Source organism: Clostridium zhoujianii (assembly GCF_051590805.1).
Taxonomy (GTDB): domain Bacteria; phylum Bacillota; class Clostridia; order Clostridiales; family Clostridiaceae; genus Clostridium.
The window spans coordinates 1,364,895-1,480,237 of record NZ_JBPUTF010000001.1; the positions used below are offsets into that span (position 1 = coordinate 1,364,895).

At 28.8% G+C, this 115,343-nt stretch carries 106 protein-coding genes and 1 other annotated feature (1 of these 107 only partly in view); of the genes, 57 read left to right on the plus strand and 49 right to left on the minus strand.

Going from position 1 to position 115,343, the window contains the following annotated elements; translation table 11 throughout:
• The first annotated feature begins 139 nt into the window (after positions 1–139).
• From ACSYT2_RS06460 to ACSYT2_RS06500, 9 genes are all read left to right on the plus strand, one after another.
• Positions 140–439, plus strand: a complete 300-nt coding sequence (locus tag ACSYT2_RS06460; protein WP_430856364.1) for a hypothetical protein — start codon at positions 140–142, stop codon at positions 437–439.
• A 15-nt stretch (positions 440–454) separates the two neighbouring features.
• A complete protein-coding gene (locus tag ACSYT2_RS06465) occupies positions 455–1,102 on the plus strand; it encodes a hypothetical protein (RefSeq protein WP_438384245.1) in 648 nt (215 codons plus the stop codon).
• 227 nt (positions 1,103–1,329) lie between these two features.
• The gene (locus tag ACSYT2_RS06470; protein WP_438384246.1) at positions 1,330–2,541 is read left to right on the plus strand and encodes a dicarboxylate/amino acid:cation symporter; all 1,212 of its coding nucleotides are present in this window, start codon (positions 1,330–1,332) and stop codon (positions 2,539–2,541) included.
• An 88-nt stretch (positions 2,542–2,629) separates the two neighbouring features.
• On the plus strand, positions 2,630–3,238 hold the full coding sequence (locus ACSYT2_RS06475) for an acetate uptake transporter (RefSeq protein ID WP_430856367.1): 609 nt from the start codon (positions 2,630–2,632) through the stop codon (positions 3,236–3,238).
• 359 nt (positions 3,239–3,597) lie between these two features.
• Positions 3,598–3,846, plus strand: a complete 249-nt coding sequence (locus ACSYT2_RS06480) for a TM1266 family iron-only hydrogenase system putative regulator (RefSeq protein WP_430856368.1) — start codon at positions 3,598–3,600, stop codon at positions 3,844–3,846.
• Between the two features lie 2 nt (positions 3,847–3,848).
• Positions 3,849–4,907 carry a [FeFe] hydrogenase H-cluster radical SAM maturase HydE gene (hydE, locus tag ACSYT2_RS06485; RefSeq protein ID WP_438384248.1) on the plus strand — a complete coding sequence of 353 codons (1,059 nt, stop codon included), beginning with the start codon at positions 3,849–3,851 and terminating at the stop codon, positions 4,905–4,907.
• Positions 4,907–6,283 (plus strand): [FeFe] hydrogenase H-cluster radical SAM maturase HydG, encoded by a 1,377-nt coding sequence (gene hydG, locus ACSYT2_RS06490; RefSeq protein WP_438385005.1) that lies wholly within the window; start codon positions 4,907–4,909, stop codon positions 6,281–6,283. Before hydE ends, hydG begins: the two co-directional genes overlap by 1 nt.
• A gap of 8 nt (positions 6,284–6,291) precedes the next feature.
• Complete coding sequence (hydF, locus tag ACSYT2_RS06495; RefSeq protein WP_438384250.1) at positions 6,292–7,479, plus strand: [FeFe] hydrogenase H-cluster maturation GTPase HydF; 1,188 nt, start codon at positions 6,292–6,294, stop codon at positions 7,477–7,479.
• 140 nt (positions 7,480–7,619) lie between these two features.
• Positions 7,620–8,813 (plus strand): pentapeptide repeat-containing protein, encoded by a 1,194-nt coding sequence (locus ACSYT2_RS06500; protein ID WP_430856371.1) that lies wholly within the window; start codon positions 7,620–7,622, stop codon positions 8,811–8,813.
• 56 nt (positions 8,814–8,869) lie between these two features.
• Here ACSYT2_RS06500 and ACSYT2_RS06505 read toward each other — a convergent pair whose 3' ends face one another.
• Positions 8,870–9,661, minus strand: a complete 792-nt coding sequence (locus ACSYT2_RS06505) for an SDR family NAD(P)-dependent oxidoreductase (protein WP_430856693.1) — start codon at positions 9,659–9,661, stop codon at positions 8,870–8,872.
• 201 nt (positions 9,662–9,862) lie between these two features.
• Here ACSYT2_RS06505 and ACSYT2_RS06510 point away from each other — a divergent pair, with 201 nt between their 5' ends.
• From ACSYT2_RS06510 to ACSYT2_RS06550, 9 genes are all read left to right on the plus strand, one after another.
• Positions 9,863–11,020: an MFS transporter gene (locus ACSYT2_RS06510; protein ID WP_430856372.1), complete on the plus strand. Its 1,158-nt coding sequence runs from the start codon at positions 9,863–9,865 to the stop codon at positions 11,018–11,020.
• Between the two features lie 20 nt (positions 11,021–11,040).
• A complete protein-coding gene (locus tag ACSYT2_RS06515; RefSeq protein ID WP_430856373.1) occupies positions 11,041–11,727 on the plus strand; it encodes a response regulator transcription factor in 687 nt (228 codons plus the stop codon).
• Entirely contained in the window at positions 11,727–12,746 is a 1,020-nt protein-coding gene (locus ACSYT2_RS06520; RefSeq protein ID WP_430856374.1) for a sensor histidine kinase, read from the plus strand. The genes ACSYT2_RS06515 and ACSYT2_RS06520 overlap by 1 nt, the downstream gene beginning before the upstream one ends.
• A 110-nt stretch (positions 12,747–12,856) precedes the next feature.
• Positions 12,857–13,525: an ABC transporter ATP-binding protein gene (locus ACSYT2_RS06525; RefSeq protein ID WP_430856375.1), complete on the plus strand. Its 669-nt coding sequence runs from the start codon at positions 12,857–12,859 to the stop codon at positions 13,523–13,525.
• Between the two features lie 9 nt (positions 13,526–13,534).
• Complete coding sequence (locus tag ACSYT2_RS06530) at positions 13,535–15,934, plus strand: ABC transporter permease (protein WP_438384253.1); 2,400 nt, start codon at positions 13,535–13,537, stop codon at positions 15,932–15,934.
• Between the two features lie 119 nt (positions 15,935–16,053).
• A complete protein-coding gene (locus ACSYT2_RS06535; RefSeq protein ID WP_430856377.1) occupies positions 16,054–17,076 on the plus strand; it encodes a hypothetical protein in 1,023 nt (340 codons plus the stop codon).
• Positions 17,077–17,094: 18 nt separating this feature from the next.
• Positions 17,095–17,262: a hypothetical protein gene (locus tag ACSYT2_RS06540; RefSeq protein ID WP_430856378.1), complete on the plus strand. Its 168-nt coding sequence runs from the start codon at positions 17,095–17,097 to the stop codon at positions 17,260–17,262.
• A 37-nt stretch (positions 17,263–17,299) separates the two neighbouring features.
• Positions 17,300–17,461, plus strand: coding sequence for a hypothetical protein (locus ACSYT2_RS06545; RefSeq protein WP_430856379.1), 162 nt, complete (start codon positions 17,300–17,302; stop codon positions 17,459–17,461).
• Positions 17,462–17,643: 182 nt separating this feature from the next.
• The gene (locus ACSYT2_RS06550; protein WP_438384257.1) at positions 17,644–18,513 is read left to right on the plus strand and encodes a DegV family protein; all 870 of its coding nucleotides are present in this window, start codon (positions 17,644–17,646) and stop codon (positions 18,511–18,513) included.
• Positions 18,514–18,566: 53 nt separating this feature from the next.
• Here ACSYT2_RS06550 and ACSYT2_RS06555 read toward each other — a convergent pair whose 3' ends face one another.
• Positions 18,567–20,498 (minus strand): sensor histidine kinase, encoded by a 1,932-nt coding sequence (locus tag ACSYT2_RS06555; protein WP_430856381.1) that lies wholly within the window; start codon positions 20,496–20,498, stop codon positions 18,567–18,569.
• Between the two features lie 174 nt (positions 20,499–20,672).
• On the opposite strand from ACSYT2_RS06555, the gene ACSYT2_RS06560 reads away from it, so the two are divergent.
• The 13 genes from ACSYT2_RS06560 to ACSYT2_RS06620 all read left to right on the plus strand — a co-directional run bounded on the left by ACSYT2_RS06560 (position 20,673) and on the right by ACSYT2_RS06620 (position 33,214).
• Positions 20,673–22,577, plus strand: coding sequence for an N-acetylmuramoyl-L-alanine amidase family protein (locus ACSYT2_RS06560; protein ID WP_438384258.1), 1,905 nt, complete (start codon positions 20,673–20,675; stop codon positions 22,575–22,577).
• A gap of 115 nt (positions 22,578–22,692) precedes the next feature.
• Complete coding sequence (cls, locus tag ACSYT2_RS06565) at positions 22,693–24,228, plus strand: cardiolipin synthase (protein WP_438384259.1); 1,536 nt, start codon at positions 22,693–22,695, stop codon at positions 24,226–24,228.
• A 195-nt stretch (positions 24,229–24,423) separates the two neighbouring features.
• The gene (locus ACSYT2_RS06570; RefSeq protein WP_430856384.1) at positions 24,424–24,969 is read left to right on the plus strand and encodes an NADH peroxidase; all 546 of its coding nucleotides are present in this window, start codon (positions 24,424–24,426) and stop codon (positions 24,967–24,969) included.
• Between the two features lie 16 nt (positions 24,970–24,985).
• Complete coding sequence (locus tag ACSYT2_RS06575; protein WP_430856385.1) at positions 24,986–25,303, plus strand: DUF1540 domain-containing protein; 318 nt, start codon at positions 24,986–24,988, stop codon at positions 25,301–25,303.
• Positions 25,304–25,393: 90 nt separating this feature from the next.
• Positions 25,394–26,782, plus strand: coding sequence for a methyl-accepting chemotaxis protein (locus ACSYT2_RS06580; RefSeq protein WP_430856386.1), 1,389 nt, complete (start codon positions 25,394–25,396; stop codon positions 26,780–26,782).
• A gap of 112 nt (positions 26,783–26,894) precedes the next feature.
• The gene (locus ACSYT2_RS06585) at positions 26,895–27,029 is read left to right on the plus strand and encodes a hypothetical protein (protein WP_430856387.1); all 135 of its coding nucleotides are present in this window, start codon (positions 26,895–26,897) and stop codon (positions 27,027–27,029) included.
• 130 nt (positions 27,030–27,159) lie between these two features.
• Positions 27,160–27,822, plus strand: coding sequence for a DNA-3-methyladenine glycosylase (locus ACSYT2_RS06590; protein WP_430856388.1), 663 nt, complete (start codon positions 27,160–27,162; stop codon positions 27,820–27,822).
• A 51-nt stretch (positions 27,823–27,873) separates the two neighbouring features.
• Positions 27,874–28,815 (plus strand): DUF6414 family protein, encoded by a 942-nt coding sequence (locus tag ACSYT2_RS06595; protein WP_430856389.1) that lies wholly within the window; start codon positions 27,874–27,876, stop codon positions 28,813–28,815.
• Positions 28,816–29,049: 234 nt separating this feature from the next.
• Positions 29,050–30,030 (plus strand): diaminopimelate dehydrogenase, encoded by a 981-nt coding sequence (locus ACSYT2_RS06600; protein ID WP_430856390.1) that lies wholly within the window; start codon positions 29,050–29,052, stop codon positions 30,028–30,030.
• A gap of 133 nt (positions 30,031–30,163) precedes the next feature.
• Positions 30,164–30,329 (plus strand) — a binding site (T-box leader).
• A gap of 50 nt (positions 30,330–30,379) precedes the next feature.
• Positions 30,380–30,649 (plus strand): ACT domain-containing protein, encoded by a 270-nt coding sequence (locus ACSYT2_RS06605; RefSeq protein WP_430856391.1) that lies wholly within the window; start codon positions 30,380–30,382, stop codon positions 30,647–30,649.
• 28 nt (positions 30,650–30,677) lie between these two features.
• Positions 30,678–32,033, plus strand: a complete 1,356-nt coding sequence (locus ACSYT2_RS06610) for a PFL family protein (protein ID WP_430856694.1) — start codon at positions 30,678–30,680, stop codon at positions 32,031–32,033.
• Positions 32,034–32,120: 87 nt separating this feature from the next.
• Complete coding sequence (locus ACSYT2_RS06615; protein WP_430856392.1) at positions 32,121–32,876, plus strand: exodeoxyribonuclease III; 756 nt, start codon at positions 32,121–32,123, stop codon at positions 32,874–32,876.
• Positions 32,877–32,944: 68 nt separating this feature from the next.
• Complete coding sequence (locus ACSYT2_RS06620) at positions 32,945–33,214, plus strand: hypothetical protein (RefSeq protein ID WP_430856393.1); 270 nt, start codon at positions 32,945–32,947, stop codon at positions 33,212–33,214.
• Between the two features lie 46 nt (positions 33,215–33,260).
• Here the strand turns inward: ACSYT2_RS06620 and ACSYT2_RS06625 are convergent, their stop codons facing one another.
• Positions 33,261–34,676 (minus strand): spore germination protein, encoded by a 1,416-nt coding sequence (locus ACSYT2_RS06625; RefSeq protein WP_430856394.1) that lies wholly within the window; start codon positions 34,674–34,676, stop codon positions 33,261–33,263.
• A gap of 111 nt (positions 34,677–34,787) precedes the next feature.
• Between ACSYT2_RS06625 and ACSYT2_RS06630 the strand changes: the two genes are divergently transcribed.
• The 5 genes from ACSYT2_RS06630 to ACSYT2_RS06650 all read left to right on the plus strand — a co-directional run bounded on the left by ACSYT2_RS06630 (position 34,788) and on the right by ACSYT2_RS06650 (position 41,074).
• The gene (locus tag ACSYT2_RS06630; protein ID WP_438384263.1) at positions 34,788–35,195 is read left to right on the plus strand and encodes a hypothetical protein; all 408 of its coding nucleotides are present in this window, start codon (positions 34,788–34,790) and stop codon (positions 35,193–35,195) included.
• A 53-nt stretch (positions 35,196–35,248) separates the two neighbouring features.
• Positions 35,249–36,703, plus strand: a complete 1,455-nt coding sequence (locus tag ACSYT2_RS06635; RefSeq protein WP_430856397.1) for a catalase — start codon at positions 35,249–35,251, stop codon at positions 36,701–36,703.
• A gap of 119 nt (positions 36,704–36,822) precedes the next feature.
• Positions 36,823–37,563 carry a tetratricopeptide repeat protein gene (locus ACSYT2_RS06640; RefSeq protein ID WP_438384265.1) on the plus strand — a complete coding sequence of 247 codons (741 nt, stop codon included), beginning with the start codon at positions 36,823–36,825 and terminating at the stop codon, positions 37,561–37,563.
• A gap of 79 nt (positions 37,564–37,642) precedes the next feature.
• A complete protein-coding gene (locus ACSYT2_RS06645) occupies positions 37,643–39,565 on the plus strand; it encodes an ABC-F family ATP-binding cassette domain-containing protein (protein WP_430856399.1) in 1,923 nt (640 codons plus the stop codon).
• 108 nt (positions 39,566–39,673) lie between these two features.
• On the plus strand, positions 39,674–41,074 hold the full coding sequence (locus tag ACSYT2_RS06650) for a hypothetical protein (RefSeq protein ID WP_430856400.1): 1,401 nt from the start codon (positions 39,674–39,676) through the stop codon (positions 41,072–41,074).
• Positions 41,075–41,152: 78 nt separating this feature from the next.
• Here ACSYT2_RS06650 and ACSYT2_RS06655 read toward each other — a convergent pair whose 3' ends face one another.
• Both ACSYT2_RS06655 and ACSYT2_RS06660 read right to left on the minus strand, forming a co-directional pair.
• Positions 41,153–42,898, minus strand: a complete 1,746-nt coding sequence (locus ACSYT2_RS06655) for an ABC transporter ATP-binding protein (protein ID WP_430856401.1) — start codon at positions 42,896–42,898, stop codon at positions 41,153–41,155.
• 5 nt (positions 42,899–42,903) lie between these two features.
• Positions 42,904–44,637 carry an ABC transporter ATP-binding protein gene (locus ACSYT2_RS06660; protein WP_430856402.1) on the minus strand — a complete coding sequence of 578 codons (1,734 nt, stop codon included), beginning with the start codon at positions 44,635–44,637 and terminating at the stop codon, positions 42,904–42,906.
• A 160-nt stretch (positions 44,638–44,797) separates the two neighbouring features.
• Here ACSYT2_RS06660 and ACSYT2_RS06665 point away from each other — a divergent pair, with 160 nt between their 5' ends.
• From ACSYT2_RS06665 to ACSYT2_RS06685, 5 genes are all read left to right on the plus strand, one after another.
• Positions 44,798–45,445, plus strand: coding sequence for a restriction endonuclease (locus ACSYT2_RS06665; RefSeq protein ID WP_430856403.1), 648 nt, complete (start codon positions 44,798–44,800; stop codon positions 45,443–45,445).
• A 12-nt stretch (positions 45,446–45,457) separates the two neighbouring features.
• The gene (locus tag ACSYT2_RS06670) at positions 45,458–45,649 is read left to right on the plus strand and encodes a hypothetical protein (RefSeq protein WP_430856404.1); all 192 of its coding nucleotides are present in this window, start codon (positions 45,458–45,460) and stop codon (positions 45,647–45,649) included.
• A 189-nt stretch (positions 45,650–45,838) separates the two neighbouring features.
• Positions 45,839–47,392, plus strand: coding sequence for a DUF2828 family protein (locus ACSYT2_RS06675; protein ID WP_430856405.1), 1,554 nt, complete (start codon positions 45,839–45,841; stop codon positions 47,390–47,392).
• Positions 47,393–47,695: 303 nt separating this feature from the next.
• Positions 47,696–49,879 (plus strand): DNA topoisomerase III, encoded by a 2,184-nt coding sequence (locus ACSYT2_RS06680; RefSeq protein ID WP_438384267.1) that lies wholly within the window; start codon positions 47,696–47,698, stop codon positions 49,877–49,879.
• 1,206 nt (positions 49,880–51,085) lie between these two features.
• The gene (locus tag ACSYT2_RS06685) at positions 51,086–52,027 is read left to right on the plus strand and encodes a tyrosine recombinase XerC (RefSeq protein WP_430856695.1); all 942 of its coding nucleotides are present in this window, start codon (positions 51,086–51,088) and stop codon (positions 52,025–52,027) included.
• A 37-nt stretch (positions 52,028–52,064) separates the two neighbouring features.
• Here the strand turns inward: ACSYT2_RS06685 and ACSYT2_RS06690 are convergent, their stop codons facing one another.
• The 3 genes from ACSYT2_RS06690 to ACSYT2_RS06700 form a co-directional block, all read right to left on the minus strand.
• The gene (locus ACSYT2_RS06690) at positions 52,065–52,343 is read right to left on the minus strand and encodes a hypothetical protein (protein ID WP_430856407.1); all 279 of its coding nucleotides are present in this window, start codon (positions 52,341–52,343) and stop codon (positions 52,065–52,067) included.
• Between the two features lie 128 nt (positions 52,344–52,471).
• Positions 52,472–53,047: a hypothetical protein gene (locus tag ACSYT2_RS06695; RefSeq protein ID WP_430856408.1), complete on the minus strand. Its 576-nt coding sequence runs from the start codon at positions 53,045–53,047 to the stop codon at positions 52,472–52,474.
• A gap of 69 nt (positions 53,048–53,116) precedes the next feature.
• Complete coding sequence (locus tag ACSYT2_RS06700; RefSeq protein ID WP_430856696.1) at positions 53,117–53,557, minus strand: hypothetical protein; 441 nt, start codon at positions 53,555–53,557, stop codon at positions 53,117–53,119.
• A gap of 152 nt (positions 53,558–53,709) precedes the next feature.
• On the opposite strand from ACSYT2_RS06700, the gene lexA reads away from it, so the two are divergent.
• Positions 53,710–54,315 (plus strand): transcriptional repressor LexA, encoded by a 606-nt coding sequence (gene lexA / locus ACSYT2_RS06705; RefSeq protein ID WP_430856409.1) that lies wholly within the window; start codon positions 53,710–53,712, stop codon positions 54,313–54,315.
• Positions 54,316–54,385: 70 nt separating this feature from the next.
• Positions 54,386–55,108, plus strand: a complete 723-nt coding sequence (locus tag ACSYT2_RS06710; RefSeq protein ID WP_438384270.1) for a DUF3267 domain-containing protein — start codon at positions 54,386–54,388, stop codon at positions 55,106–55,108.
• Between the two features lie 22 nt (positions 55,109–55,130).
• Here ACSYT2_RS06710 and ACSYT2_RS06715 read toward each other — a convergent pair whose 3' ends face one another.
• From ACSYT2_RS06715 to ACSYT2_RS06755, 9 genes are all read right to left on the minus strand, one after another.
• The gene (locus ACSYT2_RS06715; protein ID WP_438384272.1) at positions 55,131–56,414 is read right to left on the minus strand and encodes a methionine gamma-lyase family protein; all 1,284 of its coding nucleotides are present in this window, start codon (positions 56,412–56,414) and stop codon (positions 55,131–55,133) included.
• A 76-nt stretch (positions 56,415–56,490) separates the two neighbouring features.
• Positions 56,491–56,736, minus strand: a complete 246-nt coding sequence (gene hfq / locus ACSYT2_RS06720) for an RNA chaperone Hfq (protein ID WP_430856412.1) — start codon at positions 56,734–56,736, stop codon at positions 56,491–56,493.
• A gap of 48 nt (positions 56,737–56,784) precedes the next feature.
• Positions 56,785–57,708, minus strand: a complete 924-nt coding sequence (gene miaA, locus ACSYT2_RS06725; protein ID WP_430856413.1) for a tRNA (adenosine(37)-N6)-dimethylallyltransferase MiaA — start codon at positions 57,706–57,708, stop codon at positions 56,785–56,787.
• Between the two features lie 15 nt (positions 57,709–57,723).
• Positions 57,724–59,664 carry a DNA mismatch repair endonuclease MutL gene (mutL, locus tag ACSYT2_RS06730; RefSeq protein ID WP_430856414.1) on the minus strand — a complete coding sequence of 647 codons (1,941 nt, stop codon included), beginning with the start codon at positions 59,662–59,664 and terminating at the stop codon, positions 57,724–57,726.
• Positions 59,665–59,677: 13 nt separating this feature from the next.
• Positions 59,678–62,419, minus strand: a complete 2,742-nt coding sequence (gene mutS / locus ACSYT2_RS06735; RefSeq protein ID WP_430856697.1) for a DNA mismatch repair protein MutS — start codon at positions 62,417–62,419, stop codon at positions 59,678–59,680.
• Between the two features lie 159 nt (positions 62,420–62,578).
• The gene (locus ACSYT2_RS06740) at positions 62,579–62,728 is read right to left on the minus strand and encodes a hypothetical protein (RefSeq protein WP_430856415.1); all 150 of its coding nucleotides are present in this window, start codon (positions 62,726–62,728) and stop codon (positions 62,579–62,581) included.
• Between the two features lie 230 nt (positions 62,729–62,958).
• Complete coding sequence (locus ACSYT2_RS06745; protein WP_430856416.1) at positions 62,959–63,390, minus strand: peptidoglycan-binding domain-containing protein; 432 nt, start codon at positions 63,388–63,390, stop codon at positions 62,959–62,961.
• Positions 63,391–63,673: 283 nt separating this feature from the next.
• A complete protein-coding gene (locus tag ACSYT2_RS06750; protein ID WP_438384275.1) occupies positions 63,674–63,886 on the minus strand; it encodes a hypothetical protein in 213 nt (70 codons plus the stop codon).
• A gap of 405 nt (positions 63,887–64,291) precedes the next feature.
• Positions 64,292–65,503 carry a dicarboxylate/amino acid:cation symporter gene (locus ACSYT2_RS06755; RefSeq protein WP_438384276.1) on the minus strand — a complete coding sequence of 404 codons (1,212 nt, stop codon included), beginning with the start codon at positions 65,501–65,503 and terminating at the stop codon, positions 64,292–64,294.
• Between the two features lie 188 nt (positions 65,504–65,691).
• On the opposite strand from ACSYT2_RS06755, the gene ACSYT2_RS06760 reads away from it, so the two are divergent.
• Positions 65,692–66,036, plus strand: a complete 345-nt coding sequence (locus tag ACSYT2_RS06760) for a phenylpyruvate tautomerase MIF-related protein (protein WP_430856419.1) — start codon at positions 65,692–65,694, stop codon at positions 66,034–66,036.
• A gap of 65 nt (positions 66,037–66,101) precedes the next feature.
• Here ACSYT2_RS06760 and ACSYT2_RS06765 read toward each other — a convergent pair whose 3' ends face one another.
• Complete coding sequence (locus tag ACSYT2_RS06765) at positions 66,102–69,302, minus strand: ligand-binding sensor domain-containing protein (RefSeq protein WP_438384278.1); 3,201 nt, start codon at positions 69,300–69,302, stop codon at positions 66,102–66,104.
• Between the two features lie 338 nt (positions 69,303–69,640).
• A complete protein-coding gene (locus ACSYT2_RS06770; protein WP_438384280.1) occupies positions 69,641–72,898 on the minus strand; it encodes a DEAD/DEAH box helicase in 3,258 nt (1,085 codons plus the stop codon).
• Positions 72,899–73,153: 255 nt separating this feature from the next.
• Between ACSYT2_RS06770 and ACSYT2_RS06775 the strand changes: the two genes are divergently transcribed.
• Positions 73,154–73,537: a SatD family protein gene (locus tag ACSYT2_RS06775; RefSeq protein ID WP_430856422.1), complete on the plus strand. Its 384-nt coding sequence runs from the start codon at positions 73,154–73,156 to the stop codon at positions 73,535–73,537.
• Here ACSYT2_RS06775 and ACSYT2_RS06780 read toward each other — a convergent pair.
• The 4 genes from ACSYT2_RS06780 to ACSYT2_RS06795 all read right to left on the minus strand — a co-directional run bounded on the left by ACSYT2_RS06780 (position 73,527) and on the right by ACSYT2_RS06795 (position 77,548).
• Positions 73,527–74,336 (minus strand): DUF3307 domain-containing protein, encoded by an 810-nt coding sequence (locus ACSYT2_RS06780; RefSeq protein WP_438384283.1) that lies wholly within the window; start codon positions 74,334–74,336, stop codon positions 73,527–73,529. The two genes, ACSYT2_RS06775 and ACSYT2_RS06780, sit on opposite strands and share 11 nt — an antisense overlap.
• Before the next feature lie 20 nt (positions 74,337–74,356).
• Complete coding sequence (locus tag ACSYT2_RS06785; RefSeq protein ID WP_430856424.1) at positions 74,357–75,091, minus strand: SatD family protein; 735 nt, start codon at positions 75,089–75,091, stop codon at positions 74,357–74,359.
• Positions 75,092–75,333: 242 nt separating this feature from the next.
• The gene (miaB, locus tag ACSYT2_RS06790) at positions 75,334–76,665 is read right to left on the minus strand and encodes a tRNA (N6-isopentenyl adenosine(37)-C2)-methylthiotransferase MiaB (protein ID WP_430856425.1); all 1,332 of its coding nucleotides are present in this window, start codon (positions 76,663–76,665) and stop codon (positions 75,334–75,336) included.
• Between the two features lie 115 nt (positions 76,666–76,780).
• The gene (locus ACSYT2_RS06795) at positions 76,781–77,548 is read right to left on the minus strand and encodes a hypothetical protein (protein ID WP_430856426.1); all 768 of its coding nucleotides are present in this window, start codon (positions 77,546–77,548) and stop codon (positions 76,781–76,783) included.
• A gap of 149 nt (positions 77,549–77,697) precedes the next feature.
• Here ACSYT2_RS06795 and ACSYT2_RS06800 point away from each other — a divergent pair, with 149 nt between their 5' ends.
• Positions 77,698–78,084 (plus strand): hypothetical protein, encoded by a 387-nt coding sequence (locus ACSYT2_RS06800; protein WP_430856427.1) that lies wholly within the window; start codon positions 77,698–77,700, stop codon positions 78,082–78,084.
• Positions 78,085–78,140: 56 nt separating this feature from the next.
• Here ACSYT2_RS06800 and spoIIP read toward each other — a convergent pair whose 3' ends face one another.
• On the minus strand, positions 78,141–79,169 hold the full coding sequence (gene spoIIP, locus ACSYT2_RS06805; RefSeq protein ID WP_438384286.1) for a stage II sporulation protein P: 1,029 nt from the start codon (positions 79,167–79,169) through the stop codon (positions 78,141–78,143).
• Between the two features lie 277 nt (positions 79,170–79,446).
• Here spoIIP and ACSYT2_RS06810 point away from each other — a divergent pair, with 277 nt between their 5' ends.
• Positions 79,447–80,631, plus strand: coding sequence for an aminotransferase-like domain-containing protein (locus tag ACSYT2_RS06810; RefSeq protein ID WP_430856698.1), 1,185 nt, complete (start codon positions 79,447–79,449; stop codon positions 80,629–80,631).
• A gap of 108 nt (positions 80,632–80,739) precedes the next feature.
• Here the strand turns inward: ACSYT2_RS06810 and ACSYT2_RS06815 are convergent, their stop codons facing one another.
• From ACSYT2_RS06815 to ACSYT2_RS06840, 6 genes are all read right to left on the minus strand, one after another.
• Positions 80,740–81,606: a GNAT family N-acetyltransferase gene (locus ACSYT2_RS06815; protein ID WP_430856429.1), complete on the minus strand. Its 867-nt coding sequence runs from the start codon at positions 81,604–81,606 to the stop codon at positions 80,740–80,742.
• A 76-nt stretch (positions 81,607–81,682) separates the two neighbouring features.
• Entirely contained in the window at positions 81,683–83,590 is a 1,908-nt protein-coding gene (locus ACSYT2_RS06820; RefSeq protein ID WP_430856430.1) for a bifunctional 4-hydroxy-3-methylbut-2-enyl diphosphate reductase/30S ribosomal protein S1, read from the minus strand.
• Between the two features lie 31 nt (positions 83,591–83,621).
• The gene (gene cmk, locus ACSYT2_RS06825; protein ID WP_430856431.1) at positions 83,622–84,284 is read right to left on the minus strand and encodes a (d)CMP kinase; all 663 of its coding nucleotides are present in this window, start codon (positions 84,282–84,284) and stop codon (positions 83,622–83,624) included.
• A gap of 71 nt (positions 84,285–84,355) precedes the next feature.
• A complete protein-coding gene (locus tag ACSYT2_RS06830) occupies positions 84,356–85,570 on the minus strand; it encodes a BaiN/RdsA family NAD(P)/FAD-dependent oxidoreductase (RefSeq protein ID WP_430856432.1) in 1,215 nt (404 codons plus the stop codon).
• Positions 85,571–86,018: 448 nt separating this feature from the next.
• A complete protein-coding gene (locus tag ACSYT2_RS06835) occupies positions 86,019–87,197 on the minus strand; it encodes a coenzyme F420-0:L-glutamate ligase (protein WP_430856433.1) in 1,179 nt (392 codons plus the stop codon).
• 145 nt (positions 87,198–87,342) lie between these two features.
• Complete coding sequence (locus tag ACSYT2_RS06840) at positions 87,343–88,272, minus strand: exonuclease domain-containing protein (protein ID WP_430856434.1); 930 nt, start codon at positions 88,270–88,272, stop codon at positions 87,343–87,345.
• A 225-nt stretch (positions 88,273–88,497) separates the two neighbouring features.
• On the opposite strand from ACSYT2_RS06840, the gene ACSYT2_RS06845 reads away from it, so the two are divergent.
• Positions 88,498–88,842: a DUF2651 family protein gene (locus ACSYT2_RS06845; protein WP_430856435.1), complete on the plus strand. Its 345-nt coding sequence runs from the start codon at positions 88,498–88,500 to the stop codon at positions 88,840–88,842.
• 72 nt (positions 88,843–88,914) lie between these two features.
• Here the strand turns inward: ACSYT2_RS06845 and ACSYT2_RS06850 are convergent, their stop codons facing one another.
• Positions 88,915–89,601: a YjjG family noncanonical pyrimidine nucleotidase gene (locus ACSYT2_RS06850; RefSeq protein ID WP_438384288.1), complete on the minus strand. Its 687-nt coding sequence runs from the start codon at positions 89,599–89,601 to the stop codon at positions 88,915–88,917.
• Between the two features lie 13 nt (positions 89,602–89,614).
• Complete coding sequence (locus ACSYT2_RS06855; protein WP_430856437.1) at positions 89,615–90,079, minus strand: hypothetical protein; 465 nt, start codon at positions 90,077–90,079, stop codon at positions 89,615–89,617.
• Positions 90,080–90,200: 121 nt separating this feature from the next.
• Between ACSYT2_RS06855 and ACSYT2_RS06860 the strand changes: the two genes are divergently transcribed.
• Positions 90,201–91,310 carry a DEAD/DEAH box helicase gene (locus ACSYT2_RS06860; RefSeq protein ID WP_430856438.1) on the plus strand — a complete coding sequence of 370 codons (1,110 nt, stop codon included), beginning with the start codon at positions 90,201–90,203 and terminating at the stop codon, positions 91,308–91,310.
• Positions 91,311–91,374: 64 nt separating this feature from the next.
• On the opposite strand, the gene ACSYT2_RS06865 is transcribed toward ACSYT2_RS06860, so the two are convergent.
• The gene (locus tag ACSYT2_RS06865) at positions 91,375–93,117 is read right to left on the minus strand and encodes a DUF885 domain-containing protein (protein WP_438384290.1); all 1,743 of its coding nucleotides are present in this window, start codon (positions 93,115–93,117) and stop codon (positions 91,375–91,377) included.
• An 85-nt stretch (positions 93,118–93,202) separates the two neighbouring features.
• Positions 93,203–93,667 carry a hypothetical protein gene (locus tag ACSYT2_RS06870; protein WP_430856440.1) on the minus strand — a complete coding sequence of 155 codons (465 nt, stop codon included), beginning with the start codon at positions 93,665–93,667 and terminating at the stop codon, positions 93,203–93,205.
• A 134-nt stretch (positions 93,668–93,801) separates the two neighbouring features.
• Here ACSYT2_RS06870 and ACSYT2_RS06875 point away from each other — a divergent pair, with 134 nt between their 5' ends.
• Together ACSYT2_RS06875 and ACSYT2_RS06880 are read left to right on the plus strand one after the other, a co-directional pair.
• On the plus strand, positions 93,802–94,377 hold the full coding sequence (locus ACSYT2_RS06875; protein ID WP_430856442.1) for a LemA family protein: 576 nt from the start codon (positions 93,802–93,804) through the stop codon (positions 94,375–94,377).
• On the plus strand, positions 94,374–95,162 hold the full coding sequence (locus ACSYT2_RS06880) for a TPM domain-containing protein (protein ID WP_438384293.1): 789 nt from the start codon (positions 94,374–94,376) through the stop codon (positions 95,160–95,162). Before ACSYT2_RS06875 ends, ACSYT2_RS06880 begins: the two co-directional genes overlap by 4 nt.
• A 57-nt stretch (positions 95,163–95,219) precedes the next feature.
• Here the strand turns inward: ACSYT2_RS06880 and ACSYT2_RS06885 are convergent, their stop codons facing one another.
• The 8 genes from ACSYT2_RS06885 to ACSYT2_RS06920 form a co-directional block, all read right to left on the minus strand.
• A complete protein-coding gene (locus tag ACSYT2_RS06885) occupies positions 95,220–95,795 on the minus strand; it encodes a hypothetical protein (protein WP_430856444.1) in 576 nt (191 codons plus the stop codon).
• Positions 95,796–95,946: 151 nt separating this feature from the next.
• The gene (locus ACSYT2_RS06890) at positions 95,947–96,159 is read right to left on the minus strand and encodes a DUF6608 family protein (protein ID WP_430856699.1); all 213 of its coding nucleotides are present in this window, start codon (positions 96,157–96,159) and stop codon (positions 95,947–95,949) included.
• A gap of 64 nt (positions 96,160–96,223) precedes the next feature.
• Positions 96,224–96,808, minus strand: a complete 585-nt coding sequence (locus tag ACSYT2_RS06895) for a GNAT family N-acetyltransferase (RefSeq protein WP_438384295.1) — start codon at positions 96,806–96,808, stop codon at positions 96,224–96,226.
• A 318-nt stretch (positions 96,809–97,126) separates the two neighbouring features.
• A complete protein-coding gene (locus ACSYT2_RS06900) occupies positions 97,127–98,263 on the minus strand; it encodes a toxic anion resistance protein (RefSeq protein ID WP_430856446.1) in 1,137 nt (378 codons plus the stop codon).
• A 26-nt stretch (positions 98,264–98,289) separates the two neighbouring features.
• Complete coding sequence (locus tag ACSYT2_RS06905; protein ID WP_430856447.1) at positions 98,290–99,987, minus strand: vWA domain-containing protein; 1,698 nt, start codon at positions 99,985–99,987, stop codon at positions 98,290–98,292.
• A gap of 15 nt (positions 99,988–100,002) precedes the next feature.
• The gene (locus ACSYT2_RS06910) at positions 100,003–100,740 is read right to left on the minus strand and encodes a hypothetical protein (RefSeq protein ID WP_430856448.1); all 738 of its coding nucleotides are present in this window, start codon (positions 100,738–100,740) and stop codon (positions 100,003–100,005) included.
• A gap of 341 nt (positions 100,741–101,081) precedes the next feature.
• Positions 101,082–101,672, minus strand: a complete 591-nt coding sequence (locus tag ACSYT2_RS06915) for an HD domain-containing protein (RefSeq protein ID WP_438384297.1) — start codon at positions 101,670–101,672, stop codon at positions 101,082–101,084.
• Positions 101,673–101,751: 79 nt separating this feature from the next.
• Positions 101,752–102,726 (minus strand): HD domain-containing protein, encoded by a 975-nt coding sequence (locus ACSYT2_RS06920; RefSeq protein WP_438384298.1) that lies wholly within the window; start codon positions 102,724–102,726, stop codon positions 101,752–101,754.
• 314 nt (positions 102,727–103,040) lie between these two features.
• Between ACSYT2_RS06920 and ACSYT2_RS06925 the strand changes: the two genes are divergently transcribed.
• Positions 103,041–103,193, plus strand: a complete 153-nt coding sequence (locus ACSYT2_RS06925; RefSeq protein WP_430856452.1) for a hypothetical protein — start codon at positions 103,041–103,043, stop codon at positions 103,191–103,193.
• 39 nt (positions 103,194–103,232) lie between these two features.
• On the opposite strand, the gene ACSYT2_RS06930 is transcribed toward ACSYT2_RS06925, so the two are convergent.
• The 5 genes from ACSYT2_RS06930 to ACSYT2_RS06950 all read right to left on the minus strand — a co-directional run bounded on the left by ACSYT2_RS06930 (position 103,233) and on the right by ACSYT2_RS06950 (position 108,495).
• On the minus strand, positions 103,233–105,095 hold the full coding sequence (locus ACSYT2_RS06930) for an FtsX-like permease family protein (RefSeq protein WP_438384300.1): 1,863 nt from the start codon (positions 105,093–105,095) through the stop codon (positions 103,233–103,235).
• Positions 105,095–105,841: an ABC transporter ATP-binding protein gene (locus ACSYT2_RS06935; protein ID WP_430856454.1), complete on the minus strand. Its 747-nt coding sequence runs from the start codon at positions 105,839–105,841 to the stop codon at positions 105,095–105,097. Before ACSYT2_RS06935 ends, ACSYT2_RS06930 begins: the two co-directional genes overlap by 1 nt.
• Before the next feature lie 11 nt (positions 105,842–105,852).
• Positions 105,853–106,698 (minus strand): undecaprenyl-diphosphate phosphatase, encoded by an 846-nt coding sequence (locus ACSYT2_RS06940; RefSeq protein WP_438384302.1) that lies wholly within the window; start codon positions 106,696–106,698, stop codon positions 105,853–105,855.
• Positions 106,699–106,795: 97 nt separating this feature from the next.
• A complete protein-coding gene (locus tag ACSYT2_RS06945) occupies positions 106,796–107,791 on the minus strand; it encodes a sensor histidine kinase (protein WP_438384304.1) in 996 nt (331 codons plus the stop codon).
• An 11-nt stretch (positions 107,792–107,802) separates the two neighbouring features.
• A complete protein-coding gene (locus tag ACSYT2_RS06950; RefSeq protein WP_430856457.1) occupies positions 107,803–108,495 on the minus strand; it encodes a response regulator in 693 nt (230 codons plus the stop codon).
• 206 nt (positions 108,496–108,701) lie between these two features.
• Here ACSYT2_RS06950 and ACSYT2_RS06955 point away from each other — a divergent pair, with 206 nt between their 5' ends.
• Positions 108,702–109,166, plus strand: coding sequence for a GreA/GreB family elongation factor (locus ACSYT2_RS06955; protein ID WP_430856458.1), 465 nt, complete (start codon positions 108,702–108,704; stop codon positions 109,164–109,166).
• 82 nt (positions 109,167–109,248) lie between these two features.
• On the opposite strand, the gene ACSYT2_RS06960 is transcribed toward ACSYT2_RS06955, so the two are convergent.
• The gene (locus tag ACSYT2_RS06960; protein ID WP_438384306.1) at positions 109,249–110,190 is read right to left on the minus strand and encodes a DMT family transporter; all 942 of its coding nucleotides are present in this window, start codon (positions 110,188–110,190) and stop codon (positions 109,249–109,251) included.
• Between the two features lie 288 nt (positions 110,191–110,478).
• Between ACSYT2_RS06960 and ACSYT2_RS06965 the strand changes: the two genes are divergently transcribed.
• From ACSYT2_RS06965 to ACSYT2_RS06975, 3 genes are all read left to right on the plus strand, one after another.
• Positions 110,479–111,075, plus strand: coding sequence for a lysoplasmalogenase family protein (locus ACSYT2_RS06965; RefSeq protein ID WP_438385006.1), 597 nt, complete (start codon positions 110,479–110,481; stop codon positions 111,073–111,075).
• 67 nt (positions 111,076–111,142) lie between these two features.
• Positions 111,143–111,430 (plus strand): hypothetical protein, encoded by a 288-nt coding sequence (locus ACSYT2_RS06970; protein ID WP_430856461.1) that lies wholly within the window; start codon positions 111,143–111,145, stop codon positions 111,428–111,430.
• Between the two features lie 264 nt (positions 111,431–111,694).
• Positions 111,695–112,981, plus strand: a complete 1,287-nt coding sequence (locus ACSYT2_RS06975; protein WP_430856462.1) for a methyl-accepting chemotaxis protein — start codon at positions 111,695–111,697, stop codon at positions 112,979–112,981.
• 69 nt (positions 112,982–113,050) lie between these two features.
• Here ACSYT2_RS06975 and ACSYT2_RS06980 read toward each other — a convergent pair whose 3' ends face one another.
• Positions 113,051–114,214, minus strand: coding sequence for a class I SAM-dependent methyltransferase (locus ACSYT2_RS06980; protein WP_430856463.1), 1,164 nt, complete (start codon positions 114,212–114,214; stop codon positions 113,051–113,053).
• A gap of 419 nt (positions 114,215–114,633) precedes the next feature.
• Here ACSYT2_RS06980 and ACSYT2_RS06985 point away from each other — a divergent pair, with 419 nt between their 5' ends.
• Positions 114,634–115,343, plus strand: partial view of a flavodoxin family protein gene (locus ACSYT2_RS06985; protein WP_438384309.1) — the 5' portion only. Its footprint extends 676 nt past the window's final position; only the first 710 of its 1,386 coding nucleotides appear in the window; it begins with the start codon at positions 114,634–114,636; its stop codon lies beyond the right edge, outside the window.

Below are 115,343 nucleotides of genomic sequence, written 5' to 3' on the forward strand. Positions count from 1 at the left end.
AGTTATTATATATGGTATATTTAATATTATATTATGTGACTATTATTATAAGTTGATTACATCAAGTAAATTATGTACTATTTAGATATTAAGACTAGAATGGTAATTATGATTTACTGAATAGTAAGAAAGGATAATTATGTGCAGAATAAAGTTCAATATTAATGAGGTTATTTTAATAATTATGGGATTAATTAAAGAGTTAGAATTTACTGAAGTATATGGAGAGTCTCAAATAGAAGAATTATATTTTCCAAAACCTATAGAAGAAAAATTAAGTAAATTAACTAAATACGAGTATGAAGATTTTATGAATAATTCTACTAATATTGCTGAAGAAGTATATGAGTTGAAAACCGGAGAACTAAATGAACTTAATTTTCTACATCAAGAAATCAAAATATTAGCAGAGGAGATCTTAATAAAATATTTATGCTAATAATTGGGGGGCTAAATGAAAAATTTTAAAGAAATTATAGAAAGTATTATGATATATAAGGATATAATACTTAAATGGGGATTTGATATAGGCTTTGATTTTACAAAAGAATGTTCATCAGAGGGACTACCCTATATTCCTTTAGATCAAGTGCTTTTATCAGAAAAAATTAATATTCTTAATTCTAACAATGTTTTATCAAAATTAAAGATAGGGAATGAAATATTCGGGGATCTAATAGATTATGCAGCCAATGCACTTGGGCACTCTAATTATAAGGATTTAATTAGAGATAAAGAAAATAGGAATGGAAAATTTTTCTTAAATAGAGAAGCTCCAATAAAAGAAGATCAAATTAAGAAAATTGTGACAGATAAGATTACCGCTGACGTGGCAACTAATAGTATAGTTGATAGGGATAATTTTACAGAAGATGAAGTGTACTATATAATATCTGCCTTTCAATGGAATGCACTTATTTTAGATCACATGCTTCAATGTACTGATTCAAGCAATATACTAGTTTTTTTTAATGATATACTACCTAAGGAGTATACAGATCATGAGACAAATATTAAGCTACTTGAGATAATAGCATTAGAGTTTACTTATATGTTACTTTTATATTCAATTGTAAATAGTAAGACAAGGGACAATGGTTGAAATTAATCTTTAATCATTGTCATTTATTTTTCTATATTAGGTTTTGTCAGCTCTTATAGCATAAAATAAATTATAGATAAGATATTTATTTTGATAGATTATAGTAATACTCTTTTAAATCTATACTTAACCTTGTATAATAGACAAGGATTATTTCTATAATGACTTCAACTAAGGATAAATAGGCTATTTATAGTCTAAATTTACAGACGAAAGGTAGGATGAGATTGAAATTTTTAAAAAATTACAAAACATCATTAATCTTATTATCCTCAATTATATTAGGAGGGATTATTGGGTTAGTGATGAAAGAAAAGGCTAGTGTTTTTGAACCACTAGGGAATTTATTTTTAAACCTAATATTCACATTATTAATACCTATAGTATTTTTTAATATTACATCAGCTATTGCTAATATGAATAATACTAAAAAGCTTGGTAAGATACTTGGAGTAACAGTAATCGTTTTTGGGGTTACTGCTTTTATTTCAGGCGTAATTGGAGTTTTAAGCTTTAAGGTTTTTGATCCTACAAAAGGTCTAGATCCTTCATTATTTAATAACTTACTAGTAGGAGATACATCTGGAGTAGAAAAAGTAGGAGTATTGGAAAAAATAGTAACAAGTATAACAGTAGGAGATTTCTCTGACCTATTATCAAGAAGTAATTTACTAGCATTGATTATATTCTCTATTATAGTTGGATTTGCAACAATACTATGTCAGGAAGAGGGAAAAGCTTTTGCTGCATTTTTAAACAGTGGAGCAGCTGTTACCATGAAAATGATGAATATAATAATGTACTATGCCCCTATAGGTCTTGGAGCGTATTTTGCTACAGTAGTAGGTCAATTAGGAGGAAATATATTAAGTGGTTATGCAAAAGTATTTGCATTATATTTATTAGTATCAATAATTTACTTTTTTGGATTTTTTACAATTTATGCATATGTAGCAGGGAAGAAGAATGGTGTTAAATTATTTTGGCAGAACGCTACAGAACCTTCAATTACAGCCTTAGCCACCTGCTCAAGTGCAGCTTGTATTCCAGTAAATATTGAAGCAGCAAAGAAAATGGGAGTACCAGATACAATTGCTAATATTGTAATGCCACTAGGGGTAAATATACATAAAGATGGCTCTGTAATTGGTGGTATCTATAAGATAATGTTCTTATTCGCTATATTTGGTAAGGATATGAGCAGTTTTTCATCACTAGTAACTATTTTATTCGTAGGATTGTTAATAGGTGCTGTTGTAGGTGCTGTTCCTGGGGGTGGAGCTATTGGAGAAATGCTTATATTAAGTATTTTTGGTTTCCCACCAGAAGCTTTAGCTATAATGCTTGTAATTGCAACTATAATAGATGCACCTGCAACATTAATAAATTCATCCGGTAATACAGTTTGTACGATGATTGTTTCTAAGTACACTAAATAAATTAGAAAATATATGCTGTTGACAATGAAGGATGGCTTTGATATTCTTTATAAGGATTTAAAATAAACAAAAGATAAGGGGATTAAAAATGAACGAAACAAAAGTAAAAATTGTTAGCGCAGATCCATCTGCACTAGGCTTATTCGGATTAGCTATAATAACCTTAGTAGCATCTTCACAAAAGTTAGGATTAACAAGTGGTGTATCATTAGTTTTGCCATGGGCAATATTCTTAGGTGCATCAGCTCAATTAGTAGCTTGTCTTAAAGATTTTAAACATAATAATGTATTTGGTGCTACTGCTTTCGGAGCATATGCTTTCTTTTGGTATGCTATGGGATTCACTTGGCTAATACAAAATGGTGTATTTGGTGAAAAGCTTGCTTCAACAGTAGATAGTAAACAATTAGGTTTTGCATTCTTAGGATATTTAATATTTACTCTATTCATGACAATAGGTGCTATGGAAACACATAAGGTACTATTTATAATATTTGTTTTAATAGATTTCTTATTTATAGGACTAGCTTTTAGTTCATTTGGTATCATGGAACACTTTATGCATAATGTTGCTGCTTGGGCAGAATTGTTAATTGCATTATTCTCATTCTATGGTTCAGGTGCAGCTGTACTTAATGCACATTTTGGAAAAGCATTCTTACCAGTTGGAAAGCCATTTGGTATTTTTAAAAAATAATTAAATTCAAATAATTATATAATTAAGAAAGGTAACCTACTTAGGTTGCCTTTTTCTATGTGAAGGTTATATATTAGAATTATAATAATATATTTAATAATAAAGTTTACTAATTTTTAATATACCTCTTAATAAATTGTATGATATAATATTAACAAGCTTCTTTTAAGAGAGAATTCTTTTAATTGGAGTGTATAAGTATAATTTCTAACAGAAAAGAGAATTCTAATCTGAAAGAGACAAAAATTCATAAAATGTTATATAAAACGTAGATTTTTCTAGGTTTATTTCATTGAATAGTTTTTGAGGTCTCTAATTAGTTAGAGGCCTCATTTTTGTGGTTTTAGGAGGACTTTATAATGTCAAAGATAGCAGTAATAAGTGCAATTTTAGAAGAGCCAAGAGAATGTCAACAGGAGTTTAATGATGTGGTAGCATCCTTTAGAGGAAGTATCAGAGGAAGAATGGGTTTACCATTTGAACATGGTATATCTGTAATATCTATAACAGTAATTGGAGATTTAGATGATATAAATAGTTTAACGGGGAAATTAGGTAACATCAATGGTGTAACAGTTAAAACAGCAATAGCAAAAAAGGAGATATAAATTTGAAGGTTAAAGAGATAATTGACAAATTATACAAAATTAATGATGCCACTAGGGAAGAACTTTTATATTTGTTAGATAATTTAGATGAAGATTCTAAAAAGTATTTAATAGAGAAATCTCACTTAACTAGAATGGCATCTTACGGTGATAAAGTATATATGAGAGGACTTATAGAATTCACCAATTATTGCGTAAAGAACTGCGAATACTGTGGTATTCGAGCTAAGAATAAAAATGCAGATAGGTATAGGCTAACTGTTGATGAAATATTAGAATGTGCTGATATTGGAGATAGATTAGGATATAAAACTTATGTGCTACAAGGAGGAGAAGATCCTTATTATACAGATGAAATAATGATAGAGATTATTACTAAGATTAAGGAAAGATATCCAGACAATGCAATAACACTTTCCCTTGGTGAAAGAAGTTATGAATCATATGAAAAAATGTTTAAAGCAGGAGCAGACAGATATCTATTAAGACATGAAACTGCAAGCAAGGAATTATATGAAAAGCTACATCCAAATAGTAGTTTTGAAAATAGAAGAGAATGCTTACGAAACTTAAGAAAAATAGGATATCAAATTGGTGCAGGATTTATGGTTGGTCTACCAGGCCAATGCAATAGTGATTTAGTTAATGATTTACGTTTTGTTAAGGAATTAACTCCTGATATGTGTGGTATTGGGCCATTTATTCCTCATAAAGATACAACTCTTAAAGATGAGAAAGCAGGAACTTTAGATAATACTGTAACAATATTAGCAATAACCAGACTATTATTACCTAATGTATTACTTCCTGCAACTACAGCACTAGGAAGTATTAATCCAATTGGAAGAGAGCTTGGAATTAAAGCTGGAGGAAATGTTGTAATGCCAAATCTCTCACCAACTAGTGTAAGAGAAAAATATTCATTATACAATGGCAAAATATGCACTGGAGATGAAGCAGCAGAGTGTAGAATGTGTATCGAAGGTAGAATCAATCGAGCTGGTTTTAAAATTGAAGTTTCCAGAGGAGATAATATCAAATGGCTAAAGGAGAGAAATTAATGTTTATAAATAAAGAATATATAGAGAGTTTGTTGAAAGAATCTAGAAATCCATCTAAAGAACAAGTACAAGCAGTTTTAGATAAATCAAAGAAAAGAGAAGGGTTAAATCATACTGATATTGCTATACTTCTTCAGATTGAAGATAAAGATCAAATAGAAGAGATGTATAAAATAGCTGGTGATATTAAAAAGGAAATTTACGGTAAGAGAATAGTTATGTTTGCTCCACTATATGTAAGCGACTATTGTGTAAATAACTGTGTATACTGTGGCTATCGTGAATGTAACAAATTTGAAAGAAGGAAGTTAACTCAAGAAGAAGTTGCTGAAGAAGTAAAAATTCTTGAAAGTATGGGACATAAGAGACTTGCATTAGAACTAGGAGAAGATCCTGTAAATGCTCCAATAGAATATGTAGTAGAAACCCTTAAAACAATATACAAAACACAAAAAGATAATGGAGAAATAAGAAGAGTAAATGTAAATATCGCAGCAACTACTGTTGATGAATATAAAATTTTAAAAAAGGCTGGAATAGGAACCTATATACTTTTCCAAGAAACCTATGATGAAGATATTTATAAAAAAATGCATCCAAATTGTCTTAAAGGAGATTATGAATATCACTTAACAGCCTTTGATAGAGCAATGGAAGCAGGAATTGACGATGTAGGTGCAGGAGTATTATTTGGACTAGCTGATCCTAAGTTTGAGGTACTTGGATTAATGATACATAACGAGCATCTTGAAAAGAAATATGGAGTTGGATTCCATACAATATCTGTTCCAAGACTTAGACCTGCTGAAGGTGTTTCATTTAAAGGATTCCCTAACTTACTAGATGATGAAACCTTTAAAAGAATTGTTGCAATAATAAGAATTGCTGTACCATTTACAGGAATGATTATCTCAACTAGAGAAGATGCTGAAATGAGACGAGAATTATTAAAACATGGAATATCTCAAATGAGTGCTGGGTCAAGTACAGGGGTCGGTGGCTATAAGGAAAGAGAAGAGGACTCAGAAATAAATCAATTTACACTTGCGGATGAAAGGAAGCCTATTGATATATTAAGTGAACTTTTAGATGATGGATATATCCCAAGTTATTGTACTGCATGTTATAGAAGAGGAAGAACTGGTGAGAGATTTATGAATCTTGCAAAATCAGGAGAAATACAATATTGCTGCGAGCCCAATGCAATGTCTACCTTAATTGAATATGCTTTAGACTATGGAGACAGCGAATTCCAAAGTAAGGCTGAGGCTTTAGTTAGAGAAGAAGCAAGTCATATTGATAGGGAGGAAACTAGAGAATTTGTTCTAAAGAATATTGATAAATTAAAGAGTGGCGAAAGAGACTTATATTTATAGGAGGAAGTATGAATAGTACACCAAATGCTAACAGAAAACACATAGTTATCTATGGCAAAACTAATTCAGGAAAGTCTTCCATTATGAATAATCTACTGGGACAGGAAGTTTCACTTGTATCAGATAAAGAAGGAACTACTACTGATCCAGTTTCAAAAGGAATGGAATTAAATCCTGTTGGGCCTGTATTATTTATAGATACAGCAGGTTTAGGAGATACTACTTCACTTGGTGAAGCCAGAGTAAAGAAAACAATAGAATATATTAAAAGAACTGATATTGGAATATATATTTTTGACATAGAAGATATAGATATAAAAAACTTTAAAGAAATAGAATTAGAGTTTAAAAAATACAATATTCCATATTTACTAGTAATAAATAAAATAGATAAAGTAGATAAAGAAAAGCTAAATTATGTAAAAGAAGAATTCCCAGATTCTATTTATATTTCTAATAAAGAAAAGGTAGGTTTAGCAGAATTAAATAATAAGTTAATAGAATTAATAGAAATTGAGGATGATGAATTACCTTTAATTGGTGATTTGCTGCCCTATGGTTCTAATGTGATTTTAGTTGTTCCCATTGATTCTGAAGCACCAAAAGGTAGGCTTATATTGCCACAGGTACAATGTATAAGAGATGCATTAGATCATGGTATTAAGTGCTACGTAGTAAGAGATACAGAGCTTAAAGATGCCTTAGAAGAAATGAAACATGTTGATTTAGTAATAACTGATTCACAAGCCTTCAAGAAGATAGATAATCTTGTACCTAAGGATATTCCATTAACAAGTTTCTCAATGCTATTCGCAAGGCAAAAGGGTGATATAACAGAATTTTTAGAGGGAGTAAAAAGAATTAGAGAATTAAATCCTGGAGACAAGGTCCTTATTACTGAAAGTTGTAGTCATAATACTTCCCATGAAGATATAGGTAAGGTTAAAATTCCAAAGATGTTAGAGAATTACGTAGGTGGAAAGTTAGACCTTCATTTTAAAGCAGGTCATGATTTCCCAGATAATCTTGATGAATACAAACTAGTAATTCATTGTGGTGGATGTATGATAAATAGAAAAGCAGTAATAAATAGAATTAAATTATGTAAAGATAAAAATGTAGCAATTTCAAATTATGGAGTAGTACTATCTTTTTTAACAAATACTCTAGATAGAAGTAAGATGATATTTAAATAATGAATTGACTGTCTTAAATTAGTTAAGGCAGTCTTCTTTTATATAGAGAATATTTATATTATAAAAATGTATCTAAATAAGAGTTATTTGAAATACTAAACTTATCTATTGTTATAAATTAGATTAGAGGGGATATAAAAATGGCCTATATAAATTTTAAAGAAGAAAGATTTACTGCACTCAAACAGCTTACAAAAAGAAAAAGTAATAATCAAAAACTAATCAATGAATTAATGAAAAAAAGACAATCTTCAACTATAGGAACTATAGATGAAAAGTATAGTTTTAAAGAGATTGCTGAAAGAAAATTTAATGGCAGTAATATGAAAAATGAAGATGAGTTCCTAGAAATTTCATCAAAGAATATAGTATGTGCTATCTTTAGAAGATGTAAGTTTGATAATGTAAAATTCAAAGATTGTAGTTTTATTGGATGTACCTTTGAGGAGTGCACATTTGAAGGAGGTGGTACTATATTTGAAAATTGTACATTCATTAAAGAAGACTCTGATGAAGTTCCATCATTAAATAAAAAAGATAATCTATCTTGCTTTTTTAATAAGTGCAATATGTATGTAAAGTTCTTAAACTCTAATATTTCATACTGTATATTTGAGGAATGCAATATTTATGATACATCATTTGAACTTACTGATATGACAAGTTTAATTATAATAAATTCAGATTTATTAAGAATTAATATGATAGATCTAGATTTATCAGGTGCTAAAATAGTACATACTACTATTGAAGATCTAGAATTTAATGATAAATGGAAAAGTAAATTAGATGAAAAGAGCTTTATTGATAAGATACCTGTAAGAAAGCGCAGTAAGAATCAATATGAAGGATTATATATGCAGTACGAAACCTTTGCAAATAAATTTAATGAAAATAATCTTAAGAATAATTTTGGAGAGTATTATTATCAATGCAAGGTTGCCCAAAGAAAAACCCTTAAACCTATCCCCAAAATATGTTCATACATATATTGGATAGCAAGTGGCTATGGCGAGAGGATAATTCATCCAGTACTGGCTTCAATAGGTATAATTTTTATTTTTGGAGCTTTATATTTACTTTTTGGCATGGAAATTGAAGGTGATAAGATTATAAGACTTATAGATGGAATTGGGTCACCTAATGGATTTTCTGAAATGGGAAAAATATATAATGAAGCATTGATATTAAGTGTGGGAATGTTTGCAGGAGTAGGAACAGTAAACTCAATGCCAATTGATTGTAGTTATATGCTATCAAATATTGAGATGCTACTTGGAGTAGTAATGATGGGTATTGGAATAGGGACTATTGTTAGAAAATTAGTCAGATAAAATTGTTATCTAAATAAAGAAGAACATACTGCTATAACTAAGCAATATGTTCTAGTTTATTTTTTTAGAACTTTTTTTATCTTAATATATAAACCTTGGGAATAAGGAGCAATATACTTATCATTAGGGTATTTATCTTCCACAGCCTTTATATACATATTAATAATAGTATTTGTATTTGTAGATTCAATAGCCTTAAAATAACTAAATTGCTTAAATTTCAGCTTATTTAGATGATTTTTAAAATAAGAATTAACATTCAGCTGATTAAACTGTTTACTTAAATTTTTCTGATTAAAACCAGTAGCATAGGCACCAGGTTCAATAAGTATAACAGGAATATTTAAACCTTTTAGTTTTTTAATTTCTTTATTTAAGCAGGTACCTATCATCTCTAAGGCTGACTTACTTGCGCAGTAGGGAGATAAAAATGGAATGGATGAGACTCCTGCTAATGAAGAAATGAATATTATCCGACCTCCTTTGTTTGATATCATTGCTTTTAAAACCCTTTGTGTTAATTCTATAGATGAAAATACATTAGTTTCGAATACTTCTCTATATCTGTCTACATCTATTTCTCCAACAAACCCAGAATCACCAATAGATGCATTATTTATTAGGACGTCTAACCTAAGGGAATCAATTTCTAAAATATCAATCTTTGAGGTAATATCAAGCTTAAAGGAGAAAATAGGAAGACACCACTTCTTATTTAATCTATTTAGCTCATCTGCTTGTTCTTTTGTATGGGTTGTAGCATATACAAAATGCCCTCTATTTGCAAGAGCAATTGCTGCATCACGGCCAAGACCTGAACCACAACCTGTTATTAGAATATTTTTGATAAGATTACCACCTTTTTTGTTATTTTAATCATCTGAAAATAGTAAAAACTATATATTATTTATAATTACCCTAGAATGCAATAAATATTATAAAAGAAAAGATAATATCACCGATAATTATTGGCTAAACTTGTAAATAATCGGCTTGTTTTGTATACTAAAATAAATAAACAAAAGAATTTAACAAAAGAGGAGTATCCAATGAGACAAAAATCGATGAAATATGTTATAGTACTAACTTTAATAACACATATATTATTAAGCATGGCACATCCAGTGACACCAATGCTTATAAAAGAGAATAACCTTCCTTCATATTTGTTTGGAATATTTTTTGCAGCTATGTCCATAGGCAATTTTATATTTTCTCCAATTTGGGGTAAATTATCTGATAGTAATGGAAGAATAGGTTACCTAATTCTTGGAATTATAGGCTATGGTGTATCACAAATTGGTTTTGGTTATAGTTCTAATCCTATTATCATAGTAATTTTTAGATTTATTGGTGGAGCGTCAGTTATAAGCTTTTTAACAGTAATACTTGCTTATATTGCTGATATAACAGATGAGAAAGGTAGACTTAAGGGAATGACATACTATGCTGCTGCATCTACAGTTGGTAGTGCACTAGGCTCATTACTTGGAGGGTTAATAGGAAATAGTAATTATAGGATTACATTCTTAACACAATTTATTATGTCTATAGTTATATCATTATTGTATTACTTTTTCCTTGAGGAAACTATAAATAAACAATCTAAAAAAGAAAAGGATGAAAATAAAAAAATAAAAAAATCAGTAGTTATCAATAGTAAAGTTATACTTGTAATGACTTTAGTATCAATATTCTATTTTGCCACAACTAGCTATAATTCAAGTATTAATTATTTTATAGAATCGGTATTAAATTTACCACCTAAGGTGAATGGAATTTTCCTTGCTATAGCAGGAATAATGGGATTCTTTACGAATCTATTAATTACACCATTATTAGGTAAAGAGTTTGGTGAATTAAAAAGTCTTAAAATATCACTTATAGCAATGGCTTTATTTATAGGGCTAGCTACTTTTTCTAGCTCTAATATATTATTCTTATTATTTATAATTATTTTTGTATGTAGTGCAAGTGTAACTTTACCATTACTACAAAACATAATTTCAAAAATAGGGAAAAAAAATAATGGTCAAATTGCAGGAATACAAAATTCATGTAGAGCAGTTGGAATGATAATTGGTTCATTATATTCAGGTTTCATATTTGATATAGGTAATAAGTTGCCATTCTTAACTGCTTCACTTGTTATTATTATAGGAATAATATATATGAGCTTTATTTCGAAAAAAGAAGACATAATTTAATAAGAAAAGGGTGTATGGGAATGAAAAGAGTATTGATTGTAGAAGATGATAGAACTTTGAATAGGGGAATAACCTTCAACTTAGAAGCCGATGGATTTAGGGTTGAAGGGGTATACTCAATAAAAGGCGCCAGAGAAAAAATCAATGTAAACAATTATGATTTAATTATCTTAGATGTAAATCTACCAGATGGTAATGGGTTTGATTTATGCAAAGAGATTAGAAGTAGTAATAGTTCCGTACCAATTATATTTTTAACTGCTTGTGATATGGAGTTTGATATAGTTACTGGATTCAAATTAGGAGGCGATGATTATATAGTTAAACCTTTTAGTTTGAGTATCATGAGAGAGAGAGTCTTTGCAATTCTTAGAAGATGTGACGGGAAAGAAAAATCAAGTAATATATTTAGAATCGATAATATTACCATTGATTTTGATAAATATATTCTAAAAAAGAATGGTGAAAAAATTGAAATAACTCCAACAGAATTTAAGTTGTTAAAAGTATTTACATCATGCATGGGACAAGTTATCACAAGAAATGCACTTCTTGAGGCACTTTGGGATAAGGATTCAAATTTTATTGATGAGCATGCTTTAACTGTTAATATTAATAGGCTTAGAAGTAAAATAGAAGATGATAAGAATAAATATATTAGCACTGTATATGGAATAGGCTATATATGGGATAAGGAAAAATTCTGATGAATGGATTTTTAATTAAATTTGCTACAGCATATGGATTAATGACTTCTGCCTATTTATTTATATTATACTTACTATCAATTGATAATAGGCCTTCTGATATGTTTAAGTTAACCATTGGGTATATAATTGTATTTATAATTCTTTTAACTATCTTTTTACTTAGCTTAAGAAATTTGATATTAAGGCAATCTGAAGAAACCTGTAACTTTCTTGATGAAGTAATGAGTAAAAAAACTAAGGCAAAATTCAAGATTTATGATGAAACACTATACTCTAAAGAACAGAACAAACTTAAAGAATTAGTAGATATTTTAGAATCAGAAAAAAGACAGTATGAAGTAGAAAAGGATAATATACAATCATTAATAACAGATTTATCTCATCAAATCAAAACACCATTAGCAAATATATCAATGTATAACTCAACACTATTAGATAGGGATGTAGACAAAGAGACAGAAAAGGAATTTCTGGGGGCTATTAATAATCAAATAGAAAGACTTCAGTGGTTAGTAGATGGACTTGTTAAAATATCAAGATTAGAGAGTAATATTATTTCTTTAAGTAGTGAGATATGTCCAATTCAAAACACACTAGCAATTGCCATAAGCGGAGTTTATTCTAAGGCAAAAGAAAAGGATATTAAAATAAATATTAATTGTGGTAAAGATATAAAATCAAATCATGATAAAAAATGGACTTCAGAAGCTCTGTATAACATTATAGAGAATGCAATTAAATATTCTGAAAAAGGCAGTACTATTGATATTGAAGTAGAAAGTTTAGAGGTATTTTTAAGAATTGATATTATTGATTATGGTATGGGAATAGAAAATAAGGAAATAAATAATGTATTTAAAAGGTTTTATAGAAGTGAAAGAGTTAGAGAATATAACGGGGTAGGTATAGGTTTATACCTTGCACGGGAAATAGTAACAAGAGAAGGTGGATATATAAAGGTTAAATCCTCTTTAAATAATGGATCTACATTTTCAGTATTCCTTCTGAAAAGATAGTGCTTCAGAGTATATAAACTCTGAAGCTTTACAATTATAACAGAAATGTGATATTCAATAAAAAAATTGTTATTATTATTGTGTATTATTACAATAGAGGTGAGAAAATCATGATTGAGGTTTTAGGAGTAAAAAGATATTTTGGAGCAAATGAAAATATTGTAAAAGCAATTGATGACATAAGTTTAAATATAGATGGCGGAGAGTTTATTGCAATAGTTGGATCATCTGGAAGTGGTAAAAGTACTCTTTTACATATTCTTGCTGGCTTAGACAAACCAACTGAAGGCAAGGTACTTATTGATAATATAAATATTTATAATCTGACTGACGATGAACTAACTATTTTTAGACGAAGAAAGATTGGGCTAATATTTCAAAGCTATAATCTTATTCCAATTATAAATGTATACGATAATATTGTATTACCACTAGAACTTGACGGCGCCAAGATTGATAGAGAGTATATTGATGATATTATTAAGGTATTAGGATTAGAGGATAGAATGAACTTCTTGCCAAGCAAACTATCTGGTGGACAGCAACAAAGAGTCGCTATAGCACGAGCTTTAGCAATTAAGCCATCAATAATTTTAGCAGATGAACCTACTGGTAATCTAGATACAAAAAAAGAGCAAGAAGTAATTGGATTATTGAGGCTAATGTCGCAAAGATTTAATCAAACTATAGTTATGATTACACATAATGAGGAAATAGCACAACTTGCACATAGGATTATCCATATTGAAGATGGAAAAATAATAAATAGATGTGATTAAGGAGCTAATATGTATATAAATAACAATAGAAAAATAATATTAAAGATTAGTAATAGCATCTCTTCAAATAATAAATTAAGAAATATCTTTATTATTCTAGCAATAACTCTTACAACAGCACTGTTGGCTATGGGGTTTACATCATATTATAGTGTTGTTGACACATTGGCTGAATATGAAAGTTCAAATAGTAATGATGATAATATAAATACTTTTTTACGGTCATCCTATGGTGACGGAGAGGTGTATAAAGTAGATTCATTAACTATTCCCAATGATGAAGTAATAAAATCAAACTATACTTTTGATGCATATTACCTTAAGAATATTTATCTTAAGATACCAAACAATAAAAATTTCTTTGAAAAAACTAATATTAATATACTGTCAGGTGAACTACCCCAAAGTACTGATGAAATAATTTTACCCTCTTCAGTTGTAGATAATATAAAAAATATACACACTGGTGATGAAATAATTGTTAGTAACGGTAAAGATGAGATTCAGGGGCTGTCATCTTTTTCAAAGAACTATAAAATAACGGGAGTATACAAGTCTGAAGATGGGTTAGCTAGTGATTTGTACACAGGTCCTGTGTCTGTAACTCAAACAAGCTTAAGTCTAATAATTATTATAATTCTGCTAGTTATGCTTTCAGGATACTTATTTATATACAATATTTTATATATACATGTTATAAAAGATTTTAAGGCATATAAGATGTTGCGAATTTTGGGAATGAAAGCTAAGGAAATAAAATGGGTGATTTTTTATCAAGGTCTTAAATTTTCAGTTGTTGGAGTACCATTAGGAATAACAATAGGAATAGAAATTGGTGAAATGATAACTCCAATGGTTATAAAGTTTACTGGGTATGAAATAATTCCAGAAGTAACAAATAAGCTGGCGATTTATATTATCCCAGCTTTAATAATGGTTTTTGTAATTTATTTAAGTTCATTAAAGCCAAGCATATATGCAAGCGATATAGATTTAATTAAGACTATTGATGATTCTTATATAAATATAGGCAATAAGTTAATGAAAAGAGAATTTACTAAAAGACAAACAAAGGTTAAGTTAATGTCATGGTTAAATATATTTAGAAATAAAAAGAAAACTTATCTAACATTTAGCTCATTGATTTTAGGAGCATTAGTTATAATATTTTCTATAAGTGCTTACCTAAGCTTAAGCCCAAGAAAGGCAATTAAAGGTAATATAACATCAGACCTTGCAATAACACATAACAGTACAATAATTTCGAACTCAAAGTACATTCCAGTTGGTAAAGAGTTAACTAGCGAGCTAGAAAAACTTGAATTTATTGAAGATATTAATTATCAATATGAAGCTATTAATCCTAATGATTCAGGAGTATATGATTATTTTTATGGTGAAGTAGTAAGAACCGAGCCTTTTAAAGTAGAGGGTAGAGTTAATAATAAGTCTAGATTAGAAGCAAGCTATGGTAAAATTGGTCCAGAAAAACAAATAACAAATAATGAAAATGTATTTCCACTAAGAATAAAGGGAATTTCATATAATGACTTTGATAGGGAAATAGGAAACTATAAATTAATCCACGGTGCAATAAATAAAGAAAAGTTTTTTGCTGATGATTATGTTATATTTTTAGGTACAAACACATTTAAAGCAAATACACAGATTCCTATAACATTTATTGTTTCAGATATAACAGGAGAAATAAAAAATGTTACAAAGGATTTAGATGTAATGTCTATAATAAAATTTAATACAAGTAAAATTTTTGAGGATAAAGATAGTATTAGAGAATTAATTATTTCAGATAAACTCTTTAATGATATTTATGGAGAGAAGGAAAACTATATTACCAATATAGACATTACTTTTAAAGAAGGCTACGAAAATAGTGAATGTGAAAAGGAAATAGCTACTATTCTTCATAAGTTTAATAATGATCAATTAACTATTAAATCAAGAAAAGCTTTAGTATCAGAAGTAAGTGAATTACAAAGAGGAATTTCAAGGATAGGAGTAATAATATCTTCTATAGTTGGATTAATTGCAATTTTAAATGTTATAAACAGTTCTTTAGCTAGTCTCTTTGCTAGACAAGCTGAGTTTGCTATTTTAAGGGCTATAGGAACAACAAGAAGACAAATGAAGGAAATGATAATACAAGAGGGTTTTTATAGTTTTTTAATTGTTGCAATTCCTTTAGTGCCACTAGGCTTTATTACAGGTAAACTGCCTGAATTGTTCATACCTTTTGCCATGAAGGTTAGTTTTACGGAGGTAGCAATATCAGTGATTATAGCATGTATACTTGTACTAATTATAAATATTTGTATTCCATATCTAGGATATAAACTAATATTTAAGAACAATCTTTCTGAAGATTTAAAAGAAATAATTTGGTATTAGATTACTTTATCAACATAAATATTTTAAAGGAGCATCATAATATGGTGCTCTTTTGTAATTTTATTGTAATTTTAGTAATAGTATTTAAGTATAAATATATTATTTAGAGGGGATATATTATGAGTAATAAAGAAAGGGGAATTTTTTTTAGAAATGCAATAATTTGTATTATATTTATTATAATAGGAGTACTCTTAGATAGAGTGATTTACAATAATATTTCATTAACTATTTTACAAAGTGGAAGTAAAATTATATCTATACTTTCAATAATTTTTGCAATTGGATTATTAATAGAATTTCTAATTAAGATTTATAAAAAGAATACTATTAAAGAGATACTAACTAATAAATTCAAAAAAGTTAGTTTTTTTACCATTTCTTTTCTGTTGTTTAATTTATATTATTCAGTTAATGAAAGTAATTTTATTGCAACTTATACTCAGAATAAGTTTGGTATAAATAATGAACAGTTTATACTTTTAATAAATTTAGCTATTTTTTTCATTATATATCAAATTGCTTACTTCACTATATTCTCTGATTATTATATAAAAAAGATAAATAAAGATGGTTTTGAAATAAGTAAAGAAGAAATGGTTGATGAGTGTATAAATGCTTTTGATAAGGTAAAAGAAGACTCATTAAGCATAAATAAAAAATATAGGGATATAATAAATAACTTTGCAGCATCCCTACCTGAATTACAAAAGTTTATATTTGAGCTAGACAAGAATGGAAATATTAGTGATATGGTAACATACGATGACATTGTAGCATATGTTGATAAATGTATAACTATATATATTTACTCATTACCAAACATAAAGCATTTAACATTAAGGAAAGATGAATTTGAGACGTCAATAAGGTATTATTATTCCTTGGATGAGGAGGAGATGTACTATATTACTAAAAATATCAAGGATATAGAATGTGAAAGTGAGTATTATGATAAAGGTAGAATATATATGAATATATATATTCCAACTATAGATGACAGATTATATATTGTATTAGATACAGGTGAAGAAGAGAGTATATACCCCTTTGAATTAGCAAAATTAATTCGTATATTAGTAGATTACTTTGAGAAAAATTTCCTACTAATTTACTTAAATAATTTATCAAAAATGGATTAAAGATTATGAGGTGCAAACATGGGAATAATATGTGTGAATAAAATTATTACAAATGGATTAAAAACTGAGAATTCTAGAAGGAATGGAAGAGATGCAGTTGAAATTTACTATCAGTCTATAAAAAAGAAAGAAGAAAAAATGGAGGAAATTAAAGCTAATATAAACACACTTAAAAGGAAGGAGTAATAATATATATAGTATATTATTACTGGATGTGATATAGTTGCTAAATAAAAATATAGATAATATTATTAATCATACGCCTAACAGCAAATGTTATGGTGAGGATTGTACAAGAAGATATGAAAATTCTGTTATCAAAGTTAGAGAAAACTTAGGAAATCTTAGAAAAAAAATTAAAGTTATAAAAGACAAGGTTTGGTAGTTATTACTGTCAAACTTTTTTGTTGTATTATAAAATTGTAATCTTAATCTAGTTATATCCAAACTTAAATGGGAATATTGTTTAAATATCAAATAATTTGAGTATCAAAATATTTGACATTAATACAAACTCTATTTATACTAGATTTAAAAGAAATCTTTTATAAAATGGAGGAATTTTTTATGAGTATTAAGATAATGACAGATTCAGCATGTGATTTACCATATAACTATGTGAAAGAAAATGGTATTGGATTAGTTTCTCTTACCGTAAATATAAAAGGAGAATTTTATAAGGATGATTTAGGACAAACTATTAGCTATGATGAATTTTATAAAATAATTAGATCCGGAGAAATAACTTCAACAGCACAGGTTAATGTCTACACATTTGAAGAGGCCTTTAGAAAAGAGATTAGAGAGGGGAATTCAGTTATATACATAGGACTTGCATCAGTCCTTAGTGGCACAGTTAATAGTGCACGAATTGCTAGGGATAACATATTAGAGGAATACCCTGATGCAAAAATTCAAGTAATAGATTCTAAGTCAGTAACCCTAGGGGAAGGGCTATTAGTTTATTACGCTCAAGAAATGCTTAAAGAAGGAAAAGATTATGATGAAATAGTAAGATGGATAGAAATAAATAGAGCTAAATTACAACATGCAATAATATTAGAAGATCTTGAACATCTAAAAAGGGGTGGCAGAATATCTTCAACTACAGCTGTTGTAGGAGGTATTTTAGGAGTGAAACCAAGTTTAAAGTTAGATCCTGAAGGAAATGTTAATTCTGGACCAAAGTTTAAAGGAAGAAAAAGAGCAGTAGGATACTTATTAAAGGAGCTTGAAGAAAAATCTGTTGATTTAGAAAATCAAGTAATTTTCATAGCACATGCTGATTGTATTAAAGATGCAGAATCTCTAAAAAATAAGATTATAGAAAACTTCAAGGTAAAGGATATTATTATTAATAATATTGGTGCTGTAATTGGTACTCATGGAGGAGCAGATGCAATGGCAATACTATTTTTAGGTTTAGATCGAGAGTAAAGTAAAAGGAGGTGTAATAAGATATTTTACTTATTATACCTCCTTTTATTTTTTTATATAAAATTTGTAAAATCAGAAAACTCTAGCTTTAGTTTTTCTTTACTAGATTGATGTTGAGAATTATCAGATATAGTACTATCTGATTTAATAATTGGTAAGTTTACTGTAAATGTAGTACCTTCATTAATTTTACTATCTAATGAAATAGTTCCTCCATGTAGCTCAACCATTGATTTGCAGATAGATAAGCCAATTCCACTACCTTCATTTTTATTATAAATTGTATCATTAGCTTGTCTAAATCTTTTAAAAACATATTCATACTTATCCTCTGGAATACCTATACCTGTATCTTTAACAGTAGTAATTACCTCTCTTGAATTACAAGAAATATTAACAAAAATCCTTCCTCCAGGTGGAGTGAATTTAATAGCATTGGATAATAAATTTAAAAATACTCTTTCTATTTTATCTTTGTCAAATGAGCAGTATAGTTCTTCTAAATCAGTATCAAATATAAGCTCAATCTCTTTTTTTTCAGAAAAAGGAACAGTACTTAAAGTTATGTCTTCAATTACAGATATTATATCGTTATTGGTCTTTTCAATAGTAAAATAACCTGCATCAAGCTTTGTAGTGTCAATAATATTATTTACGAGCCTAAGGAGTCTATTACTATTATTTCTTAAATAATCAAACTTATTATATATTGACTTATTATTAATTTGTAGTTCTCCTGATTCAATATACATATCAATAAGCTGAATTGTACTAATTATTATGTTTAAAGGTGTTCTTAACTCATGGGAGACATTTGCAATAAAATTTGTTTTCATGAAGTCTACTTGTGCTTGTTCTTTTACAATTTTATGTGTATAAACTTGATTGAATATTAATGCAATAATTATTATTAAAAAAATGAAAAATGTAATTAAGATATACATATTATTCTTTCTCGTAATAAATGTTTCTCCAGTGGTAAGAGTTGAATATTTAACCCCTTTATAGTTAGATGGTATATTATATGTATTCATTAGTTCCTGATTTATTATTAATAAATCATTTTCTTTAAATTCAGTTATACCTATAGAAGATGGATTTACTTTATTAATTAGTATATCATGACTTAGTTTACCTAAGGCTGTACCGAGTTTGAAACCAGAATAGTTATATCCACCAATATTAAAGGTTGTACAAAAATCAAGTAAACCACCATATGTAGGATTATCAGTAACGGTGGCAATTTCCTTCATACTTTCATATTCTGATAAATATTTAGGTTCATCAACACCAATCAGTGACTTAATTTCACTAAAGGATATATTAAGTGAATCTTCCTTAGTAAAGTAGTTCATTATTTCAGTATCTATACCAGTTTGAATAAAGTTAAATTTAATACCACTATTATTACTTTCATTATAAGTTAAAATCTTTTTATAAAAATATGTCTTCTTAAAATCTCTATTAATAAGAAAATTTACTTCCTTTGTCTTAGGATGAAAAGTTAATAATGTATTCATTAAATTTTCAAAATCATATGGAGAGTAATATCCGTATGCATTAGAATTAGGAAGGGTAATATTCTCTGCAGATATTCCAAATATTATAGGGATATCTTTAAACAAATCATCACCAATAGCCGATAAAATTTTTGTGGTATTTTCGTCTAAGGATATGATTAAATCAAAGGGACCACTACTTTCAATAAGTTTTTCTAATGTATATTTTACGGTATCATAACTTCTAGAAGAACTTGAATCTACAATAACTTTGTAATCCCTTAAGTTGTCATCTAAGTATTGATTTAATCCTTCAACCAAAGAGGAATCAAAAGCAGAATTTATTGAGGGATTCATAATAAGAATCTTACCTTTGTAATCATTTTGATATTCTGTCCATGTTTCTGCCTTAGGCCTTTCCTGTATAAAAGTCATAGAAATAAGTATAGTAATAATGAATAGAACTTTTTTATATTTAGTTTTCATTTTCTTCCCCCTTCTGTAAAACTGCTATTAATTCACATATTACATAGTATAGTATTTTATGTCAATTAGTATAATATTTAATTATTATAGAAAATAATCAATATAAATTATAACAATTGGTGTTAATGTATTATTATTCATCAATTTTTGTTAAAATAGTGCTGAGGTGATAACTTGATAAAAAAAATCTTAGGAGAAAGAAAGATATTATTAGCTTTATGTTTGGTGGGATCATTAATTTTAATATACTTTTATGTTTATATAAATAATAACAATGCCAACTTTGAAGAAGCATTTTTATTAGAGGAGGCTCCATCTTTAAGGGAGGACAATAAAATTATTTTACCTCCACTGAGTAATGATATAAAAATTATTAGACCTATAAAGAACAAAATTACTACAGGTGAAAGTAAAATTACTTTTTCTGGTATGACAGACCCAGAGGGGAACACAAAATTAAATGGTGAAAATTTAGATATATATTATACAGGGAATTTTATTAGAGAACTTCCTTTAGATGTTGGCATTAATAATTTTAAATTTTCTTTAGGAAATAAGGTATTACAATATGAAATAATAAGAGAGTTTAAAATAATAAACTCTATTTTACCAAGTAATATCCTCGAAATAGAGGATGGAATGGAAGCAGTAATTTCAGCTAAGCTATATAGTGGATCTTCTGCATATGCAGAAATTGATGGAGAGAAGATAGATTTAAAGCAAATTGAAACAGCAGAATATATAAATGCTAGAGATACAACATATGCTAATTTTCAAGGAGTATATAAGGCAAAAGGGAGCAGGGTAAATGAAGGCAAAGGTACTATTAAAGTCCATGCAATCTTTGATGGAAAAGAGGAAACTAAAGAAGGTGCAAGGGTAATAGTAAACAAAATAGATTCTAGTGATAGAAGTAAACTAAAAGAACAAATAATAGTGAAAAATGACAGTACTAGAATTTATGATAACTTAACTACTTCTGTTACACCACTGGTTGAGATAGGTCCTTTAGCTAAAGGAACCATAGATTATATAGTATCTAAAATTAAGGTGGATGATAAGGAATATTATAATCTTTTATCTAAGAAAAGATTACGGATAAATGATGTGGATGTTGTAAACTCAGTATATTTTGATAATAATACTATTAGAAACATAGAAGTGTATGAAAGTAATAATAAGATTATTTTAAAGATTAAACCTGAGCATAAACTTCCCTATAATTTTGAAGTAATAGGGATAGATTTTAAAGATATTAAAAACCAGAATTATTCAATCGATAGCTTAAATGGAGAAGCAATCAAATTAGTATTCGATTTTGGAAAAATAATAGAAGATAACATTAGTTTTAAAGAAAATTTTTTATTTGAGGATATTAAAGTTGAAGAGGGTGATTCTACTAATTATTTATATTTAAAAATTAAAGATGGAAGTGAATATAATGGCCATTATACATATTACGATAGTGATGGTAATTTAATATTCCAGTTTAGAGATAAGAAAAAATCATTATCTGGAATGAAAATAATAATAGATCCTGGACATGGATTAACTAAGAATGGAAATGATCCAGGTGCTTTAGGTTGGAGTAACATTAATGAGAGTGATTTAAACTTACAAATTGCCAAATCTGTAGAACTTAAGTTAAAGGAAAGGGGTGCAGAAGTAATAAGACTTAAGACAGACACAGAGATCATTCCTTTAAAGGATAGAGGGGCTAAGTCAAAAGAAGCAGATGCAGATTTATTTGTATCCCTACATAACAACTCTGGTGGCTCAGGTAAATATAATGCAACTGAAACATATTACTTCACGCCAATATCAAAGAAATTTGCTGAGAATATTAATAAGAGTTTAGTTAATTGTTATAATGAAGTCTTATTTCCTAGTACAAAGGGAAACTATAATAGAGGTGATAAATTTAATGATTTCACAGTTACCCTTGAAAGAGAAAGTCCCTCTGTTCTTATAGAAGTAGGCTATGTTGATAATCCACTATCCTTTAATAAACTAATAGATCCAGATTATCAGATTAAATTATCTGAAGCTATCGTAAATGGTATAGAGAATAGTCTATAGGTGAAATTTGATTTAATTTGAAAAATATTATAAAATCATAGATGTAACAAAGTTCTCACTACTCTTATATAGAAATAGTGAGAGCTTTTATTAATACTAAATAAAAGGAGACATAATGAGGGGATTTTTAAAACTACTTTTTAGTAGAGTAGTGATAATAGGATTATTAATTATTGTGCAGCTTTCTATATTAGGAATAGCTATCTGGAAATTAAGTGAATCATTTGTATATTTATATGTATTTTTTGTAATACTTAGCATGGTTGTAGTTGTTTATATTGTAAGTAGGACAGATAATCCTTCTTATAAGTTAGCCTGGGCTATACCTGTTTTACTCTTACCTGTCTTTGGTGGACTTTTCTACCTGCTATTTGGTGGTAAAAAAATGAGTATTAAGCTAAAGAATCAAATTGAATATATTTACTATAAAACCATAGGCTTATTAATACAAGATGAGGATATAATTTTAGAAATTGAAGAACAGGATAAATCAATAGCAAATCAAGTTAGATATGTTAAAGATTATTCTACATATCCAATTTATAAAAATACTATATCAGAATATTTATCACCAGGTGAAGTATTTTATGAAAAACTATTAGAGGAATTAAAAAAAGCAAAACACTATATTTTCATGGAGTACTTTATAATACATGAAGGGGTAATGTGGGATTCAATTTTAGAAGTGCTAGCACAAAAGGTTAAAGAGGGGGTAGATGTTAGACTTATATATGATGATATGGGCTGTATAACTACCTTACCTAAAAGGTATTATGAAAAAATGGAGTCAATGGGAATACAAACCTTTGTCTTTAATCCATTTGTACCTGTACTATCTGTTGTTATGAATAACCGTGACCATAGGAAGATAACCGTTATTGATGGACATACTGCTTTTACTGGAGGTATTAACCTTGCAGATGAATATATCAATGTAAAGGAGCGCTTTGGTCACTGGAAAGATGCTTCTATAATGATTAAGGGTGATGCAGTATGGAACTTTACAGTTATGTTCTTGCAGCTATGGGAGTTTAGAACTAGTGAAGCTATAGAGTATAACAAGTATAGACCTAAAATTCATCATAATGATGAATTTAAAAGTGATGGATACGTTCAACCATATGGGGATAGTCCATATGATAATGAGTTAGTTGGTGAGAATGTATACTTGAACATTATTAATAGAGCAAAAAATTATGTTTATATCAATACTCCCTATTTAATTATAGATAATGAACTAGTTACTGCTCTTACTCTTTCTGCTAAAAGTGGAGTTGATGTTAGAATTGTAACACCTCATATTGAAGATAAATGGTATGCACATATTGTTACTAGAGCTTATTATGGACAATTAATAGAAGCAGGAATAAAGATATATGAATATACACCTGGCTTCATTCATAGTAAAACCTTTGTTGCAGACGATGAAGTAGGTACAATTGGAACTATTAATATGGACTATAGGAGTTTATATCTTCACTTTGAATGTGGTGTTCTGTTATATAAAACAAAATCAATATTACAAATTAAAGAAGATTTCTTGAAAACCCTTGAAGTTTGTAAGTCTATTACTTTAGAGGATACAAAGAAAGTTAAGTGGTCAAATAGATTCTTGAGAGCTATACTAAAGGTTTTCGCACCATTAATGTAAAAAATATTGGTGCTATTGAGTTTAAGATAGTCTTGTGGAAAATGGTAAATGAAATAACAATATTGCTCTTTTAAACTATCAAGGGTAACCTACCGGCAGTCTAATAATTGACTGTCGGTATTATTTTTTTTATAGGAATTATTTTCAGAAAGTAAGGAATAATATAAATGAAATTCTATTTTAAGGAGGAAGAAAATGAAGAAATATATTTGTACTATCTGTGGCTATGTGCATGAAGGTACTGAACCACCAGAGATATGTCCTGTATGCAAAGCTGACAAAACAAAATTTGAAGAGGTTAAAGGTGAACTTCAATGGGCGGATGAACATAGAATTGGTGTAGGTAAAGATTTAGCATCAGATATAATTGATGATTTGAGAGCTAACTTTATGGGCGAATGCACTGAAGTTGGTATGTATATAGCTATGTCAAGGCAAGCCGATAGAGAGGGATATCCTGAAGTTGGAGAAGCTTATAAAAGGATAGCATGGGAAGAAGCAGAACACGCAGCTAAATTTGCTGAAATTCTTGGTGAAGTAGTGGTTGCTGATACTAAAGCAAACTTGCAAGCAAGAGTTGAGGCAGAATATGGTGCATGTGAAGGAAAGAAAAAGCTAGCAACCAAAGCAAAAGAACAAAATCTTGATGCAATACATGATACAGTTCATGAAATGTGTAAGGATGAAGCAAGACATGGAAGAGCTTTTAAGGGATTGCTAGATAGATACTTTAATAAATAAAAGGAAGGTAGATATAATGAGTAAAATTGATTGTACAGTAAATAATTGTTCACATAATAAAAAGGGTTCTTGTTATGCAAATAGAGTTAATATTGGTGGCAAGTCAGCAGAAAAAGATGATGAAACATGTTGTGGTTCATTTTTAAATGAAATGTTATATAGTGACTTAACTAATAATGCTTATAGTCAAGGTTCCTGTGACTGTTTAGTATGCCATGTAAAATCATGTAATTTTAATGAAAATTCCCTATGTTCTCTTGATGACATACAAGTTGGAGGTGAAAATGTAGAAATCTACACTCAGACTTGTTGTAGGAGTTTTGAATCAAAATAATAGTTTAAATAATAGTTTGATTAACTTTTAACAAGATGATATTATTAAACTATGGGAAAAATGTAATTTAAAGGGGATGTGGGTGTATTTATGAGACTAAACGCAAAATTTGATGATAGAAAAAGTTTCAAGTTTGATGTAACTAAAAGGACAGTACTAATTTTATCCATTGTAATTTTACCTATAATAGGTATATCAAGGTTAATTTCTGGCCAATTAATTGTAAAGAGTATGGATGGAGTCATTCCATATAATAAAATAAAGGAAATAAGTGACTCAATAAGTTATTCGCTAAATATCACAATGATGATAACTTTTGTAATAGCAATAGCTGCACTAATAGCAACAGGAGTTTACTCATGGAAATACTTTGGGAAAACCGCCAGGCTTTTAAATGGCTTAAGATTGCATATAGAATATTTAACAAATGGTGTATATCATTACACTATTAAGGATAAATACTTTAAAAGGGAAGATGAAATTGGTGCTATTTGTAGAGCTCTTGATAAGATGCAAAAATCAACAATAGAAATGATTAATGACTTGAAAAATTCTACTGAATCTATGAATACTAAATCCATATCACTTTCAAATGTTTCAACAGAATTAAAGGACTCAACTAGTAATATAACTTTATCAATTAATAATATTGTGAAAGGAATATCTGGTGAGTCATCAGATATTGAAAATATAGTTAATAAAATAAATGAGTTTACTGAAATACTTCAAGAGGCAGTTGAGAATATTGAAATAGTTTCTAAAATGGCTACAACTGTTGACGAGAATGCAGTCGAAAGTAATAGGGATTTAAGCCAATTAACTCGATCCCTAGAGGGATTCAATTCAATTTTCATGACATTCTTAGAAACCTTAAAAGTAATGAATGACAATATTAAAAAGGTAAATGATATTACTGATTTAATAAACAATGTTGCAGAACAAACAAATTTACTTGCACTAAATGCGGCAATTGAAGCAGCTAGAGCTGGTGATGCTGGCAAAGGATTTACTGTAGTTGCTGAAGAGATAAGAAAATTATCAGAAAAGACTAAAGAGTCATCAATTTCAATAAATCAATTAATTACAAATGTTTTAGATAATTCACAAAATTTAGTTAAAGATACTGCAAATATGAAAGTTGAATTGGATAAACAAAGTCTTGGAGTTAATAATTCTATAAAGTCATTTAACACAATATCAAATTCAGTAGCTCAAATGTCACCTAAGATAGCTAATATAGCAAAAAACTCAAATGAAATCTATATAAGTAGTAGTGAAATAATGAATAGAATACAACATTTATCTTCTGTAAATCAAGAAATATTTGTTTCTGCTGAAGAAATAGCAGCAACTTCTCAAACAACTAAAAGATATTCGAATAGTTTAGCTGAAGACGCTGCAGAATTAAGACATAATGCTGATAATACTTCTATTTATATAAATAAATTCATATTAGAAGGCCCAGAAGTAGAAGATTAGAAAATAAACATATTTTGTTCCAAGATTATCTTAGAGTATATTCTTTATAAATGTACAAACTAATAATTGAAAGTACTTAAAAATAAGGAATAAAGTTTAGGAGGTTTTTAATATGAAAAATAAAACAATGAAAAAAATGAAAAAAGGTTTAATGAAAAGTAATTTTGTAATGGAGATTGCAGAAGATATGTTAGATATGGCTGTTATTGCTAAAAGTTTAAAAAGAATGTCTAGAAAAAGAAGGTAATTTATAACAATGAAAAATTTGGTAAATTTTAAGAGAGAGCTTATAGTTCTCTCTTATTTTACTATATAAATAAATAATATTATAAACAATTGGTGTTAAGCATAACTATTTCAGTAAGGAGTTATATAATATGAAGGTATTAAAGGAAGATTTCTACGGTAGAAGAACTTTAACAGTTGCAAAGGATTTATTAGGTAAGTATTTAGTACATGAAGTAGACGGGAATTTAATTGGGGGAAAAATAGTTGAAACGGAAGGTTATTTAGGAGTAAAAGATAAGGCAGCTCATGTATATGGAGGTAAAAAAACTGAAAGAGTTAAACCTCTTTATGGAAAGGAAGGGACTGCATATATATATCAAATTTATGGAATGTACTATTGTTTAAATGCAATTACCGAAAGAGAAGGAGAGCCTCAAGGAGTTTTAATAAGAGCATTGGAACCATTGTATGGACTAAATTTTATATCAAATAGACGCTTTGGAAAGGATTATAATGACTTAAAGAAAAGAGAAATCTTAAATTTAACATCAGGGCCATCTAAATTATGTAAAGCTTTAGATATAGATAAGAGTTTAAATAATAGAATGCTCTGGGATAATGAAATATATATTTTAGATCGAGATGTAGAGTTGTTAAATATATTTGAAATAGAAGAGGATAAAACAGGAACTATAGTTGAAAGCAAACGTATAGGAATAGATTATGCTGAAGAGGCAAAGGACTTCTTATATAGATTTTATTATAGTGATAACCCTTATGTTTCTAAAAAAGATAAGTCAGTCATAAAATAATAAAGAGTATAGTAAAATGAATATGAAACAATCATTCGAGGATGTGAATTTATGGATGATTATACTCTTGCGTTACTTATGTATTTAGACGAAGGTCTTGTTAGAAACATGTCTTCTTTTGTATTAAATGGATATATAGATATTAGAACGACAAGGTTAACTCAAGATAAAACCTTTATAGGATCAGCAGGAAGTGATTTTAGGGAACATATATCTGATGATGATAGATGCACCGAAGATGAAAGAGACGGTTATAAGGGCACTAATTATACCAGTGGGGCTCATAATGAGAATACAAATAATAATCGTGCTGGAGTAGAAAGTAGAGATTTTATTAGAAGGGAAGAGGAAATTAAAAAGATATACACAACCTTTACTCTACATGGTCAGCTAATAACAGAATTAACCAATAAAAATTCAGTGAAAAATTTTGAGGATAAAACTATTAAAGTAGGCGAAGTTAAAGAAGGAGATTATGTTAAAATTCATGGTAAACTAACTTCTGAATCTGTTAATTCGTACTTAGATTCCTTATTAACAGTATTTGATTGCTTTGGATGCGGAACTTTAGACAAAATGTTACCTAGCAATAAAGAAAATTTTTATAACTTTGATAATATGAATAAGATGATTTCACATTTAAATGGAATTCTTAATAAAAATTCTACTCAAGATATGATATTAATGTGTGGTAATACACCAGTAGTACTTAATGTAAATAGTAATTTCTTTATGAATAATAATGCTTATATCTATGATAAGGTGAATTGTCCTTGTACAGTTTTTGGGAAAGTAGTTAGTATAGCAACAGATGGAGAATGTATTAGTTTATTACGAAAAACTGCGCAACATGATTATTATGAGAAGATAATAAAAAATTGCTGCACATATTGTGATATTTTAAATTCAAATGGTATTTTTATGCCTAAAGCACCCAGACTAAAGTGTGAAGGAGTATCTTTAGTTGTAATTCCTATAAGTATATGTATGTAATATATAAGGACTAAGTTTGGCTTAGTCTTTATTGTATATATACATAATAAAAAATATGAAATGATTTAATGAAAAGTTAAAAACAGGTGATAATATAATAGTATTAATCAAATTTATTTACAAAATAATTAATATTTTTTTGAATTTTCAATGAAAATTGTATTGAAAAGATTTATTATTAATTATCCATGTGGTAAAATAATCACAAATATAAATTTATTAGGAGGATAGTATATGGAAAAAAAGATTAAAGTTGGTATAGTAGGTTATGGTAACTTAGGAAAAGGCGTTAAAAAAGCTTTAAATCAAAATCCTGATATGGAATTAGAGGCAATATTCACAAGAAGAGAAGTGAACACTGTTGTTTCTGATGATTCTAATATGGTACATATATCAAAAATATCTGATTATAAAGATAAAATAGATGTTATGATACTTTGTGGTGGTTCAGCAACTGATTTAAGAGAGCAAGGACCAATGGTAGCAGAAATGTTTAATACTGTTGATAGCTTTGATACTCATGCTAAAATTCCTGACTATTTTGCACATATGGATGAGGTTGCAAAGAATTCAGGAAACTTAAGTATTATATCAGTAGGTTGGGATCCAGGTTTATTTTCACTTAACAGATTAATGGGGCATGTAGTCTTACCAAAAGGTGAAGACTTTACCTTCTGGGGTAAGGGTGTAAGCCAAGGGCACTCAGACGCAATTAGAAGAGTTGACGGAGTTAAGAATGGTATTCAATATACTGTACCTGTAGAATCAGCTTTAGAAAAAGTAAGATCAGGAGAAAATCCAGAGCTTACTACAAGAGAAAAACATGAAAGAGTTTGTTACGTAGTTGCAGAAGAGGGAGCGGATCTTAAAAAGATAGAAGAAACTATTGTAAATATGCCAAACTACTTCTCAGATTATAATACAACTGTGAACTTTATTTCAGAGGAAGAACTAAAAAGAGACCATGCAGGGATGCCACATGGTGGTTTAGTTATAAGAACAGGAGTTACAGGAGAGAATACAAAACAAAAGATTGAATTCCAATTACAATTAGATAGTAATCCTGAATTCACATCAAGTGTATTAGTTGCTTATGCTAGAGCAATTTATAAATTATCAAAAGAAGGAAAGACTGGTGCATGTACTGTATTTGATATTCCATTTGGTTATCTGTCACCTAAGTCACCAGCAGAATTAAGAAAAGAATTATTATAATATTTAAGCCCTAAAGGCTCTAAGCCCTTAGGGCTTCTTTATATACGAAAATCAAAAATAAATAAACTGATAAGAATAATAAAAGAAAATTGACAAATTGAATTGAATTATATAAAATAAGTATACAATGTAATAATTTGTGACGAAGAGGAAGAGTAATAGTATTATCTTTTAAGAGAGGTTACGGTAGGTGAAAGTAACTAAGAAAGTATTATGAAGGGAGCCTTTGAGCAGATATAACGTAAAGTAGGGCTTATGCCAAGAAGGGTGGAACCGCGGAATTATATTTCGTCCCTTTGTTTGGTATAGCTCTTTTATTTTATAAAAAATTAATTAAGGAGATGGTATTATGAAATCAATATTAACAGTAATAGGAAAAGATCAAGTAGGGATAATTGCAGGAATAAGTAATGAGTTAAGTAAATTCAATATAAATATCCTAAATGTTAATCAAACGATTATGGATGGATATTTTACTATGATAATGATGTTAGATGGGGCTAATTCAAATAGTAACTTTGAAGAAGTTCAAAATGGGTTAATAGCTAAAGGACAAGAATTGAAGGTAGAGGTTAAAATCCAAAGAGAAGAAATATTTAACTCAATGCACACATTATAATTTAGGGGGTACATAAATGAATACAGATATTAATACTCAAAATATTTTAGAGACCATAAAGATGATAGAGGAAGAAAAGTTAGATATAAGAACTATAACTATGGGTATTTCTCTTTTAGATTGTATAGATTCTGATGGTGATAAGGCTAGAGCTAAAATATATGATAAAATCACTAGATCAGCTGAAAACTTAGTTAAAGTTGGAGATGAAATAGGAAATGAATTCGGTATTCCAATAGTTAATAAGAGAGTATCTGTAACTCCAATGTCAATAATTTGTGGTGCAACAGATGAAGATAACTACGTGAAATTTGCAGAAACTTTAGATAAGGCTGCTGATACATTGGGCATAGATTTCTTAGGTGGATTTTCAGCCCTAGTTCATAAAGGATATACAAAAGGAGATAGAATATTAATAGAATCAATACCAGAAGCACTTGCTAGAACTAAGAAAGTTTGCTCATCAGTAAATGTTGGATCATCTAAGTGTGGAATTAATATGGATGCAGTAAGACAAATGGGGGAGATAATAAAGCAAACTGCTGAACTTACTAGGGATGCAAAGGGATTTGGCTGTGCAAAGCTAGTAGTTTTTGCAAATGCAGTAGAAGATAATCCATTTATGGCTGGAGCATTCCATGGTGTTGGAGAAGCTGACAAAATAATTAATGTTGGCGTTAGCGGACCAGGAGTTGTTCAACGAGCCTTAGAAAAAGTTAAGGGTCAGTCTATAGATGTTGTTGCTGAAACTATTAAAAAGACTTCATTTAAGATAACAAGAATGGGACAATTAGTTGCTCAAGAAGCTTCTAAGAGACTTGATGTACCATTTGGTATAGTAGATTTATCATTAGCTCCAACTCCTGCAATAGGAGATTCAGTTGCTCATATTTTAGAAGAGATGGGTCTTGAAACAGTAGGTACTCATGGTACTACTTGTGCCCTTGCAATGCTTAATGATGCTGTTAAGAAGGGCGGTGTTATGGCCTGTAGTCATGTTGGTGGCTTAAGTGGAGCTTTTATACCTGTTTCAGAAGATGCTGGAATGATAGATGCTGTTGTTAGTGGTTCATTAAACTTAGAAAAGCTTGAAGCTATGACTTGTGTTTGCTCAGTTGGTCTTGATATGATAGCTGTCCCAGGTGAAACACCTGCCTCTTCAATAGCGGCAATGATTGCTGATGAAGCTGCAATAGGCGTAATCAATAATAAAACTACAGCAGTTAGAATAATTCCTGCACCAGGATGTAAAGTTGGTGATATGGTAGAATTCGGAGGATTACTGGGTACTGCACCTGTTATGAAGGTCAATGGTAATTCTTCTGAGTTATTTATTGCTAGAGGTGGTAGAATGCCAGCTCCAATACATTCATTTAAAAACTAATAATAAAAGTTATGGAGAGTAGGTAATCTTTTATTCTACTCTCCTTTATGTTATACTTTTACTATATAATTTTATGGAGGTAAACTTATGAAAAAAATGATTTCATGGAATGTTAACGGCTTAAGAGCAGCTGTTACAAAAGGTTTCGTCGATATATTTAATGAAATAGATGCAGATATTTTTTGTCTGCAAGAAACAAAATTACAAGAGGGGCAAATTGATTTAGATTTACCTGGTTATCATCAATACTGGAACTATGCAGAGAAGAAAGGCTATTCCGGAACTGCAATGTTTTCCAAGGAAGAAGCACTAAGCGTTGCTTATGGTATTGGTATAGAGGAGCATGATAAGGAAGGAAGAGTAATCACTTTAGAATTTGATGATTATTATGTTATTACTGTATATACCCCAAATTCACAAAATGAGTTGGCTAGACTACCTTATAGAATGACTTGGGAAGATGCCTTTAAGAGTTACTTAAAAAAATTAGAAGAAAAGAAACCAGTGATAGTTTGTGGGGATTTAAATGTTGCTCATAAGGAGATAGATTTAAAAAATCCTAAGACTAACAGAAAAAACGCTGGGTTCTCTGATGAAGAAAGAGCAAAAATGACAGAATTGCTTAATGATGGATTTATTGATACCTTTAGATATTTCTATCCTGATTTAGAAGGAGCATATTCTTGGTGGTCATACAGGTTTAATGCAAGGAAAAATAATGCAGGGTGGAGAATTGACTATTTCTTAACATCAGCTATATTAAAGGATAGGTTAAAAAGTGCTAAGATACATAACGAAATTATGGGATCAGATCACTGTCCAGTTGAGTTAGTTATAGAATAGATTTTTTATAAGGATATACTGTGATATAATTAATCAAGATTTTTTAATTGTTGGGAGTGATTGAGTAGATGAGTAATATTTCAGGTGTTGGAATACTTTTAAGTATTCTTGTTATAGGTTTATTTTGTGTAGAGGGTACTCTACTTATAAGAGCAATAAATAAAAAGAAGAGATTAGGTATTCATCTATTAGGTGTTATAGCTACATTATTGATTTCAATTTTAACAGTACTTCAATCAATAGGAATAAATATAGCTTCGCCTACTTTAGCAATAATAGCATTTATATTGGCAACACTATTTTTCTTAGTTTTATCATTTGACACTTTAAAAGTTTAGTAAATTAATAAAAAAGTAAAGGCAAGTATCTTTAAGATACTTGCCTTTACTTTTTACGACTTTTAATAGCAGTTCTAAATAATACATTAGATAATGCATTCCAATTAAAAGGTATTAAAGGATATAAGTAGGGATCACCAGTTAAGGTTTTAGTAGTTGCGATCATAATAATAGATAGGATAATCCCTATAATAAGTCCTGGTCCTTTAAAGAAAGCAGTAACAATTAATAAGAATATCCTAAAAAACTTTACGGCATAGCCAAGTTCTACAGACTGCTGTGTAAAACTAGCTAAAGCAACAATTGCCATATAGAGTATGCTATGAGGGATAAACCACCCAGTTGACACGGAAAATTCGCCAAGTATTAGGGCACCTACAACTGAGAGTGACATTCCCAGAGAGCTAGGTGTATTTAATGAAGCTTGTCGCAGTCCATCAATTGCAACTTCTAAAATCAAGAATTGTATTAATAAAGGAATACTATACTTTTCTGTTGGTAACATAAACTGTAACCAATCTGGTAATGCTGTACCCATCTCTACAATAAGTATATATAAAGGTGTCAGAAATAATGTTCCAATGAGAATTAAGTTACGTATAAATCTTATATAGTTACCAGTTAATATAGGTGAATAATAATCGTCTATATCCTGTAAAAAATCAAAAATACTTGTAGGCATTAATAATGCAGAAGGGTTATTATCCACTAATAAAACAATTTTACCCTCCATTAAATGAGAAGCTGTTACATCTGGTCTTTCTGAATATCTAACTTTAGGTAAAGTATTATACCATTTTTTCTTATTAATACATTCTATTAAGCTTTGATCTCCAAGAGTTAATGCATCTACCTCTATTTCATCTAAGAGTTTCTTGATTAAATCTAAGGATTTTTTATCAACTCTATTTTCAATATATGAAATAGCAACATCAGTTTTTGATTCCTCTCCTATAGTAAGCATCTCAAACCTAAGTTTAGGATCTCTAATTCTTCTTCTTATTAAAGCACTATTAAATACAATTGTCTCCACAAATCCATCTCTTGCACCTCTAAGTACTTTTTCTTTATCAGGCTCCTGAGGACCTCTTGCTGGGTAGGTCCTAAGATCTAGCATTATACATTCCTTAAAGCCTTCAATTACCATACAAGTTTGACCTGATAATACAGCTTTTATAATTATATCTAAATCTTCCTCTAAGGTAACTTCTATTGCGCTAATACAAGTATCTTTAATTTCAGATACAGATTTGGCATTATTGATGTTATCACTTTTATATATGGATAGTGTTGTAATTAAATCCTGCAAGCTTTCATCTTTAACAAATCCGTCTATAAAGAAGAAAATAACTTTCCTATTTCCTAAAATAATATCTTTTTTAAGCATATCATAGGTTTTGCCAAAACCTAAGCTATCTTTAAGGATATCAATATTTTTATTAAAATCTTCGGTTAATTTCATTTCTACACCTCTCACTAAGTATTACACTATTGATATTAGGATGCACAACTTGTAAAATAATATACTTTCTTGTAAAATGCTAAATATGACTAAAGACAAAGGGTGGAAGTAATGATTAGAATTAAGCTTGAGAAAAACAAAAGAAATGAGCCTATATTTAAAATCGGCATAAATGATAAAGATTTAGAAGAATATAAATTTTTAAAGCGAGGACTTTTAGAAGGAAAGAGTTTGAAGGGGAGATATAACTATCAAGTGCCCATTAGATTTTTTGAGCCTATAATAAGGAATTTAGATCCTGAGAATATTGCATTAGATAAAAACTCACTTTTATATTTTCTAGAGTTTTCCGATGATTATGATGAAATTTATTACTATAAAACTGAAGCTGATGCAAGATATATGAAAAAGTGGAGAGATGAGGGATGTCCTAATATTTATAAAATTATGTTGGATAAGGACAAATGTACAATAAGCAAAGAAATTGCTTTTAAGAGAATAAGAAACTTTATAACATAATAGCTTGATTATTTAAATATACTGAACTGATAAATAATATGTTGGAGGACATAATGTCTTCAAAGAATAAAAAGAAGAAAGAATTTCTAACTACAAATACCGGAGCACCAATTTCAGATGATATGAACTCTGTTACTGTAGGGGAAAGTGGTCCTACTTTGCTCCAAGATGTACAGTTTTTAGAGAAAATGGGACACTTTGATAGAGAGAGGATACCAGAAAGGGTTGTTCATGCTAAGGGCGCAGGAGCACATGGTTTTTTTAAGTTAGAAAGATCTATGGCCCAATATACTTATGCTAAGGTTTTTAATGAAATGGATTGTGAAACTCCTGTATTCGTAAGATTCTCAACTGTAATAGGATCAAAAGGTTCTGCTGATACAGTGAGAGATCCTAGAGGTTTCGCAGTTAAGTTTTATACTAAGGAAGGTGTTTATGATATTGCAGGGAATGATTTGCCAGTTTTTTTTATTAGGGATGCAATAAAATTTCCTGATTTAATACATTCACTTAAGCCTTCACCAGATGATAATATTATAGACCACAGTAGATTCTGGGATTTTATGTCTCAGACACCTGAAGCAACTCATATGATTACTTGGTTATATTCAGATAGGGGAACTATTAAAAGCTATAGAAAGATAGAGGGCTTTGGAGTAAATACCTTCATATGGGTTAATAAAAATGGTGGAAGAGTATATGTAAAATATCATTGGAAACCACTAGCTGGCGTAGAAACAATAACTAGGCAAGAAGCAGAAATGCTTTCAGGCCTTGATCCCGATATAGCTACTAGGGACTTATATGATACTCTTAATTCTGGAGAGAAAGTAGAGTATGATTTGTATGTACAGATAATGGGATTGGAAGAGGGAGATAATCAATATTTTGATCCATTAGATGATACTAAAACCTGGCCAGAAGATATATTTCCTTTAATAAAGGTAGGAAAAATGTCTTTAACTAATGCACCGGATAACTTCTTCCAAGAGGTTGAGCAGTCAGCATTTGCCCCTTCGAATTTGATACCAGGGGTAGAGGCTTCGGCGGATAAAATGCTTCAGGGAAGACTATTTGCATACCATGATACGCAACTTCATAGGGTAGGACCTAATTTTATGCAGCTACCAATTAATAAGCCTATGAATAAAGTTGCTAATAATACTCAGGAAGGATTTATGAGGTATGCCTCTAGTAGTGGTAGGATAAACTATTACCCAAGTACAATTAGTGATGATAATCCATCTGAGGCTAATAAAATAACTAAAACTAATCTTCACATATGTGGTGAAATAAATGGTCAAAAAATCTGTAAAACTGAAGACTTTAGACAAGCTGGTGAAAGATATAGATTATTATGTGATAAAGATAAGGAAAATTTAATTGATAATATAGTTGATGATATGTGGTCATCAGCTAAAGAAGTAAAATACAAAATGATAGAGTACTTTACAATGGCTGATAAGGATTTTGGAAGAAAAGTTAAAAAGGGATTAAAATTAAGTTAGATGGATTAAGAGGTTACTATATAGTAGTAACCTCTTAATTTAATTTGAGTAAAGGTTCACAATGGGATATAATAATATTTATATTAGTAATTAAAGCTGTACAGGAAGGGGATTTTAATTTGGATAATAATACATATAAGTTGAAATTACAGAAACTTAAAGGAACTTGGGTAACCTATTTTATCATAGCAGGAATAGGCTTATTTTTTCTTAATAATATTTTAGGTCTTGGAGTATTATTAATTGGTATTGCCTTAATGATTGTGGTAAAAAAGAATCCTGAAAACACATCAGCACTATATTATAATATGGCTTTTAATTTATACAATAAAGGAGATAAAACTAAATCAAAACAAGCTTTACTGGCGGCAATTAATTATAATAAGCTAAACAAAGATGCCTATTTCTTTTTAGGATGTATATATTTTGATGAGAAAGACTATACAAATGCACTAACATATCTAAAAAAAGGTGGCGTAGATAAAATAGAGGATCCAAGCTTAGTTTATGTTCTAGGTAGGTGTTATTATCATGAAGAGAATTATGAAAAGGCTATTCACTATCTAGAAATGATAAGTTATGATAATATGAAAGAGTTAGAAAGAGAAAGGTTATTTACACTAGGAAAAGCTTATTCTGAAATTGATGACTATGTAAAGGGAGCGGAAGCTTTAGAAAAAGCAAATATATCAATGGATGAACTTAAGGGTGATTCTCTAGAGTATTGTTATTATCTAGCAGTAGCTTATTCTAATATCGATAAAGATATAGAAGCAAAAGAACTAATAAAGAAAGTTTATGAAGTAGACAGGCATTATAAGTATATAGATATTTATGCAAAACAAATAGGAATAGCTTAACAAAAAAGGACTTGTTGAATAACAAGTCCTTTTTTGTTAACATAAGATAAGTACAATGTAAAGAAAAGGAGTAATTAAAATGAATTTAGTTACATTAGATAATATAAGTAAAAGTTATAGCGAAAAGATACTTCTAAAAAATATATCCTTAGGGATTAATGAGGGAGATAAAATCGGTATCATTGGTATAAATGGTGCTGGTAAATCTACTTTGTTAAAAATAGTAACTGGTAAGGATGAATTCTTTGATGGAAGTATAACTAAAGGAAAGAATGTAAGAATAGAATACTTATCACAATCACCTAATTTTATAGAAGAAGCAACAGTATTAGAACAAATATTTAGAGGCGATACTAAGGAAATGAAGATCCTTATGGAATATGAGGATATCATAGAGAAGTTAAATAAGGGTATAAGTGATGAAAAGTTAAATGAAAGATTATTACATCTTCAAGAACAAATAGATGGCTTAAATTTATGGGACTTAGAAAGTGAAGCTAAAAGTATACTTAATAAGCTAGGAATAAAGAATTATGAAGATAAAATAAAGAACTTATCTGGAGGGCAAAAGAAAAGAGTTGCCCTTGCATCTGCGTTAATTACGCCTTGTGAGCTTTTAGTGTTAGATGAGCCTACTAACCATCTAGATTCTGATTCAATAGAATGGTTAGAGGACTATTTAAATTCTAGAAAAGGAGCTCTATTAATGATTACCCATGATAGATATTTTTTAGATAGGGTATCAAATAGAATTATTGAACTAGATAGGGGAAATCTTTATATATACGATGGTAACTACACAAGTTTCTTAGAACAAAAGATGGAAAGAATAGAAAATGAAGAGGCTCAAGAAGAAAAAAGACAATCACTAATTAAGAAAGAGTTAAAATGGGTTAGAAGAGGAGCTAAAGCTCGAACTACAAAACAAAAAGCAAGACTCCAAAGATTTGATGAACTTATTAATAGAGAATATATAAAACAAGAAACAGATATAGATATATCATTTGTAGGTAGTAGACTTGGCAAGAAAATTATCGAGTTAACTGATATTAATAAGGGATATGATGGAAGAGGATTAATTAAGAACTTTAATTATATTTTCAATAAGGAAGATAGAATTGGGATCATCGGAAGAAATGGTGCAGGTAAGACCACACTTATTAATATTCTAAGGGGAAAAATTGAAGCTGATAGTGGAACAATTGACATAGGTGAAACTGTTAAGATTGGATGCTTTGCCCAAGATGATAACCATATGGATCCAAATATGAGGGTTATTGATTACGTAAGAGACGGTGGAGAATATATTCCTGTTGCAGATGGTACTAAGATTATGGCATCTACAATGTGTGAAAGATTCTTATTTGATGGTACAATGCAATATACAAAAATAGAAAAACTTTCTGGTGGGGAACGAAGAAGACTTCATCTTCTAAGAATACTTATGGAAGCACCAAATGTACTTCTTCTAGATGAACCTACAAATGATTTAGATATTAATACACTTAATATCTTAGAGGATTTTCTTGATAGTTTTGTAGGTGTTGTAGTTGTTGTATCCCATGATAGATACTTCTTAGATAGAATATGTAATAAAATATTCTCTTACGAAGAAGCTGGGGAAATAAAACCTTATAACGGCAATTATAGTGATTATCAGATAACAAAGGAATTTGAAAAGTTAGATTCTGCAGATGAAATCAAAAAGGATAAGAAGATTACAGTAGCTAGAACTAAGGAAAGAGACCAAAGACCTAAGTTTACATTTAAAGAAGCTAAAGAATATGAGGAAATCTCTGATGTAATTGAAACTTTAGAAAATAAAGTATCTTCAATTGAAAAAGAAATGGAGAAGAATTCTTCTAGTTATTCTATGCTTGAAGAACTTATGACAGAAAAGAATAATATTGAAGAAGAGCTGCTATTAAAGTATGAACGCTACGAATATTTAGAAGACTTAGCTAACAGAATCGAAGACTATAAAAAAGCCAATTCTAAATAATGATAACCTTTAATAAAAATTAAAAAAGAATTGGAAATTAATTCTATATGAGTTATAATAATATATGAAGGGTAATAATTGTGTGTTTATTGGAGTGAGTGACCAACTATGAATGAGAAAATAATAATTAGAGAAAGTGATGCTGGTAGTGAGCAAATGCTTGCAGTAAGTAAAGAGGATAGTACAAAAGAGTATTTATCATATAGTAAGAAACTTTTAGATGATTTTAAGATGATGCAAAATGTAATACAGGAGGCTGAAGGGCCTGATATTTCAATACTTATAAAAGTTGCCCAAAAAAACTTAACAACAACTGCTATGGAGCAGAGTGATGATATGATAAAAGAGTTCCAGCTTAATTTCAGTGAAAAATCCGTAGAAACATTTATAGAACAGTCAATAACTTTAATAACATCAGTAGAAACAGCAAATTACTTATATGGGAATATGATAGATGTAAAAGACATAAGACGATATATTTCTGCAAAGGTAACAAAAATATTGATTATAAGAAGTGAAAAACTTATGGAGCAATTAAAAGTTACTAATTATGAAGAAAAGTCGAAGCTTAATTTCATAGTAGAGAATTTAAATTTATGTATTAAGATATTCGATTATTCTTGGGACATCTATCATAAAAATATTAAATCATTACAACAATCAAACAAGATAGTTAATAGGATGATTACCCATAGAGTAAAATTAGGTTTAGATAACTATAACATTGAGTTACTAAGAATAATTATAGATAGAAATACTAATAAAATTAGAAATATTAAGCATTCAAAGGTAGAAGAGAATAGTATTATTGACAATGGCTTTCCTATAGAAGGAACAAAAAGTGATAAAGAATACTCTAGTAGGGTTATTATTAGTGAAGATAAATTTTTTGCAAATTTAGATTTCGAGGAAAATAATACTGATAAAGCTCTAGTTCAATCAAATAACACAATAACTGATAGATTTTTAGATATAACAAATAATGTGATAAAAGAAGTTACAGAGAGCTCATCTAATGATTTTTTAAATATAGCTCTACAGAAATTCTATTCAATAATAGGCGCTATTGAGACTATGAATTATTTAAAAGGAAATATCGTGAATAAACAAGCTATATCTCATAATATTTCTATGCTTTTAACTGATATGATTTATTCTAACTATACAGCTATAAGTATTAGTTGGAAAGAGATTACTGATAAGAGTCCAGAAGATTATAGTGCTTATGCAAAGGAAATACGTAAGTATTGTGAAATTTTAATAGAGTCTTATGAGATGTGTAAAGAAAATATCGATGCCTTAAAGAAATGTGTGCTAATTGAGAATGATATATATGAAATTAAAGAAGAATTCCACTTTTCTAAGGCAGATTTATTTGCCCTTAATAGATCTATCGATAGCTTATTATCAAAAATAAATAAAGTAGATCCAAATTTTAAAATTGAAAGAAAAGTAATTCAAAAAGAAACCAAGAAGAAAAAAGGCTTATGGGCAAAAATTTTCAAATAAAGAATCAGTACTGAATACCTTCAGTACTGATTCTTTATTTAATGATATTACTTTACATAATGTTTATTATGAACTTCATTAACATATATTCTTTGTATTAGAGAACTGATTATTGAAGATTTTCTCATATAATCCTTGATGATTAATTAATTCTTCATGTTTGCCTTCTTCAACTATCTCCCCATTTTTCATGACAAGTATTTTATCAGCAGATTTTAAGGTTTTAATATTATGAGCAATAATAAATGAAGTTTTACCTGCTGTAAGATTTTTAATAGCTTCATGAATTTTAATTTGTGTGACTATATTTGTAGAAGGATATCCTTCTTCCATAAGCACTATATCAGGCTTCGATAAAATAGTTCTAGCAATTGATATAAGTTTCTCCTGTTCCTCAGTAAATAGGGAAGTAGTAGAAATTATTTCTGTATCATAACCTTCTGTTAATGTTGAAATATAATCATGGATACCAGCCTGCCGGCATGCTGATTCTACCTCCTCATCTGTGGAATCAAGTTTTCCATAGAGAATGTTATCTTTTATAGTTCCAGTAAAAAGTGTTGTCTCCTTCGGTACCATTACTACTTTACTTCTTAATGATGATAATTTAATATTCCTTATATTATTACCATCTATTTTGATTTCACCGGTAGTAGTATCATAAAATCTATTTATTAAATTAAGAATAGTAGATTTACCTGAATCAGTAGAACCAACTAATACAACTTTTTCCCCTTTTTGCACTGAAAGATGAATAGCTTTTATTGGATCAATATTTTTACTACCTTTAAAAGATACATTATTAAAATCAATAGATCCATTGATAGCCTTAATATCCTTTGAATTTTCATTATCATTTATTGATATTTTCTCATTTATTAGCTTTATAATTTCCTTAGTGCTTTCTAAAGATTCATTATAGTCTTTATTAAATAAATAAAGTTGCTTCATAGATTGAAAAAACAACCTAGATAAAATAATAAACTCAATGAATATTCCAATAGAAGAAGTACCTTTTATTACTGATATACCACCTGAAACTGCAAGTATAACTAAACTAATATTATATATTCCCTTTAATAATGGGGTTGATATCTCAAGTAGATAGGTTGATTTTATTGAAATATCCTTTAAGCCCTTATTTAATTGATGGAATGTAAGAATTTTTTCTTTCTCCAGACCATAAGCTTTTATAATCTTTAGATTTAATAAATCATTTTCAATAAAGTCATTTAACCTTTCATACTTATCTTTACGGCATTTATCTATTGCACTTACTCTTTTTGATGTTGATTTTACAATAATATATATTATTAAAGTAAGTCCTAATGTAATTAATGACAACCTTACATCTAAGATAAACATTAGTATTAGAATACCAATTAGTTGTATAGAGTTATAAATAAATTTCAGGATACCATTAGATAAGAGTTTTTCAATATTTGATATATCCTTAGTAAAGTTTATAAGTAAGTCTTTACTATTTGTCTTTTCAAAAAAATCTAGAGATAAGCTTTCAACTTTATAAAATAAATCAGATTTAATCTTACTAGTAGCTTTAGCTCCTATATCATTCATATTGTAATATTGGTACCATCCAAAGGCTGAAGACAATAGAAAAAAAGTTGCTATAACTAGGAGTATTTTTATAAGATTATCTAAGTCCCTAGTATCAATAAAGTTATCAAAGCTCTTACCAAATAGAAAAGTAGCTATAAGCTTAAATCCAACAGATAAAAAAAGGCTTATGCAAATAAAGGTTAATTTAACTTTACTCTTTGACAAATAGGACCAAATAAAATTTAAGGGAATTCTATTACTCATATCTATTACTCCTCTCCATTTTGATTCTTATATATATTCATATAGTGAACACTATTCTTTAATAAGTCAGTATGTTTTCCTTCTACTATTATTTGACCTTTATCAATTAAAAATATATTATCTGCATTCATTATTGATGATATCTTATTGGCAACCATAATAACTGTTGTATTATATAATTCTTTATTTATTGCCTTTTTAAATATTTCTGCATATTCCTCATTACTATAATCACAAGAATCATCTAATATTAGTATTTTAGGACTATTTATTAATGCAGGACTTAATAGTTCTAATTCTTTTTGATTATCTATAAGTATATTTTCTTCATATTCTATATTTTCATAGTTCTCTGGCAGAAGTTCCTTAAAGATTTTAACTTGCTCTAGTTTTGCTGCTCTCGTAACATCATCTTCCATGGAATCAAGGTTATCTTGCCCCATATCACTATGAACAGTATTAGAAAATAGTGTACTACTTTTCATAAAAATTGATATATTATTCCTTAGAGAGGCTTTTGTATAATTTCTTATATCTACGCCATCAAGTAACACTTTACCTGAAGAAGGATCATAAAATCTAGATATCATGTTTGCAATAATTCCTTTACCAGAGTCTTTATTACCCAATATGCCAACAAAATCACCTGAATTAATATGTAAATTTATATTTTTCAAAGGACTAGCATTATATCCATCACTATTATCATAGTCAAAGGATACATTCTCAAAGATTATATCACCTCTAATTGGAGTAATAGTGTTAGAAGAGTCACTATAGGTAATATGTGCCCTAGTAGTTAATATATTATCTATTCTTTTTGCAAGTACATTTGCTCTTGAGATATTAATAAAAAATATCAATGCTAGGATTAAACCTTCAATAAAAATTAGGGTGTAATTTATATAAGAAACTATTGACCCTATAGAAAGATAATTATAATTTATTTCTTTACTCCCAAACCACAAAAGTATAACTATTGAAATATTTGTAAAGAGTAGTATCACAGGGAAGATTAGAGACATTATTTTATTCGCTTTTATATTTAGAGTAGTTAAATTATCATTTATCTCCGTAAACTTTTCTTCTTCATATTTTTCACGAGCAAATCCTTTTACAGTCTCTATTCCACTAAAGTTTTCAGAGAGAATAGTATTATAGTCATCCTTTACTGATTGAGCTTTAAAGAAGATAGGAAAAGACTGTTTAAGTATTAAATATAATATCGCTGCTATTCCAAGAGTAATTGGCATAAATATTCCTATTAGTCTTGGAGAAAGAATTAATCCAAAAATAATAGTACCCAATAAAAGAGAAGGTGATCGGAATATGATTTTATAACCTGCTCTAATATAATGTTGAAGTTGATTAATATCATTAGTTAAAACAATTATTAGATTTGATATATTTAATTCATCTATATTTTTGAATGAAAGTCCTTGTACTTTGTCAAAGGTACTTTCCCTTAAATTCATACCAAATTCTTGAGAAATTCGGCTAATATAGTATGTGTTCATGAGACCAGCCAAAAGACCCAAAATAGCTATAAGAATCATAATAGTAGCTAAACTTATCACTTGAGATTCATCCCTATACTTTATACCTTTATCAATAATTAGTCCTATAAAATAAGGTTGGGCTAGTTCTGCACATACCTCAATAATTACAAGTATTGGTGTTGTATATAGGATAATACCTATTGAGGAAAAGTATCCTTTAAGTTTTTTTAATGTAGCCAAGGTTTATTGCCTCCTTTTATGTAAGTCTTCTACAATATTATCTACAATTAGAAATAATTTATCCCATTTAAGATAAACATAGAAAATTTATTACAATTAGGCTATAATGAAGGTGTTTAAAACGCATTTAAGAAAATGACATAAAAAAGGGAGAGGAAAATTGAAAAAACGTAGAAATAAAACTCAGAACACATGGTTACTTATGTTTATAGCATATATATTAACCATGGGAATTGCAGCATTAGTTAATTTACTAAATATTTATCTAGTTACAGCATCTTTTTTACTATTATTACTTATATTTAAAAAGTACAAAAACTGGAGAGAAAAGAGATATCTAAAGGCTACTTTTAAGGTGATTGATAAGATGTCCGGGGAGGAGTTTGAGGAATTTCTAGAAGTACATTATAAGCGACTTGGATACAAAACATTTCTTACTCCTTTAACAGCTGATTATGGAGCAGACATAATAATTAAGAAGTCAGGTGAAAAAATTGTTGTACAAGCGAAGAGATGGAATCAACATGTTGGTATTGAAGCAGTGCAACAGGCAGTAGGATCAGTTAAGTATTATAAAGCAGATTCAGCTATGGTAGTAACTAATAATTACTTTACTGAAAATGCCAGAAACCTTGCTAAGGCTAATGATGTAACTTTAATAGATAGAAACTCATTATTAACCCTTATGAATAGAGAGGAAGGAAAGTGTCCTGTATGTAATGGAAGTTTACGAGTGGTTTCAGGAAAATATGGTGATTTCTTTGGATGTACAAATTATCCAAAGTGTAAATATACCAAAAAGCTTTAGGAGATGAATCATATGGAGATCAATATATATGTTAAAGGAATTAAGGAACCTATCATATTTAAAGGTGATAGAATCGATATTCTTGACTTTGAAATGAATGGTGTGGAGTATAAGCAAATAAGATTTTTTAGAAAGGGATTTTCTAAGTCTGAATATATTGAATCTAAACTAATAGTAAAAATTAAAGAAATTAATAACAAGTAAGTTCTTATATAGTACTATTATTGTACTAATAAGAAATATCATGCATATATTAGTAAAGATAAAGATACCTACAGCATTTCATAAAGTTGGCATAAGTATCTTGTTTAAGACACTAACAGCCTATATATAATCAGTTAACATATTAACTGAAAATGTGTCTAGAAATCTTTCAAAATTGGGGGGAGCACTTTGGCTTTTGAATTCTTAAATAATTTAAAGAATGAAATTATAAATATGGATAATGAGGTCTATGAAGATCTTGAAATAGAGGAATACATATCTGAAGAAAAAGCAAGTGCTCTTCTTACCTTTTATGGCAGATGTCAATTGCTAAGAGATGAAAAAAAAGAAGAGACTATAAAAATATTTAATAATGCCTTTAATGAAGATCCAATTAAAGCAATGAAGATATTATTCTATATTAGAGATAAATACAATGGGTTAGGTGAACGAAGTACATTTAAAATAATCATTAATTATTTAGGTCGAACTAACAATAAATATTTAAGAGAGAACATAGATCTTATACCAGTCTATGGTAGATGGGATGATTTATATGCTTTATTTAATACTAAGTTAGAGGATGAAGTTATAAGACTATTTAAGGAACAAATTCAAAAGGATTTAAATTCTGATAAGCCCTCCACCTTATGTAAATGGCTTAAATCTGAAAATGCAACATCAGAAACTACTAGGCAGTTAGCTAAGAGGACAAGAATATTATTAAACCTATCATCTAAGGAATATAGACATTTACTTACTAAGCTTAGAAGTAAAGCTGAAACTATAGAAACCTATATAAGTAGAGGGAGATGGGGTGATATACAGTATGGTAATTTGTCTGCAGCTAATCTCAAAAAATATCATAAAACTTTCATGAGACATGATAAAGATAGATATAGTGCATTTCTCAACTTAAATATAGCTAAAAAAAGAAATGAGGACTTACATCTTAATTCAACAAAGATAGTTGATAAGTATTTTCCTTATAATATCTTAGAGAGAATTGTAAATAACAAAATTGATTATACTTCTACTGATTATAAAGAAATATGGTCAAAACTCCCCGATTATTTGGAAGATCAAGAAGGAGATACTCTTGCATGTATTGGTCTTATGGGGGAAACAATGAAAAAAATAAAAAAATCACCAGCCTTTTATGCTAGTGTAAGTACTGCATTGTATTTATTAGAAAATAATAAAGGTAGGTATAAGGACTATATAGTTACAATGAAACCAACCCCTAATTTTAAAAGAGTAAAAGGCACTGATATATTTAGCAGAATAGAGGAAATTATCACATATTCATTAAATGAAGAGGTGAATGTAGAATCCGCCCTAGATCTAATTCTATTCGCAGCTATTAAGCATAATATTAGTAGTAGTGATATACCCAAAAGGCTGTTCTTTATAACGGATGGTAAATGTAATATCTCCTTATTAAGTATAAAAGGAGATAAACAGACTCCTTATTTTATTAATGCTGAAGAATATGAAAATATTAAAGAGAAGTGGAGTTTAGCAGGATATACAATACCTGCATTGACTTTCTGGATTATTGATGGAGTAAGGGAGAATAGTAATGTAATAATGGATAATAACTCCTTCATAATAGCTTCAGGTTATTCACATAATGTGTTTATCTCAATATTAAAAGATGAGTATACATCAACAGAAGATTTAATGAATATTATGTTTAATGATAATCGCTACTCAAATATAAAAATACCCAAAAAAGATTAACATTTATTTCCAAGGAAATGCATGTTAATCTTTTTTATATTAAAATACATTCTTAGACACAGTGCCTAGTAATCATTGAAAATACAGTAGTTATAGCATATTTATTGTTATATTTAGTATATTAAATCTATGAGTGATTTAAGAGAAAAAAGGATATTAACGAAAAAAAATTGTCGGTAATTATACTTAAATAATAAAATGAGATATTAGTGAAAAATAGAATAACTGGGGATTTACTATAGGTTTCTTATAAAAATTAGGTTATAATGGGTAATATAATACGAGGAAATAGGTGATATATTAATGGGAAAAATTTTAGTTTTAGCAGAAAAACCTTCAGTAGGTAGAGATATAGCTAAGGTATTAAAATCAAATGTAAATAAAGGAAGTTATATAGAAGGAAATAAATATATAGTTACATGGGCATTAGGACATTTAGTTGGGTTAATGGATCCAGAAGGTTATGGTGATCAATATAAGGCATGGAGCTTAGAAACCTTACCAATGCTTCCTAAGTATATGAAAACATCAATATTAAAAAAGACTAGTAAGCAATATAATGATGTGAAAAAACTTATACTAAGAAAAGATGTAGATGAAATTGTAATAGCAACAGATGCAGGTCGTGAAGGTGAGCTTGTTGCTAGATGGATTATAGAAAAAGTAGGAGTAAAGAAACCTCTAAAGAGACTTTGGATTTCATCACAAACAAATAAGGCAATTATTGATGGATTTAATAATTTGAAGGATGCTAGGGAATATGAAAATTTATATAAAGCTGCAGTATGTAGAGCAGAAGCAGATTGGTTAGTAGGTTTAAATGTGACAAGAGCCCTTACATGTAAATATAATGCTCAACTTTCGGCAGGACGTGTTCAATCCCCAACTTTAGCTATGATTGTTAATAGGGAAGAAGAAATTAGAAATTTCAAACCAGTAGATTACTTCAATATAAATGCTAAGGCTAATGGTTTTAATTTAAATTGGATAAATAATAAGGGTAATGGTTCTATAAGCAAAGAAGAATTTGCAAATGATATAATATCAAAAGCTAAAGGTCATGATGGAGATGTAATAGAAATAAGTAAAGAAAATAAGAAGAAATTTGCTCCAGCTTTGTATGACTTAACAGAACTTCAAAGAGATGCTAATAAGATTTGGGGCTATTCAGCAAAACAAACTTTAAATTTAATGCAAAGATTATATGAAAATCATAAATTATTAACTTATCCAAGAACTGATTCAAGATATATTACTACTGATGTAGTTGGAACAATTCCAGATAGACTAAGAGCAGTTGCAACAGGAGAGTATAGACTCTTTACAGAGAAAATATTAAAGGCTGGAGCAAAACCAAACAAGTCATTCGTAGATAATAACAAGGTAAGTGATCACCATGCAATTATCCCTACAGAAGAAAAGGGTAGTCTTGCAAATTTAAGTACAGATGAAAGACATATTTATGATCTTGTAGTAAGAAGGTTCTTAAGTGTTATGTTACCTCCATTTGAATATGAACAAACAACAGTAAAGGTATCTATTAATGGAGAAATCTTTATAACTAAGGGGAATATAACTAAAGAAAAGGGATGGAAGAAGCTATATGATAAGGAATTATCAAAAGAAGAGGATAAGGATCAAGAACTTCCAGCTTTGAGTAAGGGAGATAAAATTAAAATATCTTCAGTTAATTTAGTTAAGAAACAAACTACTCCTCCTGGAAGATTTAATGAAGCTACTTTACTTTCTGCTATGGAAAATCCACAAAAGTATATGCAAGTAGAAAAGGATGCTGCTAAAACTTTAGGGGAAACAGGTGGATTAGGAACAGTTGCTACACGAGCGGATATAATTGAAAAGCTGTTTAATTCTTTCGTTATAGAAAAGAGAGGCAAGGAAATTATACCTACTTCTAAAGGAAAACAATTAATGGAGCTTGTACCTGAAGATTTAAAGTCACCACTTCTCACAGCTAAATGGGAAAAGGAACTTGATGATATAGCAAAGGGGAAAGCAAATGCAAATAGATTTGTTGATGAAATGAAGAGATATGCTACTAAGCTTGTTGGAGATGTAAAGGGTGGTAGTTCAAAGTTTCATCATGATAATCAAACAGGTAAGAAATGTCCTAACTGTGGTAAGTACTTACTAGAGGTAAAAGGGAAGAATGGTACCATGAATGTGTGCCAAGATAGAGAATGTGGATATAGAGAAAATGTAGCAAGACTTACAAATGCTAGATGTCCTGAATGTAAGAAGAAGCTTGAACTAAGAGGTCAAGGTACTGGTAAAATATATGTTTGTCCTGGTGCTAACTGTACTTTTAGAGAAAAAGCTAGTCAATTTGAAAAGAGATTTGATAATAAGGGGAAGGTAGATAAAAAATCAGTTAATAACTATATGAAGAAGTTGAAACAAGAAGCAGAACAAGCGGAAGAGAGTCCATTTGCTGCACTTCTTGGTGGACTTAAATTTGATGAAAAATAAATTACTTTAAATATACTAAAAAAGCCTTAGGTGCATAAGTACTTAAGGCTTTTTTGGTATATCTAAAAAGAGAATGAAATATTAATCCAAAAGTAATTTCAATCACTTATTAATTGACTTTACCTGACTATAAGTAAATAACATATTAACAATTAAAATCATATAAATTTAATCTATGTATATAATAGAATATAATTGATAATAAGTATTTATAATACATATGGGAAATATATACCTAATTGATAAAATATTTAATATGCATATTAAATTTATAATATTTAACAGTTGTGGATTAAAAAGTGGATATAATTATACAGAATTGTTGTATAGCAAAATTACAAGCTTTACTACAGAAATATTAAGAAAAATACATATATCGATTTATACTGAAATAATAATTGAAGTTTTATGTATAATGTAGATAAGTTAGCCGAAATAGAAAGTTCAAACGAATAATTTGTATAAATTGAAGGTCAAAAATTATGTTTGAGTTCTAGTTCAATAGAAATTAAATAAATCTTTTACAAGGTAGCATAAATAAATTTAATATTGATATTTAATAAGAAACTAATTATAAATGATTTAAATTATAGGTGCATAAGATAATTGAATAGTGATAAAAGAAACTTTATATTATGAATTGAAAAATCATAAATAACCCTAAGAATTATTTCGCTAAATATACATTTATTACATTTCCGGTACTTGAAATGGAAAAATGCCTATGATATACTAATATCAAGGCTTCTAATACTTTTAAGGATGTGAAATAATATGAAAAATGTGCGAAATAAAACTTTTAGATATAAAAACTTCAATTATTCAGAGGATGTATTGAAATTATTAGATGTAGAATTAAATAATGCAGATAGAAAAAGAATTCATAAAGTATATTCAAATTACTATGATTTAAATTCTGAACGTGGCTATGAATATATTATTGAAGATCTATACATATTGGCATATAAAAGAAAGTTAACAACTACTGAAATTGGACAAGTTTATGGAGTTACTGATAGAAATGTTCGTATTTGGCTAAGCGAACTTGGTTTGAATAGAGATCTTAGATCAGCAGCTAAAATTAAAAATAAAGGCAAAACTATTGAATCTACTAGAAGCTTATCTGATGATAATCTATCTAAAGTTAAAGAAATTGCAAATAGTTTTGGTATTGCTGTTGTAAACTCTACCCCATATCCAGAAATAATGGTGGACTTTCTAAATTACCTTGAAACTATCAAAGGAAAATCAGTGAACACAATAAAGGGATATTCCGTGGATTTAACCCTTTTCTTTAGATTTTTAAAAGTTTATAAAGGTTTGGTAACAGATACTTCCTTAGAGTTTGCTGAGATACCTATAGATGATATTTCGAAGGATTTTATACAAGGAGTAAAGCTTACTGATATTTATGCTTTCCTTTCATATGTAGAAAAGCAAAGGGATAATGGTAGTTATGCACGAGCTAGAAAAGTTGCCACATTAAAGTCATTCTTTAAATTTCTTCAAGGTAAGGCTAAAATTATTGATGATAACCCTACCCTAGAACTTGAATCACCTAAGATAAATAAAAGACACCCAGTATACTTAACTCTAGATCAAAGTCTCGAACTTCTAAATTCATTAGATGAAAACAACAGTAACTATCCAAGAGATTATTGTATTCTTACACTTTTCCTTAATTGTGGTATGAGACTTTCAGAATTATGTTCCATAAGGTTGGATAAGATTAAGGGCGATATCTTAACAATAATTGGTAAGGGTGATAAAGAAAGAACTGTTTATCTTAATGATGCCTGTTTAAAGTCTATAGAAGATTATTTAAAGGTTAGAGATGACTCTAAAGCTTTGGATGAAGATAAAAAGTATTTATTCCTTTCTTCAAGAAATAGACCTATTAATAAACGAACTGTTGAGCTATTGGTGAAGAAACATATAGGTAATGCAGGTATAGTAGATGGTAAGTATACCCCTCATAAACTTAGACACACTGCTGCTACCCTTATGTATAAGTATGGTAATGTAGATATAAGAAGCTTACAAAGCATCCTAGGCCATGAGAACATATCAACAACACAAATATATACTCACGTTGATGATGATGCTCTTAGGGAGGCTGTAAAGGCAAATCCTTTATCTAAGTTATAAGTTTAAAGCTAGCTATTTGAATAAAGTAGTTAGCTTTTTATTTAAAATACTTAAAAAAGTCAATTTGTTTATTACAAAGGAAAGTAAAAGTAATCATTCCAAAGAAACTCATAAAGATTAGTACTTGCCTTCTTTTCGTAAGGTTTATCCCATTTTCAGTGATTTTTCTGTTTAGTATTAGAGCTATCACTGATGGAATTAGTAAATAGTAATTTTCTTTATTAATAGCTACAATTGTAATCATTGAACTAATAAGATTAATTAAAATAGAAAATAATACCGGGCGTTCATATAATAAATTTAGAAACTTTTTCATTTTTCTCCTTCTTATATTATTATTTCTATTTACTATATGTTTAATTTTTAAAAAAATTACTACTTAATAACCATAATAAACATTATGTAAAGTTATATAAAAATGAGAGAGTTTTAACTCTCTCATTTTTAGCCTAAGATAGAATTTCCTAAAATCTCCTTTAAAGCTGTCAAGGTTGTTTCGTTATTACCATCATATACAACAACTATTCTCCCCTTCTTATAAATATGAGGCGCACTAGTCCAGTTCATCCTTGAACCATTTATCATCGTACCATTTTCGGTAATAGTTTTTATATCCCCTTCAAGTTTGGCTCTATCATCCTTACCGTATTCATATATAGATATTCTATCTCCATTAATACTATACTCATCATTTTCTACAGAGAAAATAGATTTAGAACCTTCAACTTTTTGAAGTTTATATCCTTTATTTTCAAGAGCCACTTTAAAGTCATCTCTACTATACTCCATTGAAGTATCTGTAATCTTACTTATTAGATCCGAACCAGATTCACCAACATCTTTAGCCGTCTCTCCAACCTTATCTACACCTTCTTTAACAGAATCACCAACTTTATTAGCGCCTTCTTCCACCATATCACCAGTATTCTCCAAAGTTTTTTTAGCACTGCAACCAAAAAGTATTGTAGAAAAGGTCATGCTTAAGGTCAAAACTAAGAGTACTATCTTTTTTCTTACCATAAAAAAATCACCTCTATATTATTTATCAAAAGTATTTTTTGTAATATAGGGTGATTTTATTCTTTTATATTATTTTGTATTTATTTTAAGCTTTCTAACTCCTGGGAATACTTCTTCTGTCATCTCTTCGAGATTCGTATCATCAAATAAATCTACCTCATCTAAATATTCTATATGATCAAAAGCATCTTCATATTCTTCATCATCTAGATAATTCAAATCAAGACCTGTTTCTTGAGCAAGTTTTTCATATGCAGATTTAAGGTCTTCATCTACATATGCTACAGGAAGGATTTCTTCAATATCTTCTTCTTCCTCCACTTTTTTTGATTCAAGGTCTTTTTTATATTCTTCCTCTAAAATTTTATTTTCTTCCACAGTTTTAGCTATATCTTCAATTTTAATGGCTCTTATATCTACACCTTCCGCTTCAAGGCATTTACCACAATTATCACATATTTTTCTTCCATATAAGTCACAGTAATCGTCTTCTGTATATTTTTCCACTATAAGATACACCACCTATAAATTTAATCAAACTTCATTATAACAAATTTATAATGAATAATCAAACAATTTAATGAGAACATTAGTTTTGAGAACATAGGTTTGATATAATAGTACTACTATGATATAATGTCTTTAAAAGAGGTGTGGTTATAATGATAGATAGTAACAATAAACAATCCCAAATATATAATTATTTAAAAACTTTTACAGAAACAAAAGGATATCCACCATCAGTAAGAGAGATTTGTGAGGCTGTTTCATTAAAATCTACTTCTACTGTTCATGGACATTTAAAGCGTCTTGAGAAAAAAGGTATGATCAAAAGAGATCCTACTAAACCAAGAGCATTAGAAATAATAGAGTTAAACTCAGCAAAAAGAGAGATGCTTAACATTCCTATAATAGGTAAGGTTACTGCCGGACTTCCTATTTTAGCTATTGAAAATGTTGAAGATACTTTTTCACTACCAATTGACTTTGTAAAGCATGACCGTGAACTATTTATGCTTAAAGTTACTGGTGATAGTATGATTAATGCAGGAATTAGAAATGGTGATTTAGCTATTATTGAGAAAGCAGAATCTGCAGTAAATGGTGAAATCGTTGTTGCTTTAATTGAAAATGAAGCAACCATAAAAAGATTTTTCAAAGAAAAAGATTCAATTAGATTACAACCAGAAAATGATACTATGGACCCTATTATAGTACCTGAATGTGGGATTTTAGGTAAGCTTGTAGGATTATTTAGACAATATTAAGTAATAAAAATATGTAAAGAGCTATATAGTAATATATAGTTCTTTTTATTTTACTTAATAGGAGGTTTAGATGAAGGTTATTTTTGGTGCCTTTCCAGACTTTCGTCATAACTTATCTGATAGTTATGACTTTGTACCAGTAAGAGGTAAATTAACTGAAAAGAAATCAACGCACTCTTTTCTAATAATGATTTTTATTTTTTATTCCCTTTGCTTTGGTTTAGGTTACAGTATGTTTGCTTATCACGAAAGGTTTATTCATTCATTTTTTTATTTTTGTATTTTCTTTATATTATCTAGTTTTATAGTTATCCCATTACATTTATTGCTTCAAGTTATATTTTATCCTTGTAAATTAAGTGATAGAGAATGTTATATTGGTTTTAACTATAGATTTTTCACTCCATTTACTTGTTATATGGGGCCTACAAAAAGACAAAGATTAATCTTGGGATCCCTACTCCCATTTATATTAATGACAGTTTTTCCTTTAGCGGTAATTACGTTAACTTCAGCAAATATGCTTTTATATGGAATTGCTTCAGTTAATGGATTAATATCTGTATATGATCTTTATGACTTTCTAATATTGATGTCAAAAGAAGTAAGTAAAGAAAATATATTAATTAAAAGCAATAATATTTTCTACCTATTAAAGAAAAAAGAAAGGAAGATACTAGCTAAACCTGATTCTAATATAAGACAAAAGGATTCCCCAACTAAGGTTTTTATTAAAAACAAGAAGCCTAGTAGAAGGAAAAGTAGAAATAAGAAAAAGAAGAAGCATAGCTAATGCTTTAGCTACGCTTCTTATATTAATTATTTAAAACTTTGTTTAAAGCTATTAATATACCTATTTTTGCATGATCAAAGGTTAATCCACCTTGTAAATAAGCTATATATGGCTCTCTAATTGGGGCATCTGCAGATAGTTCAATTGATGATCCTTGAATGAAGGCACCTGCTGCCATAATAACTTCATCTTTGTAGCCAGGCATAGCCCAAGGCTCACATTCTACATAAGAATCAATTGGAGATCCATGTTGTATTCCCTTACAGAATTGAATTAATTTATTAGGCTCACCAAACTTAATTGCTTGAATAATATCACTTCTCTTGTCTGTATATTTAGGTAATACCTCAAATCCTGAAAGTTCCATTATTCTAGCACAGAACGCAGCTCCCTTTACAGCTTCCATAGAAATATGAGGCGCTATGAATAGTCCTTGGAATAAGGTTCTCATAAGACCAAATGTAGCCCCACACTCTCCTCCTATCCCTGGCACTGTTAATCTAAATGCTGCTTGTTCTACTAGTTCTTTTTTACCTACTATATATCCACCAGAAGGTGATATACCACCACCAATATTCTTAATTAGTGATCCAGCTATTATATCAGCTCCAACATCTGTTGGCTCTATTATATCTATAAATTCACCATAACAGTTATCAACAAATACATTAACGTCATTTCTTATATTTTTAATAAAACTTATAGCTTCACCAATTTCTGAAACTAAGAATGAGTTTCTCCATCCGTAACCAGTACTTCTTTGAATATGTACTATTTTTACTGATTTGTCTTTTAAAGCTTCTTTTATTCCATCAAAGTCAAATTTACCTTTTTCATTTAAGTCTACTTGACCATAATTTACTCCATATTCCTTTAATGAACCAATTTTTTCATCACCACTAATACCTATAATGTTATGTAGTGTATCATAAGGTTTCCCTGACACACATAAAAGTTTATCACCTGGTCTTAGATTACCAAACAATGCGGTACCTATTGCATGAGTTCCATTTACAAAATGTGGTCTCACAATAGCAGATTCAGCATTAAATATTCTTGCATAAACTTTATCTAAGGAATCTCTACCAATATCATCATATCCATAACCTGATGAGTTAGTGAAGTGACTATCACTTATTCTTTCTTCTTGGAAAGCATTTAATACTTTAATTTGATTATATTCTCTTATTTCATCATAGATCTTAAATTGCTCTTCTACATCAACTAAAGCCTTTTCATATAAATCAAATATTTGATCCGAGAAATTGTATTTCTCTTTAAGTAATTCTTTTGTATTATTTAACATTATTCTCCTCCAAATTTACGAAATTAATTATATTATATCAAATAAAAAAGATGAAAGCCAAGCCTTCATCTTTTTATTATACTTCATCTTCAAATTCTTTGTTAGTAAATAGAATTGGTTTAGCTGGAGTAACTGTAGTAATTGCATGTTTATATACAAGCATTTGCTTACCTTCTTGATCTAATACAACTGTGAAAGAATCAAATCCTTTTACTATTCCTTTTAATTGAAATCCATTAGTTAAATATATAACTACAGGTATTTTATTCTTTCTGGCACTATTTAAGAATATATCTTGCAAGTTGTTTTGTTGTTTATTCATAGAGGCACCTCCATAGTATTTTAGGTTACATTAATTATAAACCTCTTTCTAATTAATGTCATCCATAATTTGCTTAATTATTTCAGAATCGGTTATTTTATCCTTATCTAAAAACCTAACTCTCGGATCTCTCCTAAACCATGTTAATTGACGTTTTGCATAATTTCTAGAACCTTGTTTTATCATATTAACAGCATCTTCTAAGGTAATTAAGCCTTCTAGATAATAAAGTATTTCTTTATATCCTATTCCCTGCATTGATTGCATAGAGGAAGTATATCCCATTTCCTTTAGTTTTATACATTCTTCTAATAGACCTTTTTCCATCATTATGTCTACTCTGCGATTTATCCTATCATATAGCTTCTCTCTGTCCATAGTAAGTACAAAGTAATGTATATCGTAATCACTTTTATAAAATTCTTCACCAGCGTTATATGAGCTAAATGGCTTACTAGTAATTTTATATACTTCTAAAGCTCTTATTACCCTCTTCCTGTTGTTCGGGTGAATATCTTTGTAACTTTGAGGATCAATATCTTTAAGCATCTCATGTATAAACTCATTACCTTTTTCTTCTGCAAGAGCTTCCAGCTCTATTCTATAACTATCCTCCTTTTCTGTTTCTGAAAAATTCATATTACAAGTAAGGGAATTAATATATAATCCCGTACCACCTACAATCATTGGTAGTTTAGCCTTTTGAATTATTTCATTTATCGCTTTGCTTCCACCATCTTTAAAATCTGAAACAGAGAAAGGCTCCTTAGGATCAATAACATCTATCATATGATGCTTTATACCCCTCATTTCCTCTTCTGTAACCTTCGCTGAACCAATATCCATATATTTATATATTTGCATTGAATCAGCTGATATTATCTCTCCATTTAACCTTTTAGCAAGTTCTATAGAAAGTTCTGTCTTACCTACTGCTGTAGGACCACCTAAAACTAGTATTTTATTTTTCATTTAATTCACCATTTCTTAAACAATTCTTCTAAATCTTTTTTCTAAATCATAATTACTAAATTTAATAATCGTTGGTCTGCCATGTGGACAGTGGAAAGGATCATTAATATATCTTAATTCATCAATTAATTTTATCATTTCTAATTCTGATAAACTATCATTTCCTTTAACAGCTGCTTTACATGCCATAGTAGCAATTTTATTATATTTAATTTCTGTTGTTTTTCCTGTGCCTAATGATTTAAGGTTATCTAATATACTTAAAAATAACCCTTTTGGATCTAGTCTTCCTAGGAAGTACGGAACTTCCTTTAATGCTAGTGTATTACCACCAAACTCTTCCAGATTAAATCCAGCATTTCTAAATATATCTTCATTTTCTTCATAACTTGCATAATCATCTATAGTTAAATCTATTACAGTTGGAATAAGTAGGGGTTGCACCACAAGGCTACCTTCTTCAATATTTTTTAAATATTTTTCAAATAGAATCTTTTCATGAGCTGCATGTTGATCTATCATATAAAGAACTTCATTATATTCTCCTATTATATAAGTTCTATTAAACTGGCCAATTATTTTTAGAGGAGGAAACTTAGCTTCTTTTTCTATTGTTACAGAAGCTTCCTTTTCTCCTTGATAATTTAAACTATCAGAGTTATTTATATTGTTAGAATTTACAGTATGTTGATTTATACTAGATTCTTTACAGTCTGATAAAGAGTAGCTAAGTTTATCCTCTTTAATTACTATTGGATCTTCATCCATAATTGCTTTACTTTTAAGATCTACTGGTATATCAACTTTGAACCTGTCCGTATTCGATAAATCCAATCGTGTTCTATCTTCAAAGGATTGCATTGAAACTTCTTCATGGAAGATAGGATTAATATCAAGTTTTATTTCTTCTACCTCTTCACCTTTATAAACAACTTCATTCTCCTCTGGAATTTGGAATGTACTAAAAACATCTTTCTTTAAAGCTTCGTGTACTGTATCAAATACCCTTTTAAATATCATTCTATCATCTGTAAATTTTATCTCTGCCTTTGTTGGGTGAATATTTACATCAACAAGTTCTGGATAGACCTCAATAAATAGTGTGAAGAAAGGGAACTTATTAACTGTACTGAAAGATTTAAAAGCATTTTCTACAGCAGCTACAATTGTTTTATGTTTTATATATCTCCCATTCACAAAAATACTTTGATTATTTCTTGATCCTCTAGCTATATCTTCCTTTCCTATATATCCATAAAGAGTAACTATATCATCTGCCTTTTCAAAGTAAATAAGACTTTCACTTATTGTTTTACCATATACAGTTCTTAATACATCTTTAAGATTTCCATTTCCATAGGTTTGTAATACTTTTTTGCCTGAATTATACAGCTTAAAACTTATGTTAGGATTTGCTATGGCTATTCTATTTATAATATCACTTATAATAGCTCCTTCCCTTGAAAGGCTTTTTAAGAATTTCTTTCTTGCTGGCACATTGTAAAAGATATCTCTTACTTCTAAAGTAGTTCCTTTATTTACACCACATTCTTTAAAATCCTTTATCTCGCCACCTTCTATTATAAGCTCTCTACCAAAGTCTTCTGACTCAGTTCTTGATTTAATATTTACCTTACCTACAGCAGCAATAGATGGAAGAGCTTCCCCTCTAAAGCCAAGAGTATTAATTTGGAAAATATCTTCTGATTTCTTTATCTTACTAGTAGCATGAGGCAAGAATGCTTTCTTTATATCCTCTGGATGTATTCCATCTCCATCATCAATTATTCTAATTAGGGATACTCCACCCTCTTCTATCTCTATAGTAATATTCTTAGCATTTGCATCTATACTATTTTCTATTAATTCCTTAACTACTGAAGATGGTCTTTCAACAACCTCTCCAGCAGCAATTTTATTTGATGTATTCTCATCAAGTAGGTTAATTCTTTTCAAAACTTAACCCTCCTTATTCAAATCTCTTTGCATCCTTTATTAATTTATATAGAGTATTCATTGCATCCATTGGTGTCATGTTCATAACATCACAATTAGATAATTCCTTGAGTAAAGCCTCTTTCTCCATATAAACAAAATCAATTTGCATATTATCTTTTTCACTTATAGCTTTATCCTTATTAATTTTTACTTGTTTCAACTCATCATTAACTCTTATTATCTCTCTATCTGTCTTCTCTTTTTCATTTTTTATTCTACTAATTTCTTTTCTTAGTAATTCAACTTCCTCTGAATTATCAGTTATTGCTATTTCACCTTCTAAATGAGGCTTATGATTAATCTCTATTCTAGCATCACCTTCTAATCCTTCTAGTATCTCTTTAGCTCTAGATATAACAGATGTAGGAAGTCCTGCAAGCTTCGCAACCTCAATACCATATGATTGGTCAGCTCCTCCTTCTACTATCTTTCTTAGGAATATAACATTATTATCTATCTCCTTAACAGCTACAGAGTAATTTTTAACTCCCTTAATTGTCCCCTCAAGCTTAGTTAATTCATGATAGTGTGTAGCAAATAGAGTTTTACACTTTAAGTTCTCATTTTTTGCTATATGCTCAATAACAGACCAAGCTATACTTAAACCATCATAAGTTGAAGTACCACGTCCTACCTCATCTAAAAGAACTAAACTCTTTGAAGTAGCATTTTTTAGGATATTTGATACTTCCCACATTTCTACCATGAATGTAGACTTACCACCAGCTAGGTCATCAGATGCTCCAATTCTTGTAAAGATCTTATCACATACTGAAATATTAGCCTTCTTAGCTGGAACGAAGGATCCCATTTGTGCCATAAGTGTTATAAGAGCTACTTGTCTCATATAAGTAGACTTACCTGCCATATTAGGCCCTGTAATTAATAATAGTTGATTTTCATCTCCATTAAGTACTGTATTATTAGATACAAAATCTCCTTTATTTATTACTTTTTCAACTACTGGATGTCTTCCATCTACTATATTAATAATCCCCTCTTCATTTATTGATGGTTTTATATAGTCATTTTCAAGAGCTATTAAAGATAAAGTAGATAGAGAATCTAAGTTACCAATTATTCTTGCACTCTTTTTTAATCTAGCAATTTGACTTTCAACCTTATTTCTTATATCAACAAATAAATCATATTCTAGTTTAACCAACTTCTCTTCTGCACCTAGGATTTTTTCTTCCATTTCCTTAAGTTCAGAAGTTATATATCTTTCTGCATTTGATAAAGTTTGTTTTCTTATATATCTCCCCTCTGGAATAGATCCATAGTTTGCCTTTGATATTTCTATATAGTAACCAAAAACTTTATTGTATCCTACCTTTAAGGATTTAATCCCAGTTACTTCTCTTTCACTACTTTCTAATGAGGCGATCCATTCTTTACCGTGAAGTTTAGCTGTTCTTAACTCATCTACTTCTTCATTGTATCCTTCTTTTATTATGTTACCTTCCTTTATAGTCATAGAAGGATCATCAATTATACCATCATATAGCATATCTCTTATATCTATAAGCTCATCTAAGTCATTAAAATAGTCCCTAAGTATTGCAGAATCACATTTACCTAACTGAGCCTTTATACCAGGAATCTTATCTAAGGATCCTCTTAGTGACACCATATCTTTACCATTAACATTACCTGATGATATCTTACCTACTATTCTTTCTATATCATATATTTCTTTAAGAGCAGATCTTAAATCCTCATTAAAAGAAACATTATTATATAGTTCTTCTACACCCTCTAACCTCTTTTCTATCTCATCCTTTATAATAAGTGGTTCATCTATCCACCTTCTCAGTGACCTTCCACCCATAGAGGTAGCAGTCTTATCAAGAACCCATAAAAGAGAACCTTTTTTACTTTTTTCTCTAATACTTTCTGTAAGCTCTAAATTTCTTCTTGAGTTTCCATCAATAGTCATAAAATTAATTATATCGTATTTTTCCAAGAAGTTTATATTAGTTAGGCTCATCTTTTGAGTATCAAATATGTATTTAAGTAGTATCTTTGAAGCTTCCTTTGATGTTTCATCTAAACCAGCAACTTCTGCTTCTGAGAATTGTTCTATTAATTCACTTTCTGAAACCATAAAAGATTGAATAGGCTTCTTTGTAATTAGTGCATTAGTATAACTATGTATCTCACTTATAAGCTCCTCTGACATTTTTTCATCAATAATAACTTCTTTTGGGTTAATTTTTGATAGTTCATCTAAAAGAGTTGTCTTTAAATTTGTAAATGAAGTTGTTTTAAATTCTCCTGTACTAATATCCGTTGAAGCAACACCAATTTTGTTTCCATCTTCGTATATTGCAACTAAGTAAGTGTTTAGATTTTCTGCTGTTGAATTAGTATCTATATATGTACCAGGTGTTATTACTTTAATAACATCTCTTTTTACTAAACCCTTTGCAGTTGCAGGATCTTCTACCTGCTCACATATTGCAACTTTATATCCCTTTGCTATAAGTCTTGGAATATAGGCAGCTGCTGCATGATATGGGATTCCACACATAGGGGCTCTCTCTTCAAGACCACAATCTTTACCAGTTAGTACTAGCTCTAGAGCTCTTGATGCTTCCTTAGCATCTTCAAAAAACATTTCATAGAAGTCTCCTACTCTATAAAAAAGAATACAGTCTTCATATCTATCTTTAATTTCAACGTATTGTCTCATCATGGGTGTTAGCATAATATAATTCCTCGCTTTAGTATTTAAAATGATAAAGCCTGTTAAAATAAGGCTTTATAGATATTATACTATAACGCAAATAGAATAAAAAGTGTTTAAAAGTAATTGTATTTTTGACGAATTTTTGACGTTGAAAAAAAGACTAGGATGATATAATATATCCTAGTCTTTTTTATGAATATTTACGTGTACCGACTTGCAATTATATTCTTTCATTGCTATCTCAGCTAATACTTTCTTGATTTCTTCTAAATTAGCCTCATTTTCTTCTTTTGTAATATTTGGCTCAATAATTGTAACTATTGCTGGCATATATACTCCACCCCTCTTATTTATTACTATAATTATATAATTTTAGCAATAATTTTCAATAATAACCATAAGGTGATTATTTGAAGAAAAGCTTTTTACAAGTTAATTTAATATTGAAATTAAGTATTGTGGCTATATTTTTAGTAGCTATTCCAATACTCCTATAAATATAAAAAGCTAGTAGGTTAATTTCTACTAGCTTTATTATTTACAATATTATCTTCTATACTCTATCCGAATATCAATTGCCCAAGTTTTTGATAAGTCGCCGGACCTGCATATCCATCAACTTGTAGCCCATATTTTGATTGAAAATTCCTTAAAGCATCACGGCTTGCATATCCATAACTTCCATCTACATCTAAGCCTGCACCAATTAAATAATTTAGCATACTTTGTAAACACTTAACTGGCTCTCCACTATTAACATATCCACTACCAAAACCAATAATTTGACCTGACAGCCATGTATATCCTCTAAAAGTCATAGTTAAATAATAGTCCCTCGCTGATTTACTATAAGGGTTTATGGTATTTAATTCTTTTTCCTCTAATTGAACTGGTTGAATTGTTTTAGCACTTACAGTTAATCCTGAAAAGGTGCTTGAACCTATTGCTATTATTGATAAAACAACTAACATTAATGATACTTTCTTTTTCATACTAAGACCTCCACATCTATTTTTGGGCCCAATTAAATTTTAGCATATATTATTACATATTTTGCCAAACTGTATAAAACGACCTTTTTCCATCATGAAATTACCCTTTATTTTTTTATATAGTGATTTTATGTATGAAATGACTTATTTGCTTATGAAATGCCAAAGAGGTAGCAAGTAGAAATTTATCTACTCACTACCTCTTTTTTGCTTTCTTATTTTATACAAGTTTCAGTACCTACACATTATACTCTATATAACTTCATATTTATCTATTTTATTTTTATCTCATTATCCTATAACCACATAATCTACATTTATACCAAGCGCCAGTATCATCATAAGGAGCCGGAGCACCTTTTGATGGACAATATTTATTTAGACATGTTATATAAATTGTTTGATCTCTAAAAATAGCTGCGTTTGCTGTTACAGGTGCTATCATCCCTAAAATTAAGCTCCCTAAAATCGCTGTTGATAATAATACTTTTTTCATACTAAAACCTCCACATCTATTATTTGGGGTCCACTTCTATATTACCGTTTATTTACATGGGATTCGATTAAAAACGTTCCCCATTTTAAAAGCTTATCTAATATATTCTGACTAGTTAATTTGAATCTTGTATAGTATATTGTAAATAAATCGTTAATATTGTTATAAAAAAATGTAGCAAGTAAGATCTCTCCTAACTGCTAAACCTTTTATTGTAAGTATGTTAATGCCATTTTTTAGTCCTCCAAAAAATATATTGTCTTATAATATATTTTTTATCATAATAGGGATAAATAAAAAAACACTACAATAAGTTGTAGCGTTAACTTAACAAAAATCAAATAATGATACCATCCTAGTTTATAACAAAAAAGGCTGATATCTCAACCTTTTTTGTTTAATAATTTATGCACTTTCCTTAATTTCATTATCTATAAATTCATCATCACAATGGATTACCTTTTCCACCATAATAGCTATAGCCCCATCAGTTGTAACATTAGTGGCAGTACCAAAACTATCTTGTGCTGCATGAAGGGCTATCATAATTGAACTTTCTAGTTGTCCAAAGCCTAACATACTTTGAAGTAAACCTAAAGCTGACATAACTCCTCCACCTGGTACCCCTGGCGCCGCTACCATTGTAACACCAAGCATTAGTATAAATGGCATCATCATGGCAAAGGTTGGAGTTTGTCCATTCATTAGCATTACCCCCATAGAAGTTAATACTAAAGTAATTGTATCACCGGCTAGGTGAATTGTGGCGCATAGTGGTATTACAAAGTCTGCTACTTCTTCTTTAACATTATTATTCTTAGTACAGTTAAGGGTAACTGGTATAGTTGCTGCAGAAGATTGTGTACCTACAGCAGTAAAGTAGGCTGGCAGCATATTTTTTATAAGTTTTAACGGATTCTCATTTTTTAATAATCCAGCAATAGTAAATTGTATTGCTATATATGAGAATTGTAAGGCAAACAGAACTACATATACCCTTGCGAAAGATTTCATAGTTGTAAATATCTCACCACTTAAAGTGAGTTTTGAAAATATTGCACCTATGTAGATTGGTACTAAAGGAATTAGTACATTTTTAACTACCATTGCTATAATATCATTAAACTCTTCAGCCACCTTCATTAATTGGCTATTTTTTATTTTAGAAATACCAATTCCAAGTAAGAATGCAAATACTAGAGCAGTCATAACTCCCATCATTGCAGGTATTTCTACAGTGAAATATGGTTCTATAGATAAGTCTGTTCCATCAGATAAAGATGCAGCTTTAATAAGTTTAGTTAGTATTGTTTTTCCTGCCAAGAATGCTACAAAACCAGCAATAATTGTTGACGTATATGAAAAAAATGTAGTTATTATTAATACCTTTCCTGACTTTTGTCCAAGTGATGCTATACCAGGTACAATAAAGCCAATTATAATAAATGGAATAATAAAATTTAAAAAGTTTCCAAATAGGCTACTAAATGTTGCTAATATCCTTACAGGAAATAGAATATCAGTACTTTTAGAAATAATCCCAATTGTTATTCCTAAAATAAGTGCAATAATAATCCTCATAAGTAATGATGGATTTTTTAATGATAGTTTTTTCATTTGTGTGTCCCCCTTTTGATGTCTATAATTCAAATACAATTGTTTTTCCTATGAGTACATTATAAACTACAACTGTCTTTATATCAAGAACAAATTAGCAGTTTAGATAAATATGATCTATCTTTTAACATATTTGAATAAAATCTATATATTATTATAAGTACGAATGAAATGAAAGGATGATGCTTATGCCATACATTGATTCTAAAGTTACCATTGCTCTTTCGGATATTGAGAAAGAGAATTTGAAAATTGAACTTGGTAAAATAGTAAATGAAATTCCAGGTAAATCTGAAAAATTTCTTATGCTTGGTTTTCAAGATAACTACTCACTATACTTTAAAGGTGAGAAATTGAAATATGGAGCATTTGTAGAAGTTAAGTTGTTCGGGAGAGTAACCGAAGATTCAATGAAGAAAGTTACTGCAGATATCTGCGAACTTTATAAGGAAAAACTAAATATTCCTCCAAAATCAATTTATATTAAGTTTGAAGAGGTAGATACTTGGGGATGGAATGGAGCAAATTTTTAATATAATGATAGATGTAATATTTAATTATATCTAAAAAGCCTATGAATTTATCATAGGCTTATGCATTATATTTTATTATTTACAGGTAAATTTATAATAAATGTACTTCCTTTATTGATTTCACTTTCTACGTAAATACTACCCCCATGTAGATCTATTAAATGCTTGGTTATAGTTAATCCTAAACCGCTTCCTCCTTTAGGCTCTGAATGCCCATCTGCTACTTGATTAAATCTATTAAAGATATTCTTATGATTTGATGGATCAATACCAATACCAGTATCTTTAACTTTAATACAAACAGAATTTACTAAGTCCTTAATTGTGACTATAATCTCTCCACCATAAGGTGTATGATTGCTTGCATTACTAACAAGATTAACTATGCATCTTTCAATTTCACTGGCATCACATAAAATATACTTCTCCTCAACTTCCGGATCAATTATTAATGTAATCCCCTTATTCTCTATATAATTCTTCATAGTAAGAGCTGCCTCTTCAACTACATATACAATATCATGTTTATCTAAAATAAGATTGTAATTACCGTTTTCTATTTTTGAGGAATCTATTATATTATTAATTAGGTTAAGTAGTCTTTTAATGTTTCGTCTTTCTACATCCATGTAATTAGCAATTTTTTCTCTAGAAATACCACTCTCGCTTTTATTAAGTTCACTTATTAACTGTTCTGTAGAAGATAATACATTTAAAGGAGTCCTAAGTTCATGGGATAAGTTAATAAAGTAGTTATTCTTGTTTCTCTCAAGATTAATAACCTTATTTAAAAGTTTATCATTTTTTTTCATTTCCACCCTTAATTCCTTAGTTTTCACTGCAACTAGTGAATCAAGTTTTTTAACCTTATTTTTCTGGTGAAAAATAACTATAAATATGAACATAATATATATTAATATAGCAACGTTGCTAGCCCAGATTGGCCGATCAATTGAAAAAGTAATTGTATTTTCCTCACTCATTGCTCCAATACTATTACGAGCTTTTACGCTTAGAGTGTAGCTTCCTGATGATAAATTACTAAATGTTATTTCATTAGTATCCATTAGTTGCCAGTCATCGTTTTTATCTTCTAACTTATAATAATATCTAATACTTTCAGTATTCTTGTAATCTGGTAAGAAAACTCTAAAGCTTATATTGTTATTATTATTTCTAAAACCTTCTCCATTAATGTTATCTACTTCTATACCATTAACCTTAAATGTGTCGAAAACAACATCTGGGGTATTTTCTTCTCTTATTAGATCATTAGGATAAAATGCGTTTAACCCGTTTATTCCTCCAAAAAGAAATTCACCATCTTTAGTTTTATAATATGATTCCCCATTAAATTCATTACTTTGTAACCCATCAGTCATATTTAAGTTGATGAATTTATTTTCTCTTCTATCAAACTTGGATAACCCATAATTAGTACTTACCCAAGGATTATTATCATCGTCAAATAAAATTCCATAGATAGTGTTATTAGGTAGTCCATTCTCTACTGTATATGATTCGAAATGATTAGTTTTTTTATCTAATTTATTTAATCCAAAGCTCGTCCCAACCCATATATTGCCATTCCCATCTTCATTAATTGCTCTTATAGAGTTATCACTTATTGAATTTGGGTTATTTTTATCATGCACATAATTAATTACTGTATTATCCCTTGGATTAAGTTTATATAATCCAGCTTTTATAAAGCCACCTAACCAGTAATTTGATTCACTGTCTTTAAAAATAGCACCACTATACTTTTCATCACCAGATACTTTATCTAAATAAGGTGTGATATTAGTAATTTCATTTGTTGCTAGATCTAAAACATTGAAGCCCTTTGATGTACCTATAATTAAATATCCTAAATCATCATAATAAAGATTTTTTACTTTATTTGAAGTTAATCCCTCTTCTTCAGATATAATTTTAATTTCTTTAGTTACCTTATTAAATATATTTAAACCATTATTAGTACCAATAAAAATATCTTTATCATCACCTGTAATGTCATTTATTGAATTATTACTAAGGGAGGAATTATCTGTATTTATATATGTAAACTTTTCGGTTCCATCCTCTATAATATTTAAACCTTTAGTATTTGTTCCAATCCATAGAGATCCATCAGTATCTTCGTAAATTCCACCAATCATATTATCATTAATTGCATCATTATTAAATGGATCTGTACTATATTTCCTAATTTTATTAACCGGATCAAATATACTAATCCCACCATAAGTTCCAAGCCAAATAAGACCATTTTTATCTTCAATTGCAGTGAAAGTATTATTATCTACTAAGCTAGATTTATCATAAACCTTATTGTTATAATTAATAAAATTATCTTTTTTACTTTTGTACTTAGCTAGTCCATTCCCAGTACATATCCAAAGTTTCCCCTTAGAATCTCTTAGAAAATTCTTCACATTATTGCTTGGTATTGAATTGGGATCATTAGCATCATTCTGATATGTTTTAACTTCCATAGTTTCAATATTAAATTTTATTGCACCCGAATTATTAGTCCCAAGCCACAAATAACCATCTTTATTGTTATATACTTTATAAACAGAATCCTGTTCCAAGCTCCTATCCAGGTCATTTAAATATATCTTTTCTACAGTATTATTTTCTAAAGATATTTTATTTAGTCCACTCTCTGTCCCAACCCAAAGATTATTATTTTCATCAAAGGTAATTGAATAAATCAGTTGATCTGTTAAATCATCTTTTCCACCAAATATTCTTTCAAATTTATCTAGATTTTCATTATATACATTAATTCCATCAGAAGTAGCTACATATATTTTATTTTCTTCAGTAACTAATATTTCACATATACTAGAGCTAGATAAATTACCTCCATCCTCTTCACTATTATAGTTTTTAATTATTTTACCTTCACTTGATATTAAAGATATTCCATCTGAAGTACCAACCCACACATTCCCATTCTTATCCTCTTGCAATGCTATAATATAGTTATTAATTAGGGATTTGTCTGAGTCTTTCTCTTTTCTATAAACCTTGTAATTATATCCGTTATATCTGTTTAAGCCATCGTTTGTCCCAATCCAAATATAACCTTTCCTATCTTGTATTATTGTCTCTACAGTGGTTTGTGATAGTCCATCTCTACTGGATATATTTCTAAACTTAATATCGGTATATGCCTTTATTATTTTTTCATTATTTATTAGAACGGTAGTACTTATTAATAGAGCTAATACAATTTTTTTTATATGTTTTTTCACTCATGTGTACCTCTTATCATTTTATTGGTATTGCATGTTACATTATATATTATTATGTAACAACTTTCTATTTTTTTTGTTAAAAATTTAATCAATATAAATATATTAGCACAAAGTATATAGATAAATATACATAAGTTCTAATCCATTGTATAAAAATCACTAAAATTCCCTTTTCTTATAAAAATATCAAATGAACATGAAGTACTTATCTATTACTGAAATATGATTTAAAGGATACTACATCATATTTCACCTGAATAAACTTTTTATATATTTTAATATTATAGGTAAAACAAATAGCCAGCTATCTTTATTTTGATAGCCAGCATTATTTATTATTCTCTTGAGAATAGTGATATTACATCCTCTTCACTTAAGTTTATCATTACTTCGCCCAGTTCAATATTTCCTCCTACAACCTTATCTATGAGCTTTTTCTTTTCATCTTGAAGACTTACTATTTTTTCTTCTATTGTACCTTCAGACACCATCTTTATTACCTCTACTACATTTTCTTGACCAATTCTATGGGCTCTATCTGTAGCCTGATCCTCAACGGCAGGATTCCACCAAGGATCAAAATGAATTACAATATCGGCACTTGTAAGATTAAGACCCGTTCCACCAGCCTTTAATGAAATCAGGAATACTGATGTATTATCTGAATTAAAATCATCTACTAGTTTGCCCCTAATTTTCGATGGAGTTGATCCATCTAAGTAACTAAAGGTTATGTCATTCATTTTAAACATTTTTGCAATATTCTTAAGCACTGAGGTGAATTGTGAGAATATAAGTATCTTATGCCCTTCCCCTATACTTTGTATAACTGTTTCAAGTAATGCATCCATCTTACCGCTTCCACCTTGGTAATTATCCATTACTACAGAAGGATCTAAACATATCTGTCTAAGCTTTGTTATATATGAAAGTATCTCAATTTTACTATTCTTAAATTCATCCTCCTTGACTTTTCTTTCAATTAATTCCTTAGCATGGTTAGCATAAGTTGAATAAACTTTTAACTGTTCTTTCTCTAATGGAACTATAAGCTTCTTTTCAATTTTATCTGGCAATTCTTTAATTACATCTCTCTTGTATCTTCTAAGTATAAAAGGTTTTATAAGTCTATTTAACTCTTCTATTATGCAATCATCTTCTTCAAGCCTTCTATGATATCTTGTTACAAATCGCTTTTCATCATATAAATATCCTGGCATAATAAAGTCAAATATGCTCCAAAGCTCCATCAGAGAATTTTCAATTGGTGTTCCAGTAAGGGCAAACCTATTATTAGCCTTTATACTTTTAGCTGCCTTTGCATTTTGGGAACCTTGGTTTTTTATATTTTGAGCTTCGTCTAATATGCAGTAGTTGAATTCTATTTCCTTATATAAATCTAAATCTCTTTTTAAAAGGTTATATGTAGTAATAAGAACATCATAATCCTTATAATGATTTATAATATATTTTCTATCTGCTCTATTGCCATTTAATACTCCAATCTTTATAGTAGGCGCAAATTTATTAAATTCACTAAACCAATTATATATGAGAGAGGTTGGAGCTACAATTAAGGCCTTACTCCCTTTATTTGAAGCTAGGAATGTAATGGTTTGTAAGGTCTTACCTAGTCCCATTTCATCTCCAAGTATTCCACCAAAGCCAAGATAATCTAGAGATTTAAGCCAGTAATAACCATCTTTTTGATAGTTCCTAAGGTCTGCTTTTATATTATCTGGAAGAGGGAAATCCCTCTCCTTCAAGTTAACTAAAGATTTCTTTAGTGATTTTAACCCTCTTCTACCCTTAATATATTTAATTCCACCTTCTTCAAGGTAATCTTCAACATACATTCCTTTGCTCTTGTGAAATTCTAGTCTATTACCCTCTAAATTATTATCTTTTTCTAAAGTATCTAAAAGTTTTAAGAATTTGTTTAGTTCAATTTCTTCAAGGTCTAAGAATTCACCATTAGCCAGTCTATAGAACTTTTTATTATCCCTAAATGCTTTAAGGATGTCAAAACTTTCATCAGGATTAATATTATCTATAGCAAATTTAAATTCGAAGTAATCAAATTTACCTTTTTTCACCTCTCCCTTAAAGCTACTACTATTTATATTTTTTATACCTGTAAATCTATCTGAATAATATACCTCTCCATAGGGTTGAAGCTTTAGGATATCTTCTTTAAAGAACTTGAATATATACTCCTCATCTTTAAAAAATAGGAAGTTATCATTTACAGCTTCAAAGCCTAACTCTCGTAGTTTTTGGACGACTTTATCCTCTTTAATTCTATCTCTGTATATAACTTTTTCCTTAAATGTATCAAAATAATTAAATTCATACTTGTCATAGCAGACTTTAAGGGTTAAGTATATTTCTTCTTCTTTATCAAAATAGAACTTAAATGATACAGGTGCTATTACAACTTTATTGCTCAACGAAGGGGAAAGGTCTATATCAGATGTCACCTTTTGTATAGAAGGTATTAACTCTCTTAATACACGATCCTCCTCTGACTTTGTAAAGAATATTGTATTACCGTGATTAAAAGCCTCTATATAAGGGGATAGGCTAGTAATCTGTTCTTCTGGAGGGATATATATAGTTGTATTATATAAGAATACATCATCGCTATCTGCAAGAACTTCTGGTACTCCATTAGGTGCCTCAAGTTTTATTATGTTGCCTAATTCCTTCAAATTCATAGGTACTGATATTTTATCATCAATTATTTCTGTTTCAATTATTCTTGAATAGAATCCTGATCCAAGATATATCCTTTTCCCTTTAATTATTGTCATAAATTCTTTAAGAAGAGCTTTAGGTATTATTATTTGCTTTCCAGATACAAGTTTATCATTAACCTTTCTAAAGGAATTCGAAGATAGATCAATTTCCTTTAATAGTTCTATAAATTTAATTAATTTCTTATCTTTAATACTTAATTTTTGCTCTTTAATATTAAAAGTAAAGTCCTTCCCATAGGTAATAGGTACTTTATTATATAGAGCTACAAGAAATCCATCAATATCCTTTAATGTATATAATTTATTTGATTTTGTATCCTTTAATCCTATTTTAAATTCAGCAGCAATTTTACCAGTCCATGATATTCTATTTAATATTATTTCAAATTTAAGTTCATTCTTTGTATCTTTATCACCAATTAAAAAATCAAGGATTGATGCTTCTGTTGCCTGAATAAGTTCTTCCTTAGCATCAATAAGACCTAACCTATCTTTTATTCCTTGATCTTCTTCGATGGCATTTAAAAATTTATAGAAGGTTGCATATAGATGTTTACAACAATACCCCTGCTTTTTATGTCCATTCTTCTCATATGTACTACAACTACAATAAGACCAAATAAGTTCTTTAGTACTCTTATCTATATCAATTTTACATGAATACTGATTATAAAGATCTTCTGATATAACAGAGCTTACTAAAACAATTTTATTATCCTCACTTTCATAACTTATATCAGATATTAGGTCATTTTTTAAAACTCTCTCACCATCTCTACTATTTTTACCATAACTACTTTTATTAAATCCCTCAAGTAGGGCTTGTTTTATCATTATCTCACCTGCTCTAATTTTTATATATACATTATACCATCAAAAATTATGAATTCCTTCATAAAATAACAATAGAATACACATAACAGTACTATATTACATATTAATGTTAATAAAAGATACTCTATTACAGAATTAAAATTGCAACTAATAATAATTTACAGGTTAAGTCCATAACCTTAACCTATATAGTGTTAAGCCTATGGCCTTAACCTGATTAATCAATAGAATACTATAATATTTATGGAGGTAACCATGTACGAAGTTATGATCTGTGATATTGAAAATTCAAGAGAACTAGTTAATAGAGATGAAGTTCAATTACTACTTATCGATATATTAAAAAGGTGTAATGAGAAGTACAAGGATACTATAATCGCTCCCTTTAGGATAACAACTGGAGATGAATGGGAGGGATTACTTAAGATCGATTCTCCCAAATTAGAAATTATGAATTTTTTCAGTGATAATCTACCTGATTATATAAATTTTTATACTGGTATAGGTATCGGTGAACTTTCTATAAGTGACCTAACTTTACCAGTTAATGTATTAGATGGACCAGCATTTCATGCTGCTAGAGACGCAATAAAATATGGAAAAAAGAAAAATCTCAATCTAGTTCTATTTAAGAAATAGAAAAAGAAACTATTCTTGAAATTATTAATCCACCAAGTATCCCTACTATAAGGCTTAAAAAAGTCCCGATAATAAAATATTCTACAAAATTATCTTCTTTAAACTTATTATATCTTGCAATTGATTTTAGAGTTAAAACAAATACAATTATTGCTGGCTGTTTAATTATTATTCCTAGCATTATAAATAACCTTTCAAGGATACCAATAATAAAACCTCCGTTTGTAGCCCCTTGAATACTATTATCATTAGAGTTACTACCTAAACTATTTAATAATGTTCTAGAAAAATATGCTGTACCGTAAGTACTTATAAGAATAACCAATATTACTATTAATACTATATTATGACTACTAAAATAAGAGGGAAATGTACTAGCCCCAAGGAAAATTTTATCAGGAATACTTGACCAATTCCCACTAGCAAATACAATAATTATGCAAATATAATGTAGAAGTTGATCTATAATAAATATCCAAATATTACTCCTAATACTATTATTCAGTAACGTAAAAATTGATTTTATACTATCTATAATAAAATGTAGTATTCCAATTACTATAATTGAAAAAAGTCTATAATTTAGAGAAAGATCAGCAAAAAAGTTTACAATTACCAGACCTAAATATATACCAACTATATGAATGAAACTGTGAATAGCATTAGCCTTAAAAAGCTTGTACTTATTTTTATTGGTTAAGCCCCCTTCAGGAAATCTACCTTCTGCTATCTTTTTATTTTGAAATATAAAATCACAAAACATATGTGATATTAAAGCAATTAGAATATATGTTATCATTCCTTTACCTATCTATGATGCTAGGTTAATAATTTATTTATTAACTCACCTATAGCCTTTGCATTATTTTTAAAGACAAAATACTCTGCCTTATTTAATCTCTGAGATATACTCGATTTTGAATTAGCTTCTTTCGCCTCAATAATCTTATTATATGAGCCATACTTTTCATATAGTTCTATTGCTTCTAATTGTTTATCAGTAATATTATTAAATAGTATCTCATTATTTTCAATTAGGATATTTATAATATCTATTGAAGATATACTTTCCTTAGTTGGTACACTACTATAATTAGTAACAGCTATCTCTGATACACTCTCCATAAAAGTATATAGACTTTGAGATGTTCTTATAATTACTCTATTAGCTTTAGAATGAATATATTTATTTCTCTTATTCTTTGTTATATTTAATGCCTCTCTAGCTGATATAAATGCTTCACCATCCATTTTAGTTGAGCTATTGTATTCTGCAGTACTTATTGAACCAATTCCTATTCCGCAATAGGTTATAATAGATTTCTTGGCTAGATATAATCTTATTTCATTATAGATAGAATAGCTTTTCTCCGGAGAATTAAGTACGATCTGCCACTCATCCCCTAAAGTAATATTGATAGGCGCAACAAGAATATCTTTATATTTAAAGTTTAATATATCAAAATATCTAATTATCTCTTCTTGTATCCTTTCTCTATTAAATAACTTTCTAGAACCAACAATGTCCATATTTATTACACTATAGATATTCACGATAGTAACCTCCTTTTATCTTAAATTAAATTATATGGCTAACCTCCTATTTATTCTTATTATTTACAATATATTTCAAGTTATACTCACTACAGTTTATATATTAAATTACTTCTTAATTGCTAAATCTTCTAATCTAAATATGTTGTATTATATATATAATACATAATTTGGTAAAATTAAGAAAGTTAAATATAAAAAAATCCGCTGTCTTAACAACGGATTTTTTTATATTTACTCAATCAAACTAATTCACCAAGTAGTGAGAAAGGTTGGGCTCTGTAAATCTTTAAATTAACAAGCTTACCTACAAGGCTAATATCTCCTTCAAAGTTCACAAGTTTTCCATTTCTTGTTCTTCCCTTAAGCTTTGTTTCATCATTTTTACTTGGGCCTTCTACAAGAACTTCAACTATTTGTCCTTCATATAACTTATTACTCTTAGCTACGCCTTCATTTACAGCTGAAACTAATCTGTTAAATCTTTCATGTTTTACATCATCAGGAATTTGATTTTCCATTTTGTCAGCCGGAGTATGATTTCTTCTTGAATATAAATAAGTAAATGCTGAATCGTAACCTACTTCTTTAACAACTTTTAATGTTTCTTCGAAATCCTCTTCAGTTTCTCCAGGGAACCCAACAATAATGTCAGTAGTTATTGAACATTCAGGCATTTCTTCCTTAATCTTTTTTATTAAACTCATGTACTTTTCCTTATCATAGTGTCTATTCATTATTTTAAGAATTGAATCAGATCCACTTTGTACTGGAAGGTGAATTTGCTCACAAAGCTTGTCACATTCTTTAATTGTCATAATAACTTCTTCTGTTAAGTCCTTAGGGTGAGATGTCATAAATCTTACTCTCTCAAGTCCTTCAATCTCATTAACTCTTCTTAAAAGCCCAGCAAAGTTTATTTCTTCTTCTAAGCCCTTACCATATGAATTAACATTTTGACCTAATAAAGTAACTTCCTTATACCCCTTTGCTACTAGTTCTTTAATTTCATTTTCTATTTCTTCAGGTTTTCTGCTTCTTTCTCGTCCTCTTACATATGGAACTACGCAGTAAGTACAGAAGTTATTACATCCATACATTATTGTAACAAAAGCTTTGATAGAACTTTCTCTATCAATAGGTAAACCTTCAACTATTTCTGTCTCTTTATCAAATATTTCTTTAACTTGAACCCCTTCTGTTTTAACTCTGTTTAAATATTCAGGGAACTTATGTGAATTATGTGTACCAAAGATAATATCAACAAATGGGAATTCCTTTAGTATTCTATCTGCCATCCCCTTTTGTTGCATCATACAACCACATATACCGATAACTAAATCTGGATTTTTCTTCTTTAATTTTTTAATATGCCCTAGATTACCATATACCTTATTTTCAGCATTTTCTCTAACACAACATGTATTAAATATGATAATAGATGCATCCTCTTTTGTTTCACATTTTGTATATCCAATTCTTTTAAGCATACCAGATAGCTTTTCAGAATCCTCTTCATTCATCTGACAGCCCCATGTTTCTATATAATACTTTAAATTCTTATTATCTGACATAGTTTTCTCCTTTTTGCAATGAAATTTCCATTACATTATATCAAATAGAGGTAATAAAATAAAGTTTCCTCTTTATAATTAATGGATTTGAATACCGACAATAAAAGACATTTATTTAAAATTTTAATAGTACTGTCTTTAAATTATTAAATTCATCTTCAGTGATGCTTCCTCTATCAAGAAGTCCCTCCAATTTAATTAATTCATCTACTAGTGATATATCATCATCTGTTATACTAGCATCTAAAGCTGCAGCTTCAACTTTATTAACTTCCTCAATTTTTTCTGAGTATCCTCTAAGAATTCCTTGGAAAAATTCTATTATTTCATTAGCTGACTTATAAATAGAAGAATACATATTTGAGTTAATATTTAATTCAGTGCTTACTAGAGTAATTGAAATATCTGGATTACTGCTATCGTTAATGTAAACAATAAGTTTCAAATTTCTAATGAAGGTTCTGCTTTTATCTCCAACAACTTCACCACTACCAGGTACATCAGATGATCCCTTGGTTAAAGTTACATCATCTTCTATTAATTCATAACCACGAAGATCACTATAATCATAAATAATTGAACTAGATTTCTTTTTCCCAAAGCCATCAAGAATTACCCATTCCTGATTTATTTCATCAATTTCAATAAATGTCCCTAGCTTTTTAGTTTCTTTGAATGCAGCAAGTTTCACTTCATTCATCTTATTTTTCTCTATAGCTCTATTAATTTCAGACTTATGTCTATCTTTAATATCTATTTTATTTGATAAAAATTCACCGCATGCTTTTAAACAGTTTTTACATACGTGTCCATCTTTGATTTTAATTTTACCCTTATCCTCATTGCAAATATTACAACTTTCCTTTTCACTAAAAATACCCATAAAATCACCCCTTATTAGCGTAACCCTTATTATACATCCATTAGTAAATATTCTCAATATATAATATTAAATTTAATATTCTTATTAGCTTGAATATTAAATATTGTAATGATGTGATAATATAAGTATGAAAGGATGTGACAGATAATATGAGTAAAATTTCATCAAAGTATTTAAACCTAGAAGGGTTATCTGCCTTAATTGAATCTGCAAAGGATACTTCACCATATGATGGTGCTTTAATATTAACTAGTGCTGGAATAATTGCTGGTAAGCTATCACCGGTATTCTCAGAAACAGATATACCTACTGCTGCTGAATTAGTTTATGATTATAAGGAATCCTATATGAATGGTTGCATAAATAATAAAGAGGATGTTGAGGTAATTGGAGATGGTAGCCTGTTAGTTATTAAAGAAGCCCTAGTTAAGTACGGTAATAATCCTGCTCTAGCTCTAGAAGAAATAACTATTCATTGTTCGGATGTAATAGGCTTTTCCCCTATTAATTTAGATAGTTTTAAGAAACAATTATAGTGGATTAATTAAATAGTTTAAGAAAATTAAAGGGAAGCAAATTTGCTTCCCTTTAATTATTTTTTGTTTAACTCTTCTGCTATGAGTCTTGCAATTATTTTAGCAGTTTCTTTAGCTTCTTCTGGCGTATTTAATTGTGATCCACATTCAATTAATAATGAATTTTTGATTATGCTTTGGTGTGGTTCACATAGACCATGATTAAACTCAGTGGTTCTATTTAATATACCTGGGAATAAAGCTTTACTCTTTTCAATCATTTCTTCTCTAATTGCTTTATTTTCATTATAGAAAGGACTTCCTTTAGATGATACAAAGGATATTTTTCCTGCATTAACCCCATTTACGCTTACAGTAGAGGCAGCTTTAGAATTGGCTGAATCCCTATGAAGGTCAATAACTAATTTAAAATCTTTATATTTATCTACATAACTCTTCAATGTAGGATAAGACCTTGAATAACTTTCATTGTAAGAAACTGAATGATTTGTTTTATCATGTACTACAGAAATACCGTAAACTTCTTCTAGTTCCTTTGCTAAAGTATTGCCTACACCAACAATGTTGTAATTATCATCAGTAGTATCAGTACCTCCACCAGCAAAACCTTCTGTTGTATGAGTATGATATATTAACACTTCTGGTTTTGTACTATTTAATGCTTTCTTTAAAGTTTCATCAGCAATATTATCTGTATCAATTTTTGTTATTGAATTGTCACTTAGGTTAAAGGGATCTATCTTTAATATTGATGAATTGGTATCTACAGTAAAGTTTTGATTAAAAAAGCTTAATTCATTATTTACAATAAAAAAAGAATTAAAATTAGATAAGCCAAAGACCTCTAATAATACTGTCTTTAATGAAACCCTATTCTCAGCAAAATTATCAGGGTCATATATTTGATTTTCAACTATAGGCATACCAATATTAAGTAGTTGAACATAAGGAAGACTCCCTCTTTCATTAGTAGACCTTAAGACTTTAACAGTTTTAAATGATATAAATACAATAGCAATAATAAATATTATTAATCCAATATTAATTTTGGGGTGCTTTCTGATTTTAACACTTTTGTTATACATAATCTTCCCTCCAAATATGATTGTCCAATTATTTTGCTTTACTATTTATTTATATGTAATCTATTTTCAAATATTATTAGTATATGAAATTTTATATGTTGTATTTTTATAATGTTGAGTTTTTTATTATTATCAATATATAAAAATCAATATTTATTTATTTATTATATGATAAGATTATTTGTCATTAATTTAACTATATTATCTTGTTTTTTTATAGAAATTCATTAATCATTGTAGTATAATTGTCCTTAAACACTTATTCAAGGGGGCATAAATTATGTTTGAATTTTCAGAAAGAGCAAAAAAAGCAAAAGCATCAGAAATTAGAGAAATCTTGAAACTTACAGAGTTACCTGAAGTAATTTCCTTCGCTGGAGGGCTACCAGCACCAGAATTATTTCCTGTAGATCAAATAACCGAAATGGTAAATAAGGTTCTAAAAGAAGAACCTCATAAAGCTTTACAATATACTACTACGGACGGGTATAACCCTTTGAGAGAGGGCATTATAAAACAAAGAATGAAGCCTTTTGGGATAGAGGCTACTCTTGATAATATTTTAATTACAAGTGGTTCTCAGCAAGCCATAGACTATTTAGGAAAAGCTTTTATAAATGAGGGAGATGTTATCATTTGTGAGAGTCCAAGTTACCTAGGTGCTATACAAGGATTTAAACAGTATGGTGCTAGGTTTGTAGAGGTTGAAATGGATGAGGAAGGAATCATAATAGATGAGCTTCGAATGGCTATAAAGGCTAATCCTAGTACTAAGCTAATATATACTATCCCAGATTACCATAATCCAACTGGTAGAACTATGAGCTTAGATAGAAGAAAAGCCTTAGCAGATATTGCTGCTGAATTTAAGATACCTGTTATTGAAGATGCGCCATATGGTGAATTAGTATTAGAAGGTGAAAAATTACCTTATGTTAAAAGCTTTGATGAGGAAGGTTATGTTATTTTCTTGGGAAGCTTTTCAAAGACCTTCTGTCCAGGCTTTAGAATTGGTTGGACTTGTGCTCATCCTGAGATAATTAAGAAACTTATTATGATTAAACAAGCTTCCGACTTGCAAGTAAGTACTTTTGATCAAATGATTGTTGGTTATTTTATTAATAATTACGATCTAAATGATCATATTAAGAAAATAAAAGCTGTTTATGAAGTGAGAAAGGATGCTATGCTTAAAGCAATGGAACGAAACTTCCATGAAAGCATTAAATTTACAAAATCAAAGGGTGGATTATTTACTTGGGTTGAAGTTAAAGAAAGTATTAATACTGTTAACCTCTTAGAAGAGGCATTAAAAGAAGATGTAGCATTTGTTCCAGGAGCATCATTCTTCCCTAATGGCGGTTACAATAATTTCTTTAGATTAAACTATTCTAATATGCCAGTAGATAAGATAGTTGAGGGAATAGAGAGATTAGCCAAGGTTATTAATAAGTACTACTAATATACTTATACAACATAATATTATCTACAGCAAATTAAGGACTATCATATATATTTTAATTAGCACCATTAAAGGTTAAGTCAAAATATTAAGTGATAGTCCTTAACATTATTTTAATAATTCTTGTGCCCATATCCAAGTTGAGAAATTTCCTATTTCTTCAAAGCCTACATTTGTATATAATCTCTTAGCTGGTAAGTTATTATAATCAACCCTTATATATAATTCATCTATACCATAATTTTTAGCCATTTCTATTAGCTTTATTATTAAATCTTCACCATAGCCTTGCGCTCTATATTTATCAATAATTCCAAAGTTAACTAAGGAATATATTCCCCTATTAAATATAATTTGTCCATATCCTATGATTTTACTATCTACCTTGATGAAGGTACATAGCTCATTAATATAGTAATCCTGCTTCTCGTCATACTCAATATCTTCTATAGAAAGAGGTGTTCTACTATCATCTTTAAAAATAGCATTTTGTATCATACACCTGAGTTTTGCATCTCTTTTCTTTTCATAAGGTAGAAAGACAGCATTACTTCTTCTCTTATGGATTTCTATAGAATTATTTAATTTCATCAATTGGGTAAGTCTTATTCTACTCATTTTTAATTTACTAACCATAGCTAATTGATATTCATCTTCTAGTCCTTCATATATAACTAAATTGCTTTTTAATATTAGAGGAAGATTTTCATTGAAGTATTTTAGATATTCTTCCTTAATATACATATCCGATATACGTATACTTGAAGTTGATGGAACTTCAACCCAAATATAGCCTATATATTCATCATGTAACTTTATAAGCTTAACAAGCTTCTTTACAAAGTATTTAAATAAAAAAGCTTTATTATCATAATATCTATAAAAATCCACTCTAAATTTTGTTTTCCTTCTTGCTTCATCCAGTAAAGCATTAAAATATTCAGTATTTTTATTATTTAACTTCTCAATAACCATAATTAACTACCTCATTTCAAATAGGAAAAGAACTCCCTTTTATGTATATGGGAGTTCTTTTGTTTTATTACCTATTTTAAACGTCTTTCATACTTAAGCTAATTCTCTTCTTATCTTCATCTACTGATAATATTATAGCTTTAATTTCTTCACCAACAGAAAGAACTTGTGATGGATGTTCTACTCTATCATGGCTTATCTTTGAAATATGAACTAAACCATCTAATCCTGGCTCTAATTCAACAAAAGCACCGAAGTCATTCAATCTTACAACCTTACCTAATACAACAGATCCTTCAGGATACTTTTCTTTAGCATTAGCCCAAGGTTCTGGAGTTAATTGTTTTATGCTTAGTGATAGTTTTTTAGCATCTCTATCTAATTCAATTATTTTAACATCAATGATGTCACCCTTCTTTAATACATCTTCAGCTTTCTTTACATGATTCCATGAAATTTGAGATAAGTGGATTAGTCCATCTACTCCATTAATTTCAGCAAAGGCACCAAAAGTAGTGAATCTCTTAACCTCAGCCTTAACAATATCACCTAGATGGAAAGTATCCCAAGCTTTTTCTTCCTTTTCAGCTAAGTCTTTTTCTAAGATTACTCTTCTTGAAGCAACAATTTTTGAATGACGTGCTAAGGAGAATTCAATTAACTTAACTTCAATAGTTTTACCCTTATATTCTTCTTTATTATTTACGAATTTAACATCGATTTGTGATGCAGGAATAAATATTCTAACACCCTTATAGTATGCTACAAGACCTACTTCTTTAACTTCTGCTATTGTAACTTCAAATATCTTGCCTTCATTATAAAAAGCTTCAAGATCTGTTAATGCTTCCTTTCTTTCATATTCTAATCTTGAAAGAACAACATATCCATCATTGTTTTTAAGCTTTATTACTCTTGATTTTATTACATCTCCAACATTTAATGTATCAGCCATTTCAGCAGGTTCACCTATTGAAGTTAACTCCTTGAATGGAATAACTCCATCTGATTTATAACCAACAAGTGAGATTATAATCTCATCTCCTCTTTTTGAAAGGATTTCCCCTTCTACTTCATCACCAATAACGAATCTCTTATCCATTTCGTTCATTAATTGTAGTTGTTCATCATTTTGGTTTAATTCGCCTTGCATAATATTAATTACCTCCCTAATAATCCAGTCTGGAGTTGAAGCACCAGCTGTAATTCCAATTCTCTTATATTTATTATTATTTATATATTCTTCTGGTAATTCAGAAGCATTTTCTATATGTATTGTATTTTCACAGTTACCTTTAGCAATTTGATAAAGCTTAGTAGTATTTGAACTGTTTTTTCCACCTACAACTATCATAGCATCAACTTCTTGTGATAATTCTGCCGCACTTTTTTGTCTAACTTCTGTAGCAGAACAAATTGTATTATATGCTAAAACTTCTTTAGAACGTAGTGAAAGATTGTTTATTGTATTCTTCCAGTTCTCTTCTTTCTCAGTAGTTTGTGAAACCGCACATACTTTTTGAGGTAATTCATCTGGAAGGGTTCCATCATTTGTGATTATGGCATTATTATCACACCAACCATTAATCCCGATAACTTCAGGATGCTTTTCATCCCCAAGGATTACTATGTTGTACCCTTCCTTTGAGAATTTTTCTACCTTCTTTTGAATATTAGTTACAAATGGGCAAGTTGCATTTAGTACTACTAAGCCCTTCCTTTCTAACATTTCAGTAACATCCTTTGAAACCCCATGGGATCTTATAACTATAACATCATCGCTCTTTAACTCATCTATATTCTCTAAATTAATAGCATAGATATTATTTTCTTCTAGATGTTTAACAACATCGTTGTTATGAATTAAAGGCCCTAAAGTATATATTTTTTTATTATATTGTTTTTGTATTTTAAGAGCTTCTTCTACTGCACGTTGTACACCAAAACAAAAGCCTGCATTTTCTGCTAATTTAACATTTCTCATAATTTTCCTCTACTCCTAAGTATATGTTACATTATTTATTATTAATCATATTTCTTATAGTTGTATTAATTTTTTCTGTAACATCATCTATATTTAATCCTGTTGTGTCTACTTCTAAAGCATCATCTGCCTTTTTAAGTGGGTCTATTACTCTATGGGTATCCTTGTAATCTCTTTCTATAATATCATTAAGGATTTCATCATAAGAACATTCTATATTTCTTTCTTGTAATTCTTTAAATCTTCTTGTTGCTCTTTCCTCTGCTGTTGCAGTTAAGAAGAACTTAAATGGTGCCTCTTTAAGTACTACAGTACCAATATCCCTACCATCCATTATTACATTAAATTTCTTTGACATATCCCTTTGAAGTTTAACAAGCTTAACTCTTACTTCTTGAATTGAAGCATAAGCTGAAACAATTGAACTTATTTCAGGTAAAGTTATTTGATCTTGTATATTTACTCCATTTAATATTAAATCATCATTTTGGAATTCCATCTCCATAGTTTCAATTAAATCACATATTTCATTAACCATGTTAGGTGAAAGATCATTTTCCTTTGCTTTCAACGCTACTGCTCTATACATAGCACCAGTATTAATATACATTAAATCAAATTCCTTTGCCACTAACTTAGCAATTGTACTTTTTCCTGCACCTGCTGGCCCATCTATTGCAACTGAAATTCTCACAGTTAATTTCCGCCTTTCATTTTTAATTATGTATAGTATAAATTATATATATATTTATCTTTCCAGACAAGTTAAATATTTGATCCAGCTAAGAAGCCTGTAGCTAAGGCAACTTGGACATTATAACCACCTGTAAATGCATCAACATCAATAACTTCTCCAGCAAATCCAAGATTATCTACTATTTTAGATTTCATAGTAGATGGATCTATTTCTTTAGTATCTACCCCACCAGCTGTAACAATTGCTTCAGCAAGGCTCCTTAGTCCCTTGATTTCCATAGATAGATTTTTAAGGAGGAATACTAACTTCTTTCTTTCTTCCTTAGTTATTTCATTTACCTTCTTATCTGGATCGATTTCAGAAAGGTGTATGATTGTAGGAATTAATTTTTTTGGTAATAAATCATCTAAGGAATTTTTGAAATCCTTATTGATATACTTTTGGAAATCCTTTTGTATTCTCTTATCAAGAGCGGGTATATCCATGGCTGGTTTTAAATCTATAGTAAGTGTGTACTTATTCTTTCCTACTACAAATCTACTACCGCTTAATATTAATGGTCCTGAAACCCCAAAATGAGTAAATATCATTTCTCCTTGGTTAGAGTAAACAGTATTCTTTTCTTTTTTGATAGTTACATTTACATTCTTAAGTGAAAGACCCATTAAGTCCTTAACCCATTGATCCTTTATTTCTATTGGTACAAGGGAAGGCTTTAATTCAATTATATTATGTCCTGCCTTCTTAGCAAAATTTTGCCCATCTCCTTTAGAACCTGTTAAAGGATATGAAGCGCCACCTGTAGTTATAATAAAATAATCACCTGAAATTTTTTCACTATCATTTACGATAACTTCTTTAATCCTCTTACCCTCCATTACTATATCAGTAACTTTGTGGTTAAGTAATATTTTTACATTCGATTTACTCAAGCCATTTGATAAACCTCTTATTATATCTGATGATTTATCTGATTCAGGGAATACTCTTCCCCCTCTTTCTACCTTAAGTTTAATTCCTTCATTTTCGAAGAAATTCATAGTATCTTCATTTGTATATGTATAAAGTGCACTATATAAAAAATGAGGATTCCCAGGAATAAAGTCAAAGAATTCAGAAATATCCTTTGCATTTGTTACGTTACAACGACCTTTTCCTGTTATAAATAGTTTTTTACCTATTCTCTCATTACCATCCAATAATAATACTTCATGTTCCTTGCCTGCTGTCATAGCAGCCATCATCCCTGCTGGGCCAGCACCAATCACTATAACCTTGCTCATCTTATGCCCTCCTTAATCAATCTTTTTAATTTTACTATATTAAGTAGAAAATATAAAGAGTTAAATATATTCTGGAATAATATGGTATATTATGGTGCAATTTAAAAGATATTATTGTAGTATCAAGCCTCCCTGAATTAAGCACAAAAATTTCCGAATTAAATTCAAAGAAGGATGGAACTGCAGTTATTTTAAAGTATTCAAATAGTAGTAATACATCAATAACAGTTGAGTTTAGTGATGATAAGGGGAATAGATATAAATTAAATGTGATTGATGACAAAGTTACCAGCTCAGGAACTACATTAAAGGCAATTTAGATACTGATGAAGATGGGAATTATACTATAAATGTATCAATTTTTTATGATGATTATTAAAGGATTAATTTTATTATAATTATAGGAGGTAATCCATATGGATTACCTCCTATAATTATAAATTAAATTTTATTCTGTAGCGTAATTATCAAAGTACCCTTGAATTAATACAATAGGAGTTCCTTTATCTCCACTACCACTTATAAGATCGCAAAGTGAACCTAAAAGGTCAGTTAATTGTCTTGGAGTTGTTCCTAATGCTTCATTACCGATAGCTTTTCTATCTTTCTTAGCTTTAATTTTAGCCTTGATTTGTTCTTCTCTTGAAGCATCATCAGTTAAGTCATTATCAGCAATGTACTTAATCTTTATTTCATCTGGAGTACCAATTAATCCATCTGTAAAGTAAGGTGAAACTACAGGATCAGCAAGCTCCCATATCTTACCTACTGGATCTTTAAAAGCACCGTCTCCATAAACCATTACTTCCATATTTGCCCCAGTTTTTTCTTTTAAAGACTTTTGTATATTTAATATAAGTTCCTTTGAGTTTCTTGGGAATAACTTAATGCTTTCATCCGTAGCCATATTGGATCCAAGAAGACCATATCTTTCATTATATCCGCTTCCATTAACTGACTCAGTTAATATTTCATCTAAAGATAAAACAGTTTTTGCTCCAGCCATTTCAAGAACTTTCTTAGTTCTGAATCTTTCATGAATATTACATACAAGTATTTCTTTTGTATATTGAAGGGCTACTCTCGGATCATTAGTTAAATGAACCTCTATGTTTTCTTCTCCAACTAGTTCTTTATACATTTGAACATAGTCAATTCCTGTGAAAGGATGCTTTACTTCTTGTCCAAATACTTCCCTGTATTTTTCTTCTGTTAAATGGTCTGTATATGGATTAACACCTGAATTATCCATCATTTCAATATCCATAAGGTGATTTCCAACTTCATCAGAAGGATAGTTTAAGAACAGATATATTTTCTTTCCAGTTAAAGAAATAGCCTTTAAAATTGATGCGAATCTATTTCTACTTAATATTGGGAACATTACTGCGATATCCCCTTCATATTTTCTATTTATATCTTCTGCGATATCAATTAGTTTTGCATAATTACCTTGTGCTCTAGCAACTAGTGATTCAGTAATTCCTACTATATCTCCATCCCTTAGTTTAATATTTTCACTTTCTACTGCTGTAAGAACAGAATCTACAACTATTTTATTTAGGTCGTCCCCTTCTTTTATGATTGGAGCTCTTACTCCAGTAGCTGATGTTCCGATAGCTCTCATTGTGCACTCTCCCTTTTCAACCTTTATAATAAATAATAAAGGCTAAATCTTAAAAAATATTCGGCAAATCAAATGCCACCTAATATTATAATGCAATTTTATCCAATAAACAATATTAAATCTAACAAAAAGCCGAATATTTTTCTTAGCAGTCACTTTTTAATGTTAAAGTCAAAAATTCTTCCTCTGTTATAATATCAATAGGTTCCCCTTGTGATATTAAATACTCTGCCTTTCTAAGTTTTGTACTTTTATACATATTGCTTAAATTCTCTCTATTTTTTATTCCTGTTACAAGGATATTTGTTTTTTTATTAATTGTATTACTAAAGATACCGCCAAGGTTTTCTACTAAAATTCCAGCATCTCTTCTTTTCATAGAAGTTAGTGGACCTGTAAATACTACAACTCTATCTCTAAAATAATCTGTTTCTATGTTTAAATTGTCTAATTTTAATGCCTCTGCTTTTGAGGTTTTATTTTTATGTTTTATTAAAGAAGATGTCGGTTCATACCCTCCAGGGAATATAGAACCTAAGGTTATACCACCTTTTAGATTTAATGAAACTAAGTCATTAATATTACCTATCTTGCATATATAGTTCATTACTTTTGCACAGGCAGTTGCATCTTCTCCAGCATGGTGGTGTGAAAAATTATGTCCTATAAATGATGCCACAGTATTTAGCTTATGATTTTTTAAGTTTGGCATATGATTCTTCGCAAGCATTACCGTACAAGCGTAATGAAGAACAGGAAATTCTAACTCATAGTAAGTTAATAAGCTTCTAAGTACACTCATATCAAAGGATGCATTATGAGCTACAACTAATTCGCCATCTATATATCCTTTTATTTCATCCCATATTAAATCAAAGGTATTTTCATCCTTTACATCTTCTGGATAAATACCATGTATCCAGAGGTTTTGAGGTACGAATCTCATTTCTGGTGGCTTAATAAGCCAGTATTTCTCTTCAACTATTTTACTATTAATTACTTTTGTTATTCCAACAGAGCAAGCACTATTTCTTTTCTCATTTGCTGTTTCAAAATCTATCGCTACAAAATTCATGTATAATCATCCTTTAAATTTTATATAGTTCATTTTAATATGAATATTTATTAATAAATCTATAATTTAAGATAACATGATAAAAAGTATTTCTCAACTCAAGATTACTTAACATAATATTAGATATGTTCTACTATAATAATATTTATCTAATTTACTACCTTTATGAATAGTACCACCTTTTCTGGCGTAAACTACTGTATATAATACTTTATGAGGTTTGAAATGATTATAAAAACATTTAATATTAAGGATATATTACTATATATTTTACCAGGAATTATTATACTTTTCTTGATGACTTCCCTATACTTATTTTTGGATTATGGTATGTTTGAAGGATATTCAGCTATTATACTAATTTGTATATTACCAGTTGCTTATATTATACAAGGAATATTTTTAACAATAAGAAGAAAAAACTTGCTATTTGGAATTTTAATATCAACAATTGCAAGTTTCTTTACCATATTTCTATATTTAAATGATTCCTTCTATATATATTGTTTTATTTATATATTACTTGAAGTAATAGCAAGTATATTTACGAATATTTGTCTACAAAGATAGGCCTATTATGGAATGAAAATTTAAGAAAAGTTTACATAATCTAGTTACTTTTCTTACCCTTTACTGTATTTACTAAAGTAGAATATCTCTTAAAGCTAGTAATGTATATATTTCATATGTTGGCTCTATACCAAGGATATTTTTAGCTCTATGTGGATTGTACCAACAGGTATCTATGCCACTATTTATTCCACCTTTAATATCTGCTGTAAGGCTGTCACCTATCATAAGAACCTTGTCCTTATTCCTAACACTCATTTTATTTAGAGCCTGTGTGAATATCTCCCTATCTGGTTTTGCAGAATTTACTTCCTCTGAAATTATCACTCCATCGAAATATTTACCTATATTAGATTTCTTTAAACGATTTATTTGTACTTCCTTAAGACCATTGGTAACAATGGCTAGCTTATACTTACAACTTAGATCCTCTATTACTGATTCAGCTTCTGGGAATGTGTAAGAACTATTTCCCATATGGTATATATATGAATTAGCAAAATCTTTAGGATCATAATTAACACCAAATTCACTAAATAATCTTACAAAACGTTCTACCCTAAGCTTATCTGATGTAATAAGTCCCTTCTCAAACTCTTCCCAGATCTTTTTATTAATAATTTTGTATCTTTCAATAAATCTTTCTTTATTATTCTCAAGACCAAAGTCTATTAATGCATTTAAAAATGCATATCTTTCGGTTTTCTTAAAATCAAATAGTGTTTCATCCGCATCAAATAAAAGCACTTCATATTTCATATATTGTTTCCCCTTACATTCTTATATTATGTTTCTCACACCATTTTTTTGCTACATCTATATACTTACTCTCTCTATATTCATACCATTGATCTATTAAGTTTAATTTATAGAGTTCATCTTTGAATTTTCTTATATTTAGATCATCTTGGATTATTTTTTTTAATTTAGTATATATTAACATGTCATTCTTAATGAATTCGACATAATTCAGCATAATTCCTTCTTCGTTATAATCATTTTCTTTTGGGAATTCTAAATAATCCTGTTTGTTATTAATAAAGTCTTTCGCTTGCTTAACTGATTCTACTTTCCACTCCTCTAATATATCTATATTTACTTCATCTTCAGCCATCTTTAAATCCTCTGTTGTAATAACAACCATTGATTCGGACGGTTTATGATAGTAGCTAGTAATATCCTCTGTATCTAATTCCATAGTTTCTATTATATCTTGTATGGTCATTTTTTCTTCCATAAATAATAATCTCCAATCAATAAAATAAATTTCTTATAGCTAGTATTATATCAAATAATAGAAATAATTATAATATTATGTTATCATTAAGTGTTGATTAAATCATGAAAGGTAGAAAAGAATGAATTTTAAAGAGTTAGGCATTAATGATAATATTATAAATATATTGAGGAAATCTGGTATAAATACCCCTACCCCAATACAAGAAGAAAGTATTTCTCTTATAAAAAATGGGAAAGATCTTATAGCGGAAGCACAAACAGGTACAGGTAAGACCTTAGCCTTTTTATTACCTATGCTAGAGAATATATCTACAAAGGTAAAGGGAACTCAAGGGTTAATCCTTACACCAACAAGAGAACTTGCAATACAAATAACTGAAGAAGCAAATAAGCTTACTGAAGGAAAATTTAATATTCTTGCTGCATATGGTGGTAAAGATATTGGATCCCAGCTCAAGAAGCTTAAGGGAGACATTCATTTAATAATAGCTACTCCAGGTAGATTAATAGACCATTTAGAAAGAAAAACAATAGATTTAAGTAAACTTAAGACCTTTGTTTTAGATGAAGCAGATCAAATGCTGTTAATGGGCTTTAAAAATGAAGTTGAGAATATAATGAAGTATACTCCTAAAAAACATCAGACATTATGCTTCTCTGCTACTATGGATTCAGCTGTTAAGAAAATGGCCTATAGATATATGAATGACCCTGCAGTTATTTCTGTCAAGAAGGAAGAAGTTACTTTGTCTAATATTAATCAAGAAGTAGTTGAAACTACTGATAGATGGAAATTAGATGCTCTATGTAAGGCTTTAGATGAAGATAATCCATTTATGGCTATTATATTCTGTAGAACAAAAAGAAGAGCTGACAACTTAGAAGTGGCAATGCATCAAAGAGGTTATAACTGTGTGAAGATTCATAGTGACATTCCTCAAAATAAGCGTGAAAGAATAATGAAGAACTTTAGAGAAGCTAAAATACAATATCTTATAGCAACTGATGTGGCAGCTAGAGGTATTGATGTATCTGGTGTATCTAACATATATAATTTTGACATACCTGAGACTCCTGATGCGTACATACATAGAATTGGTAGAACTGGTAGAGCTGGTGAAGAAGGTTATACATGTTGCTTCATTGACCCAAAAAATAGCAAGCTTTTAGAAGATATTGAGGAAAAGATAAAATTTAAAATACCTAGAAGAATTGTTGAATTTAAATAGGTATTATTTAAATTCAAAGGGCTATCCACATTTATAATAAAGTGGATAGTCCCTTTATATAATATTATATGGTTTCATCAATATACTCATCAACTCTATTTTTTAAAATCTCAAAGGATGATGGTCCAGTTTGTAAGATAACTCTATGGAACTCCTTATCTATAAACTTATCTCCTAACTTTTTCTTTGCATCATCATGTAAAGCCTTAAATTTTTCAGAGCATAGATAATATTTAAGGCTATTAGTTGGATTTTCAATTATTTGATTATATTGCTCTTCTATTGCATTATCTTCAAGTTCACCAAAAAAGCTTTGAATATTTTCTATAAATTTTTCTTTATCCCAACCACTATAATTAACCCCAATATCAAGTAAGGCTATTTTAATTTCAATAATTTTTGTGTTTAAGTAGTACAATTTTAATAAATCTTTATCTCCAGTAGCATATTTAATTGCAATTCCCTCAATATAGTTGGCCCACCCCTCTGAATAACCACTATAGTTAAGGATGTATCTAATTGTAGGCTTATTTAAACTTTTAAAATAAACATTTTGATACATATGACCAGGATATCCCTCATGAGCTAACATTGTGAAAATATCTTGACTAAACTTACCATTAATAAATATAGTTTCATTCTCACTTATAGGAGTGTCTATTCTACTTGAAATATAGGCAGCTGGTGAAAAATTGTCCTTCATTGACTGGTCTACCTCTTTAACATTAAAGTTTAAAGACTCAAGAGCCGGAAAATCCTCATTAATTTTATTTCCAAGATAGTTTAATACCTCTATTTCATTATTTAAATCAGTATATTGGATGTTCGCTTCAATAAATCTATTCATTAATTCTGGATTTTCTGTTATTAATTTGTTAATTTCTTTTCCATATTCTCTTACTTTATTATTTAAATATTTCTCAACTTCCTTGATTGAGTCATCAATACCTGTGTTATATTGCATCAAAGCTTCATAATATGATTTACCATCTGATTTCCCCCAAAGACCCACATTATCCTCTTTAGCATCTATTGCCTTTAATTCATTTGCTAAAGTCTTATATGCATTTTTAAAATTTACCTTAGTTAATTCTAGATTTTTTTCTTTATAATATTTTTTTTCCTCGTCTTTAAGAAATTCAACATTATTAATTTTTGAATTAAAAGCATCAATTAAAAATGTACTATCATCTTTAGTGAAATTGTCACATTGTTCAATAACCTTATTGATTATAGTCTGTGACATTCCTACCCTTTGACTTTGTCTTTCCTTTTCATTATTAGCATACTTTTTGAAAGTATCTTCGCTTGTTTCTAGTATGTTTAAATAGCTGTCTATATCAATCTTTTTGTCAAACTTAAACTCTTGTAGTAATATTGGTAGCTGTGCTTGAAAACCCAAACTACTACCTAATTCATTATTATTAATATAGTAATAATCCTTAAGTAATAAATTACGATTTAAGCTATCTAATAAAACATCATAGGTTAATTGTTGTTCTTTTGATAGTTTCTTGTAATCGAATTTTTTTAACTTATCAATAACTTCATTCGTACTTTTTATTCCTTCTTCATGTAACTTTTTATCATTAACTGGAAGTTTTAATATTTCCTCATCGAATCCATATTGGGATGGATCTCTAAAAAGAAATTCTAAATCTAAAGAGTTATTTTCAATAAATTCTTTTGGAAGTCCATTTATAAAGGAATCAAAATTAGCAGCACCTTCTTTTCCGATACAGCCTACAATACTAAATGAAAATAGTAAAATAAGTATAGCTATTATTATTTTATTAAGTTTTCTCATATTCTCCTCCATAGTTTTGAGATATTTATTACCCTTTTATATTATTTAGTCTAACATAAATTGCATAACTTATGTCTAAATTATCCTAAACTTCAAGATTTGCTCTTGATAAACAGGTTGCTATATATATAAGAAAACTTGATATGAAAGCTTTCCAAGCTCTATTCTTTTCCTTTTGGGTTACTTGGTCCTCAGGTAATTCTAGAACTTTTAAGTATGCCTGTAAGTTAATTGTCAAAAAAATTCCTGTGGCATATAAAAACATTAGGTTTGTAACGCGCGGCCAATGGGTAACATCAGGTTCACTTTCACTAATGTTAGTATTGTTTAACTGATCAAGTACCCTATCTCTAGATACTTTTACAAATTCTATATTCATAACCACTGCAATTGCTATTACATAAATAGTATCTAAGGAAAGATTTAATATATCTAGTTCTTCTAATAATGCTTCTCTATTTATCCCTTCATCTGCAGCAGGCTCTTCATTATTTATATTGCCTGTATCAGTATTATCTCTATGATCCTTACAATTATCTATAATAATCAATCCTTATTATTACTTTATTTAAATATAGTATTTAAATTCATCTTAATATCTACTATATGTACTTAACTCTAAAAGTTTTAATATATTTTCTCTTTCTACACATACTAAAAGAAAGTAGAAAGGAGGATATATTTATGAAAAATAGTCTTAAGACAGCATTAATTGTTATAGCTATTATTGCTGTTATAGCCATTCCTTTTATTGGCGGTTATAATAAGTTAGTTACTCTTGAACAAAGAGTGGATACATCGCAATCTAATATAGATACACAGCTTCAAAGGAGGTCCGACTTAATACCTAACTTAGTAAATACAGTAAAGGGATATGCTTCTCAAGAAAAGGAGATATTTACTGATATCGCAAATGCTAGAAGTAAACTTGCTGGTGCAAGCAATGTTACAGATCAAGCAAATGCTGATAGTGATTTATCTAATGCTTTATCTAGATTACTTGTAGTTGTTGAAAGATACCCAGAGTTAAAATCAAATCAAAACTTTAAAGACTTATCAGTCCAATTAGAGGGTACAGAAAATAGAATTGCAATAGCAAGACAGGACTATAATACAGCAGTAACAGAGTATAATACCAAGAGAAGAAGATTTCCCAGTAATATAACAGCCTCAATATTTGGTTTTGAGGAAAGACCATTATACAAGGCTAGTGAGGGTGCAAATCAAGTACCTTCTGTGGACTTCTCTACTACTAAATGATTACTAAAAGAAAGTATTTTAAGGTATTTCTATCTTCTCTATTACTGGTATTATTAATATCTTCCATCACTGTATTAGCTGATGTTACCTTACCTACACCAACAAGTAATAAATATATAAATGATTATGTAGGTATTGTTAATGTAGAGAATACAAGGAACATAATTTCTATTGGTAAAGAACTTGAGGGTAAAACAGGCGCTCAAGCTATAGCTGTTCTCATTAATAGTACTAATGGTGTACCTATAGAAACCTATGGAAATAAGCTTTTTAGAACTTGGGGCATTGGAGCAAAAGGTAAAGATAATGGCCTTTTAATTCTAGTTGCCGTAAATGATAAAACTTGGAGGGTTGAGGTAGGCCGTGGACTTGAAGGTGCTATTCCAGATGCACTTAGTAATAGAATTATGGAATCTATAGCTAGGCCTAGTTTTATTGAAGATAATTATGGAAAAGGATTAATGGATTCTTATAGTGCCTTTTCAGATGAAATTGCTAAAGAATATGGTGTGACCTTAGATAAGTCCTTGAATATAGTCATTCCTAATAGAAATACAGTTTCAAATTCTAGAAAAGGTGGTAGTCCAGTAATATGGATTATTGTCTTAGTATTTTTCTTTGTCGATTTAATTTTCAATAGAGGTAGAATAATCTCTACAATTCTTCAGATAGCCTTTTGGAGCAATATTGGGAGAAGAGGTCCAAGAGGAGGTGGCGGTGGCTACGGAGGTGGGGGCTTTGGGGGAGGTTCATCAAATGGTGGAGGTTCCTCTGGTAGATGGTAATAAAAATAAATCCACTGTTTTTTAACAGTGGATTTATTTTTTAATCATTACTACAGGTTACGCCTTTAGTATATTTAATACATAAGTTCTATATATATCAAAGTTTCCTGATTCAATACTAGCACCCTTGTTTATCTTCTTACTAAAGAAGTTATATTCTGCTGATCCATAATTAAAGGCTGCACTACCTACAATAATACTTGTATCAGTCATTCTCACTGTTGCTTTATTGTTTAACACATCAGTACAGAATTTAAGTAAATCTTCATAATTATCAATATAACCTGATGTAGTCATTGTTAGTATTCCCTTGAATGTGTGGATACCACCTGTTAAAGGTTGCATTTGACCATTACTAATATAGAATATCTTCCCTGTAGCATGGAAGTACTTCATATTTCCAAAGTTTATAGTTTTATAATCATTATTGATTTCTAACCTTTGGTCTTTAATATCCTTTAAACTTTCAAGTATCCCTACCCAATTATTTTCTCCATTTGCTTTGTTATCTGCAATTACTTCCTTAAATTTTTCATATGCTTTATCTGAGTCTTTTTCTGTTGCAATAATAGTTCCATTTATACAAACATTATAGTTTCCGTCTTCAAATAATAAAATCACTTTATTTGTCATAGTATTCTCCTTTGTTATCTAATAATAATTATTATTATACCATATTTTATGTTTTTTAGCTATTAAAATAATACTATTATAATTTATTCTCATATTTTTACTTATAATATGAAGAGTTATTTCAGCTTCTTTTCTCTCTATATATTCTCTATCATTCAATTTCTTTATTAGTCCTTATTAATTTTAAATACTCATTATTCTTATTAATATATTTCCAAAGATTAATATAGAATATTATTAAGCCTATAACATAATGAATAGTAAAAGTTATAAATCCATCTTTATAATCATTAGGACTTATATCTACAAATAACCCAAGTATGAATATGCTTAAAAATACCATTCCAATAGCAAGTAAATAAATAACAAGAGAAAGAGGTTAGTAGTTTTTACCACTAACCTCTTTCTCTATAATTATTAATGTAATATTATAATGAAAACTCCATATAATATAGTTCTTTTATATTAAGTAACTTCAAGAATATTCCCTTTTCAGTTTTATAAGTATTATATCCAATTCTCTCGTATAGAGCCTTAGCTCCCTCATTACCATGTATAACATCTAATATATACTTATTGTAGCCAGATTTATTATGTGCATGGTCTAAAAGTGCAGTTGCAATTCCCTTACCACGATAATCTGGATGAGTTGCAAGAGATTCAATATATCCTTCATCTTCAGTTCTTGCATTAGGAGTTGTTAAAAATGAATTTATCATTGCAATATATATTCTACCTCTTATATAACCAAATTCCTTTATAAGAACATCCTTTTCAAATGAATTTGCTCTTTGTTTACTATTAGAGCAAGCAATTATGCCAATAATTTTATCTCCATCTAAACAAACATAATACATGGATGATATAAATGAATCCTTGAATATTCTTGCAAGGATTTCTACATCTCTAGACATAATAGTCATTTTATTTTGGAATGCTTCTACATAGAGCTGAGAAATAGCTTGTCTATGATCCCCCTCTAATTCATCTAGTCTTCTAATTTTGTAATCCAAATTTACCTCTCCTTTATTAATATCATTTCAACATCTTATATTGCAAATAATTCTATATTTATTGCTATAAACTTTTAATTATCTTTTAAAAGCTAGATGTAAAATATATTTTTATCTAATTTTATTATTGTAACAGTAATAATTATATACCATAATTACACAGTTTCATAGAATATTTTGGATAATTTTAGATAAATTCGCTAATAATTTTTTATACAAATTCCTCATTTTTATATTGATTTTCTCCTGCAAATACGCTAAGCAATATAAAAATAACCTTAAGATTACACTACAGTAATCTTAAGGTTATTTTATATATTAATTTTTATAACTATTTTCTTCTAGAATCTGTATTCTACGTTCACCCTTCTCTGCTAATTCGCTAAATTGATTTATAGTTTCCTTCATTTTTGGAAGAGCCTCCTGCTTGTATTGACTTATAGCATCCAATGCATCCATAGTATCTGAGAATGCTACCTTTAGGGTATCAACAGATATATTTGCTTCCATGGACTGCTTCTGAATTTCTGTTCCTTGTTCTTTTAACATTCTAGCCGTTCCGCTTATTAAATCATTAGTTGTTTTGTTTAACATAGTTATCTTTTTTAGTACTATTTTTTGATTATAAAGGGCTCCTGCAACAATAGTAGCTATTCTTAAGGCTGAAATAGTTACATTCTTTGCTCTATCTACACCTCTTATTAGCTCTTTATTATTTCTTCTTATAACTTCTATGGCCATTATCCCCTGTTGATTTACTGTTATCATTTGCTGCATATCCATTATTCTTTGTCTTAATGGAAATAGTATTTCCTCTGAAATAAATCTAATTTTATCATCATCTTCATTTCTTGATTTTGCAATATCTATACTCCTTGATATTTCTTCATCCATTAACATTCCCATTTTAATCTCTTTTGCAAGTTTCTTTGTTAGATCTCTAAGAGCTATCTCTTCTATTTCTAAAGTAGTATTATCATTTTTTAATGTTGTCCTACCTTTATCCAAAGAAATAATAATATCATTTATAACATTATCTGCTTTTTGGTATTTTTCAAAATAAGCTCTTAGTGGATTAAATAACTTACCTAAAAGTCCAGTTTTAGTGAAATCTATTAAACTAGGATCAAGGTCCTTCATTTCTCTTTGTAGTTCAGTAAGACCAGTTGCAATTGTCCCTCCATCATTACCTGTTTTAGATAGATTTCCTACAGTAATCTGAAGAAGTGAATTTTTCTTAGATGATCTTTTTATTGTTTCTATACCAAAGTCTTCAATACTCTTAATAACTCTTTGTCTATCCTCAAGTGAATTAATATCTAATTCTATTAGTGAGGATATGTTTCGATTAGTTAGCTCCTTTAATTTCGAAACTTCCTCAGGTGCTGGTTTAACTTCATCTATAATTTCCTTTTTTATAACATCCGTATCTAACACTTCCATTGAAAATTCCATATTGTTCCTCCTTAAGTTAAGTCTCTTTACATTTCTGCATTAAATAAACTTCCTAGCGTATAAACTACATCATCAGAATCTGCATTAATACTAGCCGCTTCATTTATACTTGAAATATTTTTTAACACATCAATATCAGCATTATAGCCTACAGTATGAACAGGAATCTTTAGTGCTCTTAATATACCTTCTATATCATTTAAAGAATGACCTCTATTAGTTTCGCCATCACTTAAAACAAACAGCATTAATTTTGTATCAGGATCTTTAGCTTTTTCATCCATCAACATTCTTATAGCTACGCTTACACCATCAAAGGTTGCCGTTCCTCCACCAGATTCCATGTTATTAACTGCACCTGTAAATAGAGCTCTTTGGTTAATATCAAACTTTCCAATAGGTAAATTTATATTCACATCATCTGAATAGGTTACAAGACCTATTGAATTATCAGAACCTATATATTGAGATCCATTTAAAAGGGATTTCTTTAATTTATTTAACGGATTACCCTGCATGCTACCTGATATATCAGCAACAAATACAGCTGAAATTCTTTTACTAGCATTTTTCTTTTCTTTCCATAGCTTTTGTGCTTGTATAATATTTTGTCCTTCTGCTAGATTTATTTCACTTTTATAATCTTCATTATTATTAAAGCCATAATCTGAAGCCTTTTTTTGGTAGGTATCACCTTTATAAAACTCAATAAATTTATCCATTATAGCTTTCTTCTCCTCAGATAAATTACCTATTGAATAAAGTGGACTATCATGTCTAACACCAAAAGGAGTAAATACATAATTAGACTTTAACTCTGGAGAGTTAATATAAGTTTGATACTCCATAATAAACCCATCTAATCCTCCTGCTTCTGCCGAAGCCCTCATTTGAAGTGTTGTATATGCAACAAGGGGAATATTAGTTTGAAACTTTTCAAAGCCTTCAGCTGCAGTAGAACTTAGAATATCCTTTCCATCAAGGGTACTTAATGTAGAAACTAAGAAATTTAACCCTGTAGCACTTGAAAGTGGATTTGTATATCCCATTGCTATTTCATTACTAGCAACCGCATCAGTAATATTCTTTAAGTTTATTGAACCATATTTTTTTACTAGCTCATCTTGCTTACTTTTAGATATTAAAATTCCAGATACATTTCCAACCATTCTCTTATCAAGTAAGGTTACATCAGTCCCTTTCGCTTTCATCATCTCGCCCCAAAGTTCATTTGATGGTGTATAACCATCTGCAATATGCTTTTTGGAAACTATATAGTCCATTCCCATACCAGAAGCTAGTCCACGTATCTTAATGGAAACATCCTTTCCATTTACCTTAATTCCAGCTTTATTAAAATCCCTAGCAACATCGACTAGCCAACCATCTTTACCTTCACCAGTTTTCTCTACTGAAGCAAATATTTCAATGAAATTATCAGTTGTATTTTCTACTTGTGCTGGATATTTATCTATATCTGGCAAAGTATCCTTTAAAGATGTACTAGTCAAATCTACTGATCCCTTAATGGGATCCACATCATTAATATTTATCTTTTTATAAATTTTGTCTAATTCCCCTAATGCATCCTCAGCTACAACTACATCCTTGTTTTTTCCAAGATTTTTAGTTAGTGAAATACCACCATAAACTACGCCAAAAATAAGTAGTGCTGTTACGGCTATAATACCCACATACTTGAGATTTATCTTTTTAGCATTCATTATTTATCCCCCTTATTATTTATATAACTTAATTTTATTTATTAAATCGTCTATTTCCTTCATTGCTGACATATTTTCTAACTCCCCATCTTCAAGACTATCGAATTTAGATAATTCAAGTAAAAGCTTATCTAGTTTAAGTAAAATCTGCTCATTATCTTCAATTGAGTCTCTTACAAAGAAAATATATTCATTATATATCCTTCTCTTTTCCTCTATAAAATCATTTGATAAGTTTGCTAGTCCACTTTCCTCTTCTATATCTTCATAATCCTCCTCATCAAATATATTTAACTTATTAATTACGCTCCTTATATTCAAGTAAAATAGACCTTCAATTTCAAGGATTACCCCATTAAATTTTGAAAAACTCATTTCTGAACTATTAAATTTTTGAAGAAGTATTTCTATTATTATTTCTTTCTTTTTCTCTATTCTACATACTTGTTCCACCAAAATAGATATATCTTTTGTGAAAGTTTTTTTGCCTTTATTCTGTTTTAAACCATTTATACAGTCATAAGAAGTCTTAATATCATTGCTTTTTATTCTTTTCTCTTTCCCAATCAAAATCTTATAATTACCAATAGCAAAAATACCTACACTCATAATTATTAAAGTAATTCCAAGAGCTGATTCAAAAGTGCTACTTCCAATTCTGATGTCTAAAATCCCTCGTGAGAAAATTATTACATTTAATAATGCTATTCCAAGATTTAATCCAATTAAACTTATTATTTTTTGTTTGCTCAATCTAAATGCCTACCCCCTAATTTCGGTTTTATATTTGCATACAATTATGTCAGTTTATGTAATATTAGTTATATTATATAATAATTATTTTGCATTATCAATGTTAATCAGATGTGCCTACATTAATATATAACGTAAAGTAGAATTTAAATATTTAGTTATGCGAATTTACTTCAATGTATGCTAATAGGCTTATAGCTAATACAGAATTATATAACTAGTTATTTAATATTTTTGAATAATTCAAAATAGTCTAGATAAATTATAGGAAAATTTAAGGTGCAGTTTCTATCACTAGAAACTACACCTTAAATATACTTAGTATATAATTTAATTCTATTTTATTTATCTATAAGAAACCCTTTTTCTATTGAGTAATCTAATAATTCCAAGAAGTAACTCCATAATTCCTTTGATACTTCCTGGATAACATAAAACTTATTTAAAACCTGTGTCTTTGTTACATTATTATCTATCCAACAGCGTGCTCCAGTATTAACATTCAAAATAAATGGTTGCATCATATCAATAACTGCTGCATATTTTGCTTCTATTGAAATGGATTTTTCAAATTCTACCCAAAGTTCTAGTAATTCATTACCTTGATCATCTGGCAACATCCCAAAAATTCTTTTCGCCCCTTCAAGCTCTCTTTCAAATTTTCCAACATATCCTTTTTCATCAAAAGCAAAGGTATCTCCTGCATCTATTTCTACTAAATCGTGAATTAAAAGCATTTTAATTACCTTTAATAGATCAACTTCTACTGGTAGATGCTCAGCTAAAAGGGGTGCCATAATTGCTATATGCCATGAATGTTCAGCATCATTTTCAATTCTATCATCAACTGTGATTCTATTTTGCCTCATTATACTTTTTAGCTTGTCTACTTCTAAGATAAAGTTAATTTGATCAATAAGTCTATTTCTCATAATGAATCTCCTTATGTAACTAATAATTTGTAAATTACATCAATTATAGTTGTTTTATCCATATAAAACAATTCTTTAATTATTCACCAATCTTAATAAAGACACCTTCCTTGGATTTATTTAAGGCTTTTTCAGTTAATGATTTGGCTAGTTCAGACTTCTCTGATGTTTTGAAAAGTATGTTATCAATAATTATAGTTGGATCAATTATCCTTACCTTATTCTTTTGGAATATATCGTAATTCTCTTTATTTTTTATTAACCTAACTTTTTTATTTAGTGACTGTACTAGTTTTATTACATCTTCAGATTTTGAACATTCAAGTAGTTTATATACATATTTATCTTCTTTTAATAAATCATCTACAGTAATTTCATTTAACTTTAGTGCTATCTTTAAAGCTTTTGATAATCTATCATAAGCGTACACATTCAAGGAATCCATAAAAAATCCTATTACCTCTTTATAGTAGGTTTCTACAAACCACTCAGAAATTTTAACTGATGTAATAACTACCTCTCCTTTTACTACAGTTAAATTATTTAAAAATCTTTGAATATCCTCCTTTGAGATAAATCCATAATGATACATATCCCTTAAAGTGTAATCTATTCTATCTGCACATAATTTAGGTGAAGACACTTCAAGTATAGTCCATTTCGATTTATTGAACAGTATATCTTTATAATTAAAACCATTATCTAATAATATTTTAGGAATACAAGATGTATCTATAATATTATCAAATATCTTTTCATGATAATTTTCTTCAGTATTTTCTAATACAAAGTCTACTACATGAGAAAAGGCAGTATGAGAAATATCATGTAATAACCCCGCTATTTGTTCCTCTACAGATCCACCCATAAGCCTTATAAACAACATTGTACCTATGGAATGTTCATATCTTGTAACATTCCATTTTGAATTAACTAAATAGCTTGCTCCCCCTTGATGGATTCCTTTTAATCTTTGTACTTCTTTTGTATTAATAAGCTTTTCAAATATTGTCTCAATAGTAAATTCTCCATATATTGAATCTATTATCTTCATCTATTCCTCCCTATTTTTTAATTTATATTATCTTAAAATAATTAATAATTTATATTTGATAGTAAGTAACCATGCATAATATAAGGATTCTATAGTCTAAATTTTTATACCTACAGCAGATATATGACTTAAACCTTATAGAATTACGGCTTTTAATAATAAACTCCTCATTATTTATTTTAATCTCTTCTTTATCATATAGCTATGTTTTAAATTTTATATTTATCGGGAATTTATTTATTATTTGTTGATAATAATTATTGTTTAGTTTATAATAATAATAAGTTAAATAAATATAGAATGGAGTTGTTAATATGAGAGGTAACGATGTATTAAATGGATCTGATTTTTATGATCAAATATTAGAAGAAGATAAAAATTTAAATATATCAAATCCATGTGATCCTAGTCATCCAGATTATCCTTGGGTTCCATGTGGAATAAAAATGAATGAGAATAATAAATAATGAAAAAGCATGCTGTAAAATTATAGCATGCTTTTTTTATTATATATTATTATGAATTAATTCTCTTTTCATTTCTATCAAGTAATTTCCTCTTATAATTAAAAAGTATAAAATCTGAACCATGAAAAAGCTTCCCATTACCATAAATGCCACCATATTAACCTCCATTCCAAAGGTGCTCTTTAATGCATTTAGTGCAAATATTGAATGTGACATTGCAACAACATATGGGAATAAAAATAATACTCCTATCTCTATAGTTGCTATAGATTTAATTTCCTTAAAGGTAAGGCCTATTTTATTTAAGTTTCTATATTTCACCTTATCTTCTGATATATCCATATAATATTTATTGTATATAAAGCTACTTGTGGTAACAAAGAAGATTAGCCCTATGAAAATACACATAAACATTACTACACCATAACTAAGTTTATGTGCCTCTAGCAAATCAGCCTTCATTAGGGAAATTGATTCTTTGCGACTTTCATAATCTTTATATTTATTATTATAACTGTTACAAATATCTAAAGTTAATTTATAATCCTCTACATTATAACTATAAAAATCTATTTCAGGTATATTTATATTTGGGTATACCTTATCAGATACAATATATATTGTATCATACAGTGCGGGTAAAATTCGTTTATAAATTCTGTTAACCACTAGGAGTTCATTATTATTAACAGCTATACCCTTTCTAGCCTTAATTATTTCAGGTGCTACCTCTACTGCTTCATTCTCACTTATATTTATAACTTCCTGCCCTAAGGAAGTTGCTAAATCATTATAAGTACTTTCATTAATTACATTAATTGAGTCTCCTTCTTCAGAGTATAGATTTTTAATATTTCCTATAACCCTGTCATATTGATAATCCTTCATCTTTAATTCTTCTTCTATGAAAAAAGGTTTATCTGTATCTTTATTACCTATAGCATAAAAGAAAGCTTGTGGAAAATTATCTTCTATTTCCTTTTCTTTATTTATCCAAAAGGCTGATACTCCACCTATAGCAGTAAAGGCAACTGCTGTTGTTATAGTAATTAAAAAGAACATTCTAGTATTATCTTTAATTCTATATAACAAATTTGATACCCATAACATTGAAGTGTTTTTCATATAAAACTTTCTGTTTTTCTTTAAAGTCTTAATAATAAATATACTTAAATGTGAGAATAATAAATAAGTTCCTATAATCACAACTGTCGTAACTGGTAACATTCTATTCATTAAATTCTTCGTTGAACTAGTCAATGCTAGAAAATATCCACTTACCAACAATAAAACGCATATTATTGCTAAGATAGTAGATGTTTTCGGTTCTGATTTTGGTTTACTACTTCCTTTAAGTAGTTTTAAGACCTTATCTCCTCCTATAATAAATGTTGAGAATAAGGATATTACTATTCCTATTATTATAAATCCTATTAGAGTTATAATAATAGCCTTCAAAGGAATGTAGAACTTTAACATCTCGTATCCAAGTAACTTCCCACTAGTTAATAATAATATTTTAGAAAATACTAATCCTAAAATAACACCTATTACACTAGCAGTAGATGTACTTATTAGATTCTCAATAGTAATCATCTTTTTTATTTGTTTATCGGATATCCCTAAAATAAACAATGTACCAAACTCTTTAAATCTACCCTTTAAGAATACACTTACTGAATAAAATATAAAGAAACATAAAAATAAATAAGCTATTGTTATACATATCCAAAACCCTCTTTGCAAATACTCTGGAAATACTTCTAACTCTAAATTTGGGTGAAAAATAATCATAGTAAAAGAAAATAGTAATGCTGCTGAAATTGTAGTACTTAAGAAATATCCTAAATATGCTCTAGCATTCCTTATAACATTATTAGTTGCAAAATTTCTAAAATTCATTAGTTACACGCTCCCAATAAAGATAGTACATCAATTATCTCTTGATAGAACTGGGTTCTACTACTCCCCCTATAAATTTCATTATATATAACTCCATCCTTTATAAATAATATTCTTGTACAATAACTTGCAGCTAAAGGATCATGCGTAACCATCATTGTTGTTACCTTTTCTTCTTTATTGATTTTTTCAAAGAGTTCCATTACATTTTTTGCTGCTTTAGAATCTAGATTTCCTGTTGGTTCATCTGCTAGTAATAAGGAAGGTTTATGTATTAATCCTCTTGCTATTGCAGTCCTTTGAGCTTGACCTCCTGATATTTCAAAAGTTCTCTTTTCCAATATATCTTCTATTCCTAATATTTTGGATACATTTTTTAGACGTTTATCCTGCTCCTCAATTAAAACACCATCTAATGTTAATGGGAGAACTATATTCTCACCTACTGTTAAAGTCTCTATTAGATTAAAGTCCTGAAACACAAATCCTAATTCTCTTCTTCTAAATAGAGCTAGTTCATCACCTTTTAAGTTTGTTAGTATTTTATCTCTTATTGATATTTCACCTGTAGTTGGTTTATCCACTGTAGATATCATATTTAAAAGCGTTGTTTTACCACTTCCTGATGGTCCCATTATTCCAACAAATTCACCGTTATCTATTGTGAAATTAATATTATCTAGAGCTTTACACATTACTTTACTTTCGTATATTTTTTTTAGGTTCTTAACCTTTAAAATTGTCATTTCAAATCCCCCTATAATATTATAATCTTAGTAAAAACTAAAATTGAAAGTAATATTCCTACTAATACCCTATATATAGCAAATACTTTCATAGGCTTTTTCTTTAAATATCCGACGAATTTATCCATTACAATTATTGATACTATAAAAGCTACTATAAAGCCTACTATTAAGGCTATCCATAAAGTTGTATTCATTATTGAATAATCAAACTCAAATAAATCCTTAGCAGTTGCACCAATCATTGCTGGAACTGCTAAAAAGAATGAAAATTCAGCTGCGACTTCTGTTGACATCCCTGCAATCCATCCACCCATTATTGTAGATGCACTTCTAGACATTCCTGGCCAAAGAGCAAGGATCTGTAGTATACCTACTTTTAATGATTGCATTGGTGTTATTTTATCTATATCAACTAGACTTTTACTTTTATGGATAAATATTTTCTCAATTAATAATAACAATATTCCACCCAATATAAATCCAATAATTACCGCTTCTGGTCTAAATAATGCTTTTATTTTGTCATAGATTAATACCCCTGCTATAGCCATTGGAATTGATCCCACAATAACATTTATACCAAAGTTAAATCCTGTTTTACCCTCTTTACCTCCTGAAAATATAAACTTAAAGAATTCTACTACACTAACCTTTATCTTTTTCCAATATAGAACTACTACTGCTAGTATTGCACCTAATTGAATTACTACCTGAAACATTTTTGAAAAACTTCCGTTAAACTCTATTAAGCTTCCAACCAATATCATATGACCTGTAGATGAAACAGGTATAAATTCAGTTAAACCCTCGACGATAGCAATTATAATTGCTTTTAATATAAATATAGTATCCATTTCCTAATCTCCTCTCCTTTACAACTACTACTTACATTTTTAGTTTAAAGGAAGGCTTATTAATCTACTATCTGCGAAGATTACAACTTCATTACATCTATGTAATAATTGAATTAATTCTAAACTCTATAAGTATTGATGTACCCATATTAATCTCTGAATTGACATATATTTTATGGCCTAATTCATTACATACTCTTTTAACTATATATAGTCCCATACCTGTAGACTCTCCAAACCTCCTACCATTTTCACCTGTAAAGAATGGCTCAAATATCCTCTTAATATCTTTACTCTGTATACCTATTCCTTCGTCTTTAATAACCAACTTTATTTTATCTTCTTCTTCCCAGCCCTCAATATCCAATACCTTTCCATATTCAATTGAATATTTAATACCATTAACAATAAGTTGCTCTAAAATAAATTTAAGCCATTTTTCATCAGTATAAATACTTAGTTTCTTTGATATATTGATTCTTGGGATTATTCTATTTCTTATAAATAATTGCTTCTCTTCATTAACTTTCTTAGATACTATATCAAATAAATTTACATTTTTAATTATGAAGTCATTTTGGAATGAATCTATTCTTGCAAAATTCATTGCCATGTTTAAGCCTTTATTAACCTTATCTACCTCAACCTTTATACTATCAATAGGTTCTTCCCCCTCATATTCATGTAGTTGTAATTGTATTACTGATAAGGGGGTTTTCATCTGATGTACCCATTGATTGATAAATGTTAAATGATCATTGTACTTATTATTGTATTCAATAAGATTTGAATCATATAAATTATATTGTTTAGCTAGAAGCTCTGATATACTCTCTCCTATGGCAGACACTCCCAAATCACTATTTGATTCTTCTATTTTTTCTAAACCTTTACTTAATTTTATATATAGCTTTCTAGTTCGCCAGTATCTAATTACTAAAAACATACTTAATATAAAAGTATTTAAAAATATTAGATAAATACACTCACTTACCTTTACTTTACCTAAGATAAATATGTAAAATACAGTAATTAAAGTGCTAAAGATAAAGACTCCAATATAACCTATATTATCCCTTAAAAATAATTTCACCCTTTTACTCCTCACCATGTTTTATTTAATCTATATCCAATGCCCCTTACGGTTTCAATTCCATTTTTAATACCTAAATCCATAAGTCTTTTTCTTATTCTACTTACATTGACATTTAAGGTGTTTTCCTCAACAAACTCAATATCATCCCATATCTTTTCTAAAAGAAAATCTCTACTTAATACTTTGGGGTACTTTTCCATTAAACATTCTAATAGTATACCTTCTTTCTTTGTTATAGTTAAGTTAATATTGCTAAATTCTAGCTCTAATCGCTCTGGATAAAATTTCAATCCATCTAACTCAACTATTCTTTCTGAATTATTTCCTGAATAATCACCAAAAGCCCTTCTTATTTGACTTTTAATCTTAGCTATAACTACTTCATAATAAAATGGCTTTGTAATATAATCATCAGCACCACTTTCTATTGCCATCACTTGATCCATCCCACTCTCCCTAGCAGAAATAAATATTATTGGATTTTTAGATATTTGTCTTATCTTTCTACACCAATAAAAGCCATCATACATTGGTAGATTTACATCTAATAACACCACCTGGGGATTAAATTCCTTAAACTCAAGTATTATATTATTAAAATCTTTTGCTACCTTTGCCTCAAATCCATACTTCTCTATAGAATCCTTTAATAATGAACTTATAGATTTATCATCTTCTACTATATATACTTTACACTTCATATCTTTCTCCTTAATAGACATTTTTCTTAATTCTATTATATTCCATTGAAATAAGTATACTTATTTCATAATAATTTGTATACTATTACTCTAAATCTATTTTGGATTAAATTGATATAACTATGATTTATCTTAAATACCTTTTATTTTTTTATATATACTATATAATATTATAAGAATAGATTTCTTGGGAGGTTCTAGTTTTAATGAATAATATACTGACGGAAGAAAACATGAAAAAGTTAAGAGAAGAATTAGATTATAGAATGACTGTGAAAAGAGCAGAAATTGCAAAAGAAAAATTAATAGCTGCTGCCCATGGTGATAGGTCTGAAAATGCTGAATATAAAGAAGCTTGTGCTAACTATAGAGAAAATGATAATAGAATTCAATACTTATTTACTATGATTTCAACAGCAACCGTTGTTGAAGACTCAACTTTTGATAGATCAAAATTAGGACTTAATAGTAAGGCTAGAATTAAATTTGTAGATGATAATGAAGAAGAAATTGTAACTTTAGTGACAACTATGGATTTAGATCCTGAAAATATGCTTATAAGTATAGAATCAGACCTGGGAAAAGCCTTATCAGGAAAAATGGCTGGTGATATAGTTGAAGTTGATGCTCCTGGAGAAAAATATACCGTAGAGATTTTAGAAATATTATAGGATATCTCTATATTATGTACTAACAGGCTCAAAGTAATAATAAAGTATTACTTTGAGCCTAAATTTATTAAATTATAAACTCTTAAACTTCATCTTTATGATAATTTACTTTATTAACTTGATAAATTCCAAAAGATACAAGGATTAGAGCAATTAAAATCTTTATATCAAATATATTCTCTCCAAGAAATAATCCAGATAATAATGTTCCGAAGATTGGTATCAAGAAGTTAAATACAGAAATTAACCCTACTTTATTATATTTTAGTAGTAAAGTCCAAAGGGAAAAGGCAACTGAAGATAATAAGGCCATATATATAAGAAGTATTGATGAAGTTATTGTAAACCCTTCTAATTTTCCATCAAAAATAAATCCTAAAATTACCAGAACTAATCCACCTATAGAAAGCTGATAACCTGTAGCTATTGCAGGATCAAGTTTTTCAGTAATTTTCTTTCCATAGATTGATGAAATTGAAAGGAGAGCTGCTGCTATCATTATAAAACCTTCACCTTTAAAAGTTATAGAACTAGCTACTACTGAGTCTCCACCTAAATTTACTATGATTACTCCAATAAAACCTATTATACAACCAATAACTTTATTAAAGTTTAATTTATCATTTTTATATATAAAATGAGCTAATATTATACTGAAGAATGTACCTGTCCCATTAATTATAGAACCTCTTACACCTGAAGTATAAGATAATCCTATATAAAAAAATATGTATTGTAATGTAGTTTGTGCTAAACCCATTATTGTAACTTGTCCTAATTGTTTACTTGTTATTTTAAATACCTCTTTCTTTAGAACTATCTGTATAATTAAAACTATTAGTCCTGCTAGTAAAAACCTATATCCCGCAAAGATGAGTTTAGTTGGTATGTCATCACTTGCAATGTTAAACATTGAATATCCTATTTTTATTGCTGGATAAGCACTTCCCCATAAGAATGTGCATAATAGTGCCAGTAGTATTATATTTTTTCTATTTGTGTAGAAACTAACCTTCTTATTCATTAATTTTCTCCTATGTTTTAATAAATTTTATATTAATTGATTTTACCATACTTTAATAATAAAAACTTCCGTATCAGATAAATACTTCCTATTGTTTAAATTAAATTATAATTTTACTATTATGACTTACTACTTTCACAAATGAAAATTAAAGCTTACAATAATATGATTATTTCTAGAAACTAATTTGATAGGAGGATTATAATGTTACCGTTTTATCTATTTATATTAATGCTTATCAACCTTGTCCCTTTACTGTATTTTGATTTATATCCATTAAACAATTATATGGAAATATTTAAGACTATTTGCAGTCTCTTATTTTTATCTATAGCAATATCAAGCCATAGAATATCTCCACATAATAAAAAGTATTTCTATTTAATATTTATAGGATTAGTATTCTCTTCTTTAGGAGATGTTTTTTTAGCATTTAATATTGGATGGAATTTGTTTTACTACGGTTTTATTTGCTTTGTATTATCCCATATTTTCTTTATATTTGGCTTTTCATATCTTAAAGGAATTTCCAAGTGGGACTTTGGTCTTTTCTTAATAATTTTTACTCCATCGATTATTTTTCTCCTAAATAAAAAAGGGTTTAACTACCAAGAGATGCAACTAATAGTTTGCTTGTATGCAATAATTATTACATTTATGTTATGTAAGGCTTTATCATTATTTAAAATTAGAAAAGATAATCCAATTGGTACTACCCTAGTAATTTTAGGAACAATTTTCTTCTTTATTTCAGATTACATCCTAGTATTTGTTATTTATTACAATAATTGTTCGCCCTATATGGGTACTTTAAACTTGATCATCTACTATTTAGGTCAGGGATTCTTAGCCCTTAGTTTTATTAAAAGCTTTAAAAAGAAATGAAAAACTATATCAATTTATCATGATATAATGGTAAAATATACCTATAACTCTGAAGGAGGATCAATATATGAAAAATTGTCCATACTGTAATGAAAGTATCACTTATAAAAAATTAATGACCTATGCAATGGGAAAAGGCTTTACAAAATATGATGAATGTCCTAATTGTAATAAACCCTATCAAGTTAAAATGAATATATTTTTCATAATTGCCATTATCGCTATAACTTTTGTAATTGTAAAGGTATTGTTAAAAGCAGATTCTAGATTTGAAAACATTACTTATGCCTTTGTCATTCTACTTCTGACTACTCCAATATTTCCACTCTTTATGAAAGTATCTGAAGCAGAATAGTATAAATTTTATAAGTTTATAATTATGATCAAACTAAAAGGAGGACTTTTAATAATGGAAAGTCCTTATTTTTTATATTTTAAATTCCATGTAATGATTTATATTTATTAAAAATTGTGAATATATGTTGCTTGGCAGAAAACATAAATTAAATCATTATAAAATCATTAGCTTTAATAATTTTCTTGCAATTACATAATTGTTATATTTTGTTATTTGTTGTATAATTAAATTAAGATTCTTATTAAATATGGGGGTATATATATGGGAAATAAAAAAATTCTGTTCACAATCAACTTAACAACACTTATTTCATCTTTTATTGCATTAATACTTATAGGATTTCTAGGCTGCGGACTGGTAAGCACAACTCCCCTTAAATTAAGTACATATCTTATAATCATATTATGTAGTACTATACTATCATTAATAATTACATTAATTATTAGTAATTGTATTAATAAAATAGTGCTTAGTAAGCTAACTTCAACAAAATCATACGCAGATGACTTGGCTAAAGGTAATTTAACTTTCATAATAAAACCAGATGATTATAATGCTAATGGAGAGCTTGGAGATATTAATCATTCAATAAATAAGGCAAGAGTATCACAAATAAATAACTATAATAATATTAATGATATAACTCAAAGTTTATTTGAGAACTCATCATCTCTTTTAGAGGTTTCTCAGGAGATGCATGCATTTTCTTGTAATATTCAAGAGGCTATTGATACTGCTGCAGCATCATCTGTTAATGAATCTGCTGAGATTATTGCAATTAATAACTCTATGGATGTATTTAATGAAAAGATAAATAATGTTCTTAATGAACTTGCACATATTCATAGACTTTCTGATAATATTAGAAGTAAAAATGAATCTAGAGATGCAGCAATGGATAACCTTACTGATTCAGTTAAAAGCTTTAACATTACCTTTAAAAACTTATTTAATGCTATAGATATAATGAATAGCAAAGTCTATTCAGTAACTGATATAGTTAATGTAATTACAGATATTGCTGCACAAACAAACCTTCTTGCTTTAAATGCAGCTATTGAGGCAGCAAGGGCTGGTGAGGCTGGTCGTGGATTTGCAATAGTCGCTGATGAAATTAGAGCTTTAGCTGAAAAAAGTCAAGAATCATCGGAGCAAATAAAAAAAGTACTATCTACTATTATCGAAGAAATATCAAATATAGTTGGTGATAGTAATACTATGAAAGAAAAGTTAGGCAATCAAGAATTAGCTGTTAAGAACTCTATAGCTGCATCAGATCATATGGAAGAATTAATGAGAGATATGATAATGAAAATATATATAATCTCTGAAAATTCAAGAAATTTAAAGGATGAAAAGGACTTACTAATGAGAAGCATAAGTGAGGTAGCCACCTTATCAGAAGGTTTATCAGCAACCTATGAAGAGATTTCATCAACTTCTGGAGAACTTACATCATCAAGTGAGATTATAGCCTCTTCATCAATGGAAATGGTTGATAAAACTGATGAGCTAGGGAAAAATCTTTCAAAATTTATTCTAAAATAATTAATCCCTTATAAAATAAAGAAGAAAACTATTTGAGTTAGCTTTCTTCTTTTTTATATGAGATCAAAACTAAATAAGATTGTCATCCTTCAATAATTTATATAATGTAGGATTAAGATTAAATTGCTCCACTAAATTATTAACTTCACTTATAGCTTTATCCTTTTTATCCTTTGATATTTTCGTTTTTGACCCTCTAATTAATATATTCTTTGGAGAGTGGGCTATATCAATAAATTCAAGGAGTTGAGTCTTATATCCAACAGCTTCTAAAAGATTTGCTCTAACTGAATCTGTCATAAGAGCTGCTATTCTCTCTTGAACTATTCCATACTTAGTTAATATTGATAATGAATCGCTCTTAATTTGTTTATTAAATTCATGCTGACAGCATGGAACAGAGAATATCATTTTACTATTCCACTTTATTGCATTGTATAGAGCATAATCTGTTGCAGTATCACAAGCATGTAAAGTAATTACCATATCAACTTTATTATTATACTTAAAACCATTTATATCTCCTAGTTCAAAATGTAAATTTTCATAATTGTAACGCTTAGCTATATCATTACACTTATTAATAACATCTTCTTTAAGATCAAGGCCTATCATTTTAACATCTATTTTCTTAACTTCAACAAAGTAATAATATAATACAAACGTTAAGTATGATTTACCACATCCAAAGTCTAGAATAGTAAGCTCTTTATAGTCATTTTTCTTTATTTCATCATCAATTATTTCTACAAACCTATTAATTTGCTTGTATTTATCATATTTAGAATTTACTATTTTACCCTCTTTTGTAAATACTCCTAGATCTATAAGTGGCTGAATTATCATTCCTTCTTTAAGTATATAATTCTTTTCTTTATTATGCCCCTTTTTAACAAGGCTAACATTATCATCCTTCTTTTTTCTAAATAGGATCTTGCCTTTTTTGGAAATTTTAACATCAAAGGTATTTTCCTTTGACCATGCAGTTAATTGCTTGTAGCCAAAAGCTAAAAATTCTAATATTTTATCATATAAAGCTGTTATTTCAATGTTCTCATGAAATACTTGCTTATCCGTAAACTTTTCAATTTGATAATACTGCTTTTCTTTATTTTCTTTTAATGCAAATGTTATTTTGTTAAAACTAACATCATTTTTCATTTTATTACTAATTACTACTTTTATAATTTCTTCTTTAGTAATTTCATTAATTACTTTATTTAAATCTTCCATTACGACACACCTTATTCTTATCTTTAAAATTTATTATTTACTTCCTAAATACTAAGTACATTAATATTTAGATACCTTATAATAATAAGCTTAGTCTTATGTTTTGTCTACTAATAATCCTTAATTTTCTCTTTAAAATAAGAATAAATCCTAGTATTACTAGAATAAATTGCATAATTTTCACTGAAAATCCATACTACATTCTATTACTAAAATTGTTGTAAATATAAAAATATTAAAACAATTAAATACAAGATATAATTACTATAAAGGATGGATTTATTACAATAAACATTATTTAGCTGAAACTTCGCAAAAAATATTAACAATTTTATCCTTAATTGATATAAGTATAGTAAAGCTATCTTATGATCTAATTATATTTATTAATTTCCCTATCAATAAATGGAGGATATAAAATGAAAATTATAGTACTAAATGGAAGCCCTAAAGGTGATGAAAGCGTTACTATGCAGTATATAAAGTATATTCAAAAGAAATTTATTAATCATGAACTTAAGATTATTAATATTGCTTATAAAATTAATCAGCTTGAAAAAGATGAGAAGTTTTTTAATGAAATTATTGATGAAATCAACAATTGCCATGGGGTTATATGGGGCTTTCCAGTCTATTTCTGCCTAGTATCATCACAATATAAGAGATTTATAGAATTGATATTTGAAAGAAATGTTCAATATGCTTTCAAAGATAAATATACTTCACTTTTATGTACATCAATTAATTACTTCGATCATACAGCAATAAACTATATGAATTCAATATGTGATGATTTAGAAATGAATTTCATAGACTATTTTTCAGCTAAAATGATGGACTTAAAAAATAAAGAATGTAGAATACTATTAATACTCTTTGCCGAAAATTTTTTCAATGGTATAGAGACTAAAGTAGCTACATTAAAAAACTATAGGGAACTATCATATAAACCAATAAATTATTCTTCAGTAGGTATCACTAAAAATATAGACAATGGTGATAAAAAAATATTAATAATTGCTGATACCTTAGATAATAATAATTTAAAAAATATGGTATACAGATTTAAAAGCATATTTACTAAAAACATCGATTTAGTATTACTTGAGGATATTTCAATTAAGGGTGG

What these genes read in the sequence shown, in the direction of transcription:
- ACSYT2_RS06460 (WP_430856364.1), top strand. Translation starts at nt 140, where the DNA reads ATGTGCAGAATAAAGTTCAATATTAATGAGGTTATTTTAATAATTATG.
- ACSYT2_RS06465 (WP_438384245.1), top strand. Translation starts at nt 455, where the DNA reads ATGAAAAATTTTAAAGAAATTATAGAAAGTATTATGATATATAAGGAT.
- ACSYT2_RS06475 (WP_430856367.1), top strand. Translation starts at nt 2,630, where the DNA reads ATGAACGAAACAAAAGTAAAAATTGTTAGCGCAGATCCATCTGCACTA.
- ACSYT2_RS06480 (WP_430856368.1), top strand. Translation starts at nt 3,598, where the DNA reads ATGTCAAAGATAGCAGTAATAAGTGCAATTTTAGAAGAGCCAAGAGAA.
- hydG (WP_438385005.1), top strand. Translation starts at nt 4,907, where the DNA reads ATGTTTATAAATAAAGAATATATAGAGAGTTTGTTGAAAGAATCTAGA.
- hydF (WP_438384250.1), top strand. Translation starts at nt 6,292, where the DNA reads ATGAATAGTACACCAAATGCTAACAGAAAACACATAGTTATCTATGGC.
- ACSYT2_RS06500 (WP_430856371.1), top strand. Translation starts at nt 7,620, where the DNA reads ATGGCCTATATAAATTTTAAAGAAGAAAGATTTACTGCACTCAAACAG.
- ACSYT2_RS06510 (WP_430856372.1), top strand. Translation starts at nt 9,863, where the DNA reads ATGAGACAAAAATCGATGAAATATGTTATAGTACTAACTTTAATAACA.
- ACSYT2_RS06515 (WP_430856373.1), top strand. Translation starts at nt 11,041, where the DNA reads ATGAAAAGAGTATTGATTGTAGAAGATGATAGAACTTTGAATAGGGGA.
- ACSYT2_RS06520 (WP_430856374.1), top strand. Translation starts at nt 11,727, where the DNA reads ATGAATGGATTTTTAATTAAATTTGCTACAGCATATGGATTAATGACT.
- ACSYT2_RS06525 (WP_430856375.1), top strand. Translation starts at nt 12,857, where the DNA reads ATGATTGAGGTTTTAGGAGTAAAAAGATATTTTGGAGCAAATGAAAAT.
- ACSYT2_RS06530 (WP_438384253.1), top strand. Translation starts at nt 13,535, where the DNA reads ATGTATATAAATAACAATAGAAAAATAATATTAAAGATTAGTAATAGC.
- ACSYT2_RS06535 (WP_430856377.1), top strand. Translation starts at nt 16,054, where the DNA reads ATGAGTAATAAAGAAAGGGGAATTTTTTTTAGAAATGCAATAATTTGT.
- ACSYT2_RS06540 (WP_430856378.1), top strand. Translation starts at nt 17,095, where the DNA reads ATGGGAATAATATGTGTGAATAAAATTATTACAAATGGATTAAAAACT.
- ACSYT2_RS06550 (WP_438384257.1), top strand. Translation starts at nt 17,644, where the DNA reads ATGAGTATTAAGATAATGACAGATTCAGCATGTGATTTACCATATAAC.
- ACSYT2_RS06555 (WP_430856381.1), bottom strand. Translation starts at nt 20,498, where the DNA reads ATGAAAACTAAATATAAAAAAGTTCTATTCATTATTACTATACTTATT.
- cls (WP_438384259.1), top strand. Translation starts at nt 22,693, where the DNA reads ATGAGGGGATTTTTAAAACTACTTTTTAGTAGAGTAGTGATAATAGGA.
- ACSYT2_RS06570 (WP_430856384.1), top strand. Translation starts at nt 24,424, where the DNA reads ATGAAGAAATATATTTGTACTATCTGTGGCTATGTGCATGAAGGTACT.
- ACSYT2_RS06575 (WP_430856385.1), top strand. Translation starts at nt 24,986, where the DNA reads ATGAGTAAAATTGATTGTACAGTAAATAATTGTTCACATAATAAAAAG.
- ACSYT2_RS06580 (WP_430856386.1), top strand. Translation starts at nt 25,394, where the DNA reads ATGAGACTAAACGCAAAATTTGATGATAGAAAAAGTTTCAAGTTTGAT.
- ACSYT2_RS06585 (WP_430856387.1), top strand. Translation starts at nt 26,895, where the DNA reads ATGAAAAATAAAACAATGAAAAAAATGAAAAAAGGTTTAATGAAAAGT.
- ACSYT2_RS06590 (WP_430856388.1), top strand. Translation starts at nt 27,160, where the DNA reads ATGAAGGTATTAAAGGAAGATTTCTACGGTAGAAGAACTTTAACAGTT.
- ACSYT2_RS06595 (WP_430856389.1), top strand. Translation starts at nt 27,874, where the DNA reads ATGGATGATTATACTCTTGCGTTACTTATGTATTTAGACGAAGGTCTT.
- ACSYT2_RS06600 (WP_430856390.1), top strand. Translation starts at nt 29,050, where the DNA reads ATGGAAAAAAAGATTAAAGTTGGTATAGTAGGTTATGGTAACTTAGGA.
- ACSYT2_RS06605 (WP_430856391.1), top strand. Translation starts at nt 30,380, where the DNA reads ATGAAATCAATATTAACAGTAATAGGAAAAGATCAAGTAGGGATAATT.
- ACSYT2_RS06615 (WP_430856392.1), top strand. Translation starts at nt 32,121, where the DNA reads ATGAAAAAAATGATTTCATGGAATGTTAACGGCTTAAGAGCAGCTGTT.
- ACSYT2_RS06620 (WP_430856393.1), top strand. Translation starts at nt 32,945, where the DNA reads ATGAGTAATATTTCAGGTGTTGGAATACTTTTAAGTATTCTTGTTATA.
- ACSYT2_RS06625 (WP_430856394.1), bottom strand. Translation starts at nt 34,676, where the DNA reads ATGAAATTAACCGAAGATTTTAATAAAAATATTGATATCCTTAAAGAT.
- ACSYT2_RS06630 (WP_438384263.1), top strand. Translation starts at nt 34,788, where the DNA reads ATGATTAGAATTAAGCTTGAGAAAAACAAAAGAAATGAGCCTATATTT.
- ACSYT2_RS06635 (WP_430856397.1), top strand. Translation starts at nt 35,249, where the DNA reads ATGTCTTCAAAGAATAAAAAGAAGAAAGAATTTCTAACTACAAATACC.
- ACSYT2_RS06645 (WP_430856399.1), top strand. Translation starts at nt 37,643, where the DNA reads ATGAATTTAGTTACATTAGATAATATAAGTAAAAGTTATAGCGAAAAG.
- ACSYT2_RS06650 (WP_430856400.1), top strand. Translation starts at nt 39,674, where the DNA reads ATGAATGAGAAAATAATAATTAGAGAAAGTGATGCTGGTAGTGAGCAA.
- ACSYT2_RS06655 (WP_430856401.1), bottom strand. Translation starts at nt 42,898, where the DNA reads ATGAGTAATAGAATTCCCTTAAATTTTATTTGGTCCTATTTGTCAAAG.
- ACSYT2_RS06670 (WP_430856404.1), top strand. Translation starts at nt 45,458, where the DNA reads ATGGAGATCAATATATATGTTAAAGGAATTAAGGAACCTATCATATTT.
- ACSYT2_RS06680 (WP_438384267.1), top strand. Translation starts at nt 47,696, where the DNA reads ATGGGAAAAATTTTAGTTTTAGCAGAAAAACCTTCAGTAGGTAGAGAT.
- ACSYT2_RS06685 (WP_430856695.1), top strand. Translation starts at nt 51,086, where the DNA reads ATGGTGGACTTTCTAAATTACCTTGAAACTATCAAAGGAAAATCAGTG.
- ACSYT2_RS06690 (WP_430856407.1), bottom strand. Translation starts at nt 52,343, where the DNA reads ATGAAAAAGTTTCTAAATTTATTATATGAACGCCCGGTATTATTTTCT.
- ACSYT2_RS06695 (WP_430856408.1), bottom strand. Translation starts at nt 53,047, where the DNA reads ATGGTAAGAAAAAAGATAGTACTCTTAGTTTTGACCTTAAGCATGACC.
- lexA (WP_430856409.1), top strand. Translation starts at nt 53,710, where the DNA reads ATGATAGATAGTAACAATAAACAATCCCAAATATATAATTATTTAAAA.
- ACSYT2_RS06710 (WP_438384270.1), top strand. Translation starts at nt 54,386, where the DNA reads ATGAAGGTTATTTTTGGTGCCTTTCCAGACTTTCGTCATAACTTATCT.
- ACSYT2_RS06715 (WP_438384272.1), bottom strand. Translation starts at nt 56,414, where the DNA reads ATGTTAAATAATACAAAAGAATTACTTAAAGAGAAATACAATTTCTCG.
- hfq (WP_430856412.1), bottom strand. Translation starts at nt 56,736, where the DNA reads ATGAATAAACAACAAAACAACTTGCAAGATATATTCTTAAATAGTGCC.
- miaA (WP_430856413.1), bottom strand. Translation starts at nt 57,708, where the DNA reads ATGAAAAATAAAATACTAGTTTTAGGTGGTCCTACAGCAGTAGGTAAG.
- ACSYT2_RS06740 (WP_430856415.1), bottom strand. Translation starts at nt 62,728, where the DNA reads ATGCCAGCAATAGTTACAATTATTGAGCCAAATATTACAAAAGAAGAA.
- ACSYT2_RS06745 (WP_430856416.1), bottom strand. Translation starts at nt 63,390, where the DNA reads ATGAAAAAGAAAGTATCATTAATGTTAGTTGTTTTATCAATAATAGCA.
- ACSYT2_RS06750 (WP_438384275.1), bottom strand. Translation starts at nt 63,886, where the DNA reads ATGAAAAAAGTATTATTATCAACAGCGATTTTAGGGAGCTTAATTTTA.
- ACSYT2_RS06755 (WP_438384276.1), bottom strand. Translation starts at nt 65,503, where the DNA reads ATGAAAAAACTATCATTAAAAAATCCATCATTACTTATGAGGATTATT.
- ACSYT2_RS06760 (WP_430856419.1), top strand. Translation starts at nt 65,692, where the DNA reads ATGCCATACATTGATTCTAAAGTTACCATTGCTCTTTCGGATATTGAG.
- ACSYT2_RS06770 (WP_438384280.1), bottom strand. Translation starts at nt 72,898, where the DNA reads ATGATAAAACAAGCCCTACTTGAGGGATTTAATAAAAGTAGTTATGGT.
- ACSYT2_RS06775 (WP_430856422.1), top strand. Translation starts at nt 73,154, where the DNA reads ATGTACGAAGTTATGATCTGTGATATTGAAAATTCAAGAGAACTAGTT.
- ACSYT2_RS06780 (WP_438384283.1), bottom strand. Translation starts at nt 74,336, where the DNA reads ATGATAACATATATTCTAATTGCTTTAATATCACATATGTTTTGTGAT.
- miaB (WP_430856425.1), bottom strand. Translation starts at nt 76,665, where the DNA reads ATGTCAGATAATAAGAATTTAAAGTATTATATAGAAACATGGGGCTGT.
- ACSYT2_RS06795 (WP_430856426.1), bottom strand. Translation starts at nt 77,548, where the DNA reads ATGGGTATTTTTAGTGAAAAGGAAAGTTGTAATATTTGCAATGAGGAT.
- ACSYT2_RS06800 (WP_430856427.1), top strand. Translation starts at nt 77,698, where the DNA reads ATGAGTAAAATTTCATCAAAGTATTTAAACCTAGAAGGGTTATCTGCC.
- spoIIP (WP_438384286.1), bottom strand. Translation starts at nt 79,169, where the DNA reads ATGTATAACAAAAGTGTTAAAATCAGAAAGCACCCCAAAATTAATATT.
- ACSYT2_RS06815 (WP_430856429.1), bottom strand. Translation starts at nt 81,606, where the DNA reads ATGGTTATTGAGAAGTTAAATAATAAAAATACTGAATATTTTAATGCT.
- ACSYT2_RS06820 (WP_430856430.1), bottom strand. Translation starts at nt 83,590, where the DNA reads ATGAGAAATGTTAAATTAGCAGAAAATGCAGGCTTTTGTTTTGGTGTA.
- ACSYT2_RS06830 (WP_430856432.1), bottom strand. Translation starts at nt 85,570, where the DNA reads ATGAGCAAGGTTATAGTGATTGGTGCTGGCCCAGCAGGGATGATGGCT.
- ACSYT2_RS06835 (WP_430856433.1), bottom strand. Translation starts at nt 87,197, where the DNA reads ATGAGAGCTATCGGAACATCAGCTACTGGAGTAAGAGCTCCAATCATA.
- ACSYT2_RS06840 (WP_430856434.1), bottom strand. Translation starts at nt 88,272, where the DNA reads ATGAATTTTGTAGCGATAGATTTTGAAACAGCAAATGAGAAAAGAAAT.
- ACSYT2_RS06845 (WP_430856435.1), top strand. Translation starts at nt 88,498, where the DNA reads ATGATTATAAAAACATTTAATATTAAGGATATATTACTATATATTTTA.
- ACSYT2_RS06850 (WP_438384288.1), bottom strand. Translation starts at nt 89,601, where the DNA reads ATGAAATATGAAGTGCTTTTATTTGATGCGGATGAAACACTATTTGAT.
- ACSYT2_RS06855 (WP_430856437.1), bottom strand. Translation starts at nt 90,079, where the DNA reads ATGGAAGAAAAAATGACCATACAAGATATAATAGAAACTATGGAATTA.
- ACSYT2_RS06860 (WP_430856438.1), top strand. Translation starts at nt 90,201, where the DNA reads ATGAATTTTAAAGAGTTAGGCATTAATGATAATATTATAAATATATTG.
- ACSYT2_RS06865 (WP_438384290.1), bottom strand. Translation starts at nt 93,117, where the DNA reads ATGAGAAAACTTAATAAAATAATAATAGCTATACTTATTTTACTATTT.
- ACSYT2_RS06875 (WP_430856442.1), top strand. Translation starts at nt 93,802, where the DNA reads ATGAAAAATAGTCTTAAGACAGCATTAATTGTTATAGCTATTATTGCT.
- ACSYT2_RS06880 (WP_438384293.1), top strand. Translation starts at nt 94,374, where the DNA reads ATGATTACTAAAAGAAAGTATTTTAAGGTATTTCTATCTTCTCTATTA.
- ACSYT2_RS06885 (WP_430856444.1), bottom strand. Translation starts at nt 95,795, where the DNA reads ATGACAAATAAAGTGATTTTATTATTTGAAGACGGAAACTATAATGTT.
- ACSYT2_RS06900 (WP_430856446.1), bottom strand. Translation starts at nt 98,263, where the DNA reads ATGGAATTTTCAATGGAAGTGTTAGATACGGATGTTATAAAAAAGGAA.
- ACSYT2_RS06905 (WP_430856447.1), bottom strand. Translation starts at nt 99,987, where the DNA reads ATGAATGCTAAAAAGATAAATCTCAAGTATGTGGGTATTATAGCCGTA.
- ACSYT2_RS06915 (WP_438384297.1), bottom strand. Translation starts at nt 101,672, where the DNA reads ATGAGAAATAGACTTATTGATCAAATTAACTTTATCTTAGAAGTAGAC.
- ACSYT2_RS06920 (WP_438384298.1), bottom strand. Translation starts at nt 102,726, where the DNA reads ATGAAGATAATAGATTCAATATATGGAGAATTTACTATTGAGACAATA.
- ACSYT2_RS06925 (WP_430856452.1), top strand. Translation starts at nt 103,041, where the DNA reads ATGAGAGGTAACGATGTATTAAATGGATCTGATTTTTATGATCAAATA.
- ACSYT2_RS06930 (WP_438384300.1), bottom strand. Translation starts at nt 105,095, where the DNA reads ATGAATTTTAGAAATTTTGCAACTAATAATGTTATAAGGAATGCTAGA.
- ACSYT2_RS06935 (WP_430856454.1), bottom strand. Translation starts at nt 105,841, where the DNA reads ATGACAATTTTAAAGGTTAAGAACCTAAAAAAAATATACGAAAGTAAA.
- ACSYT2_RS06940 (WP_438384302.1), bottom strand. Translation starts at nt 106,698, where the DNA reads ATGGATACTATATTTATATTAAAAGCAATTATAATTGCTATCGTCGAG.
- ACSYT2_RS06950 (WP_430856457.1), bottom strand. Translation starts at nt 108,495, where the DNA reads ATGAAGTGTAAAGTATATATAGTAGAAGATGATAAATCTATAAGTTCA.
- ACSYT2_RS06955 (WP_430856458.1), top strand. Translation starts at nt 108,702, where the DNA reads ATGAATAATATACTGACGGAAGAAAACATGAAAAAGTTAAGAGAAGAA.
- ACSYT2_RS06960 (WP_438384306.1), bottom strand. Translation starts at nt 110,190, where the DNA reads ATGAATAAGAAGGTTAGTTTCTACACAAATAGAAAAAATATAATACTA.
- ACSYT2_RS06965 (WP_438385006.1), top strand. Translation starts at nt 110,479, where the DNA reads ATGGAAATATTTAAGACTATTTGCAGTCTCTTATTTTTATCTATAGCA.
- ACSYT2_RS06970 (WP_430856461.1), top strand. Translation starts at nt 111,143, where the DNA reads ATGAAAAATTGTCCATACTGTAATGAAAGTATCACTTATAAAAAATTA.
- ACSYT2_RS06975 (WP_430856462.1), top strand. Translation starts at nt 111,695, where the DNA reads ATGGGAAATAAAAAAATTCTGTTCACAATCAACTTAACAACACTTATT.
- ACSYT2_RS06980 (WP_430856463.1), bottom strand. Translation starts at nt 114,214, where the DNA reads ATGGAAGATTTAAATAAAGTAATTAATGAAATTACTAAAGAAGAAATT.